This is a genomic window from Acinetobacter sp. 22512, from assembly GCF_052044755.1.
Classification (GTDB): Bacteria; Pseudomonadota; Gammaproteobacteria; order Pseudomonadales; family Moraxellaceae; genus Acinetobacter; species Acinetobacter pittii.
Genome location: NZ_JBQENP010000004.1, coordinates 1 through 115,343, shown reverse-complemented (window position 1 = coordinate 115,343; position 115,343 = coordinate 1). Strand labels below are relative to the sequence as shown.

The 115,343-nt window shown below is 38.2% G+C and carries 89 protein-coding genes, 4 tRNA genes and 2 pseudogenes (1 of these 95 running past the window's edge); 38 read left to right on the top strand and 57 right to left on the bottom strand.

Translation table 11 applies throughout. The features are described 5' to 3' along the window. From rbtA to cxpE, 3 genes are all read right to left on the bottom strand, one after another. On the bottom strand, window positions 1–376 hold the 5' end (the start) of the coding sequence (rbtA, locus tag ACTJJG_RS06200; RefSeq protein ID WP_032055181.1) for a rhombotarget A. 1,475 nt of this gene lie to the left of the window's left edge; the window shows 376 of its 1,851 coding nt (coding positions 1–376); its start codon is at window positions 374–376; the stop codon falls past the left edge of the window. Window positions 377–713: 337 nt separating this feature from the next. Next, the gene (gene hda / locus ACTJJG_RS06195; protein WP_002118656.1) at window positions 714–1,412 is read right to left on the bottom strand and encodes a DnaA regulatory inactivator Hda; all 699 of its coding nucleotides are present in this window, start codon (window positions 1,410–1,412) and stop codon (window positions 714–716) included. Between the two features lie 20 nt (window positions 1,413–1,432). Next, window positions 1,433–2,626 carry a chloramphenicol efflux transporter CxpE gene (gene cxpE / locus ACTJJG_RS06190; RefSeq protein WP_002118385.1) on the bottom strand — a complete coding sequence of 398 codons (1,194 nt, stop codon included), beginning with the start codon at window positions 2,624–2,626 and terminating at the stop codon, window positions 1,433–1,435. Between the two features lie 135 nt (window positions 2,627–2,761). On the opposite strand from cxpE, the gene purM reads away from it, so the two are divergent. Further along, the gene (gene purM, locus ACTJJG_RS06185; protein ID WP_032055177.1) at window positions 2,762–3,832 is read left to right on the top strand and encodes a phosphoribosylformylglycinamidine cyclo-ligase; all 1,071 of its coding nucleotides are present in this window, start codon (window positions 2,762–2,764) and stop codon (window positions 3,830–3,832) included. After that, on the top strand, window positions 3,829–4,458 hold the full coding sequence (gene purN / locus ACTJJG_RS06180) for a phosphoribosylglycinamide formyltransferase (RefSeq protein ID WP_032055175.1): 630 nt from the start codon (window positions 3,829–3,831) through the stop codon (window positions 4,456–4,458). The genes purM and purN overlap by 4 nt, the downstream gene beginning before the upstream one ends. A 75-nt stretch (window positions 4,459–4,533) precedes the next feature. On the opposite strand, the gene ACTJJG_RS06175 is transcribed toward purN, so the two are convergent. After that, window positions 4,534–5,334: an alpha/beta fold hydrolase gene (locus tag ACTJJG_RS06175; protein ID WP_017385815.1), complete on the bottom strand. Its 801-nt coding sequence runs from the start codon at window positions 5,332–5,334 to the stop codon at window positions 4,534–4,536. 23 nt (window positions 5,335–5,357) lie between these two features. After that, window positions 5,358–6,374 (bottom strand): signal peptide peptidase SppA, encoded by a 1,017-nt coding sequence (gene sppA / locus ACTJJG_RS06170; RefSeq protein WP_032055172.1) that lies wholly within the window; start codon window positions 6,372–6,374, stop codon window positions 5,358–5,360. A gap of 133 nt (window positions 6,375–6,507) precedes the next feature. Here sppA and ACTJJG_RS06165 point away from each other — a divergent pair, with 133 nt between their 5' ends. Beyond that, the gene (locus tag ACTJJG_RS06165) at window positions 6,508–7,491 is read left to right on the top strand and encodes a lysophospholipid acyltransferase family protein (RefSeq protein WP_080612814.1); all 984 of its coding nucleotides are present in this window, start codon (window positions 6,508–6,510) and stop codon (window positions 7,489–7,491) included. Here ACTJJG_RS06165 and ACTJJG_RS06160 read toward each other — a convergent pair. The 3 genes from ACTJJG_RS06160 to ACTJJG_RS06150 form a co-directional block, all read right to left on the bottom strand. Beyond that, window positions 7,444–9,876, bottom strand: coding sequence for a DNA internalization-related competence protein ComEC/Rec2 (locus tag ACTJJG_RS06160; RefSeq protein ID WP_372552555.1), 2,433 nt, complete (start codon window positions 9,874–9,876; stop codon window positions 7,444–7,446). The genes ACTJJG_RS06165 and ACTJJG_RS06160 overlap by 48 nt on opposite strands. 83 nt (window positions 9,877–9,959) lie before the next feature. Further along, a complete protein-coding gene (gene lolD, locus ACTJJG_RS06155) occupies window positions 9,960–10,646 on the bottom strand; it encodes a lipoprotein-releasing ABC transporter ATP-binding protein LolD (RefSeq protein ID WP_032004412.1) in 687 nt (228 codons plus the stop codon). After that, window positions 10,639–11,874, bottom strand: coding sequence for a lipoprotein-releasing ABC transporter permease subunit (locus ACTJJG_RS06150; RefSeq protein ID WP_004790618.1), 1,236 nt, complete (start codon window positions 11,872–11,874; stop codon window positions 10,639–10,641). Before ACTJJG_RS06150 ends, lolD begins: the two co-directional genes overlap by 8 nt. Window positions 11,875–12,002: 128 nt before the next feature. Here ACTJJG_RS06150 and ACTJJG_RS06145 point away from each other — a divergent pair. Beyond that, a pseudogene (locus tag ACTJJG_RS06145) lies at window positions 12,003–12,104 on the top strand (PilZ domain-containing protein); the annotation flags it as partial. A 29-nt stretch (window positions 12,105–12,133) separates the two neighbouring features. Here ACTJJG_RS06145 and ACTJJG_RS06140 read toward each other — a convergent pair. Both ACTJJG_RS06140 and ACTJJG_RS06135 read right to left on the bottom strand, forming a co-directional pair. After that, window positions 12,134–13,042, bottom strand: coding sequence for a DMT family transporter (locus ACTJJG_RS06140; protein WP_032070350.1), 909 nt, complete (start codon window positions 13,040–13,042; stop codon window positions 12,134–12,136). A gap of 7 nt (window positions 13,043–13,049) precedes the next feature. Then, window positions 13,050–13,538 (bottom strand): YaiI/YqxD family protein, encoded by a 489-nt coding sequence (locus ACTJJG_RS06135; protein WP_080777123.1) that lies wholly within the window; start codon window positions 13,536–13,538, stop codon window positions 13,050–13,052. A gap of 246 nt (window positions 13,539–13,784) precedes the next feature. On the opposite strand from ACTJJG_RS06135, the gene ACTJJG_RS06130 reads away from it, so the two are divergent. Next, a complete protein-coding gene (locus ACTJJG_RS06130; RefSeq protein ID WP_002118998.1) occupies window positions 13,785–14,726 on the top strand; it encodes a hypothetical protein in 942 nt (313 codons plus the stop codon). Window positions 14,727–14,964: 238 nt separating this feature from the next. Here ACTJJG_RS06130 and serC read toward each other — a convergent pair whose 3' ends face one another. Further along, window positions 14,965–16,044 (bottom strand): 3-phosphoserine/phosphohydroxythreonine transaminase, encoded by a 1,080-nt coding sequence (serC, locus tag ACTJJG_RS06125; protein WP_017385810.1) that lies wholly within the window; start codon window positions 16,042–16,044, stop codon window positions 14,965–14,967. 385 nt (window positions 16,045–16,429) lie between these two features. Between serC and ACTJJG_RS06120 the strand changes: the two genes are divergently transcribed. Genes ACTJJG_RS06120 through ACTJJG_RS06105 form a run of 4 tightly spaced genes read left to right on the top strand, consistent with a single transcriptional unit; the run spans window position 16,430 to window position 21,279 of the window. Beyond that, the gene (locus ACTJJG_RS06120) at window positions 16,430–17,917 is read left to right on the top strand and encodes a TolC family protein (RefSeq protein ID WP_440608917.1); all 1,488 of its coding nucleotides are present in this window, start codon (window positions 16,430–16,432) and stop codon (window positions 17,915–17,917) included. A gap of 12 nt (window positions 17,918–17,929) precedes the next feature. Next, window positions 17,930–19,051 (top strand): HlyD family secretion protein, encoded by a 1,122-nt coding sequence (locus ACTJJG_RS06115; protein ID WP_017399228.1) that lies wholly within the window; start codon window positions 17,930–17,932, stop codon window positions 19,049–19,051. Window positions 19,052–19,054: 3 nt separating this feature from the next. Next, window positions 19,055–20,185: an ABC transporter permease gene (locus ACTJJG_RS06110; RefSeq protein WP_185126870.1), complete on the top strand. Its 1,131-nt coding sequence runs from the start codon at window positions 19,055–19,057 to the stop codon at window positions 20,183–20,185. Continuing rightward, complete coding sequence (locus ACTJJG_RS06105; RefSeq protein ID WP_045126691.1) at window positions 20,182–21,279, top strand: A1S_2622 family ABC transporter permease subunit; 1,098 nt, start codon at window positions 20,182–20,184, stop codon at window positions 21,277–21,279. Before ACTJJG_RS06110 ends, ACTJJG_RS06105 begins: the two co-directional genes overlap by 4 nt. A 44-nt stretch (window positions 21,280–21,323) precedes the next feature. On the opposite strand, the gene gyrA is transcribed toward ACTJJG_RS06105, so the two are convergent. From gyrA to xerA, 4 genes are all read right to left on the bottom strand, one after another. Then, complete coding sequence (gene gyrA / locus ACTJJG_RS06100; protein ID WP_017399225.1) at window positions 21,324–24,038, bottom strand: DNA gyrase subunit A; 2,715 nt, start codon at window positions 24,036–24,038, stop codon at window positions 21,324–21,326. A 365-nt stretch (window positions 24,039–24,403) separates the two neighbouring features. Then, window positions 24,404–25,336, bottom strand: a complete 933-nt coding sequence (locus tag ACTJJG_RS06095; protein ID WP_002118921.1) for an electron transfer flavoprotein subunit alpha/FixB family protein — start codon at window positions 25,334–25,336, stop codon at window positions 24,404–24,406. Window positions 25,337–25,353: 17 nt separating this feature from the next. Next, on the bottom strand, window positions 25,354–26,103 hold the full coding sequence (locus ACTJJG_RS06090; protein WP_002118903.1) for an electron transfer flavoprotein subunit beta/FixA family protein: 750 nt from the start codon (window positions 26,101–26,103) through the stop codon (window positions 25,354–25,356). Window positions 26,104–26,564: 461 nt separating this feature from the next. Further along, window positions 26,565–27,452 carry a site-specific tyrosine recombinase/integron integrase gene (xerA, locus tag ACTJJG_RS06085; protein WP_080631163.1) on the bottom strand — a complete coding sequence of 296 codons (888 nt, stop codon included), beginning with the start codon at window positions 27,450–27,452 and terminating at the stop codon, window positions 26,565–26,567. A 165-nt stretch (window positions 27,453–27,617) separates the two neighbouring features. On the opposite strand from xerA, the gene ACTJJG_RS06080 reads away from it, so the two are divergent. After that, complete coding sequence (locus ACTJJG_RS06080) at window positions 27,618–28,241, top strand: LysE family translocator (RefSeq protein ID WP_005067713.1); 624 nt, start codon at window positions 27,618–27,620, stop codon at window positions 28,239–28,241. An 86-nt stretch (window positions 28,242–28,327) separates the two neighbouring features. On the opposite strand, the gene dapF is transcribed toward ACTJJG_RS06080, so the two are convergent. The 5 genes from dapF to ACTJJG_RS06055 all read right to left on the bottom strand — a co-directional run bounded on the left by dapF (window position 28,328) and on the right by ACTJJG_RS06055 (window position 34,032). Beyond that, a complete protein-coding gene (dapF, locus tag ACTJJG_RS06075; protein ID WP_017399221.1) occupies window positions 28,328–29,173 on the bottom strand; it encodes a diaminopimelate epimerase in 846 nt (281 codons plus the stop codon). Between the two features lie 5 nt (window positions 29,174–29,178). Further along, a complete protein-coding gene (lysA, locus tag ACTJJG_RS06070; RefSeq protein WP_069120487.1) occupies window positions 29,179–30,429 on the bottom strand; it encodes a diaminopimelate decarboxylase in 1,251 nt (416 codons plus the stop codon). A 22-nt stretch (window positions 30,430–30,451) separates the two neighbouring features. Next, entirely contained in the window at window positions 30,452–30,676 is a 225-nt protein-coding gene (gene lptM / locus ACTJJG_RS06065) for an LPS translocon maturation chaperone LptM (RefSeq protein WP_001255198.1), read from the bottom strand. Window positions 30,677–30,816: 140 nt separating this feature from the next. Then, entirely contained in the window at window positions 30,817–32,223 is a 1,407-nt protein-coding gene (locus ACTJJG_RS06060; protein ID WP_014207418.1) for an amino acid permease, read from the bottom strand. 315 nt (window positions 32,224–32,538) lie between these two features. Beyond that, complete coding sequence (locus ACTJJG_RS06055; protein WP_017399219.1) at window positions 32,539–34,032, bottom strand: alanine/glycine:cation symporter family protein; 1,494 nt, start codon at window positions 34,030–34,032, stop codon at window positions 32,539–32,541. Window positions 34,033–34,375: 343 nt separating this feature from the next. Between ACTJJG_RS06055 and radA the strand changes: the two genes are divergently transcribed. Together radA and ACTJJG_RS06045 are read left to right on the top strand one after the other, a co-directional pair. Next, window positions 34,376–35,764, top strand: coding sequence for a DNA repair protein RadA (gene radA / locus ACTJJG_RS06050; protein ID WP_005073053.1), 1,389 nt, complete (start codon window positions 34,376–34,378; stop codon window positions 35,762–35,764). Between the two features lie 82 nt (window positions 35,765–35,846). Then, entirely contained in the window at window positions 35,847–36,818 is a 972-nt protein-coding gene (locus ACTJJG_RS06045) for a Tim44 domain-containing protein (protein WP_002118912.1), read from the top strand. Between the two features lie 58 nt (window positions 36,819–36,876). Here ACTJJG_RS06045 and epmA read toward each other — a convergent pair whose 3' ends face one another. From epmA to ACTJJG_RS06020, 5 genes are all read right to left on the bottom strand, one after another. Then, window positions 36,877–37,851 (bottom strand): EF-P lysine aminoacylase EpmA, encoded by a 975-nt coding sequence (epmA, locus tag ACTJJG_RS06040; protein ID WP_057062954.1) that lies wholly within the window; start codon window positions 37,849–37,851, stop codon window positions 36,877–36,879. Further along, window positions 37,848–38,915 (bottom strand): 4-phosphoerythronate dehydrogenase, encoded by a 1,068-nt coding sequence (locus ACTJJG_RS06035; RefSeq protein ID WP_002118412.1) that lies wholly within the window; start codon window positions 38,913–38,915, stop codon window positions 37,848–37,850. Before ACTJJG_RS06035 ends, epmA begins: the two co-directional genes overlap by 4 nt. A gap of 103 nt (window positions 38,916–39,018) precedes the next feature. Beyond that, the gene (locus ACTJJG_RS06030) at window positions 39,019–39,411 is read right to left on the bottom strand and encodes a YkvA family protein (protein ID WP_002118768.1); all 393 of its coding nucleotides are present in this window, start codon (window positions 39,409–39,411) and stop codon (window positions 39,019–39,021) included. 119 nt (window positions 39,412–39,530) lie between these two features. Then, entirely contained in the window at window positions 39,531–40,322 is a 792-nt protein-coding gene (gene fdhD / locus ACTJJG_RS06025; protein WP_372552556.1) for a formate dehydrogenase accessory sulfurtransferase FdhD, read from the bottom strand. A 78-nt stretch (window positions 40,323–40,400) separates the two neighbouring features. Then, entirely contained in the window at window positions 40,401–42,809 is a 2,409-nt protein-coding gene (locus ACTJJG_RS06020; RefSeq protein ID WP_002118434.1) for an FdhF/YdeP family oxidoreductase, read from the bottom strand. A gap of 399 nt (window positions 42,810–43,208) precedes the next feature. Here ACTJJG_RS06020 and ACTJJG_RS06015 point away from each other — a divergent pair, with 399 nt between their 5' ends. Further along, window positions 43,209–44,366 (top strand): glycerate kinase, encoded by a 1,158-nt coding sequence (locus tag ACTJJG_RS06015; RefSeq protein ID WP_372552557.1) that lies wholly within the window; start codon window positions 43,209–43,211, stop codon window positions 44,364–44,366. Here the strand turns inward: ACTJJG_RS06015 and ACTJJG_RS06010 are convergent. Then, a complete protein-coding gene (locus tag ACTJJG_RS06010) occupies window positions 44,363–44,929 on the bottom strand; it encodes a TetR/AcrR family transcriptional regulator (RefSeq protein WP_101664735.1) in 567 nt (188 codons plus the stop codon). The two genes, ACTJJG_RS06015 and ACTJJG_RS06010, sit on opposite strands and share 4 nt — an antisense overlap. 123 nt (window positions 44,930–45,052) lie before the next feature. Between ACTJJG_RS06010 and ACTJJG_RS06005 the strand changes: the two genes are divergently transcribed. Next, entirely contained in the window at window positions 45,053–45,835 is a 783-nt protein-coding gene (locus ACTJJG_RS06005) for an SDR family NAD(P)-dependent oxidoreductase (protein ID WP_017385793.1), read from the top strand. Window positions 45,836–45,872: 37 nt separating this feature from the next. Then, entirely contained in the window at window positions 45,873–46,478 is a 606-nt protein-coding gene (locus ACTJJG_RS06000; RefSeq protein WP_017385792.1) for a nitroreductase family protein, read from the top strand. A 100-nt stretch (window positions 46,479–46,578) separates the two neighbouring features. On the opposite strand, the gene ACTJJG_RS05995 is transcribed toward ACTJJG_RS06000, so the two are convergent. The 4 genes from ACTJJG_RS05995 to ACTJJG_RS05980 all read right to left on the bottom strand — a co-directional run bounded on the left by ACTJJG_RS05995 (window position 46,579) and on the right by ACTJJG_RS05980 (window position 51,005). Beyond that, on the bottom strand, window positions 46,579–47,133 hold the full coding sequence (locus tag ACTJJG_RS05995) for a TetR/AcrR family transcriptional regulator (protein WP_372552558.1): 555 nt from the start codon (window positions 47,131–47,133) through the stop codon (window positions 46,579–46,581). Window positions 47,134–47,896: 763 nt separating this feature from the next. Then, window positions 47,897–49,405, bottom strand: coding sequence for an SIR2 family protein (locus ACTJJG_RS05990; RefSeq protein WP_202724754.1), 1,509 nt, complete (start codon window positions 49,403–49,405; stop codon window positions 47,897–47,899). Between the two features lie 184 nt (window positions 49,406–49,589). Next, entirely contained in the window at window positions 49,590–50,468 is an 879-nt protein-coding gene (locus tag ACTJJG_RS05985; protein WP_002118503.1) for a MetQ/NlpA family ABC transporter substrate-binding protein, read from the bottom strand. Between the two features lie 447 nt (window positions 50,469–50,915). After that, window positions 50,916–51,005 (bottom strand) — tRNA-Ser (locus tag ACTJJG_RS05980). Window positions 51,006–51,357: 352 nt separating this feature from the next. On the opposite strand from ACTJJG_RS05980, the gene greB reads away from it, so the two are divergent. From greB to ACTJJG_RS05965, 3 genes are all read left to right on the top strand, one after another. After that, window positions 51,358–51,828 carry a transcription elongation factor GreB gene (gene greB / locus ACTJJG_RS05975; protein ID WP_017480520.1) on the top strand — a complete coding sequence of 157 codons (471 nt, stop codon included), beginning with the start codon at window positions 51,358–51,360 and terminating at the stop codon, window positions 51,826–51,828. A 220-nt stretch (window positions 51,829–52,048) separates the two neighbouring features. Continuing rightward, a complete protein-coding gene (locus tag ACTJJG_RS05970; protein ID WP_032004380.1) occupies window positions 52,049–53,023 on the top strand; it encodes a 3-oxoacyl-[acyl-carrier-protein] synthase III C-terminal domain-containing protein in 975 nt (324 codons plus the stop codon). A gap of 533 nt (window positions 53,024–53,556) precedes the next feature. Further along, window positions 53,557–54,669 (top strand): transglycosylase SLT domain-containing protein, encoded by a 1,113-nt coding sequence (locus ACTJJG_RS05965; RefSeq protein WP_440608916.1) that lies wholly within the window; start codon window positions 53,557–53,559, stop codon window positions 54,667–54,669. Window positions 54,670–54,759: 90 nt separating this feature from the next. Here the strand turns inward: ACTJJG_RS05965 and ACTJJG_RS05960 are convergent, their stop codons facing one another. Together ACTJJG_RS05960 and ttcA are read right to left on the bottom strand one after the other, a co-directional pair. Further along, window positions 54,760–55,143 (bottom strand): SCP2 sterol-binding domain-containing protein, encoded by a 384-nt coding sequence (locus tag ACTJJG_RS05960; RefSeq protein WP_002118641.1) that lies wholly within the window; start codon window positions 55,141–55,143, stop codon window positions 54,760–54,762. A gap of 204 nt (window positions 55,144–55,347) precedes the next feature. Further along, entirely contained in the window at window positions 55,348–56,253 is a 906-nt protein-coding gene (gene ttcA, locus ACTJJG_RS05955) for a tRNA 2-thiocytidine(32) synthetase TtcA (protein WP_002118895.1), read from the bottom strand. 573 nt (window positions 56,254–56,826) lie between these two features. On the opposite strand from ttcA, the pseudogene ACTJJG_RS05950 reads away from it, so the two are divergent. Together ACTJJG_RS05950 and htpX are read left to right on the top strand one after the other, a co-directional pair. Continuing rightward, window positions 56,827–57,618 (top strand): annotated as a pseudogene (locus tag ACTJJG_RS05950) (lytic transglycosylase domain-containing protein); the annotation flags it as partial. Window positions 57,619–57,876: 258 nt separating this feature from the next. Next, window positions 57,877–58,782 carry a protease HtpX gene (htpX, locus tag ACTJJG_RS05945; protein WP_002118851.1) on the top strand — a complete coding sequence of 302 codons (906 nt, stop codon included), beginning with the start codon at window positions 57,877–57,879 and terminating at the stop codon, window positions 58,780–58,782. Window positions 58,783–58,830: 48 nt separating this feature from the next. Here the strand turns inward: htpX and ACTJJG_RS05940 are convergent, their stop codons facing one another. Together ACTJJG_RS05940 and ACTJJG_RS05935 are read right to left on the bottom strand one after the other, a co-directional pair. Continuing rightward, window positions 58,831–59,406 carry a DUF4112 domain-containing protein gene (locus ACTJJG_RS05940; RefSeq protein ID WP_017480518.1) on the bottom strand — a complete coding sequence of 192 codons (576 nt, stop codon included), beginning with the start codon at window positions 59,404–59,406 and terminating at the stop codon, window positions 58,831–58,833. 73 nt (window positions 59,407–59,479) lie between these two features. Continuing rightward, window positions 59,480–62,575, bottom strand: coding sequence for a multidrug efflux RND transporter permease subunit (locus ACTJJG_RS05935; protein WP_032057443.1), 3,096 nt, complete (start codon window positions 62,573–62,575; stop codon window positions 59,480–59,482). Window positions 62,576–62,838: 263 nt separating this feature from the next. On the opposite strand from ACTJJG_RS05935, the gene ACTJJG_RS05930 reads away from it, so the two are divergent. Next, complete coding sequence (locus tag ACTJJG_RS05930; RefSeq protein WP_017480516.1) at window positions 62,839–63,981, top strand: glycerophosphodiester phosphodiesterase; 1,143 nt, start codon at window positions 62,839–62,841, stop codon at window positions 63,979–63,981. Between the two features lie 45 nt (window positions 63,982–64,026). Here ACTJJG_RS05930 and ACTJJG_RS05925 read toward each other — a convergent pair whose 3' ends face one another. Further along, window positions 64,027–64,989: an MBL fold metallo-hydrolase gene (locus ACTJJG_RS05925; protein ID WP_032057440.1), complete on the bottom strand. Its 963-nt coding sequence runs from the start codon at window positions 64,987–64,989 to the stop codon at window positions 64,027–64,029. Between the two features lie 106 nt (window positions 64,990–65,095). On the opposite strand from ACTJJG_RS05925, the gene ACTJJG_RS05920 reads away from it, so the two are divergent. Beyond that, window positions 65,096–65,470 (top strand): diacylglycerol kinase, encoded by a 375-nt coding sequence (locus ACTJJG_RS05920; protein WP_032057438.1) that lies wholly within the window; start codon window positions 65,096–65,098, stop codon window positions 65,468–65,470. A gap of 173 nt (window positions 65,471–65,643) precedes the next feature. Here the strand turns inward: ACTJJG_RS05920 and groL are convergent, their stop codons facing one another. The 5 genes from groL to ACTJJG_RS05895 all read right to left on the bottom strand — a co-directional run bounded on the left by groL (window position 65,644) and on the right by ACTJJG_RS05895 (window position 79,666). Beyond that, window positions 65,644–67,278 carry a chaperonin GroEL gene (groL, locus tag ACTJJG_RS05915; protein WP_002120607.1) on the bottom strand — a complete coding sequence of 545 codons (1,635 nt, stop codon included), beginning with the start codon at window positions 67,276–67,278 and terminating at the stop codon, window positions 65,644–65,646. 58 nt (window positions 67,279–67,336) lie between these two features. Further along, complete coding sequence (locus ACTJJG_RS05910; RefSeq protein ID WP_002120604.1) at window positions 67,337–67,627, bottom strand: co-chaperone GroES; 291 nt, start codon at window positions 67,625–67,627, stop codon at window positions 67,337–67,339. Between the two features lie 240 nt (window positions 67,628–67,867). Continuing rightward, window positions 67,868–77,686: a biofilm-associated Ig-like repeat protein Blp1 gene (gene blp1, locus ACTJJG_RS05905; RefSeq protein ID WP_440608915.1), complete on the bottom strand. Its 9,819-nt coding sequence runs from the start codon at window positions 77,684–77,686 to the stop codon at window positions 67,868–67,870. Window positions 77,687–77,988: 302 nt separating this feature from the next. After that, window positions 77,989–78,747 carry a metallophosphoesterase family protein gene (locus ACTJJG_RS05900; RefSeq protein WP_032057436.1) on the bottom strand — a complete coding sequence of 253 codons (759 nt, stop codon included), beginning with the start codon at window positions 78,745–78,747 and terminating at the stop codon, window positions 77,989–77,991. Further along, window positions 78,728–79,666 (bottom strand): diacylglycerol/lipid kinase family protein, encoded by a 939-nt coding sequence (locus ACTJJG_RS05895; RefSeq protein ID WP_032057435.1) that lies wholly within the window; start codon window positions 79,664–79,666, stop codon window positions 78,728–78,730. Before ACTJJG_RS05895 ends, ACTJJG_RS05900 begins: the two co-directional genes overlap by 20 nt. A gap of 391 nt (window positions 79,667–80,057) precedes the next feature. Between ACTJJG_RS05895 and ACTJJG_RS05890 the strand changes: the two genes are divergently transcribed. Then, on the top strand, window positions 80,058–81,890 hold the full coding sequence (locus tag ACTJJG_RS05890; RefSeq protein ID WP_002115528.1) for a phosphoenolpyruvate carboxykinase (GTP): 1,833 nt from the start codon (window positions 80,058–80,060) through the stop codon (window positions 81,888–81,890). 41 nt (window positions 81,891–81,931) lie between these two features. Here ACTJJG_RS05890 and glpD read toward each other — a convergent pair whose 3' ends face one another. Together glpD and glpK are read right to left on the bottom strand one after the other, a co-directional pair. Next, window positions 81,932–83,449, bottom strand: coding sequence for a glycerol-3-phosphate dehydrogenase (gene glpD, locus ACTJJG_RS05885; RefSeq protein WP_032057433.1), 1,518 nt, complete (start codon window positions 83,447–83,449; stop codon window positions 81,932–81,934). A 154-nt stretch (window positions 83,450–83,603) separates the two neighbouring features. Next, window positions 83,604–85,112 (bottom strand): glycerol kinase GlpK, encoded by a 1,509-nt coding sequence (gene glpK, locus ACTJJG_RS05880; protein WP_372552787.1) that lies wholly within the window; start codon window positions 85,110–85,112, stop codon window positions 83,604–83,606. 373 nt (window positions 85,113–85,485) lie between these two features. Between glpK and ACTJJG_RS05875 the strand changes: the two genes are divergently transcribed. Then, window positions 85,486–86,817: an MFS transporter gene (locus tag ACTJJG_RS05875; protein ID WP_005803945.1), complete on the top strand. Its 1,332-nt coding sequence runs from the start codon at window positions 85,486–85,488 to the stop codon at window positions 86,815–86,817. Between the two features lie 117 nt (window positions 86,818–86,934). Then, window positions 86,935–87,357: a hypothetical protein gene (locus ACTJJG_RS05870; protein ID WP_032057430.1), complete on the top strand. Its 423-nt coding sequence runs from the start codon at window positions 86,935–86,937 to the stop codon at window positions 87,355–87,357. Window positions 87,358–87,380: 23 nt separating this feature from the next. Here ACTJJG_RS05870 and ACTJJG_RS05865 read toward each other — a convergent pair whose 3' ends face one another. Together ACTJJG_RS05865 and folD are read right to left on the bottom strand one after the other, a co-directional pair. Further along, window positions 87,381–88,049: a class I SAM-dependent methyltransferase gene (locus tag ACTJJG_RS05865; protein ID WP_372552786.1), complete on the bottom strand. Its 669-nt coding sequence runs from the start codon at window positions 88,047–88,049 to the stop codon at window positions 87,381–87,383. Between the two features lie 256 nt (window positions 88,050–88,305). Further along, complete coding sequence (gene folD, locus ACTJJG_RS05860) at window positions 88,306–89,154, bottom strand: bifunctional methylenetetrahydrofolate dehydrogenase/methenyltetrahydrofolate cyclohydrolase FolD (protein WP_002115552.1); 849 nt, start codon at window positions 89,152–89,154, stop codon at window positions 88,306–88,308. Window positions 89,155–89,306: 152 nt separating this feature from the next. On the opposite strand from folD, the gene ACTJJG_RS05855 reads away from it, so the two are divergent. Together ACTJJG_RS05855 and ACTJJG_RS05850 are read left to right on the top strand one after the other, a co-directional pair. Next, window positions 89,307–89,380, top strand: a tRNA-Cys gene (locus ACTJJG_RS05855). Between the two features lie 11 nt (window positions 89,381–89,391). After that, window positions 89,392–89,477: transfer RNA gene (locus tag ACTJJG_RS05850), tRNA-Leu, on the top strand. A gap of 103 nt (window positions 89,478–89,580) precedes the next feature. Here ACTJJG_RS05850 and ACTJJG_RS05845 read toward each other — a convergent pair. Continuing rightward, window positions 89,581–91,344, bottom strand: coding sequence for an alkaline phosphatase D family protein (locus ACTJJG_RS05845; RefSeq protein ID WP_372552785.1), 1,764 nt, complete (start codon window positions 91,342–91,344; stop codon window positions 89,581–89,583). Between the two features lie 196 nt (window positions 91,345–91,540). Here ACTJJG_RS05845 and ACTJJG_RS05840 point away from each other — a divergent pair. Then, window positions 91,541–91,626, top strand: a tRNA-Leu gene (locus tag ACTJJG_RS05840). 40 nt (window positions 91,627–91,666) lie between these two features. Next, entirely contained in the window at window positions 91,667–92,044 is a 378-nt protein-coding gene (locus ACTJJG_RS05835) for a hypothetical protein (RefSeq protein WP_017385773.1), read from the top strand. On the opposite strand, the gene ACTJJG_RS05830 is transcribed toward ACTJJG_RS05835, so the two are convergent. The 4 genes from ACTJJG_RS05830 to rlmE all read right to left on the bottom strand — a co-directional run bounded on the left by ACTJJG_RS05830 (window position 92,045) and on the right by rlmE (window position 96,162). Next, window positions 92,045–92,359 carry a DUF5713 family protein gene (locus ACTJJG_RS05830; RefSeq protein ID WP_005067609.1) on the bottom strand — a complete coding sequence of 105 codons (315 nt, stop codon included), beginning with the start codon at window positions 92,357–92,359 and terminating at the stop codon, window positions 92,045–92,047. Between the two features lie 135 nt (window positions 92,360–92,494). Then, window positions 92,495–93,346 carry a dihydropteroate synthase gene (gene folP, locus ACTJJG_RS05825; protein ID WP_372552784.1) on the bottom strand — a complete coding sequence of 284 codons (852 nt, stop codon included), beginning with the start codon at window positions 93,344–93,346 and terminating at the stop codon, window positions 92,495–92,497. A gap of 136 nt (window positions 93,347–93,482) precedes the next feature. Beyond that, entirely contained in the window at window positions 93,483–95,378 is a 1,896-nt protein-coding gene (gene ftsH, locus ACTJJG_RS05820) for an ATP-dependent zinc metalloprotease FtsH (RefSeq protein ID WP_005803954.1), read from the bottom strand. A gap of 133 nt (window positions 95,379–95,511) precedes the next feature. Further along, entirely contained in the window at window positions 95,512–96,162 is a 651-nt protein-coding gene (rlmE, locus tag ACTJJG_RS05815) for a 23S rRNA (uridine(2552)-2'-O)-methyltransferase RlmE (protein WP_000235573.1), read from the bottom strand. 199 nt (window positions 96,163–96,361) lie between these two features. On the opposite strand from rlmE, the gene yhbY reads away from it, so the two are divergent. Together yhbY and ACTJJG_RS05805 are read left to right on the top strand one after the other, a co-directional pair. Beyond that, window positions 96,362–96,685: a ribosome assembly RNA-binding protein YhbY gene (yhbY, locus tag ACTJJG_RS05810; protein WP_002115576.1), complete on the top strand. Its 324-nt coding sequence runs from the start codon at window positions 96,362–96,364 to the stop codon at window positions 96,683–96,685. A gap of 16 nt (window positions 96,686–96,701) precedes the next feature. Next, window positions 96,702–97,238: a DOMON-like domain-containing protein gene (locus tag ACTJJG_RS05805; protein WP_032057424.1), complete on the top strand. Its 537-nt coding sequence runs from the start codon at window positions 96,702–96,704 to the stop codon at window positions 97,236–97,238. A 60-nt stretch (window positions 97,239–97,298) separates the two neighbouring features. On the opposite strand, the gene ACTJJG_RS05800 is transcribed toward ACTJJG_RS05805, so the two are convergent. Both ACTJJG_RS05800 and ACTJJG_RS05795 read right to left on the bottom strand, forming a co-directional pair. Next, window positions 97,299–97,886 carry a hypothetical protein gene (locus ACTJJG_RS05800; RefSeq protein ID WP_005072962.1) on the bottom strand — a complete coding sequence of 196 codons (588 nt, stop codon included), beginning with the start codon at window positions 97,884–97,886 and terminating at the stop codon, window positions 97,299–97,301. A gap of 29 nt (window positions 97,887–97,915) precedes the next feature. Further along, window positions 97,916–98,074 carry a hypothetical protein gene (locus ACTJJG_RS05795; protein WP_002115567.1) on the bottom strand — a complete coding sequence of 53 codons (159 nt, stop codon included), beginning with the start codon at window positions 98,072–98,074 and terminating at the stop codon, window positions 97,916–97,918. A gap of 124 nt (window positions 98,075–98,198) precedes the next feature. Between ACTJJG_RS05795 and carA the strand changes: the two genes are divergently transcribed. The 3 genes from carA to greA all read left to right on the top strand — a co-directional run bounded on the left by carA (window position 98,199) and on the right by greA (window position 103,148). After that, window positions 98,199–99,338, top strand: a complete 1,140-nt coding sequence (carA, locus tag ACTJJG_RS05790; RefSeq protein ID WP_005067597.1) for a glutamine-hydrolyzing carbamoyl-phosphate synthase small subunit — start codon at window positions 98,199–98,201, stop codon at window positions 99,336–99,338. A gap of 14 nt (window positions 99,339–99,352) precedes the next feature. After that, window positions 99,353–102,583 carry a carbamoyl-phosphate synthase large subunit gene (gene carB / locus ACTJJG_RS05785; RefSeq protein WP_032057423.1) on the top strand — a complete coding sequence of 1,077 codons (3,231 nt, stop codon included), beginning with the start codon at window positions 99,353–99,355 and terminating at the stop codon, window positions 102,581–102,583. An 88-nt stretch (window positions 102,584–102,671) separates the two neighbouring features. Next, the gene (gene greA, locus ACTJJG_RS05780) at window positions 102,672–103,148 is read left to right on the top strand and encodes a transcription elongation factor GreA (protein ID WP_002115570.1); all 477 of its coding nucleotides are present in this window, start codon (window positions 102,672–102,674) and stop codon (window positions 103,146–103,148) included. 80 nt (window positions 103,149–103,228) lie between these two features. Here greA and ACTJJG_RS05775 read toward each other — a convergent pair whose 3' ends face one another. Continuing rightward, window positions 103,229–103,816, bottom strand: a complete 588-nt coding sequence (locus tag ACTJJG_RS05775; protein ID WP_002115531.1) for a TetR/AcrR family transcriptional regulator — start codon at window positions 103,814–103,816, stop codon at window positions 103,229–103,231. Window positions 103,817–103,955: 139 nt separating this feature from the next. Here ACTJJG_RS05775 and ACTJJG_RS05770 point away from each other — a divergent pair, with 139 nt between their 5' ends. The 3 genes from ACTJJG_RS05770 to ACTJJG_RS05760 all read left to right on the top strand — a co-directional run bounded on the left by ACTJJG_RS05770 (window position 103,956) and on the right by ACTJJG_RS05760 (window position 105,651). Then, on the top strand, window positions 103,956–104,348 hold the full coding sequence (locus ACTJJG_RS05770) for a RidA family protein (protein ID WP_081318631.1): 393 nt from the start codon (window positions 103,956–103,958) through the stop codon (window positions 104,346–104,348). A 111-nt stretch (window positions 104,349–104,459) separates the two neighbouring features. Then, on the top strand, window positions 104,460–105,092 hold the full coding sequence (locus tag ACTJJG_RS05765) for a CatB-related O-acetyltransferase (protein WP_032057419.1): 633 nt from the start codon (window positions 104,460–104,462) through the stop codon (window positions 105,090–105,092). A gap of 121 nt (window positions 105,093–105,213) precedes the next feature. Further along, entirely contained in the window at window positions 105,214–105,651 is a 438-nt protein-coding gene (locus tag ACTJJG_RS05760) for a universal stress protein (RefSeq protein ID WP_004790445.1), read from the top strand. Between the two features lie 41 nt (window positions 105,652–105,692). On the opposite strand, the gene ACTJJG_RS05755 is transcribed toward ACTJJG_RS05760, so the two are convergent. Together ACTJJG_RS05755 and ACTJJG_RS05750 are read right to left on the bottom strand one after the other, a co-directional pair. Continuing rightward, a complete protein-coding gene (locus tag ACTJJG_RS05755) occupies window positions 105,693–106,442 on the bottom strand; it encodes a hypothetical protein (RefSeq protein ID WP_032057418.1) in 750 nt (249 codons plus the stop codon). A 25-nt stretch (window positions 106,443–106,467) separates the two neighbouring features. Then, complete coding sequence (locus ACTJJG_RS05750; RefSeq protein WP_002115572.1) at window positions 106,468–106,797, bottom strand: MGMT family protein; 330 nt, start codon at window positions 106,795–106,797, stop codon at window positions 106,468–106,470. Between the two features lie 81 nt (window positions 106,798–106,878). Between ACTJJG_RS05750 and ACTJJG_RS05745 the strand changes: the two genes are divergently transcribed. Beyond that, a complete protein-coding gene (locus ACTJJG_RS05745; protein ID WP_372552783.1) occupies window positions 106,879–107,595 on the top strand; it encodes a metalloprotease in 717 nt (238 codons plus the stop codon). Here ACTJJG_RS05745 and ACTJJG_RS05740 read toward each other — a convergent pair. From ACTJJG_RS05740 to ACTJJG_RS05730, 3 genes are all read right to left on the bottom strand, one after another. Beyond that, the gene (locus ACTJJG_RS05740; protein WP_032057417.1) at window positions 107,592–109,322 is read right to left on the bottom strand and encodes a CapA family protein; all 1,731 of its coding nucleotides are present in this window, start codon (window positions 109,320–109,322) and stop codon (window positions 107,592–107,594) included. The genes ACTJJG_RS05745 and ACTJJG_RS05740 overlap by 4 nt on opposite strands. Then, window positions 109,319–110,974 (bottom strand): poly alpha-glucosyltransferase, encoded by a 1,656-nt coding sequence (locus tag ACTJJG_RS05735; RefSeq protein ID WP_032057416.1) that lies wholly within the window; start codon window positions 110,972–110,974, stop codon window positions 109,319–109,321. Before ACTJJG_RS05735 ends, ACTJJG_RS05740 begins: the two co-directional genes overlap by 4 nt. Before the next feature lie 146 nt (window positions 110,975–111,120). Beyond that, window positions 111,121–115,343 (bottom strand): BapA/Bap/LapF family large adhesin (locus tag ACTJJG_RS05730; protein WP_440608914.1); only part of this gene is annotated, 4,223 nt, incomplete at its 5' end.

The window sequence follows — 115,343 nt, the reverse complement described above, 5'->3', positions numbered from 1 at the left end:
GATCAGTACCAATCATTTTTATTGTAGCGTTATGCGAACCTGGTTGATCGGTATCAACTAGCGTAGAATCATTTTTAGCAGTACTAATTGTCAGAGGAGCTGTTATCTTTATTTTTTCATTAAGTGTGTACTCTTTATCTCTTTGCAAAATAATATTATTTGAGTCACCACTAGCACAGCCACGATAACCATCTTTTACAGACGCAACAACCTTAGAATCGCTTGAATTAAGTTTATTTAAAAGTTCGACAGCCTCGCGTAATGAACAGACCGTGTTATCGACGTCTTCATCAGTTGTAGTTGTGACTTGAATATCGGCAGAATAAGCGTGTCCAGCAGCAGCCAATAAAGCAAAAGCAATGCTCCGTTTGAGCATACCCATCTCCTTACATCTTTTTTCATTTTTCTTTGTCAATATTGCAAAATTTCCGCTTTTGCAATCGCATCCTTTGTGCGTACTTTGTCACAGGAAGTAGAATTTCTCAAGACATTTTGGTCGGTCTGTAGAGTCATTTTTGAGCTAGATTACAAAAAGCTTCGTAGACCTAAAAAAGTTTTTTAAATACAAAAAATTGTCGTATTAAAAAATTAAAAAAGAATTTATAAGTTATAAATATAGCTTTTCTGAAATGAAAAAAACTTATGTAGGGAAAGCCATTTTTTAAATTGTATGAGTTTAATTTAAGCAAAACAGCAAATTTAAGCTAGAAACTCTACTGTTGATACTCATCAATCAAAGCATAAATTTGTCTTAAAGTCGCATTAGAAAGTTTTGTTTTTTCACCTTTGAGTAGTTTTTCTAACTGAGCAACAGTTTGCAGTAAAAGAGATGCTTGGTGAGGACCATGTAATAATAAGTAATCAACAATTTGTTGGTCAAAGTGAATACCCCGTCTAGCCATTACAGATGTCACCAAGGCATAGCGGTCTGCATATAGACTTCCACTTGGCACTTTTACACTAACGGCTTGTGTAAGTCGTGATTGTAGGTCTGGTAATTCCAGCTTTAATTCAATCGGTGCTACACGCGACGAAAACACCAGTTGTCCTTCGTGATTATTCATTAAATGAAAAACAGCTTTCTGCCAGTGAGGCACACCACTAATCGATTCAATATCATCCAAAGCAACAAGATCATAATGTTCTAAAGAGGTAATTGCCTCAATAGGTGCATCAAGCAGTTCGAGCAAAGATACTTTAATAGCAGATTTGCCTATTTCTAAATAAGAATCACAAATTGCAGAAAGTAAATGACTCTTCCCCGTCCCCGCTCCACCGTAAATATAGAACCTACTCACCAGACCAGCATGTAGTTGACGCACGGCATCGACTACATGCCCCCAACCCGGTCCCGAAAAATCACTGATTCGGGCATCAAGTTGAGGTTCTATATCCAGTTGGAGTTGACGCATATATTGAATTAACCTTGAAATTATTTCTGGTTAGGAGATTTTAGTTCATCTGTATCTTGCTGTGTTTTAACTTCAAGATCAAGCTTAGTGCTTTCGGTTTGTACATGAATTTGCTCAATATCGCCATGTTGGATCACTAATGTAGATGGTGGAGCATAAAGTGAGCTTCTTTCGTAATTCTCTCTTAAATGCTTCAACAACACTACAATAACCGCAGCAACAGGCAATGCAATTAACATTCCCAAGAAGCCTGCAAGTTGTGCACCTGCCAATACTGCAAAAACAACTGCTACAGGAGATAAGCCAATTTTATCACCCAGTAGGAATGGCTGTAAGATATAGCCTTCTACCGCTTGACCAATCATAAAGACGATACCAACCAGTAATAGATGCATCCAATCCAAGCCAAACTGGAACAGGCTAGCAATAACAGCGGCAATAATACCTACGGCAAAACCTAAATAAGGAATAATACTAGCAAGTCCTGCCACCATACCAATAATAAGACCAACTTCCAAACCGATGAGTTGTAAACCAACTGCATATACTACGCCAAGCAATAGCATGACCAGAAACTGACCTTTAACAAATGCCCCTAAAACGCTATGGCATTCACCAACGATCTGTAAAGTAGTTGCTTCATATGGACGTGGAATGAGACGACGTAAGTTTTGTAACATACGTTCCCAATCAAGCAAGAAATAGAAAGCAATAATTGGAATTAAAACAACTGTTCCACCAATCTGAATAAAATTCAAACCAGATTGAGCCAGTTTTAATAACACTGCCTGAATGCTGTCTGCGCTATAGTTTGTTTGGACATATTCCATGACAGCTTTAGACAACTGCTCTGTGTCAATTTCCATTTGCTGGACATTAAATGTTGAAGACACCCAAGGTAAAAAGGTAGCGTTAATCCAGTGAATACCTGCTGGAATACTATCTCGGGCATAAACTAATTGTTTCCAAATCAGTGGAACTAAATACCAGAGTGCAATAGTTAAGGTTACACCTATTCCGACGAATACCACGCTAATTGCTAACCAGCGAGGCAATTTCATTTTTACCAGCACATCAACAAGTGGACTGAATAAATAAGCCAGGAAAAAAGCACCGATAAAAGGAATGACTACAGGCTTGAGTAAGTACAACACCCATACCAGCAATACAATACCTGCGAGTAAAAAAATACGGCGCAGTATACGATCTTGCATAAAATCTAGCCTTTTTTGATTTAATCGTTATAAATGAAAAAATATTTTTATTAAAGATAGCATTTTCGAGCATAAATAACATAAGAGTTTCGTATATTCAGGTTATAATCTGCCGCCAATGCGGAGACTTCATTTATGAGCAACTCAACTTCTACCCCAAATACCGGTTTAAGCTACAAAGATGCGGGTGTCGACATTGAAGCGGGCGACGCACTGGTCGATCGTATCAAGTCAGTCGCTAAACGTACAAGTCGTCCTGAAGTAATGGGCGGGCTTGGTGGCTTTGGTGCACTATGCAAAATTCCTAAAGGTTATGAAGAGCCTGTTTTAGTTTCTGGAACCGATGGTGTAGGAACTAAATTACGTTTGGCCCTTAATCTCAATCGTCATGACACAATCGGCCAAGACCTTGTGGCTATGTGCGTAAACGACCTTTTAGTTTGTGGCGCAGAACCATTATTCTTCCTTGATTATTACGCGACTGGTCACTTAAATGTTGACGTTGCTGCAAATGTTGTTACTGGTATTGGTAAAGGTTGTGAGCTTGCAGGTTGCGCACTTGTAGGTGGTGAAACCGCGGAAATGCCAGGCATGTACGAAGGTGAAGATTACGATCTTGCTGGTTTTGCAGTTGGTGTTGTTGAGCAAAGCAAAATTATTGATGGCTCTAAAGTAAAGTCTGGTGACGTACTTATCGGTGTTGCATCAAGTGGTGCTCACTCGAATGGTTACTCATTACTACGTAAAATTTTAGACGTTAAAAACGTTGATTTAACTCAAACGATTGATGGTCGTCCTCTTGCTGATGTAACAATGGAACCAACTCGTATTTATGTAAAACCGGTTCTTGAACTCTGCAAACAAGTTGATGTTCATGCTATGGCACACATTACTGGTGGTGGTTTACCAGGTAACTTACCTCGTGTATTACCAAATGGTGCACAAGCAGTTATTGATGAATCTTCTTGGGAATGGCCTGAATTGTTCCAACTTCTACAACGCGAAGGCAATGTAGAACGCTTTGAAATGTACCGTACGTTTAACTGTGGCGTAGGTATGGTTATTGCTGTTGATGCAAATGATGCTGAAAAAACAATTGAAGTACTTAATGCTCAAGGTGAAAAAGCTTGGAAAATTGGATATATCCAAGAAAATGCTGAGTCAGTGGAAGGTGCAGACGAAAAAATTCGTGTGATCTTTGCATGATAAAAATTGCTGTTCTAGTCTCTGGGAATGGCAGTAATTTACAGGCCTTGATAGATGCAAATCTATCAGGGCAAATTGTAGGTGTACTGTCTAATAAAGCAGATGCTTATGCCCTAGAGCGTGCTCAAAAAGCCAATATTGCTACCGCTGTTATCTCCCATAAAGACTTTCCAACGCGCGAAGTTTTTGATGAGGCAATGCATCAGCAACTCTTAGCTTGGGAAGTAGATGTAGTTATTTTAGCTGGCTTCATGCGTATCTTAACATCCACCTTTGTCAACAAATGGCAAGGGAAAATGCTGAATATACATCCCTCGCTTCTTCCAGCTTACAAAGGTGTGAATACTCATCAACGTGTTTTAAACACAGGTGATCGTTTGCATGGTTGTACCGTACACTTTGTAACTGCTGAACTGGATTCTGGTCAATCTATTGCCCAATCAGCTATATCAGTTCAAGAACATGATACTGCCGCTTCATTAGCAGATCGAGTGCACACACTTGAGCACTTTATCTACCCACAAGTTGCAGAGTGGCTGTGTAACGGTCAACTTACATGGAAAGATGGGCAAGCCTATTTCCGTAATCAAGTTCTAAAAGACCCTATTCGTTTTGCAAGTTGGTAAAGTATTTTACTAGCAAACAAAAATAAAAAAGGACATGCTGGCATGTCCTTTTTTATAAGCTTTAAATTAATTTAATTAATGATGAATCAATTTCTTTATAGAATTTACTGTATCAATAGGATGCTCTAGAGGGAACATATGGCCCCCTTCAACCACAGTAAATGGGATTCCCATTTTTCGCTTTGCCATTTGAGGAAAGCCTCTTTTTAAGAAGTCACTTCCTTTACCCACAACTAAATGCACAGGCATCTTAGGTTTTGGCATAGGCAGCCACCACCAAGAAGGATTTTTACGGAAAATTGCAACTTCATCTTCACGAGAAATCGTTAAAGTTACTCCACCGCGAATCGAATCTTCTTTCAAAGCATAATCAATGTAAGCCTGAAAACAATCTTCATCAAAATCTTTATAAAATCCTTTAGGACGAAGTAACTCAGCAGCCTGCTCTCTCGACTCCCAGTGTTCACGACGACGTGCAGATAAGCCCGCCGGTGTCATCGCATCAACCAATTTAGGACGAAATAATTTTGCCATATGAAAAGCAAATGAATATCGCCCTAAAATAAGAGGCGGATCTAACATAATGACTTGAGAAAACAGTTCAGGACGTCGAAAAGATGCCATTAATGTTAAAACCGAACCAAGAGAATGGCCTAATCCGATGACTTTACGTCCTTTCGCCTGACGCACAATACTATCAATAACTTGATCAACCAAAGCAGGCCAATGGTTAGTCACAGGATAACGTTTGTCAGGACCAATGAGTGGAACATAAATTACGTCATACTCATCTTTTAATTGATCAAACAATTTTTGATACACCATAGATGGCACACCATTAGCATGCGCAAAGTGTATAACCGGTTTTACTGACATACCGTTATCCTAAAAATACAGATTTATTGTAATTTTGCGCTTTGACTAGTCTGCACCTCTTGAGCAATAGATTCACTTACTCCTTGCCCGATTTGTGCCCCCATACGGCCCAAAATGGATTGTAGTGGGTTACGCTCAATTGTGTAGTCAACTTTATTATCAAGGTTTAGTTCACGCATCAAGCTCGTAATATTACCTGAACGGTCAGCAACACCTAATTGAATTGCTTGTTCACCTGTCCAGAATAAGCCAGAAAAAATAGCTGGATCATTCGATTTTAAACGCTTACCACGGCCTTCTTTCACTGCGGTAATAAAGTGAGTATGAACATTATCAAGAACAGATTGAATATGTTGCTTTTGAGCAGGATCAATCGGTTTTGTCATACTTAAAATGTCTTTATTCGTTCCGGCAGTTAAAGTGCGGTCTTCAATACCGAGCTTCTGAGCTAAACCAGTAATGCCATAGTTAGGCATGATCACACCAATTGAGCCCACTAAACTTGATGGGTTGACAATAATCTCATCCGCAGCAGAAGCGATATAGTACGCACCCGATGCCCCCATATCACCAATAACGGCATAAACTTTCTTATCAGGGTGCTGTTTTTTCAAATAACGAATTTCCTGCCAGATTTCATCAGACTGAACTGGAGAACCGCCAGGTGAGTTAATGTTAAGTGCAACAGCCTTACTATTTGAGGCTTCAAAAGCACGTTTAAGCGCTTTATTCGTATCTTCACTATTTACCGCTTGATTACTCGAAGCATCAATCGTTCCAATAATATCCACCACTGCCAAATGAGTACTACTGCTACTTACAGCAGAGCCTTCTTTGCTGGTTGAACAGCCTTTGCCCATGAGTACAATAATGAATAGTAAATAAATAAAAGTTAATGTTTTAAAGAAGATACCCCAACGACGACTACGGCGTTGCTCTTCTACTGAAGCGAGTACAGCCTTCTCAAGAATTTGCCATTCTGGTCCATTTTGTTTAGGGATTATAGGTTCATTTTGTGGTTTTGGTGGCCAATCGGACATAAAATTCCAATCCAAATCAATCTAAAATGATGTCATTATATACGTTGATTTGATAAAAACTGTCTAAATTATATGATTTCATTTATAATATTTTTATCTTTTTTTACTTGTTGCCTCCTTTTTACCGCGATAGATGACCAAACTAGATGTAAAAAGCATGAACTATTACTTACTCAAAACTTTTAGCCGTCAACCCATTCAATTTGGACGTTTTATTGCCCGTATGTTGGCAGGGTTAGTCAATACTTTAAAAATTACTAGAACATCAAAAAGTATAGAACTTAACTTACAAATTGCACTTCCCCACTTAACACCACAGCAACGAATAGATATTACACAACAAGCTATTCGTAACGAGTTAACCTCATACTTCGAGTTTTTAAGTATTTGGGGCTCATCAAATAGTAAGAATATTTCACGTATTCACCATATTGAGGGTGAACATTACTTTCATGAAGCACTAGCAGCAAAAAAAGGTGTGGTATTGATTGTTCCACATTTTGGTACATGGGAAATCATGAATGCTTGGTGTGCCCAGTTCACTTCTATGACTATTTTATACAAGCCTGTAAAAAATGAAGATGCAGACCGTTTTGTTCGAGAAGCACGTAGCCGTGAACAAGCCAACTTGGTACCTACCGATGAGACTGGTGTTCGACAAATTTTTAAAGCACTCAAACAAGGCGAAACCACTGTAATTTTACCCGACCATACACCTAATGTTGGTGGGGATATGATCAATTATTTTGGTGTACCACTTGCCTCAAGTAATTTAAGCGCCAAGCTCATCCAAAAAACAAAAGCCAAAGCATTATTTCTTTATGCGATTCGTAATGAACACAACGGTTTTACGATGCATATTGAACCTATGGATGAGAAGATTTACGAAGGTAGTGCCGATGATGGAACTTTTGTTATTCATCAAGCCATTGAACAACTGATCCAGCACTATCCAGAACACTATCACTGGAGTTATAAACGTTTTAAAGCAAATCCCGCTTTAGATAATATTTACAATATTGATCCGAATGAAGCACTTCAAATTGTAGATAGACTTAAAGCAGAAGCTTCACAAATTCCTGTGAAGCCAAGTACGCTCGAGACGTCGAGTGTATAAAACCATCTCTTGATTGCGAGATACAAAGCTCAATGTTCCTTGCTCAACTGTGCTTTTAAATGGAATATTAAGCTCTTGTATTCTCGCTAAAACCTCTTTGCTTGGATGACCATAACGATTATTAAAGCCAGCAGAAGCAACAACAAGCTTGGGGTTTAACGTCGCTAAGAAGTCGTAAGCTGAACTATGTTTACTTCCATGATGACCTAATACCAGAACATCTACCTTGAAATCAGGATATTCTTTCATGAGTTGATATTCTGCTTCCCACCCTGCATCACCCATAATTAAATAATTTTGATAGCCATTTATCTGTTTTAAATGAATATAAACCACACAAGAATATTGATTTTGATTTGAAGAAACTAAGTTTAAATCTTTTTCTTTAGGCCAAAGGATTTCAATATCTAATTGTGGATATTGCCATTTTTGACCTTGATGACAATAGGTAAATGATTCTTTAATTTGCTCTGTCCATCGTTCATTTGATATGACTTGTTTAATAGGAAAAGCCTGAGCGATTGAAGGAAATGCTCCGCTATGATCTTGATCAAGATGAGACAGTACGACGTGATCCAGTTGTTTAATTCCCTTTTGACGTAAATATGGAATCACCACATTTTGACCAATACTAAAAGCTTTCTCATCATAAGACCCACCCGTATCGATGAGCCATGTCTGCTGCGGGTGCTGCAAGAAAATAGCTTGCCCCTGTCCTACGTCTATAATATTTAATTGAACTTGCTGGGACGACTTATCTGGAATGATCAAGGGTAAACAGCATATTAGCCCCCAAGATTTTGGTAAAACCCCACGCGGTAAAAATAAGATAATAATAACGAAGCTAAGGCAAACTAAAGCAAGTGGTGTCAGGCTAAAACCTTGTAATGGTAGAGATAACTTTTCTAAAAGATTAAAACATGACAGTACTATACTAATCAGGACGTCATTAATTTGAAAAAGTAAATTTCCGAATGATTTAAAAATAAGCCATACACAAGCTGCAAAAATATTTAAAGGAACAATCACTCCTCCGAGTAAAGGAACTGCAATAATATTTGTAAAAGGAGCAACCCATGAAATCTGTTGAAAGAAAATCAGCATTAAGGGACATAAGGCAATAAATATTTTGCCTTGAGATTCAATTAAAATTTTACTGAAAAGAATGATTCTAGATAACAGACTAGTTGAAACAACATTTGGAGCTTGCTCTATAGTTTGATAAATCCGTAATAAAATAAAGCAAGAACCATAAGACAGCCAAAAACCTGCGGATAAAACACTGAAGGGATCGAAAAGTAAAAGTAGACTTGCACTATAAACCAAGAGTGAAAATGGTTTAACAGGCACTTTAATCAATACCAAAGAAGCAAATAAAAATACTGAGAGTAAAGTTCTTAAGGCAGGAATTTCAAAACCAACAAATGCCGTATAAATCAAAACACCAAAACATAATGGAATCATGGTCCAAATTTGTTTAGGTTGACGCAAATAAAGCTGCGGATAATAACGTCTTATTAATTGATGTAATACCCAAGACAACATGATAGCAAAAATGAGTACATGAGGCCCTGAAATGGCTAACAAATGAGAGATTCCTAATTCCTTAAATTGATTTTTAATCTCATCATTTAAGAGACTTTCGTCCCCTGTTAACAAAGCTAATAACAGACCCTTATTTTGCAAAGGAGATTGTTTTAACATTAATCTAAATGTTAGGCGCAACTTTTCTACATTTAACTTTTGTCTGTTAAAGAATTTTTGTTGCTCTTTTAAATGATGTTGATAACCCAACTGATAAATTTCATCAGAGCTTAAAGGCTCAATATGCTGAACACTAAAACCGGACATTATATTTCGTTGAATGAACCACTGTTCTTGGTCAAAAACACCAGCCACTGCGTAACTATGAGCAGGTTTGGTTTTGCCAGAAATTCGATAATAATGACCTAATTTTAATTTTGGCTCATCTATGGCCGAGTTTACTTTTTGATTTTTTAAATATAATAGCCAATTGACGGGATGTAAGGACTGCCCTAATACCTGAACGGGTTGCTGTGTCTTATCTTCTTTTTCTTCACTTATACGGTCGACATACACAATAATATCTAAAGATTTAGGCTGCATTTGTCGCAGTTCTAATCTTTCATTTAAGGCATACTGAGCATATTGATGTCCTATAGTAAAAAAACTAATAGCGCAGACTAAACAGTAAATGGTTTTTAATATGGGGCGATTTAAGAAAATATTTCTCTTAAAAATATAAAAAATAAAGCCCATAACAAGCAAAACTTTACCTAACCACCCATATTGCATTATTAAAGGGATATCTATCCCCATAAATGCAATACCCCCAATCCACCCCATTAAAATAAGTTTTAACATTCAAGGTCATATCATTATCTTTTTAGGGGCAAAATTAAAGCCCAACTAAGTGGGCTTTAACAATGTGATTTAATGACAATTTTTTAAGTGCCACTCACCCAGAGTCCATCTTGCATATGCAAAATAGAATCAGCAGCCTGAGCTAAATGCTCATCATGGGTCACAATTAACATTGCCATGTTGAGTTCTTTCTTAAGATCGGTCAGTAATTCAAAAATACCTAGAGCTGTTTTACGGTCTAAATTACCTGTAGGTTCATCAGCCAGAACAACCGCAGGTTTAGTGACTAAAGCACGCGCTAAAGCCACACGTTGGCGCTCACCACCCGAAAGCTCCCCTGGCTTATGATCCATACGATGAGATAACCCAACTCGATCAAGCAAATATTCAGCTTGCGCTTTTACAGATTTAAATTGGCTATCTGCACGAAGCATTAAAGGCATCGCCACATTTTCAAGCGCAGAAAACTCAGGTAATAAATGATGAAATTGATAAACAAAACCGAGGTATTGGTTACGCTGAAAACCACGTTCAGCTTCACCTAAATTATCAAAACGCTGACCATTTAAAAATACTTGCCCTTGAGTTGGCTGCTCTAAACCACCTAGCACATGAAGCAAAGTACTTTTACCTGAACCACTCGCACCGACAATCGAAACAAACTGCCCTGCTTCAACTTGTAAAGAAAGACCTTTAATGACTTCAACTTTAGATTTTCCGTCATCAAAATGTTTATATATTTCTTTCGCTTCTAAAACAATTTTACTCATAGCGCAGTGCCTCGGCAGGTTGAACTTTGGCAGCACGAAGTGCCGGATAAATAGTCGCCAAGAAGCTTAAAAGTAAAGAAACAATCACGATAATCGTTACATCTTGCCATCTTAAATAAGAAGGAAGGTAATGTACAAAGTAAGCATCAAATAGATTTAAGCCCAACACATTGTTAAACCATGAAATGATATCGCTAATGGTTAAAGCTAAAATTACACCTAAAACCGTACCTGCAACTGTACCAATCACCCCAATCACGGTACCTTGAACCATAAATATTTTAGTGATCATCGATGGCGAAGCGCCTAATGTACGCAAAATTGCGATATCAGATTTTTTATCAGTCACCACCATGACCAATGATGAAACAATATTAAATGCTGCAACCACAATAATAAGGACAAGCAATAAACCGACTAGAGTTTTTTCCATTTGAATGGCATTAAATAAATTACCATGCGTATAGGTCCAGTTCGTCGCGTAGAAATTGCTTGGTAAACTTTTTACTAAGTCGTCAGCAACTTGCGGCGCTGCAAAAATATCATCTAGTTTTAAACGGACACCTTGGGCACCATCTGGTAAACGTAATAAGGTTGAAGCATCGTATAGGGCGATATAACCCACCATAGAGTCGACTTCAGCGCCTACACTAAAAATACCAACCACTTTAAAACGCTTGAAACGAGGTACAACACCTGCTGGAGATGGCGTTGCTTCTGGTAAAACCAATGTCACGCTGTCATTTAGACGTAAGCCCAATGAATCAGCCATATCTTTACCAAGTACAATACCAAATTCACCTTTTTTAAGTGAATCTAAACTCCCTGCAACAATATGATTTTGAATAATAGAGACATTCTTTTCATATTTTGGGTCAATACCCGTCACCATAATACCAGCGACCTGTCCTTGCGCAGTTAACATACCTTGCAATTGCGTAAAAGGTGCAACCCCTGTTACATGTGGATGATGTTCAACTCGCTTCACGAGTTCAGGCCAATCCGTGAGGATTTGTGTAGATGAAACTGTTGCTTGTGGCACCATTCCTAACACACGGTTTTTCAATTCGCGATCGAAACCGTTCATGACAGAAAGTACTGTAATCAGCACAGCGACACCTAGTGTCAAACCGACCATCGAAACCAATGCAATAAAAGAAATAAAATGATTACTGCGTCTTGCGCGAGTATATCTCAACCCTATATACAGTGAGATTGGTTTAAACATACCTTCTAAATCCAAGGTCATTGATGGAAAATATAAGATGTTGATGGCAAATTGCACCCACATCTACTATTTGACCATACCGTTAGATGCTGTATTAAGGTTTAAAAATCAGTAAGTTCTGACTTATCCTTAACAATCCTAATATTATATTGCTGCGCTATTTTCTACTAGTTGAGTTGGGAGATCAATTTGATCGTGCATTTCGCTACGAATTAGAACAATTTAATGAATAAGCTCAACAAATTACCCAAATCTTCTCCTATTTAGACTTCATATGTTGAGCAAAGTTCCGGTTTGCCTGAATGTCTTTGTAGAAATATAAAAAAAGTCCAGACAAGATAATGAAAGCACCTACAAAAACCATAATTGAAAGTTGTTCATGGTTTAAAGCAGCTCCAATCATCATCGCTAACATAGGTGTAATAACTGTCGTTAAAGATAAAGTCGTTGCCTGAATATTTTGTATAAGTTTGAAATAACAGAACATGGCAACGAGTGATGCCATAAGTACCGTATAAATTAAGGCAAATAAAGATTTAGCTTCTGGCAAATGTGTTGGTGCATATTGCCAAATAAATGGAATAAAACAACTAGCAAAAATTGAAGACACTAAAATAGAACCAGTTGCCTGAGCCATCGGCTGGATCTGCGCATTAACTTTCTTAACCCAAAAAATTGAAAAAGAATAAACAAACACACTGATCAGCATAAGAACAATACCAAACGGGTGTACATGCTGATTCGCACCGCTCAGACAAATAATAGTTAACCCACAGACCGCAATTGCCATACCCAACCATTGCAGCTTATAAAGTTGTTGGCCAAAAGCAAACCGCCCAATAAGCCCCGCCATAATCGGTGCTAAGCCAAACATAAGCGCAATCATGCCTGAACTTAAATATTGGGTTGCGGCATAAGTGAAAATTTGAGAACCAATTAAGCTAAAAGATCCAGCAATGTAGCTATGAACTGCTTGTCGATGCGTTGGAAAAGGTGTTCTCAAAATTAGCAATATGATGACAGCCAAAGGCAGTGCAATAAAAAAGCGTAATAACAATGCCCACATAAGATGTAGATCAGACACACTCCAGACAATTGCCAACGGAGTTGTTGCCCAGATAAACACTAACAAGGCATAGGTTAGAGCCAAATTGGTTTGCGATGGCATGCGATGCTCACTTAGCTATTTTACGTTTTTGCTTTAAAATCGTTTGATCTAATGAACTTGAAAATTCACGTTTATCTCGTTCGGAAATAGGAGGCGGTCCACCAGTTTGCACACCTGCACCACGGAGCGTATCCATGAAATCACGTAGATGTAAACGCGCTTTAACATTCGCCGTTGTATAGACTTCACCACGGGGATGAATAGCAACTCCACCTTTCTCAATCACCTGAGCTGCCAGTGGAATATCCTGCGTAATGACAATGTCATTTTCAGTCATACGATCAACTATTTCTTTATCTGCTTGGTCGGCACCACTTAAAACTTGTATTGATTTAATTCGTACTGAAGGCGTAATCCCAACATTTTGATTGGCTACAAAAATAACTTCTAATTGATAACGATCTGACGCACGTAAAATCACTTCACGTAAAATTTTCGGTAAGGCGTCTGCGTCTACCCATAGCTTAAATGGCAGCACGTTATTCTCTATTTCCACTAAAAATATTAGTCTAACAGATGCTTTTCTAAGGTGAGTAAAAATAACGATTAAACTGATTTTTAATTTCAACATTTAATTTTTTTATAAATTAAACGTACTTTTAACTTATAAATAGAAACGGCGCTTCTTTTTAAATGACTAAATACGCGCTTTTACAAGAGAATTTACATATGGTGACTTGAAAAATAGTAAACACCCTCGATTTAATATAACAAGTAATGTGAACCCAACAGCATCGTGCTTATGAAAAATCAAAACAGTCCAGAAGTTATTAAAGTAAATGACCAAAATTTTGGTAGTCATGGAGAACATTGGAATCTATTGACGTCCCATCCCGAAACAGATGTACCAAAATGGTTAGGACTGGCACTTGATGCACCTGTAATGCCAATGGGTTTGTGTGAACATGAAGAAGACATGGATCAATCTTTTTGGCTCATTCAAGGTCCACAAGACCAAAAAGTTACCATCAATCAAATTATTGCTGTTGAAAATCAAAAACCTCGTGCGCTTAAAACAGCCTTCCCAAGTTTTGAAAGTCCATATCAATATAATGCGAAAATTGAACGCATCATTACTTGTGACTCTGCTACACAAGCCGTGTTGAGTTTAAGACTAAATAAAAATACAACCGTTTATGCATTTGATAATTTATTTAGTGTTAACTACTGTCAATATGACAAAAATCAAAACTATCAAGTCCAATTTAATGCATGGGCTTATGAATTAGAACCTGTTCCAGCAGGTGAAAAAATCATTGTTGATGACCCCGCTTCTATTAAACATCACCGTGCATTAAATGCAATTTTAACTGAACATAATGGTGTTGCTCCTGAAAACTTACAGGAACTCATTAATGAATGGCAACCAAAAACTCCAGAAGATCAAGAACCTGTAACCGTTGATTTTTCTAAAATGGTCGCTTATTTATATGGCGAAAATCTTGGTCAAGAAGATGAAGCATGGTTCCAAGGTAATATTGTTGGTAAAACCTCTATGACATTTATGGGGGCAGAATATACCCTTTATGATGTCACTTTGGTTTTAGAAGATGATCTTCCTGCCATATTAGTGCGCATTGCGACCAAAAACGATTTGTATAAAAACTTTAATATTGGCGAATATATTCGCGGTAATATCTGGATTCAGGCGACTATTTGTGCTAAAAAGGGTGAAACTAATTGAATTTCACTAATATTTTAATAATTAGGTTATTGAATGAAGATTATACCCGAACAAACTACCAGCCTCATTCAATCCAGTAGCCTGCGCGTAAAGGTCGATACTGGTGCGTTTTGCTTTTTTGTCTTGGGTATGTTCTTAGCTGCCATATTCATGCACCAGTTTGGTTTAGTGCCTTTTTAATTTATAACTTATTCAATAAATAAAGCCCTCATTTGAGGGCTTTATTTATTTGATTTGCTTAACCATTACGCTTAGCAAAATCATCCATAAAGTTGATTAAAGCCTGTACGCCTTCTAATGGTACAGCATTATAAATACTTGCACGCATACCGCCGACAGAACGGTGGCCAGCTAAATTCAACAAGTGATTAGCTTCCGCTTCTTTTAAGAATTGCTTTTCTAAAGCTTCGTCTGCCAAGGTAAACGGTACATTCATAATTGAACGGTTTGGAATTGCGATAGGATTATTGTAGAAATCGCTTGAGTCGATATAACCATATAACAACTGAGCCTTTTCAAGGTTCACTTTATGAATAGCCTCTACCCCACCCTGCTCTAGCAACCATTCAAATACCAAACCAGACAAGTACCAAGCGTAAGTCGATGGTGTGTTTACCATAGAACCATTTTTGGCTTGGTCACCATATTTTAAAATGCTTGGAATTTCTGGTTTAGCCTGATCAAGTAAGTCATCACGAATAATGACAATTGTTAAACCAGCAGGACCAATATTTTTTTGCGCGCCAGCATAGATTAAACCAAACTTGGTGACATCTAATGGAGCAGATAAAATACTTGATGAATAGTCACAAACAAGTGGCGCTTTTACATCAGGAATTCCTGCGAACTGTAAGCCACCAATCGTTTCATTATCCGCATAATGTACGTATGCTGCATTGTCCGATAAATTCCATTCGCTTTGTTCAGAAATTGCGAACTTGCCATCTACTTTAATGCCAGCTTCTACAACATTAATATCGCCATAACGTTTTGCTTCTTTTAACGCTTTTTCAGACCAGATGCCGGTGTGAATATAATCGGCTTTACTGTTCTTACCTAAAAGGTTTAAAGGAATAGCAGAAAATTGTAATGACGCACCGCCTTGTAAAAACAGTACTTTATAGTTTTCTGGAATGTTCATTAACTTGCGTAAATCTGCTTCAGCTTTTTCAGCTACAGCAACATAGTCAGCACTACGGTGACTCATTTCCATGATGGATAGACCTTTACCCTGCCAATCCAACAATTCTTGTTGAGCTTTTTCTAAAACGGCAGTAGGTAATGCAGCAGGACCAGCACAGAAATTGTACGCGCGCATGATTTTTCCCTTGTATAAAGTCAAACACAATAAAAATGGCATTTAACCACAGATTGCTTAAGCTTGCAGCAGCTTCTCAAGTAAATATTTCAATGCTGGACTGTATTTAGCTTTATTTTTTCAATTATTGTTGTCGTTATTTCTTTAATTTTAATAATCAGCTTCCCCATTTAAAAAAATTTTTAAGCAAAAAGATCAACTTGACTTGTGATTATCATTTCACATACCTTGATAGCTATTACAAAAATATTGGCTTAGTAAATTCAATAATTAAAGGAGCTAAAAACCACCATGTTTTTATACAAATGTATAATAAACAAGATGATAATTGAATTTAATAACAAGAAATTTAAACTATAAGGGATGCCAAAAATTGTTATTTAAAATGCCAACACATCGATATAGACAGTCTATTTTTCCCTTTTCATTTAAACCAAAACATCTTGCTTTGGCTTTAGGCTTTTTTTTCACTAATCATTTATATGCCGGAAGCTTAAGTTATGCCGAAGCAGAACAACAAGCTTTAAAAAGTTCATACAGTACTCAAGCCAACCAAGCATTACAGCAAGCATCTCAATTAGAAGCTGAAGCAGTAAAGGGCCTCGGATTACCTAGAGTTGATTTGAATGTCAGAGCCTACGCTTTTCATAGTGAAACAGATGTACCTCTTGGGGCTTTTAAACAAAAACTTGAAAATGATTTAAGCCAAGGACTAAATGACAAACTTTCACAGTGGAGCAATGTCATTCCATCAGATGTGCTGGGACAAGTTCAAGAAGGCGCAAACCAAACCATACATGATGGTATAAATCGCTTTCCTGATTATGCGAATCTGACTATCGAAGATCAGGTGGTACGCCCTTCGATTTCAGTCGTAATGCCACTCTATACAGGCGGCTTAACCAGCAGCGCAAAAAAAATAGCTAATATACAAGCACAGCGCTCTGAGCTTTCAAGCCAACAACAGCAGGATATACAGCGATTTGAAGTAGTACAAAGTTACTTTAATGTGCAATTACAGCAGCAGCTGGTCGCAAGTAGCTTATTTAACTTTAATGCGATGCAAAAACATTACAGCAATGCCCTAAAGCTGGAACAACAAGGATTTATTAGTAAAGGGCAACGCATGCAGTTTGAAGTCGCTCGTAATAATGCAGAACGTACTTTACAAAATACTCAAGCTAACTTAAACGCCAGCCGCTTTAGCCTTAATAACCTTTTACATCAACAAAATAATGTAGATTTAAGTACACCTTTATTTGTAAATAACACTCCAAGCCAGTCTCTAGAATCAATTTTAACCAGTTATTCACAAAAATCTAGCCTTGTACAAAAAATGCAGATGGATACTCAACTGGCTAATGTCAATATTCAAGCTCAACAAGCAGCAAAAAAACCAAGTTTATTTGCATTTGGTGAATATGCGCTTGATGAAAATGAAAATTGGATTGTCGGTGTAATGGCAAAATACAATCTATTTTCTGGGGTAGATAAAAATAAGAATATTCATGCCGCTGAATTAAAGCGTTACGCTTCTGAACTCATGACTGAACGAACCAAACAAGAGATTGAAGCTCTTTTGAATAAATCATATAACGAGCTTGACTCTGCTCAGCAAAGTCATCAGCTTTTACAAAGAAACGTAAATGCTGCTCAAGAAAACCTACGTATTCAAGAACTTTCTTTCCGCGAAGGAATGGGTACAGCAACCCAAGTGATTGATGCGCAAAATGCATTAAGTGCGTTAAAAACTGAAATGGCTTTAAATGCTTATAAATATGTCATATCACTTGCAACTTTACTGCAAAGTCACGGCTCAATTGACCAATTTAAAGCTTACGTTAATCAACCACATACCGACTATATTCGTTAAGGGGAGTATAAAATGAATCAAGACTCAGCTCATTCAGAACAAGATTCTCCTGCTGCGGATACGGCAGAAACCAACCAAGCTCCAAAAGATGATCAAGCTAGCAATGATCAAGAATCAAACGCAAATAAAAATGACGCCAATCCTCCTAAAAATTCCAAAATTAAACTGATTATTGGCCTGATCATCATTGCCTTATTAGGTTTAATTATTTTTGGTTTGTGGAAAAGTTATCAACCGAAACCTATTGAACTACAAGGCCGTGTTGAAGCTGAAACTATTCACGTAAGTACAAAAGTCCCAAGTCGTATTGAAGAAATTTATGTACAAGAAGGCCAGAAAATTTCCAAAGGTCAGCCACTTGTTCGTTTGGTTAGCCCTGAAATAGAAGCTAAAAAGCAACAAGCTTTGGCTACCTTACAATCAGCTTTAGCCTTTCAATCTACGGTAGACCGCGGTTCGCAACAAGAAAATATCGATACTCTTTATGCCAACTGGCAAAGCACCAAAGCGCAAGCGAATCTTGCAAAAACAACTTACCAACGTGGTGAAAATTTATATAGACAAGGGGTAATTTCGCGTCAAAGACGAGATGAAATGCTCGCAGCACAGACCTCTGCTCAAGAATTAAGTGAAGCCTCTTATCAACAATATGCTCGTGCAAAACGTGGAAGTACTAGCCAGCAAAAATCTACAGCAGATGCACAAGTTGAAATTGCAAAAGCAGCGGTAAGCGAAGCAAAAGCTTTAGAGGAAGAGACACGCTTACTCTCTCCGATTTCGGGTACAGTTTCAAAAACTTACGGTAAGCCTTCTGAATTAGTCGCTATGGGTGTACCTGTTGTCAGCATTTTAGAAGATGATGATTTATGGGTAAGTTTGAATGTTGGTGAAAACCAATACGCTTCTGTTTATAAAAGTAAAACCCTTGAAGGATTCATACCTGCTCTTAATCAGAATGTGAATTTTAAAATCAAGAATATTGATGCGGAAGGTGAATTTGCCACTATAAAAACGACTCGCCAAACTGGGGGCTATGATATTCGTAGCTTTAAATTGCATCTGGTGCCTGAACGTCCTGTCAAAGATTTAAAGGTTGGCATGAGCGTTCTATTTAAAATTAAAGAAGAAAAATAAAGCATGTTTGCCAGTATATTACGGGAACTAAACTATCTAAAAAGCAATAAATGGGATTTGTGTATGGTGACACTTATCCCTGCTTTTATCATTTTTTTGTTTAGCAGCATGTTTTATGCAGGTAAAGCTGAACATTTACCAATTGCGATTATTGATCAGGACCAAAGCGAACTCAGCCGTAATATTGAAAAGTATCTTTCGTTGAATCATACAGTAGACATTAAAACAATTACGGTAAGCTCTGCGGAGGCTGAACAACTACTCAATGAAACCAAAATATGGGGTTATGTTTTCATTCCAGACGGTGCTGAAAAACGCTTCGTGAAAGCACAAGATGCTCAAATCAGCATTGCATTTAACCAGTCTTTTTTTAGTGTTGGAAATACGATTTCTTCAGCAATGCTGGTCAGTACCCTCAATGCTTTAGCAGACTATGCTGGTCAAAGTTATCTTGCAAATAGTATTCCCTATTTAGATGTTCCTACCGCTCATGTAAAAATCTCAACGCTTTATAATCCAAGTATGAGCTATGAGTTTTATTTAGAACCTTTCATGGTTCCTGCTGTATTGCACTTATTGCTGTGTTGCTGTGTTGCCTTTGCTATTGGACAAGAGCTTAAACGTGGCACATTAACAGCATGGGTAAACCGAGAAAGTTTTATTCAAGGCTTACTGGCTAAAAATCTGCTTTATAGCCTTATATTTTGTGCATGGACATGGGTATGGATGTTTTGGCTAGTCGAAATCCGTGGCTGGTTCGTAGCAGGTTCTCTTAGTTTATTGTTATGCGCACAGTTTTTACTTTATTTTGCCTACGCTTTGATTAGTAGCACCGTCATTCTTGCAACCAAAAATTTAAGTAAAACTTTTGGCTTTATCGCGGTATATGGCGGCTCTTCTTTAAGTTTCGCAGGCGTTACGCTACCTTTAAATAATGCGCCTATTTTCACCAAATTTTGGTCACTCATTATTCCTTATACCCCTTATGCTAAGCTTCAAACCGAACAATGGGTGATCGGCAGTCCAATTTTCATTTCAATGATTCCTTTTTTAATACTCATCGGTTATTGCCTGATTTACTTCTTTTTAAGTTGTCTATTGCTTAAAAAATTAGTTCGAGGGGCAACACAATGAAAGAATTCTTTAAGGCTTATGGGCAAACATTTAAAGACATTGTAAGTAATAGCTCAGTTTTCACAACTCTGATTTTATCGGTCATTCTTTATAGCTTTTTTTATCCTACCGCCTATAAAGCTGAGCGTGCAGAATCTATTCCTATTGTCATTGTTGATGAAGAACAAAGCCTCTTAACTTCTCAATTGATTGGCCAAAGTGCAAATAGCCCCCATGTTCATATCGTTACCGTTACCAGCAATTTTTTACAAGCTGAACAAATGGTACGTGAGCAAAAAGCCGATGGTATTTTACTTTTACCAAATAACTTAACCCAAAGCTTACGCAGAGGAGAAACAGGTGGAATCGGCTTATACTTAAGCACAACCAACTTTTTAAAAACTAAAGAAATTGGTTTAGGTCTAGCAACCTCGATAGAAGCTACATTAAAAGAATATATTGAAAAATTTGGACAGCGCACTCATTTCCAGCCAGCGCTTTCTATTCATCAAGTGCCGTTATTTAATCCACTTTCAGGATATGGAAGTTATATTTTTCCGGCTGTTGCATCTTTGATTATTCATCAAACGATTGTGCTAGGTTTGGCAATGTTAATAGCTAGCTATCGTGAGCAACGTGAAAAGATTACTGCTGTTCGCCTCGCTGGAGTTTTCGCAAGTATATTTACGATTGGTTGTTTAGGGTGTTTTTATCTTTTTGGTTTTACCTTGTGGTTCAATGACTATCCACACGGTGGAAATTTTATAGGTCTACTCATTGCCGTTCCAATTTTTATTAGTTGTGTGATTGGATTAGGCATGCTGATCGGTTCACTTTTAGATATGCCGGAACGTGCCGGACATATTATTGTGTTTAGCTCAGTACCTTTATTCTTATTAACCGGAGCTGCTTGGCCTCATCAAGCCATGCCTGAATGGTTACAATGGCTTGCGTGGTGTTTACCTTCCACACATGGGGTACAAATGTTTGTGCAACTTAACCAGATGGGTGTTCCATTAGCCACGGTTGTACCAAAGCTGATTTTTCTTGGGACCCTTGGATTAATATTGGTGAGTTTATCTTATTATCGGCTTGTTAAAAAATCTTCTTCATAAAATAAAAAAGGAAGCTTATGCTTCCTTTTTTATTTAAGTTTTACTTACTCTTCAGAAGCATCTTCATTATTTGATACAACTTCTTCGCTATCAGTTTCAGTAGTATCTACTTCGCCTTCGAGAAACTCTTCTTCATCTTCGACAGCTTCAATAGACACAACACCTACTAGAGTTTCTTCTTCGCTTAAGCGAATTAGGCGTACACCTTGTGCATTACGACCAGTCATCGCAACTTCTGCTGCACGGGTACGAACTAATGTACCGCCATCAGAAATAAGTAACAATTCTTTGGTTTCATCAATAGACACTGCACCAACAAGCTCACCGTTACGTTCGCTTGTCTTAATCGCAATTACACCCTTACCGCCACGTTTCTTGGTCGGGAAGTCATTTACTGGAGTACGCTTACCATAACCGTTGGCACTTGCACACAGTACTTCACCTGTTTCAGGTACAACTACAAGGGATACGATACGGCTTACTAAATTTGAATCTGCTGAATCGTCATTGTCATCTGATTCATCATTTTCAACATCTACATCTTCTTCACTTAAAGTACTGCTTGCAAAGCTCACACGCATACCACGAACACCTTTCGCAGTACGACCCATTGCACGTACGTCAGTCTCAGCAAAACGGATTGCCTTACCTTCGTTCGAGAACAACATGATTTGCTGATTACCATCAGTAATCGCAACACCAATTAAGGTATCTTCTTCATTGAGTTCAATTGCACGTAAACCATTTGAACGGATATTAGCGAATTGCTCTAAATCAACACGTTTAACCGTACCTGACGCTGTCGCCATAAATACGTAATGGTTTTCTGGGAACTCAGTTAACGGCAAGATAGCTGTTACTGTTTCATTCGCATCTAAAGGTAACAAGTTCACAATCGGACGGCCTTTGGCACCACGTGATGCTTGAGGCACTTCAAACACACGAAGACGATATACTTTACCTACGTTGGTAAAGCAAAGCACAGTCGCATGGTTTGAAGCTACAATCAGATGTTGAATAAAGTCATCATCTTTCATTGAAGTTGCAGACTTACCACGTCCACCACGGCGCTGAGCCTGATAATCTGAAAGTGGTTGAGTTTTTGCGTAACCTGTTTGTGAAACCGTTAATACAACTTGTTCTTCAGGAATTAAATCTTCACGGCTAAAATCAATACGTGATTCAATAATTTCAGTGCGACGTCCATCACCATACTGTTGTAGTACCAGTGCTAACTCTTCGCGAATTACAGCCATCAATAAATTGAAATCATTCAAAATCGCAGTAAGTTCAGCGATTTGACCTAAGATCTCAGTATATTCTGCATGTAATTTGTCTTGCTCAAGACCAGTTAAACGATGTAAACGTAATTCTAAAATTGCGCCTACTTGTGTTGGTGATAAACGGTAAATTGAATCGGTTAGACCAAATGGACGATTTGGATCTTCACCTTCGATTTCATCTGGACGAACAGAAATTGCGCCAGCTTTTTCAAGTAATGAAACGACACCACCACCTGCCCACTCACCTGCAAGTAAACGCTCACGCGCTTCAGCAGGGTTAGCAGAAGTTTTAATCGTCTCGATAATTTCATCGATATTGGCTAAAGCAACTGTTAAGCCTTCTAAGATATGACCACGTTCACGTGCTTTACGCAGTTCGAACATGGTACGGCGTGTCACAACTTCTTGGCGGTGACGGATAAATGCCGCAATAATATCTTTCAGATTCATCAATTTTGGTTGTCCGTTATCAAGACAAACCATATTGATGCTGAATGAGTTTTCGAGCTGGGTATTTAAGAATAAGTTATTTACAACGACTTCAGCGTTTTCACCACGCTTTAAATCAATTGCAATACGCATACCTTCTTTGTCAGACTCATCACGAAGTTCTGAAATACCTTCAAGTTTTTTCTCTTTAACCAACTCGGCAATACGTTCAATAACTCTTGCTTTGTTTACTTGATATGGAATTTCAGTAAAGACGATGGTTGTACGGCCTGTCTTTTCATCTTCTTCGAAATGGTACTTACCACGAATGTGTAAGCGGCCTTTACCTGTACGGTAGGCATCAACAATACCTGATTTACCGTAAATAATACCGCCTGTAGGGAAATCAGGACCCGTAATGTATTCCATCAATCCTTCAATCGAGATGTTCGGATTGTCAGCATAGGCTAAGCACGCATTCACAACTTCTGTCATGTTATGCGGTGCCATGTTGGTTGCCATACCTACGGCAATACCAGCAGCACCATTAATTAACAAGTTAGGAACACGTGTCGGAAGTACTTCAGGAATACGCTCAGAACCGTCGTAGTTATCTTCCCAATCAACCGTGTCTTTTTCTAGATCTGCAAGAAGCTCGTGTGCAAGCTTAGTCATACGGACTTCGGTATAACGCATTGCAGCTGCGCTATCACCATCAATCGAACCGAAGTTACCCTGACCATCTACCAATAAATAACGTAAGCTAAAATCCTGAGCCATACGTACAATGGTTTCATAAACAGCTGAGTCACCATGAGGGTGATATTTACCGATTACGTCCCCAACAACACGCGCAGATTTCTTGTAGGCTTTGTTATAGTCATTGCCCAATTCGTGCATGGCATAAAGCACACGACGGTGAACAGGTTTCAGACCGTCTCTCACATCCGGCAATGCACGAGATACGATTACACTCATCGCGTAATCTAAATATGAATGCTTGAGTTCGTCCTCAATGGCAATCGGTCGGATTTCCGATACGCTCATGCATACTCCTTCTTACAGATAGAAATTTCCATCTGCTTATATGTCTTGATCTTGCAAAAAATTTAGTTCCGGAAACTGAACTAAAATCGAAAAAAATATAGCTGTATACTATAGCATAAAAGCACTGTGTAATGTGCGGAATCTACACCGCGAATCTGGTGATATTTGTATAATTTAATTGCATATTATTCTTATCACATCGCCATAACGAGCATGTTCTATTCTTAATAAAACTATGTGATTTTTATTCTATAAAAATCAAACCTCAAATGAGATAAAAGTCTCAGTTATACATTTCAGATCACTATTCATAATAAAAAACCCCTAGTAAAAACTAGGGGTTTTTTAGCTTTAATCGGTAAGGATTAAAGTTTAGATACCAATTCTGGTACTACAGTGTTCAAATCACCAACTAACCAGTAGTCAGCAACACTGTTGATTGGCGCTTCTTCGTCTTTGTTGATTGCAACAATAACTTTAGAATCTTTCATACCAGCTAAATGCTGGATCGCACCAGAAATACCTACAGCAACATAAAGCTCAGGCGCAACGATTTTACCAGTTTGACCAACTTGGAAATCGTTAGGTACAAAGCCCGCATCAACTGCTGCACGTGAAGCACCTTGTGCTGCACCAAGCTTGTCAGCTAATGGATCAAGTACTTTATGATAGTTCTCACCAGAACCTACACCACGACCACCAGAAACTACGATGCGAGCCGCAGTTAATTCTGGACGATCAAGCTTAACGATTTCTTCAGATACGAAGTGAGAAATACCCGCATCTTTTACTTCGCCAACTGTTTCAACAGCAGCTGAACCGCCTTCCGCAGCAACTGGATCAAATGCTGTACCACGAACAGTACCAACAATGATTGCTTCGTCAGATTGAACAGTTGCAATCGCGTTACCTGCATAGATAGGACGCTTGAATGTGTTCGCAGATTCAACAGAAATGATATCTGTGATCATGCTTACATCAAGAAGAGCAGCAACACGTGGAAGAATGTTCTTACCAGTGGTTGTAGAAGCAGCTAAAACGTATTTGTAACCTTTAGCCAAGTCAGCAACTAAGCCAGCTACGTTTTCAGCTAATTGGTTTGCATAAGCAGCATTGTCAGCAAGTAAAACTTTACTTACACCAGCAACTTTAGCAGCAGCATCAGCAACTGCTTGAGCACCAGAACCAGCAACTAATACAGTAATATCACCACCGATTTTTTGTGCTGCAGCAACAACGTTTAAAGTAGCACCGTTAAGTACTTGGTTGTTGTGGTCAGCGATAACTAAAATACTCATGATTTTATCCTTCCGTATTAGATCACTTTCGCTTCATTTTTCAATTTTTCAACAAGCTCATCTACAGATTTCACTTGTACGCCAGCTTTACGTTCTGCTGGAGCTTCAACTTTAACAGTTTTAAGCTTAGTACCAGCTGTAACGCCATAATCCGCAGGAGATTTAGTATCAAGTGGCTTCTTACGAGCTTTCATGATGTTAGGCAATGCTGCATAACGTGGCTCGTTCAAACGCAAGTCAGTCGTGATGATTGCAGGAAGTGTAAGTTCAACAGTTTGTAAACCACCGTCAACTTCACGAGTCACTTGTACTTTACCGCCATCAACTTTCACTTCAGAAGCGAATGTACCTTGACCAGCACCTAATAATGCACCAAGCATTTGACCTACTTGGTTAGAGTCATCATCAATTGCTTGTTTACCAAGAAGGATAAGTTCTGGTTTTTCAGCTTCAACAACACCTTTTAAAATTTTAGCAACTTCTAAAGCGCCAATTTCATCAGTAGTTTCAACCAAAATACCACGGTCTGCGCCTAGAGCCATTGCAGAACGGATTTGTTCTTGAGCTTCTTTAGGACCTACAGAAACAACAACGATTTCTGATACTGTTCCTTTTTCTTTTAAGCGAACCGCTTCTTCCACTGCGATTTCACAAAATGGGTTAATTGACATTTTTACGTTGGTAAGGTCAACCCCACTATTGTCCGGCTTAACACGAACTTTAACGTTGGCATCAACCACGCGTTTTACAGCAACAAGAGCCTTCATGTAATCCTCGGCTGTTCTAGCAAAAGTAAATGTTGAGAAAAGTATATTAACTCTTCAATTAAAATTTTTTAGGTACCCTATCTTGCAATGTGTTTGGCATTTCGGTCAAGTCACAATTTTCTGGAACAGCATAAAAAAAATGAAATCATCAGTTCATAAAAAAAATTTAGACTGCTATGAGGACCTATTTTATTCTTTTTAAACTCTATTTTATACATTGATTTTTAGTATCTTTTTATCTTATTTAGCATATTAGCTAGAAACATAACATTACTTTTAAACACCATAAATCCGACGTTTTTTAGACCCAGTCGTCCACAAAATACTCAAAGATCAAAATTGTCAATTGGGTAGTTTCCCTTATTTCTCTTAAACAAATTTGTAAAAAAATCCAAATGATCTCTACATTCACCTAAAACATCTCAATTTAATTATCTTTGATTGAGTCTATTTTTTAACTTTTAGCTTTTATGTGCCCTTGGATGGGCTTGATCATACACTTGAGCCAAATGATCGAAATCAATATGGGTATAAATTTGTGTTGTAGATAAATTACTATGGCCTAGCATTTCTTGTACTGAACGCAAGTCACCGCTACTCGATAGCATATGGCTAGCAAAACAATGTCTGAGTAAATGTGGATGTAAATCGACATTTACACCTGCTCTTTGTGCCTGAAGCTTCACTCGTTTTTCAATTTGCCTTGGAGTGAGCGCCCCTCCTCGTAAGGAAATAAAGACAGAATCGTTTTGATCAAAATGTCCTTTCCAAATTTTATAAACTTTCAACCAGTTCAATAGGCTTTCTTTTGCTTTTTTCCCAAATGGTACTATACGTGTTTTATTTCCTTTACCTGTAATACGAACAAGTTGGCGATTAAAATCTACATCCTTAACTGTTAAACCCTGTAATTCAGCCAAACGTAAACCACTTGAGTAAAGTAACTCAAGCATGGCTTTATCTCTTAACCACAATTGCTGATCAACCGGTTTTTCTGGCATAGGTTGATCCAAAATTTGATTAACCGTTTCTATGTCGATCATGCCGGGCAAAGGTCTAGGTTGGCGTTTTAACTTAAAATCGTCGGTAGGATTAATTTCTAGATATTTACCTTGTTCAGCCCACTTCATAAATTGACGAATTGAGGTGAGATGACGTTGCATGCTACTTGAACTTAACTGGTCCTGTTCGACACGCTGCGCTAAGTACTCTCTTAAATCTGAAGCTTCAATATTTCTCAAATCTAGTTGTTTGTGCTCGCAGAACTCAAGAAAGCTTTTAACATCCCGTTCATAAGCAGTAATCGTGTGCTCAGATTGATTCTGTATTTTTCTTTCTTTTAACCACATTGAGAGCAGTTGTAATGCAAAATCCAAATTGCTCTCCATTTATTTGCTCATTTTTTTGAGTGTATCAAAAACTATGTGATCATGAAAATTTGATACCGCACAACCTAATGCTGATCTAATTTATATATTACAATTTAAACCAAGTATTCATTGGACCTTGCTGCCATGACCACCATACTCATTCCTTATTTAATTGCGATTACCTTACTTACACTGACCCCTGGTTTAGATACGACTTTAATTATTCGTACAGCAACACTTGAAGGTAAATCGAAAGCGTTTCAAGCAGCTGTCGGCATTAGCCTTGGCTGTATTGTATGGGGAATTGTGGTTGCCTGTGGTCTAGGTGCTTTGCTCATGGCATCTGATCTCGCTTTTAATATTCTAAAATGGATGGGAGCAGCTTATCTAGCATGGTTAGGTTTAAATATGATTTTAAAACCACGTAGCCAACTTGCAGATATTCAAGAGAATAGTTCAAATACCTCTCCTTCACAAAATTGGTTTATTAAAGGCTTTTTGGGTAATTTACTTAATCCCAAAGTTGGTATTTTTTATATTTCATTTCTTCCACAGTTTATTCCACCACAAGCATCAGCAGTTACTTGGGTGATGGGACTGGTAATGATTCATGTGGTGATTGGAATGTTATGGTCAACTTTATTAATTTTGACTATGCAACCACTGTCACGTTATCTTAAGCAACCTAAATTTGTGAAATATATGGACCGAATTACTGGCAGTATTTTTGTGTTGTTTGCTTTGAAATTAGCTTTGAGTAAAAGATAATTAAATCAAATATTATTATACATATAAAAGAAAGCCTCTTTTATCACTTTAGCTGATGAAAAGAGGCTTCTATTTAGGTAATGCTATTAACCTTGGAAATAACGTAAATCCAAACGCCCATCATAAACATGAGTTGTTGGACCAGTCATCCAGACCACATCGCCTTCTTGCCATTCGATTTGTAACTTACCACCAGCAAGCTCAACTTCAACTGAGTTCGCAAGTAAGCCACGGCGCATACCACTTACAGCAGCAGCACAAGCCCCTGTACCGCATGCAAGTGTTTCACCTACGCCACGCTCAAATACACGTAAGCGAATATGTTTTTCATCAATTACTTGCATAAAGCCAGCATTAACACGTTCAGGGAAACGTTTATGTGACTCAACTTGTGGACCAATGCCAGCAACATCAGCAGTTAATACATCTGGAACAATAGTGACAGCGTGAGGATTGCCCATATTGACCACATCAATATTAATGTTCTGGTCGTTAGCTAACTCAAGTGTATATAAAGCTTCTGGTTGTTCTGCAATGAATGGAATTTCATTCGGCAAGAACTTTGGGTAGCCCATATTGACGCGAACCCAACCATTTTGTCCCAACTCAGGTTTTACAATACCTGCTTTGGTTTGGACAGTAATACTTGTTTTAGTTGTTAAATGGCGCTCATGTACAAAACGAGCAAAACAGCGTACTCCGTTACCACATTGTTCAACTTCAGAACCATCTGCATTAAAAATACGATATTTAAAATCTGCTTCCGGTAAATCTGGTGGTTCAACAATTAAAAGTTGATCAAAACCGATGCCAAAATGACGATCGGCTAAGCGTTGAATTGTTTCTGTATCCAAATAGGCACGTTGGCTGATTAGATCAACCACCATAAAGTCGTTGCCTAGGCCATGCATTTTAGTAAATTCTAACAACATTTCATTTACTCCTCAGGCAACAAGCGTTCATTTTCCCACAGGGATTCAACCGTTTCACGCTCACGAATCAAATAGGCTTTATCGCCTGACACCATCACTTCTGCGGCACGGCCACGTGTGTTGTAATTTGAACTCATTACAAAACCATAAGCACCAGCGCCAAGAACAGCCAACAAGTCATTTTCTTTTAAAGCCAATGAACGATCTTTACCAATGAAGTCACCTGTTTCACAGATTGCTCCAACAAGATCCCAAGTTTTTTCTTCAGTATCTGAACTTGTCACCACAGGTTGGATATCCATCCAAGCTTCATATAAAGCAGGGCGAATTAAATCATTCATTGCAGCATCAATAATGGCAAAGTTACGGTGGCTCGTTGGCTTGAGCAAATCAACTTTTGTTAGAAGCACACCTGCATTTGCACTAATGCTACGACCTGGTTCCATATAAACCTTGAGACCTAACTTTTCTAAAGCAGGTTTCATTGAGTTGGCATATTCTTCAACACTTGGCGGTGTTTCATATTTATAACAAACACCTAACCCGCCACCGATATCAATGTGTTTAAGAGTAATACCAAGTTTTTTTAGTTCTTCGATCATCAACATGACACGATCTAAAGCATCAACGAATGGTTTAGTCTCGGTTAATTGCGAACCGATGTGGCAGTCAATTCCAATAATTTCAAGGTTTGGTAAAGATGCAGCATATTGATAAGTTTCATAAACGGTATCACTTGGAATACCAAATTTATTTTCTTTTAAGCCTGTTGAAATATAAGGATGAGTTTTTGCATCTACGTCTGGATTTACACGTAAAGAAATCGGCGCTTTTTTGCCTAGACGAGCTGCAACTTTTTGAAGACGGTCTAGTTCTGCATAAGACTCTACGTTAAAGCAAGCAATGCCTACATTTAACGATGTTTCGATATCGGCTTCAGTTTTACCTAAACCAGAAAAAACAACTTTAGATGCGTCTCCACCCGCTTTTAAAACGCGTGCAAGTTCACCACCTGATACGATATCAAAACCAGCACCAAGTTTTGCCAACACATTAAGAACAGCTATATTTGAGTTAGATTTCACCGCAAAACAGATTTGATGATCAATAAAATCAAAAGCACGGTCCATATCTAAGTAATGTTTTTCAAAAGCTGCTTTTGAATAAACATACAAAGGTGTGCCAAATTGCTGCGCAAGCTGCTCCATAGAACATTGCTCTGCATGCAATACTCCATTAATGCGGGTGAAACTCATGAAGGTGTCCTTATTTCAAAGCTTAAGGTGATGTAGTTTGTGGTTGAGCTGCTGATGATTCGACTGACTGTTCAGCCTGTTCATCTTGTTGCACAACTTGTTTCTGTTCTTTATTACGATAGAGCAAGTATTTTGCACGTTTGTCATAATTTGGATCAGAAGGTAGCTGCAATGCTCCTGACTGACCGCAAGCGCTAAGCAAAATACTGCTGCTCAATAAACTGATGAGGCAAATGACACGACGCATCTGAGCACCTGATTTAAACAATTCGATGCAGTATACCGTGATCAGGCAAGCGGCTAAAGAGTAAACTTGAATAGAAAAACAATATGCATAAAAAACGCCAGCTTTTCAGCCAGCGTTTCATCATAACCAAATAAATTTAATTATTTTTTATGACGTGGTTTATAGAAGAAGAAATAACCAATGATCAAAATAACAAACCAAATTGGGCTGACTTTAAGCGCTTTAAAAGTGTCTGGCTCTAAAGACAATACGTAAATCATACCAATAAAGAAAATAATCGTGATCCAACATGTAAATAAGCCACCCGGCAATTTAAATGTTGATTTGGCATGCAGTTCAGGACGCGTGGTGTAATAACGGATGTAACTCCAAATAATAAGCAACCACACGCAGATGAAGAGAATCGTTGAAAGTGTTGTTGCAAGCGTAAATGCTTCAACTGTATTTGGTACAAAATACTGTAATGCTGCACCTAACAATAAACACGCAGCAGAGAAATACAGTGCATTTGCAGGTACTGCACGTCTGTTAAGCTTACCAAAAGCTTTTGGCCCCTGATCTTCACGAGATAAACCAAATAACATACGGCTTGTTGAGAAGACACCACTGTTCATTGATGACATCACTGATGACAATACCACCAAGTTCATCAGGATGGCTGCTGCTGCCACACCTGCTTGACTAAACAAGTTTACAAATGGACTGATCGCTGGATCAATTTTATTCCAAGGTGTTACAGACATCACAATCAACAATGCCAATACGTAGAAAATAATGATACGGATTGGAATTGAGTTAATTGCTTTTGGTAAGTTACGTGCTGGATCTTTCGTTTCCGCAGCCGTTGTTCCCACAAGTTCCACACCAACAAAAGCAAAGATTGCAATCTGGAAGCCTGCCAAGAAACCATGTACACCTGTTGGGAAGAAGCCACCGTTAGCCCAAAGATGAGTAAATGATGCAACTTCACCTGTACTTGAGGTAAAGCCTGTAAAGATCATCCATAGACCCACAGCGATTAAAATAATAATCGCAAGAATCTTAATGAGCGCAAACCAGAACTCTAACTCACCAAATAGACGTACGGTTAATAGGTTTAAACCCATAATAAATACAATCGCGGCAACACTGATCATCGCCCCTTCGACAGGCGAGAAAGGTAAACCATTATTGAAGAACTGTAAGTAGTAGATAATTGCAGAGAGGTCAGCGATACCAATCGTGATCCAACATAACCAGTACGTCCACCCTACAAAATAACCTGCCCATGGACCGATTAAATCTGTTGTGAAGTCAATAAATGATTTATAGGCAAGGTTTGAAAGAAGTAATTCGCCAAGCGCACGCATGACAAAAAACACCATCACACCAATAATCAAATAAATGAATAAGATCGACGGACCAGCAAGGCTAATTGTTTTGCCTGATCCCATAAATAATCCGGTCCCAATTGCACCACCAATCGCGATCAGCTGTAAATGCCGATTGGAGAGGCTTCGATGGAGCTCACCTTGTTCATGAGGCTCGCTCAGATTTTGATTCGACATTTGATAAATACACTCCAGTAATTTTTTTAGTCCGTTAGCTAAATTCAAATCAAAAAGACGATATCGCACCATTTGCAGGTATCTTTTAAATGTATATTTTTTGACAACTTTTCAGCTAACCAATTTTGTCTGTATTGCTGATGATTCCAAGCTACATACAATTAGGGCCGATAATACGCACAAGCCCACTGCAATACAACGGACTCTCAAGTCAACTTTTGTCGTACTTGCTTAACTTTCGCATATATAAAAAGGCTACCAGTGAGATAGCCTTTTCGATTAAGGATCAGGAAATAAATTTATCTTTTGAAAAATTTACTTTTGTTTATTCTTCAATCTTTCTTCCCAGAATGTCGCATTTTTAATTCCTAATTTAACAGGGTCAAATGTGTACTCTGTTACTCCAGCTTTTTGCTGCGCTTCATAATCTTTAAGAGCTTTAATTGTTGGCTTCCATACAAAATAAGTCACAATAATTCCGACAATATTAATCCATGCCATTAAACCGACACCAATATCACCAATACCCCATATATAACCGGTTGCACTTAAAACCCCATAAGATACAGAGAGAATAATAAAGCACTTAGTCACAAATAATAACGATGGAGATTTAGTAATATAGCTTAGATAAGTAATGTTAGTTTCAGCAATATAGTAATACGCAACGATTGTTGTAAAAGCGAAGAAGAACACAGCCAACGCCACGAAGATTTGGCCAAAATTACCAAACATTGTACTCACTGCCATTTGGGTAAAAGCAGGGGAACCTAGTTCCACAGTAGCGCCAACATTTTGTACAATAAAATGACCAGCTTCTAATGTACCTTGTACGTTATACATACCTGTAATTAAAATCATAAATGCTGTTGCAGAGCAGACGAATAATGTATCGACATAAATCGAGAATGCCTGTACAAAACCTTGTTGAGCTGGGTGTTGAACTTCTGCTGCAGCTGCTGCGTGTGGCCCTGTTCCTTGCCCTGCCTCATTTGAATAAACACCACGTTTTACCCCCCAACCGATTGCAGCACCAAGACCCGCCATAGGAGAAAAAGCATCTTCAAAAATTAATTTGATTACACCAGGTAGCTCGTGAATATTCGCAATCACAATAACAACAGCCATTAGAATATAACCAGCTGCCATAAAAGGAACAACGAATTCAGCAAAACGTGCAATCCGTTTAATACCACCAAAAATAATGATAGCGAGTAAACCAACAATCACCACAAGTGCTACAATTTTAAACAGGCCAATATCACCAAAAATAATTGCCCCTTCACCTGTAATTTGTGTAAATGCCTTACCTACTGCATTTGCTTGAATTCCCGGTAAGAACAAACCACAAGAAATAATTGCTGCTATAGCAAATACGATGCCTAACCAACGCTGTCCTAGCCCTCTGTCAAAATAAAAAGCAGGACCACCACGATATTGCCCTTGATATTCGACTTTATAGATTTGACCTAAAGTTGATTCTACATATGCCGTGCTTGCTCCTAAAAATGCAACCAACCACATCCAAAAGACAGCACCGGGCCCACCAAAGCCAATTGCTGCCGCTACACCCGCAATATTACCTACACCTACTCGTCCCGATAATGAAACAGCTAAGGCTTGAAATGATGAAATCCCCTGTTCTGAAGAAGTACCTTTTATTAATAGTCTGGCCATTTCCTTCATTTGACGCACTTGAACAAATCTTGTCAAAATAGAAAAAAATAAACCCGCGCCTAAGCACAGGTAAATAAGTGCCTTACTCCAAATAATGCCATTAATCCAATCAACAATTTCTGCTGCACTCATAGATATCAACCTTTTGTATTTTTAAAATACAATACTCATATTATTTTGTTCGTTTTCACTTCAGCAATATCCATGCCATATCTATAATAAACAGCTAGATACATACTCCAGTAAAAACACCGTCCTTGGGGAATAGATTAGATTTTTTATATCCACTGAAAACAAACTTTATCTGACTTGTAAAAATCCAATATCGTGTTATTTTTGGTGTCTTTCCCTTATTAGTTCCTTAAAAGATCCCTTCAAATTTCCTCATTATCTTTTATGATAATTTCTGGAAACAAGAACGAAGAACTTCCTAAGAACTATATTTATATAATATTGAGCAAAATTTCAATTTTTTATGAGCAAAGTCAAAACTGTTTACCGTTGCGAGCAATGTGGTGCCGATCATCTTAAATGGGCTGGTCAATGCTCAGAGTGTGGTGAATGGAATTCTCTGACTGAAGTTAAACTTGAGCCAACCACTGCTCACCGTGCACGTCCTAAAATTGGGGGCTATGCTGGACAAGTTGCTAATATTACAACACTAAATAAAGTTTCCGTTTCTCATGAAACCCGCTTACCTACAGGCATTAGCGAATTTGACCGAGTGCTTGGCGGCGGTTTGGTGACAGGTTCTGTGGTGCTGATTGGTGGTGACCCCGGTATTGGTAAATCAACCATTCTTTTGCAAACCGCAACGCACATGGCAAGCGCAAAAAGCTCTGCACTTTATATTACGGGTGAGGAATCTTTATCTCAGGTGGCGCTTCGTGCGCAACGTCTTGATCTGCCAACTGACCAATTAAAAGTCATGGCTGAAACCTGTGTAGAACGCATTTGTGAGGTTTTAGAACAAGAAAAACCTGTAGTCGCTATTCTAGATTCGATTCAAACACTTTATACAGAAACTCTCCAATCTGCTCCGGGTGGTGTTTCACAAATTCGTGAATCTGCTGCTTTATTAACCCGTTATGCAAAAAATAGTGGCACAGCGCTATTCATTGTTGGCCATGTGACCAAAGAAGGTGCACTGGCAGGTCCGCGTGTTTTAGAGCATATGGTGGACTGCGTACTTTACTTTGAAGGTCAATCGGATTCTCGCTATCGCATGATTCGTGCTGTTAAAAACCGTTTTGGTGCAGTGAATGAACTTGGCGTATTTGGCATGACTGATAAAGGCTTACGTGAAGTGGCCAATCCTTCCGCTATTTTCTTAAGTCGATATGATGAAGCGATTCCCGGTTCAATTGTCATGATTAGCCGTGAAGGAACTCGCCCTCTTTTGGTCGAAGTACAAGCTTTAGTTGATGATGCTCAAGGACAACCACGACGTGTTGCACTTGGTCTTGAACAAAACCGTTTGAACATGTTGCTTGCTGTAATGCATCGTCATGGTGGGGTGCAAACCACTGGACAAGATGTATACGTCAACATTGTAGGTGGCTTAAAAATTACCGAAACAGGTTCTGATTTGGCTGTTTTACTTGCATGTGCTTCAAGTTTACGTACTAAAGCGTTGCCCCAACAGCTTGCAGTTTTTGGTGAAGTTGGTCTTTCTGGTGAAATTCGCCCTGTTCCTAACGGTCAGGAGCGCTTAAAAGAAGCAGCAAAACATGGCTTTAAATATGTCATTTTACCAAGAGGAAACGCCCCTCAAAAGGCAATTCCAGGCGTACAAGTTATTGCTGTTGCGCGCTTGCATGAAGCATTGACAGAAGCTATGCAACTCAGTGATGAATTGACATAAAAAAACATACTTTTATAGTTGAAATTTAGAGTAAAAGCCTGCATAAATACTATTACAAATTAACTTTAAACAGGAATTTCCTATGGAAGTACACCAGCGTGGCTTGATTACCGGTATTTTAATGGCTGCTTTAGCAATTTCTCCTCTTGCTGAAGCTAAACGTGCAGGTGGTGGTAAAAGCCACGGTATGGCACGTTCGACTACTTCAAGCCAGTCTTATCAACAACCTCGTCAAGTGACTCCAGTTCAACAAACCACTACAGCGCCTCAGAAATCTGGTCCAGGCGTTGGTTCAATGGTTGCAGCTGGTGTGGCTGGTGCTGCCGTAGGTGCTGTTGCAGCAAATGCTTTAGCTGATGACAAACCGACATCAACTGAGCAGCAAGCCACTCAGGCGCAAGCTCAAGAAGAGAAAAAAGGTGGAATCCCAGGTTGGATTTGGGTATTGCTTGCCGCAGCTCTTGCTTTCTTTGTATTCCGTAAATTGGGATCAAAAAAAAAATTAGCAGGTAACAACCCTTACGCACCAAATAGTAACGGTCAAAACCCATTTGGCCGTTCTGCTGCGCCACAAGCAGCTCCACGTAATGCTGGCGATAATACAAATATCTTTGGTCAATCTGTGGGTGGCGGTGCAGCAACGCAAGCACCTTTTGGTGGTGTAACCACGAGCAATGGCAATCAACTTCCAGATGGTAGTGAACCAGCTGCGTTCTTACGTATTGCACGTCAACGTTTTAATCACATCCAATCGATGAATACTGCAAGTAACATTGAAGAAATTCGCCGTTACTTAACACCAGAACTTTATAGTTCTATGTATAACGACATCATGGAAAACCAAGATCAAGACGTTGCTGAATTTAGTAACTTGAATGCGATGGTTGTAGACAGTGCGACTGAAAATGGTCAATACGTAGTAAGTGTACGTTTCACTGGTACAGTAAGTGAAGACCTAAACAGCTTGCCACAACCGTTTACCGAAATCTGGCACTTTGTTAAGCCTGCTGGCTCTCAACAAGACTGGGTTGTTGCAGGTATTCAACAAGCTTAAGCTGAATAAACCCTAAATAAAAAAGCCACAATATTGTGGCTTTTTTATTTGTCAGCTTTTAAGCAATTTCTGCAGGAAAGGTCACTACTTTTTCAATTTTGACCTGATCCATTGCAACCATGAGTAAACGGTCTACACCTAAAGCAATACCTGAGCATTCCGGCATATGAGGCAATGCTGCTAACAGATGCTCATCTAAAGGCATAACATGAAGCCCTTGCTTAGCTCGCTCTGCATTATCTGCTTCAAAGCGTGAACGTAACACATCTGCATCGAGTAATTCATCGTAGGCATTGGCTAGCTCTAAGCCTTCAATATAAACCTCGAAACGCGCCGCGACCTCTTCCCCATCTTCATCTACTTTCACTTTTGCCAAAGAGGCCATTTCTGGTGGAAAGTCAGTTAAAAAAACTGGAGCATCAAAACCCAAACTTGGTTCAACAAAATGAGAAAATAACAAATCCATATAAGCTAGGCGATCATCGCCCAAGTCGAGATTTAATCCCACACGATTTGCGGTATCTTTGAGTTGTTTCAAGGTTGCCTGCAAAGGGTTGATATCAAGACGATCTTGAAAGGCATGTTTATAACTTAGAATAAACGGACGAACTTCACCAAAACGATGCTGCAAACAGGTTTGCAATAAATCGGCTGTTTCATGCATTAACGCTTTTAAGTCTAGACCGGGGCGATACCATTCAAGCATGGTAAATTCACTGTTGTGTTTACGCCCGTGTTCATCATCTCGGAACACCTTACAGATTTGATAAATCGGCCCACTACCGCTCGCCAATAAACGCTTCATGGCAAACTCTGGTGAAGTCTGTAAATATTGAGTTTGCAATTTGCCATTAATATGACGCAAAGCCTGAACCGAAGCTAAATGTACATCGGTGACACCTGCTTGTGAAACGATTGGTGTTTCGACTTCCATGACATCACGTTCAGCAAAAAACTGACGAATTTGGCTATAGAGCTTGGCACGTGCTTTTAAGGCATCAATTGAACAAGTAGGTTGATAACTTAAACTCATGCCTGTGGTCCCCCATGTGCTGCCCATTCACGGCGCAGCGGATAATTTTTACGTAATAAATCAAATGCTTTTTGCTCTACTTTGCCATCTTTAATACAGGCACGGATGTTGGCATCATCTTGAGCAATATCATAAATCTGAGCTAACTTTTGCTTTAACACTGCTTTTAAATCATGTCCTGAAAAATAGTCTTCGCATGCAGGTAGCTGAGTTTCAAAACGCTTATTAATGTCGTATCCAAACTTTTGACAAAAAGCTTCATAAATCATTTGTGTACCGCGGGCTTTTCCTTCAAGGCTATAACCAGCAATATGCGGTGTTGCTAAAGCCAACATGTCTATAAGTTCTTCTGATATGACTGGTTCATGCTCAAATACATCAAGCACCACTTTACGCTGGGTACGATGAATATCCTCCATTAAAGCAGCTTCTTTCACGACTGGACCACGTGCACTATTAATTAAAATCGTGTCAGGTTGAAGTGCTGCAAAAGCTTTTTCATCAAACAAATGATATGTCGGATGTTCACCGTTTTTGGTCAGCGGCACATGAATTGAAATTGCGTTGGCTTGTTGCAACAGAGTTTCTAAGCTTACGTTTTCAATTGCGTCTAGTTTCACATATGGGTCAAATCCAATTACATTCCAACCAAGTAACTGAGCCATATAGACCAAACGCTTACCGACGTTGCCAAGGCCAACAATGCCTAGGGTAAATTTTTCTTGTTGTTCTAAAAGGTTCGCATCTAAATGAAGTAAAGCTGTAATGACATATTCAGCAACCGCTTGGGCATTACAACCAGCCGCATTTGCCCAAGTAATTCCTTGTTTTTCTAACGCTGTAATATCTAAATGATCGGTCCCGATTGTGGCACTGCCCACATATTTTAATGCAGTGTTTTCAATTAAACTTGAGTTAACTGCAGTAACCGAGCGGACCAGTAAAGCTTGAGCATTTTTTACATCTGCATGGGTTAAAGTGCGCCCTGCTTTGTGTTGAATATCGCCAAACTCAGAAAAAAAGTAATCGGTAAATGCCAAATTTTCATCTGCGACGATTTTCATTGTCTGCAACCCATAGCTTATAAAAACGTTATTATCCTTTGAGTTGTAGCAAAGCACAATGTTAAGGGTATAAATTAGTACAGGGTCTCAAGACTCAGTTTAGTCACAACCCACCACCAAAATAAAAGTAAGCCATGACAGCGAGTGTGAGCCAAATTAAAATAATGAGTACGGCAACCAAATAGTTTTTTGGTCGTTTTTCATGTTCATCCAGCCATTCTTCAGCTTGTTGTTCAGCATCGAAAATGACTTGTTGAGGTGTAAAACGAACTGCTAACCAAATCAGCATTGGTAAAATGATGGCATCATCAATAAAGCCCAAAATAGGAATAAAATCGGGAATTAAGTCGATGGGGCTAAACGCGTAAGCCACAGCCACCACAGCAATAATTTTGGGTAACCACGGCATTTGAGGATGCCTTGAGGCAAACCAAAGCATAATAATTTGCTTCTTTAGACCTTTTGCCCATTCTTTTATTGATTGTAACCAAGACATTTGGACAGACTCTGAACCTTTAGAGTTTTATAATAATCCATAAAACCTATCCTTAGCTTAAAAGCCAAAGAAATGTCAGATGAGCTTTATTTTAGGTCCATCACCTTGAACAATATATTTTAAATTTCTGTATATAAAACAAATCTATCTCCCCTACAAAAACTCGCCAAAGTCAGGCCAGATTGTTTGGCTAATTGAATAGCCATGCTGGTAGGCGCTGAAATTGACGCCAGTAGACTTATATTCAGCTGGGCACATTTTCGTATCAGTTCATAACTTGCCCGACTGGTCATCACCACAAAACCTAAACTGGTGTCGTAGTTTTCTTGCGCTAAATAACCGAGTAATTTGTCTAGGGCATTATGGCGGCCAACATCTTCAAATAAAGCGACGATGTGACCATCAACCACCCATGCTGCGGCATGTGCGCCACCCGTTAAAGCGGTAATTTCTTGCTGGGCTTTTAAGTGGGAAATGGCACTCGGAATTTGCTCAAGCCATATTTTTGATGCATGCGTTGTAATTTTAGGAACGTCTAACTGAAACTGCTCTAAACTCTCAATTCCACACAAACCACACCCTGTACGGCCTACCATCATGCGGCGGTGTTCTTTTAAGGCAGCAAATGCTCTCGATGAAATAGTCATTTCAACCGTAATGCCCAATTCATTTTGATGTACATCAAGCGCATATAGCTCTTTTAAGCTGGTTAAAATTCCTTCCGAGAGATTAAAACCTTTGGCAAATAATTCTACATCGGTCGGTGTCGCCATCATCACCGCATGCGAGATGCCGTTATACACCAAGGCAATTGGGTACTCTTGCACAATATGATCTAAAACATTTTCAGAGTCGGTTTTGTTAAACCGCTGTACTGGTAATGTTTCAACCCCATAGGAATGTGGTGTCAAAATTATTTCCTTTATTTCAAAATGGCGCTTGTTTAGAGCGCCATTTGTTTGGATGACATTTTTTAATATTGCCTTTGATTAAAGGTTGCTTACTTTCTTATCAGCGTCTTCAGGCGCAACTGCCGTTGCCAAGTTAAAATGCTCTGGCGCATTTCCGGGATGCAAAATCACAGGAACACTTTTTGAAGCAGGAATCTTGGCATATTTATCATGACTGCTTAACGCCACCAAAGGATTGGTTTCCGGATAGTAAGCGGCCAAGCTGCCTCGCGGAATGTTGTACGGCACAATACGGAAACTATGCACGATACGTTTTACACCGTCCGAGAAAACACTTTCAATATCAACCCATTGGTTTGCTTCAAAACCAGCTTCATCAATATCAGCTTGGTTCATAAATAACACACGGCGTTGCCCAAACACTCCGCGGTAGCGGTCATCTAGACCATATAAAGTGGTGTTGTATTGGTCATGAGAACGAGTAGTCATTAAGGTATAAACCTTACTGTCGGTATATGCCGCAGCGTACTGATTTTCTTTATCGGCATAGACCTCACTCAGCGGTGTAATCATAAACTGCGCTTTACCACTTTTTGTATTCCAGATGTGCTGATTGGCTGGATGCTCTAGATGGAATCCACCCGGTTTATAGACACGTAAATTAAAGTCATGGAACTCATCAAACACATCGGCAATTGAATCACGAATACGGTCGTAGCTTTCGATATACCATTTCCATTTAATTTGGCTGTCTGGAAGTACTGCTTCAGCCATTCGGGCGACAATATCTGGTTCAGACAAAATATTGTCAGAAATTGGAGCGTTACGTCCTGCTGACAAATGAATATTACTCATTGAATCTTCAACTGAAATTGCCTGTGGGCCATGAAGCTGCTCATCAATTTCGGTACGACCTAAACATGGCAAAATTAGTGCATCTTTACCACACACCAAATGGCTACGGTTTAACTTGGTTGCGACATGAACGGTTAAATTACACTTTCTAAGTGCTTCTTGGGTATACGGCGTATCTGGCGTTGCAACTGCAAAGTTCCCACCCAAACCAATAAAGACTTTGACCTCACCTTCTGCCATGGCTTTAATAGTTTCAACGACACCATGCCCATTTTTTCTCGGTGATTTAATTCCAAATACGCGATCAATGTTGTCGAGTAATTTAGGGCTAGGTAGTTCATTAATGCCCATGGTTCGGTCGCCTTGCACGTTACTGTGCCCACGAACCGGACAAAGCCCTGCACCCGGTCTGCCAATTTGTCCACGCGCCAACAATAAATTTGCCAGCATATGTACGTTAGCTGTGCCGTGGCGGTGTTGCGTGATACCCATTCCCCAACAGAAAATTGAACGCTCTGATTCTAAAAAGAGTTTGGCGAGTTTTTCTAAATGTTCAGGCGATAACCCTGAGTGTTTATAAATATCTGCCCATTCAGTTCTTTCAACCTCAGCAATCATTTCATCAAAACCAACGGTATTCACCGCGATAAAGTTTCGGTCAAAAACGCTTGGTTTACCTGAGGCAAGTGCTTTTTTATCCCACTCATTTAAGTGCTTTAACATCCCTAACATGAGTGCATAGTCGCCCCCAATTTTAGGTTGGAAATAATAACGACTAATTGGCGTACTGCCGTTGGTCATCATTTCAAGCGGTGCTTGCGGGTCTTGGAAACGCTCTAAGCCGCGCTCTTTAATTGGGTTAATCGCAATAATGTTGCCGCCACGTTTAGATACTTCACGCAAAGTACCTAACATACGTGGATGGTTGGTTCCGGGGTTATGACCAAAACTAAAAATAGCATCGGCTACGTCAAAGTCTTCTAGGGTGACTGTGCCTTTTCCTAAACCAATCGAGTCAAGTAAGCCAACACTTGTGGTTTCATGACACATGTTCGAGCAGTCTGGAAAGTTATTTGTACCAAAGCTTCTCACAAACAATTGATATAAAAATGCTGCTTCGTTACTGGCCCGGCCAGAGGTATAAAATGCCGCTTGGTCTGGGTTGTCTAGCGCATGTAAATGTTGAGCAATGAGTTTAAATGCATCGTCCCATGAAATAGGCACATATTTATCGGTTGCAGCATCGTAGCGAACTGGGTCTGTTAAGCGGCCTAAGTCTTCGAGGAAAAAGTCACTTTGTTCTGATAACCAACTGACGGTATGCCCTGCGAAATATTCAGGAGTCACTGTTTTACTGGTTGCTTCAAAGGCAACTGCTTTTGCACCATTTTCACAGAAGTTAAATGCGTGAGCATCTTTCTTTTCTGGCCATGCACAGCCGGGACAGTCAAAACCTGTAGGTTGGTTAATGTTGAGTAAGGTAATTGAACCTTTACCTAAAATATCTTGTCGCTTTAAGTTTCGAGCAACACTTAGCAGTGCGCCCCACCCGCCAGCAGGATGAGTATATGGCTCAATTCGCGCAAAACCGTTATTTTCCTGTATATGCTTTTGTTCTTCTGAATTATCCACTTTTTCATCCTCTTATTTCTTCTTAGGCATTCAACAGATCCAATAAAACCACAATTTAATTATGCTTATATCAAGAATCGCTGCTGTCTAGCTTGTGGGTAGAGTCCGCTTGGTATGTTATTCACCATATTTTAAAAAGCTGGCTCAACTGTTCTTATAATATGTGCCATATTTTTTACAATTACAATCATTTAGGCCAACCGCGCTATTTATAGAAAAACATATAAAACAATGAGTTAAAAAGATAGAAACTCCGCCTTTTACAGATCAAAACATTATTGGCTTTTATTTTTAACAGATTGAAAGCCTTTTAAAATTGATGTTTACATGTCTTTATCTATGTTTTTTTCGCATTAAACAGTATAAAACAATTAAAAATCTATCCACATTAGAGCATTTATGAAGGTTGTGATCGCCCCTGATTCATTTAAAGACAGCTTATCTGCTTTAAACGTAGCTCAGGCCATTGCCAAAGGATGGCAAGAAGTTTTTCCTCATGCAGAAACGATTCTATGTCCGATGGCAGATGGTGGTGAAGGAACTATTGAAGCAGTGTTAGAGGTCTGTAAAGGTGAATGGCGTGAAAAAACTGTAGTCGGGCCATTAGGTCAGCCCGTTCAAGCCAAATGGGGATGGTTAGAAAAACAAAAAATCGCCATGATTGAAATGGCTCAAGCGAGCGGCATACAGCTAGTTCCACCGGCTGAGCGTGATGCTTGCCACAGCACAACGTTTGGAACAGGTCAGCTCATTCTGGATGCTTTAGATGCAGGCGCAAAAGATATTATTTTAACTGTGGGTGGTAGTGCTACTAATGATGGCGGCACAGGATTACTGAGTGCTTTAGGTGCTGTTTTGCACGATGCCAACCAAAAGGTTTTACCCGCAGGTGGCCTCGCTCTAAGCAACTTATCAAAAATTGATTTAACACATTTCGACCCACGTATTCAGCACACGCAGTTTTTACTAGCTGCCGATGTGAGCAATCCACTTTGCGGTCCAAACGGCGCATCTCATATTTTTGGTCCACAAAAAGGTGCTTCACCTGCTCAAGTAGAGTTACTCGATACAGCTCTTGCCCATTTTGCCGATGTCTCTGCGGAGCTTTTAGGTTTCGACAAACGAGATGAAGCGGGTTCTGGTGCTGCAGGAGGTTTAGGCTTTGCAGCCAAAAGTTACTTAAATGCTGAGTTTAAGGCTGGAGTTAAGGTTGTGGCCCAACTCAACCAGCTTACCCATAAGGTATCTAACGCGGATTGGGTCATTACAGGCGAAGGTAAATTTGACCAACAAACCTTAAGTGGTAAAACAGTTTTTGGGGTGAGTCAAATTGCAAAAGCTCATGGCATCCCTGTCATTGTGATTGCAGGAACTTTAGGCCAAGGCTACCAAGCGCTTTATGAGCACGGTGTTACAGCTGCTTTTTCGCTAACAAATGGCCCCATCACATTAGAACAAGCCTGCGAACATGCAGCAGAACTCATTTATGAGCGCACAGTGGATATTGCGAGGTTAATTCAGCTTAGCCAAACCAGTTTGAGAGATAAAAAAGTTTAATCGGCTAACTTTAAAAGACTCTCTTTACAACTTTCCAATATTTCATCGCTAAGGATAGATTGGTCTGGGCATGCGCGAGACAAGGCAATTGCCCCTACAGACTGAGCAAGAATATTAATAGCTTGCTTTCTCAACTCTGGCGCTTCCAAAGAAACTTGTTTTGCACGTTCGTTCATAATGAACTGAATAAGTTGCTCAATGCCCTCTTCAAATTCGACTTTTACTTCGTCTGGTTGTCTTGCAGCATCACAAGATAACGCTGTTAAGGTACAGCCCAAATCTCGATTGTCTCGATGAGTACGAGACACATAAAGCTGAATAAATTGAGTTAAGTTTAAGCCTTCTATTCTTTTTAAAACCTGCTCAAGCCCATGTTTAACAGTAATTGAGACAAGGTCTGTTTTAGAGCTGAAATGTTTATAGAACCCACCGTGAGTAAAGCCTGCGCTAGACATTAATTCAGCAATGCCGACACCGTCGTAGCCTTTGTTACGAAACAGTTGAGTCGCCTTTTCGACAATTTTTTCTCGGTTTTCTTTTACCTGAGTTTTACTGACTTTCATTTTGGTCTACCCACTTTTACTCACCCTACTCGTCACAATTATACATTGATTATGATTGACATCAAAAATTATATATTTTAGATTATGATCATCATCTAAAAAATTAAAGCGTGGAGACATCACATGTCAGCTCAATCAAAAGTACTTATTACAGGAGCTTCGTCAGGAATTGGTTCTGTCTATGCAGACCGATTTGCTCAACGTGGCCATAACTTAATCTTGGTTGCACGAGACACAAACCGCCTAGATAAAATCTCAAAAGATCTTCAAGAAAAATACGGCGTACAAGTCGAGTTCATTCAAGCCGATCTATCAAATGATCAAGACATTAGTAAGATTGAAGATGTACTCAAAAACGATGCTGATATTGAAATTTTGGTAAATAACGCTGGCATTGCACTAAACGGAACCTTTTTAACTCAAGATATTAAAGATATTGAAAAACTCATTACTTTAAATATGACTGCAGTTGTTCGTTTGTCTCATGCAATTTCGCAATCACTTATACATAAAGGTAAAGGTGCCATTATTAATTTAGGCTCTGTGCTTGGATTAGCCCCTGAATTAGGTTCTACCATTTATGGTGCAAGTAAATCTTTCATCCAATTTTTTAGCCAAGGCTTATATTTAGAATTAAAAGATCATGGCGTGCATGTTCAAGCCGTATTGCCTTCTGCTACTAAAACCGAAATTTGGGAACGTTCTGGCATCGACTTAAGCCAAGTCCCACCATTAATGGATGTCAATGATTTGGTCGATGCGGCTCTGGTTGGTTTTGATCGTAAAGAAACAATCACAATTCCTGTGCTGAAAGACGAAAATCAATGGAATAATTTTGAAAAATCACGTATCACATTACTACCAAACTTTTCTTCGGCTGATGTAGCCCAACGTTATAAAAACTAACGAGTACCGCTACCCAACTCTTAAGTAGGAAAATCTTATGAATGTTATTGATGCCATCCGTAACCGCCGCGCAGTTAAACGCTTCGACCCTGCTTTTCAACTTTCTGAAGATAACAAAAAGCAGTTATTACAAGAAGTTTTAGCCAATGCACCAAGCGCTTTTAACTTACAACATTGGCGTCCAGTCATCATTGAAGATACTGAGTTAAGACAAAAAATTCGCACCATTGCTTGGGATCAACCACAAGTTACAGAGTCATCATTACTGATTGTGTTGTGTGCAAAAGTAAATACATGGGAAGTTGATGCTAAGCGTGTGTGGGATGGTGCAACTCCAGAAGTTCAAAATATTATGGCTGGCGCAATTGACCAATATTACCGTGATCGTCCACAAACCCAACGTGACGAAGTGATGCGTAGTGCGGGCATTTTTGCTCAAACTTTAATGTTACTTGCTCAAGAGCATGGTTTAGACAGTTGCCCTATGGACGGTTTTGACTTTGATGCAATGGCAAAGCTCATTAACTTACCTGAAGATCACGTGGTGTGTTTAATGATTGCAGTTGGTAAGTCAGCATCTCAGCCTTACCCACGTGTAGGCAAACTTCCTTACGACGATGTAATTATTCAAAATACATTCTAAATTGTAATTCAGATTTTAGGCTTTCATCCTATTTGTTCTTTTTTTATAAATAGATGGAAGCCTTTAATTTGGCATGCATTTAAAATGCGGACTTTGAATCCTATTTAAACTGCTTCAAAAAACAGTCTAATATCATCTCTCTATTCCCTACTTGACCCAAGCTTAAAAGCTGAATAATAGTCCCCTCAATCATATATAAAAATAATTTGGCGTCCTGAAAGGAAGCATCTTTTTTTAGTTTTATTAACTGACTATAGATTTCATTAAGCAACCATGTTCTATATCTCATTGCGGTGATATAAGCTTTTGGATAGGTCAGTTTGATTTCAAAAATTGCTTTAAATAATAGATAGTAAAGCCCCTCCAAATCGGTGTGTAAGACATAAAGTTTCTTAAGTTTATCCACCACACTTGTTTGACTGGTGTACTCAACCATTGAAACTACTTTTTCTTTTAAACGTTCTTTTTGCACAATCATGCAGATTTCAATGAACCGTTCTTTAGAGTGAAAGTAATGATAAAAAGTCGCTTTTGGAATTTGAGACTCTTTCACAAGTCTGTCGACTCCAACCGTATGAAATCCGTGATGGTGAAACAGATCAATTGATTTATTTACGACTAGTATGGCACGTGGGGAGATCACTAAATGTGGCATAGTTTTACCGTTATAAAATTATTGTTGTAGATAAATGAGATACTTTTTTGGGGAGAAAAAAAGGCATAGCAAAGCCATAAAGACTGTGTTTTGCACATCTCAAGTTTTATTGTTGATTAAGTTTTTGGTCGTGACGATTTAAAGCCTGAAAAGCCCAATGGCCATCAAACTGCTTTAAAAGTTTAAGTTGTGTCGATATAGACTTTGGCAAAGGCTGCCAAGAAATTAAGAATGTGCAAAGCCAACTCCTTTTTATTGGGAGTTCTGCCAGACATTTATAGAATTATGGTGGCAGAACGAGAAAGGGTTAGCAGACTAGTATTATCTCAAACTAGCACACCCGAAGGTGTCCCTCTCCCGTCCTACCGCTACGGGAAAGGGACGAGTAGTTCACCACACAAGACTATTCCTCAGAAGGAAAAGCTCTGATGCGGGAGATAATACACGGTCTGCTAAAACCGGCTGGCAATGTGGCCAGCAGGCAAAGAATAGTGCTCTGTTCTATTGCAGTCAAGCACACAAAATGACATTTGTTTTAAATTAGATCATTAAAAAGTAAGGATAAATAATGAGTGAGCTATTGTTAAATGGGGGTTTATAAAAGGAAGGAGTAGTTTTAGTGAATCAAGTGAGTGAGGTAAAATCTACCTTTTAAAAAGTGACTCCCATCCAGTTAGTAGCCGCTTTTCCGTTTATTTTATAGTGAGTGGGAAACTATTGTTGAAATAGATCCCCCACAATTAATTGAAGATCTTAACTTTTCTTAAGCATATTTCTTAAGATCATATAGACACAATAGCTTTCTATATTCTGAACTACGATCATCTGGAAAACTATCAATATATTTTTTTAGATCATCTAAAGAAATAATATCATTCAAAACAAAATAGAATATAGCCTCTAATTTATAAGTTTTTCTAATCTCATCAGTCTGTAAAATACTATCTATAGTAGTGGCCTTGAAACTCTCATAACGTTCTTTTTTAGATTTTTCACAATAATCTTTAATTTTATCTGCTTGAGATTTTTTTAATTCTTCCGCACATTTTAATGCAGGACATATTGAACTAAAACCATATGCAGGGAACCATTGATTACTTGGGACACCCATTTCATCAATTAATATAATGACGTTATCCTTTTTATTTGCAATAAGGTCAAAATATTCACTTACTAGTTGAGCTGTATTATTATATTTATAAAGATATTCAACTTTCTCTTTAGAATCAATTGCTAATACTTTATCTGAATTTTTTAATGTATCTAACCCATCTGCAACGCTAACTTTAACAGTACCACCTGCAACAATTTCTCTAACTACCTCTAAAACTTTTCTAACTTCAAGTGCAGAAACTGGTAATGAAAGTTCCTCTATCGCTCTATAAAGACTCACATAATCATCAGTTTTTACTTTATTAATTCTAATCATAGAACCATTTATAGAAATATCATGATCTTGTATTTCTAATGAATCAGAACTTGGCTCATATTCAACAAGTAAAAAGTTCTTTCTAATTTCTTCAGCTTGGGGGGAGTTAATCTCAACATATTTATAAATTGTACTTAAAATTTCTTTAATATTATCATCACCAACACTATAGCCAAGAAAAATAATTGGATTATGAACAAATAAAGAAATGAGTTGAGCTCTAATTAGCTCATATCTTTCTGCAAAGTTTTTATAATCATTCTCTGTTAAAATAATTTTTTCAGGATAATTTACACAACCATGAATTTTATAAATAGAACCATACGGATTACTTAATAAAATCTCATTACCAATTAAAGGTTGAAACTGAATTAAATCCTCAATCATGCGATCATAATTTGTTGTTACAACAGAAGAAATATTCTTTGAAATTTTCTTAAAACTTTCGATCTCTGAAAGCATGCTTTCTTTATAATCTAAAGTTGATAGCAGATTTTTTACATAAATTTTAAAGCGACTTAATGATTTATTTTCACGACTAGCTTGATAAAAAAGATCATTAATCTCCTTAAACTTACCATCCCTATCTTTAGCTACAAGCTCATTAAACTCTACTTCAAGCAACTGAGCTAATTGCATAAGATCATATGAACCATCATGAGTTTTATGTACTTTATTTTTCATATCATAAAATCTTTCATCAGTACCATAAAGATCTATAGCTACATGCTTCAATAATCCTTCCCAATTAAAAGAGTTGTTTAAATATCTAAGACTTAAACCTGTACCAACAAATAAAACTGGATGGTTCTTATAACTACTGACAAACTCAAAAATGTCCATACTGCAGCTGCTAATGTATTTTTCTAAAGATATTCTCATCTTATATTTTTGGAACTATTCAGGCAATTTAGAAATTGACTTTATTTTAGACTTCTTATTAATTATTTTACTTATTTCAAAAACCACAAAGCTCTGAGAATTTCAGAGCTTTGTTTTCTTAAATTTGTTTAAATCAAAAAATTACTTATTTGATGTCTGCAAATTCAGAAACAGGTTTGTTCACTTCAACTTTTGTTCCACCGAATTTTTCGCTCACAAACTTTTGAACTTTAGGTAAGTGGTAAAGTTCACCCAGTTTTGTATAGATCGGGTCGTTTTTGTTCGCTTCAGCAACACCCAACAAATTCACATAAAGCTTTGTAGACTGGTCAATAGGCTCACGGAAGATAGAATCTTTCATTACATTGAGGCCACCCTCAAGTGCCAATGTATTACCCAACACAATTGCGTCTACATCGTTTTTAACACGAACTGCAGTAGTCATTTGAATTGGTTTTAATTGTAAGTTTTTAGGGTTTTCAACGACGTCATTGGTCGTCCCTTTTACAGGATCAAAGTCTGGTTTGAGTTTAATCAGTTTAGCAGACTGTAATAATGTTAAAGCGCGCGCTTCATTGGCAGTATCATTTGGAATCGCGATAGTTGCGCCTTGTGGGAACTCTTCAACAGATTTAACTTTATTTGCATAAATACCCATTGGCTCTAAGTAAGTTGTCGCAACAGCAGCAACTTTAGCTGTATTTGAAGAGTTATAAGCTGCCAAATAGTTAAATGACTGGAACGCATTTACATCTTGTTCGCCACTTGCTACAGATGTATTCAATACAACATAATCAGTTAGGTTAGTAACTTCAAGTTTAATGCCCGCTTGAGCAGTTTCAGGAAGCGTTGCAACGTATTTCCATACGTCAGTGTCTGAACCTGTTGAAACCAGTTTAATAGTTCGAACTGACTCAGTTTTGTCTTTAGCTGATGCTGTATTTTCAGTTTTTGCAGGTTCTTTATTACATGCAGTCAGTGTTAGAACAGATGCGCTGAACAGAACACTAAATAATTTTTTCATAGATACATCCTAAAATAGGAAACGCCTATCTTACAAAAGAGTCAGGCATTGCCAACCAATGGGTCAAAATACAATTTTGGGGCGGAAATAATTTCCAGATATCGGGTTTAGAAAACTGAATTCAGCATCATTCCTTCCTTGAACTTGCTCGCTGAACAATAGAATTATGTTTTGAAACAGTTTCTAAATATTGGCTCATCATATATCAATAAATGAATATTCTACAAATAACTTGTTCGATTTTGATATATAGAAACTTAATTGGTAAGATATTGAAAATAAAAAATATATTATATAAATATAGTAATTTTGATTAAAATATATACTTATTTGATTTATATGAAATTTTCAGGATTTATTAGCAGTATTTAAGCTAAATCTTAATGTAATGTAGACACTAGGTATAAAAAAAAAGCCCTTGTCATTAACAAGGGCTTTTTAAGAATCTGGCGGAAGCGGTGAGATTCGAACTCACGGAGGACTCACACCCTCGTCGGTTTTCAAGACCGGTGCATTAAACCGCTCTGCCACGCTTCCAACGAGCGCTATAATATAAATAAAAATTGAAGTTGGCAAATCTTTTTACTTAAGTTTTCATCTAAATGCTCAAAATAAAAACAAAAAACCTTAAATTTTTAGTTTTTATCTACTTATTGCTACTTTTCATCTTAAACAAAACTCTCTTTTGAGATTCTTAGCTATCTTTGACAGCAGAACACTCTTGGCATAACTAAATGATATTCGTTTATCTTTTTGATAACATATTCACACAGATAAGAAGCTTTACGCTTTACTCAGGGTATTCTGCCCTTTGCACTTACTGATAAGTTTTAATTCCTGATGTAGTTTCTAACGAAACTATCTATATGAAAGAAGTTTTGGCCATATGATGAATCGCAAACTATTAACGGCTGAAGGTTATCAACGATTACAAGATGAGTTAAATGATCTTGTAAGAAAAGAACGTCCAGAGATTACTAAAATTGTGTCATGGGCAGCCAGTCTTGGTGATCGCTCAGAAAATGCAGACTATCACTACAACAAAAGAAAACTACGTGAAATTGATCGTAGAATTAGATACCTAACCAAACTATTTGAAGTCGCACATAAAGTTGAATATAGCCCTGAACAAGACGGAAAAGCATACTTTGGAGCATGGGTTGAGTTAGAAAATGACGAAGGCGAAGCTATTAAATTTCGCATAGTCGGCGATGAAGAAATTTACGGTCGTAAGGATTATATTTCTTTGCAATCGCCTATGGCAAAAGCTTGTTTAGGTAAAAGTATAGATGATGAAATACAAGTTCAAACTCCTAAGGGTAAAATGATTTGGTATATAACAAACATCTCTTATCAATAATTTAATTTTTATTACAATATAATTAAGTGAAATATAATATTGAATTATATTGTCATTGAAAATCAATATAGCTCATTGATTTTTAATATACACCTATATAAGCTCATGTATAAAAATAAAAAACATAAAAATTAAAATTAAAAAAATAAATAAAATGCCATCGATAATAGATTAAAAACCAAACAAAATTTTATTTTTATAATAAAGAGATTATTTAACTATGAAAGGTATAAAAATTTCTGCTATATCAACCTATCATCCAGAAACAATTAGAAATAATGATTACTATTTAAATAAATTTGAAGATAAAGACAGTTTAAATAGAATTTTTGAAAAAGTAGGTAGAAATAAAAGGCATGTAATTATTGATGAGGAAGAAAATGCTCTCTCAATGGCAATTCATGCTTCAAAAAAATTATTAAAAAATTATAATATTTCACATGATAGTATTGATATTATTATCTTTTCCTCTACAACATTACAATATCTATCTCCAACTAATGCTTTACTTATTCATTCAGAACTAAATATTAAAACTGACTGTATATGCTTTGATATAAATGCTAATTGTTTAGGAATGTTTGTTGCCCTTGAACAGGCATCAGTTTTACTAGCGTCTAAAGAGAGCTACAAACGTGCACTAGTGATTGGATCTGACCATCTAACAATGCTCGGAGATGAAAAGCAACCAATTCCTTCAACAATTGTAGGAGATGCAGCAGCAGCCATAATACTTGAAAAAAATACTGGTGATTCAGGCATTATTGACAGGATGTATCAGACAGATAGTAGTTTTTGTAAAACTATTGTTTTTCCTCCTCATGGTTTAACGAATTACCATAGTAAGGAACAAAAAATTCATTGGGCACCATTTACTGGTTTAGAAAGCGTGGAATTTGCTGCGGACGCGTTAGAAAAGTTATTAAAGAAAAATAATTTAAAAATTGAAGACATATCTTGTTTTTTATTATCTCAATTTACAAAATCTAATATTGACATTCTTCAGGATAAAATCAATATACCTACTGAAAAAATTGAATATATTGGAGATCAATATGGGTATACAGGAGTAAGTAGTTTTTTTATTGCCTATAAAAAACGTTTAGAAAAATCACTTATAAATAAAGGCGATATTATTGTTTTTTGGTCTTTAGGAGCAGGTTATCAGACCGGTGTAATGTTATGGAAGATTTAATGAAAAATAACTTATAAAAATATTACCTTAGTTAAAAGATACTTTTTTAACAAGTATCTTTTAACTTCAATTTAATTATAAACAAATTAAATTTATTAGAACAAAACTAAATTATTTTATATTTTCAATTATTTAACTTATATCAATTTACCTAGTATCTAAATCAAATTTCACGTTGTACTAACACGATGGCTACAAAATGTAGCATTTTATACCCTATTTTCTCACATCAGAAGTGTATAAATTTTCTTCCTTAAGAAATTCATGTGTTTATGATGATATATCGAAGTTTTAATTGTACAAAATTTGACATTACTTTTTTTCAATATTATGATGCGCGCAGTTTAAATGTTGAGCATTTTTTAACCCACTCGAAAACTATGTAGATTTTCTACACAGTTTGTTTTTTTCATTTCATGTCATTTTGAATGACGTCATGACTGCCCACCCCTTATTGAATTTATCAACTTTTAGAAGTTATGGCAGCTTTTTGTCTGACTTTTAGGGCATAAATTATCTGTAGCGGAGACAACATGCACAGTAATTCAAGTTCTGGGTCGAGGCTTTGCCTTAACTCTTTATTTTCTTCTCTCCCGTTAAAAGCTCTTGCACTCAGTACTATACTTCTCCCATTTCATAGTCTTAATGCAGGAAAAACCCTACAGTACAATACTGTAGTTAACACAAACACTTTAACTGTTGTTGCGGTAGAAAGCCCGACAACCGTTTTCAAAGAAGATCAGTTTTTACACGGTTTTGGTTACGACTTAGCACGTAACTATGCACAGAACCTAAATGTAAAGCTGGACTTTAAAATCGTGGCAGACAATGCCACTGCACTTAGATGGGTTCAGCAAGGTAAGTCAAACTTTGCGATGACTACAGCAGGTTTAAGCACAATCGAAAACAAAGGTTTAATGTCGTTTTCTGCAAGTTGTGGTGACACAGCAAATTTGCAAAAAAATGGCTTAAATCCTGAGTTAAGTTGGGTATTTAAACAGGCTGATGACCCACTCACACAGACCGCCAGCGGCTTTGTATGCCAGAGTAAGCAAAATGGTGTGACTCAGCAGCTTGCTTCTTTTTATAACCGCAATGTGGTTAAACCAGAAGCATGGTCAACCATTCAACGTGACTTAAGCACACGTTTACCGATTTACAAAGCAAGCTTTAAGCAAAGCGCAGCGAAGTATGATCTAGATTGGCATTTACTTGCTGCAATTGGTTATCAAGAATCATATTTAAAGCCTGAATCTGTTTCTCCCACAGGTGTTCGCGGCTTAATGATGTTAACTAATAGCACTGCTAGAGCAATGGGTGTAAGCAATCGTAGCGATCCTGCTCAGAGTATTCAGGGCGGCGCGAAGTATTACGATCTGATGCTAACCGAATTTGATAATATTCCGTTCCCTGATCGGAACTGGTATGCGCTTGTGGCCTATAACATGGGACCAGGTGCGGTAAGTCAGATTCAGAAGCGCTTGCAATCTCAAGGGAAAGATCCGAACAAATGGGTCAACCTCTATGACTATTTGCAAAGTAATAAAACGCGAAATGGTCGATATAAGCAAGCAGTTCAATATGTCACTCGTATCCGTGCTTATCTTGAACATATCAAAACGGCGCAAACACGAATCAATATCTAATTTTTATTTTTAAAAGTTGATAAATTCATTGTTTGTACAAATAAAAAGCTTACCTTTTTGGGTAAGCTTTTTATATGAATTCTTTTAGATTTAAGCTGTATGCTCTAATACTTTCTTAAACAAATCTTTTTGTTCTTGGCTTGGCTTAGCTGTTTGTAAAGCCATTAATTGAGACATGTCGCCTTGAACTTTAATTTTACCAGTCATGAATGCCTGCATAGCAGCAGCCATATCAAACTCTAAGAATACTTTACGTAAAGTCTCAGCATCCATATTTAAAGTTGTTTTGGCATTTGAAGACAAACCTTTTTGGATTTTACCCCCATCTAAAGCTAATTCGGTATTTCCAGAAGCATCTGTCACTACTAAATTAATTGCCAAGTTCGCAAGAGCGGGCGGCAAATTAAGATCACCTGCTTCAGCAGTTAATTTTTCGACAGTCGCAAACCAATCTTCAGTTAAAAATGCAGGCATGATTCTTCCTCAAATTTATTTGTTCAATTTCTCTGGTTGTCTATCCAGACAACATCATGTGAAGCAATTCTGCTTGTGGCTTGTTATAGCATGTAATTTAAATTTTGGGCTATGACTTTTTGTACGGAACATTCATTTTTTAGTATTTTGATACATTAAAGGCACTTGTTTATAAAGTGCCTTTAACATTCTTTATGCTAGCGTTTATTCAGCAGCGAAGCTTAAGTTCACGACATCTAAACGGTTCTTAAGCTCTTCGGGATCTTTAATATCCAACTCGCGCTGAGAATCTAGAGCCTCGAAATCAAACAATTCGCGGTCTGCTAACTGAGACGGAGATACGTTTTGTAATGCCCCAAAAATGCTGTGTAAGCGCTTCGGATATTGTTTATCCCATTCACGTAGCATTTCATTAAGCATGGCACGCTGTAGGTTTTCCTGCGAACCACAAAGATTACATGGAATGATTGGGAACTGACGAATCTCGGCATATTTAATAATGTCTTTTTCTTCAACATATGCCAAAGGACGAATCAAAATGTTCTTTTTATCTGACGATAAAAGCTTTGGAGGCATCGCCTTTAAGCTACCGCCATGGAACAAATTCAAGAAGAACGTTGCAATGATGTCATCACGGTGGTGACCTAAAGCAACTTTAGTCGCACCGATCTCTTGTGCAAAGCCATATAAAGAACCACGGCGTAAACGTGAACACACTGCACAGTAGGTTTTACCTTCAGGTGTTAAACGTTTAGTAATGGTATAGGTGTCTTTTTCTAAAATGTAATATGGAATGTTGTTCTCTTCCATATAACGAGGCAAAACATCTTCAGGAAAGCCTGGTTGTTTTTGGTCGAGGTTAACCGCAACCACCTCAAAATTGATTGGTGCAATACGCTTAAACTGCAATAAAATATCGAGCAAGGTATAACTGTCTTTACCACCAGACACACACACCATGACCTTATCGCCATCTTCAATCATATTGAAGTCACGAATAGCATGCCCAACTTGACGGCGAAGCTTCTTGAGCAAACGGTAATAGGCCGAGCTTGTTGGAAGTTCAGGCTTAAAATTAAATCCCTGATTGGACTCAACTGGCGCGTACATAGACGAGATATACCCATAAATAAAAATACCGCGCAATTTTATATGATTCAGAAGAGAATCGCATCAAAAGAATAGTTTCAATTCTTGAAGTCGTCACATTGCTCGTGCATGATGCAAAACACATGCTCTATTTTGACTGAAGCGTTCAAAATTTGTGCAAAATGCTTACTTTTTGGACTTTTCCACAGTTTTCCACAAAACCTGTGGATAAAATTGTGGATTTCTTCGTACTTGACAAACTGTTTTGGCCTTCTGTTAAGGGTTTTCTTTAAATTGATCATTTTTTAACCAATGTTTTTTATTTTTAATAATCAACAAGTTAACCATGTCAATAGAATCATTTTAAAAAAATTTTTTAATTTTTTTTGATGAGCATTCGAACAAATCAGCTTGATTTTTTGAAAGAGTCGAAATAAAAAAAATTACACAAATCTTCTTTAAGTAATATTTTTTGATAAACTCTTTTGCAAGTTTTGAGTACCTAAAAATTGTGAATAACATAAAATGAAAAATTCGGTTCAATTTCTTGTTTCTTGTTTGCTGGGGATGACCACTTTTACGGTCGGCATAACTTCGAGTTCAGCGGGTCAAATGTATATTTACCAAGATAAAAACGGTAGTACATTACTCACCAACCGGAAAAGCTATGACCACTCTCTTAAAAAAGTAAAAGTGACCTATTACCCTGATAGTAATATTCACAGTTATACAAACTGGGGAGCATCAGAAGCTTCTGTTTTGCCAAGCTACAATAAAAATAAGAACGCTTTCGACCACATTATTAGACAAGCTGCACAACAACATGGTGTTTCAGAAGGTCTAATTAAAGCCGTTATGCACACCGAATCAGGATTTAACGTAAGAGCTCGTTCGCCAGTAGGTGCTCAAGGCTTAATGCAGCTTATGCCTGCGACTGCCCGTCGTTTTAATGTCTCTAACGCCTATGACCCGCAACAAAATATTTTTGCAGGCGCTAAATATTTAAGCTGGTTACTCAAGCGTTTTAATGGAAACACGCAAATGGCACTTGCGGCTTACAATGCCGGTGAAGGTAATGTCGATAAATATGGCGGTATTCCCCCTTTCCGTGAAACACAAGATTATGTGCGTCGTGTAACAAGTCGATACCAAAACCTATATGCATCGGGTTCAGGTTTTTCATCTTTTACAAATACTTCAGTACAAACCGTTTCACATCCTTCTAATTTGGCAGAAAACACAACAGCTCAAATCACGACTCAATCACCTAAATATTCATCTTCTCGTCAAATCGTGACTTTATCTGACGGTACCTATACCGACGCACCAACAGGCACTTATGTCACCAATAATGCCACCGCAATTGCCCATATACGAATTGAATAAACAATAAAGAAGAACGGCGGCTCGCAGTTCTATTTAGGTAAGTTCAGATGTTTTAAATTGTAATGATCTATTACCTGATCTTTACCATTTTGACGAATTTAGCCAATTATTCTTTAAATTTAGGTACATTCTGCTAAATGAAAGAATGTATCAATTCCTTATTTTTTTCTTGAATTTTTCCCCCAAGCCCCGCATATTAGCTTCATGATTTCGAATTTGTAAATCAGATAACATTTTATTTATAAGAGGATTTTCTCAATGATGCGGATTGGTTTGTTTTTGCTTACCAACCTCGCGGTACTGGTTGTAGCTGGCATTATTTTGTCACTCTTCGGTGTCGGTAGTTACCATGGCGCGGGTGGCTTGAATCTAGGCAACCTTTTAGTGATCTGTTTTGTGTTTGGTATGGTGGGATCTTTAATCTCGTTATTCATGTCAAAATGGATGGCTAAGAAAACGACTGGTACAGAACTGATCGACCCGAATGCTCCTCGTAACCAAGCTGAAAGCTGGTTATTGCAAACAGTCGCTGAACTTTCTCAACGTGCTGGTATCAACATGCCAGAGGTTGGTATTTTTCCATCATATCAATCCAATGCCTTTGCAACAGGCTGGAACAAAAATGATGCCTTAGTTGCCGTTTCATCTGGTCTACTTGAACGTATGAACAAAGATGAGCTACGTGCTGTGCTTGCGCACGAGATTGGCCACGTTGCGAATGGTGACATGGTTACCCTAGCGCTCATCCAAGGTGTTGTGAACGCCTTTGTTATGTTCTTTGCTCGTGTAGTTGGTGACTTTATCGACCGTAATGTCTTTGGTCGTCAAGACGATGAAGCCCCTGGTATGGGTTACTTCATTATTACCATGGTATTGGATATCGTCTTTGGTATTCTTGCTTCTGCCATTGTGATGTGGTTCTCTCGTTATCGTGAATACCGTGCTGATGAAGCAGGTGCACGTTTAGCAGGTAAACAAGCAATGATTTCTGCATTATTACGTCTCCAAGCTGAGACGGAAATGCCAGATCAAATGCCAAAAGAAATGAAAGCCTTCGCAATTGCGGAAGGTAAAGAACAAGGTTTCAGCTTAGCTGCTTTGTTCCAAACCCACCCAACAATTGAACAACGTGTGGCAGCTTTACATCAATTAGATTGCCCATAAAACGTTTAATGTAAAAATAAAGCCTCCAAATGGAGGCTTTATTTTTTATTACATGGTTTGATAGAGACTCCAAAGATAGCTTGCCCCCCACCAAACAGCTAATCCAATTAAAAGCAGTACAAGCGCACCTACTAAATCGGGAATATGCAACCATAACCAACTGACAATAGGATTTCGCCAGAAAGCTGAATGCTGCTGCTTCTTTTCGAGTTTTTCATGTAAGTACGGATGAACGACATGAATATCACTCTGAATCGCATATTCTTCCCGTATATGCGTATGAACTACATCTAGTGCTTTTCGACTTGGTCTTATAAAAATATCAAAAATAGTCCCAGCCACTGGAACAAATCCGACTACAGCATCTACAACGGCAAGTTTGATGACTGGAGTCAACTTATGTTGAGGCACACCAATTTGTTTAGCTTTATAGATGGCATAACAGGTCAATGCGAAACCAGCGACATCACCTGCAATTGGAATCGTACTCAGCGCAGCATCGGCACCAATACCTTGCTTTGTAAAAGGAATGCGAACTGCACTGTCCATCATGGTTGCAAACTTGGCCAGATCTCGTTCTAGTGCGATGACCTGTTGCTCTGTTAATTTTTTTTCTTGAGGCATTTAAATCAAATATATAAAGAGAAAGTTAATCTTAATATACTTGATTTAATACCTGTTTTTAAATTGTTTACTTTTAACTAGTAGCCTTCGATCTAAACAATGAACGCAATAACACGTACATGACTGGAATAAAGAACAGAACCAGTACTGTACCGAACATTACGCCACCTAAAATACTAATACCGATTTCTTGACGGCTTACAGCCCCTGCCCCTTGCGCAAAAACAAGAGGAATCACACCTGCACCAAAAGCCAAAGAAGTCATTAAAATCGGTCTTAAACGTAAGCTCGCGCCTTCTAAAGCTGCTTCAATTGCACTCTTACCTTTTTCTTGCGCCAAGGCAGCAAACTCAACAATTAAAATTGCATTTTTACAAGACAATCCAATTGTGGTTAACAGTGCAATCTGGAAATACACATCATTTGGTAGACCAAAAATATAAGAGAAAATGACACTTCCTCCCACCCCAAGCGGAATAGAAGTCATCACCGCAGCGGGAATGCTTAAGCTTTCATAGAGTGCGGCTAAACATAGGAAAATAAAGCCTGCCGAAATTAAATATAACCAGACGGCCTGATTTGTCGACTTCTGTTCTTCAAAAGATAAACCTGTCCATGCCAAGCCAACGTCTTTTTGCTGATTTACGAGTTGTTCAACATCTTTCATTGCCTGACCTGAACTACTACCACTTGCAACATCTGCTTGAAGCTGTAAGGCACTATAACCCATATAACGTTTTACAATTTCAGGAGCGCCGCCCCAACTGAAGTTAGCAAATGAGCTAAAAGGTACCATTTCATTTTGGTTATTACGTACAGACCAATTATATAAATCTTCCGGTTTTGATCTGAACTGGGCATCACCTTGAATCATGACACGCTTGATACGACCACGGTCAATAAAGTCATTTACATACGTTCCACCCCACGCACTCGACAAAGTGTTGTTAATCGCGGGTAGCTCTAATCCATTTGCTAATGCTTGTTTCTGGTTAATTTTGATATTGAGGTTTGCTTTACTGTTAGTAGATTGCTTATCAAAGTTTTCAAAACTTGAATAGCTTTTACTCTGTGTTTGCAACTGACGGAAGGTGTTATCTAGAAAATCTTGCCCTTGACCATTTAAATCTTGAATCCATAAATCCAGACCATCTGTTTGGCCCAAACCATTAACTGAAGCAGGTAATGTCACATTAATTTGTGCATTACTAAATTGACTAAAATATTTCATCGCACGCTTTTGTATAGCGTCAGCCGAATTTTCCTTTCCAGTACGCACATCCCAAGGTTTTAAGGCAATAAATCCCTGTGCCAAGTTTTGGCCTGTACCAGAATAATTTCGGCCATAGCGGATTAAAACCAGATCCACATTCTTATCTTCTTGAGTTAAGAAATATTGACGGACTTGTTCTCCAATTTTTTGACTTTGTGAGATCGGGGCACTATCAACAAGCTTAATTTGAACACTTAAAATGCCTTGGTCTTCTTTAGGAATAAATCCACTTTTTAAACCACTATAGAACAGTGCAAAAACAGCAATCAAAGCCACAAAAATCACGATAACCGATTTACTGTATCGAATGCTTGTCTGGACGATTTTTATATATTGATTTTTAAGTTGATCAATTTTTTTGTTAAACCAAACTGCCCAGCGCATAGGCTTTGGATTCGGTTTTAAAATTAAGGCACATAAAGCGGGTGTTAAGACTAATGCTACCACGAGTGATAACGCCATAGCGGCAACTAAAGTAATGGAAAACTGACGGTAAATTACGCCAATTGAACCACCTAAAAATGACATTGGAATAAAAACGGCCGTTAAAACCAATGTAATTCCGACTAAGGCACCACTAATTTCTCCCATCGACTCAATGGCTGCTTCTTTCGGTGTTAAATGCTGTTCATGCATGAGCCGTTCAACATTCTCAACGACCACAATCGCATCATCTACTAGCAAACCAATCGCGAGCACCAATGCAAACAGCGTTAAGGTGTTAATACTAAAACCGAGCACATATAAAACAGCAAAGGTTCCTAAAATAACAACAGGAACGGTAATACTCGGAATGAGTGTCGCGCGCCAGCTTTGTAAAAACAGGAACATCACCAAAATAACTAAAATAATGGCTTCAATAAGCGTCTTTACAACTTCTTTAATAGACTCTTGAACAAACGGCGTATTATCTCGTGGATAAACAATTTTATAGCCAGCAGGTAGCTTGGTTGTAAGCTGATCTAGAGTTTGATGGATGAGTTTAGAGGTCTGAATCGCGTTTGCACCAGAAGATAAAGAAATACCTAAACCAGCGGCCGGATAGCCATTAATAGTGTTAAAAGACTGATAATTTTCTGCACCCAACTCGACTCTAGCAATATCTTTTAAGTAGACATAGCTCGCTGTTTGATTTGCTTTCACTACAATATTTTTAAAATCTTCGACTGTTTTTAGTCGAGATCCTGCGGTGACTTTCGTATTTAAATATTGTCCATCAATGACAGGTAAATCACCGATTGCACCTGCGGCAACTTGTGTATTTTGAGCAGTGATTGCATTCGCTACATCACTTGGCATTAAATTATATTGTTTTAATTTCTCTGGATTTAGCCAGATTCGCATCGCATATTGCGAACCGAAAACATCAGACTCACCCACCCCTTCAATACGATTCAGGTCATCTACCACATGCGTCGTTAGATAGTCCGATAGCTCAATATTGCCCGATTTACCTGTAGAGTCATATAAACCTACCACCATAAAAGTATCGCCGAGTGACTTACTCACGGTCACCCCTTGGCGTTGTACTTCATCGGGTAAACGTCTTATGACGCCACTAATACTATTTTGTACTTGGACCTGTGCTGTATCTGGATTTGTGCCATTATCAAAACTAATAGTAATTCGGCTACGTCCTGATGAATCACTGGTAGAGCTGAAATAAAGTAAATTATCAATACCTTGTATTTGTTGTTCTAAAATCTGAGTAACACTTTGCTCAACCGTTTGTGCATCCGCACCACTATAACTTGCCGAGACTGTAATTTTAGGAGGGGCAATATCAGGATAGCGCTCTACGGGTAAATTCAGCACCGAGAAAATACCAAATGCCATAACAATAATTGCGAGTACACTGGCAAAAATGGGACGCTGAATAAAAAATTTAGATAGCATGGCTGCTCAGAATTAGGTCGTCAATTAACAGATGGCAATACCAAATTTGCCCTCTTGATCATCAACGAGCGATATAAAAAAGACAAGTAGAATTAACACAATAAATGCAATTAGAACAAAAACAAAGCAAGAACTGGCATTTCCTACAAACCCATAAACAAGGTTTTAACAAGTGTCACTGAAAATTCATGAATTCTTCATGATCACGTCAAGTTCAAGCATCAGACTAAATACGTTTCGACTAAAACAATATGAGTAAAATTATGTTTAAAAGAGCACTTTTATGCTTAAGTTTAATTAGCTTGGTTGGTTGTAATGATGACGATAAAACTGAAAACTCACCAACCACACCAGAATATCAACTTCCTAAAATTTTAGTGGTAGGACATCGCGGCGCGAGCGCTTTGCGTCCTGAACACACATTAGCTTCATATCAAAAAGCGATTGATGATGGCGCAGATTTCATTGAACCTGATCTAGTCTCTACAAAAGATAGCGTATTGGTTACTCGCCATGAAAATGAGATTGGTGGAACAACCAATGTAAGCACTTTAAGCCAGTTTGCAGATCGTAAAACAACAAAAAATATTGATGGTAAAGACTTAACAGGCTGGTTTACAGAAGACTTCACTTTAAGTGAATTACAGCAGCTTAAAGCGCGTGAACGCATTCCAGAGTTCCGACCAGCAAACACAGCCTACAATGACCTCTATCCCGTCCCGACTCTAGAGCAAGTGATTGAACTGGCTGAAGCAAATTATAAGAAAACGGGGAAAATTATTGGTTTATATATTGAAACCAAACATCCGACTTATTTTAAAAAACAGAAACTGGCAATGGAAGATACTCTTCTTAAAACCTTAGCCAAATACGAATATACACGTGATATTGCACCTGTCTATTTACAGTCTTTTGAAGTGAGTAATCTAAAATATTTAAAAGATCAGCTCGACCTTCATAAAACGATTAAACATGCACAAATCATTCAATTATATGACGCTAAAACCTCTCAACCAGCCGACTTCGTTGAATCTGGCGAAACTAAAACTTATGCATATTTAGCCACAGCACAAGGTTTAAAAGACGTGGCTAAATATGCAAATGGTGTAGGTCCAAGTAAAGGCTATATTCTTAACTTTAATGACAATGGCTCGGTTCAAACGACTTCGTTTATTACTGATGCACATACAGCTGGCTTGAAAGTACATCCTTATACTTTCCGCCCAGAAAATAATTATTTACCAACGCATTTAAAGTGCAGTCAAGATAAACCAGCGGAGCGCTGTCCATCTGGTGCTTTAAAAGAGTTTGAAGCCTATTTTAAAGCTGGTGTTGATGGAGTCTTTACAGATGACCCAGCACTTGGCCGTGAAGCCGTTATTAATTTTGAAAAAGCTGCAAAATAAATAAAGTTTTTAATAAAAAAACAGGGCAATAAATGCCCTGTTTTTTTATTTCTCTACAACATTATCAAAATAAAGTGGGATCCACTGATATTGCTCAGCATTTACTTTATAAACATGGCCAATGCCCGGAAATGGTAAATGTGGTGCGGCAACCCATTGTTGGTTATTTGAAATTTCAGCAAACATTTTTAGACGGGTATTAATTGCCTGCTCAGAATTCACATCAAAATCTACCCCAGTTTTTGGAGCATCAAATTGCAATGAATGTGAGTGGACAATGTCTCCAACAAAAATGATTTGCTGATCATTACTTTTTAAGCGGAAGCTATGATGACCTGGTGTATGACCACGAGTATCGATTACCTCAAAACCTTGAATGACGTCGCCATCTTTAAATGTCTTGAATGCTTTTTTTACTTGGTATGGAGCAAGAGCAGTTTTTACGTTTTTAACAGTGCCCAAATAATTTTCTTTTTTGTCTGCTGGCACTGTTTTTTCAGAAGCTGGATTTAACCAGTAATCAGCTTCACGCTCATGTGCATATACAGTTGCATTTGGAAATACAGCTTTTCCATTTTGAGCAATACCACACACATGGTCTGGGTGTAGATGAGTAAGTAAAACATTTTTTACATCAGCAAGCTTATAACCTGCCAATTCAATATTTTTTGCAATCGAGCCCAGTTGCGGGCCAAAACAACTTGCTGCACCACTGTCTACAAGCGTTAAGCTTTTTCCATCATCAACTAAAAATGCATTTACCGAGGTTTGAATCCCTTTTTCATTAACAGCAGCATATTTCGTTAAGATTTTAGTTTTCTGGGCCTGATTTAAGTTTTTGAATAAATCAGGATTTAAATAAATCGTACCATCAAGCAATGAGGTTACACGATAGTTTCCAAATTGATGGTGATAATATCCTGGTACTTGCGGGGTTGCTGTTGGCTCAGCATAACTTGCATGGATACTTCCAATTGCAAGGCCCAACGCTACACATAATTTTTTCATCTTTTCTTCTCTATTGAGTTATAAAGTCGAAATCTTTAAAAAAGATTTAATAATTTTTTAAGACCCAAATTATATAATGCATGAAAAGTGTCAGAAATATAAGTATATGAATAGCTATTCTCCCTATAAGGGTAAAAGCGGTCTTAAGCGCATATTAAATGCAACGGGCTACTCTATTTCAGGATTTAAAGCAGCCTATAAAAATGAGGCAGCTTTTCGTCAAATTGTTTTGATTAATATTATTTTGATTCCGGCTAGTTTTTTTCTTGATGTGAGCCGTAGTGAACATGTATTACTGATTATTGTATGTCTTTTTGCAATGATCGTTGAGCTATTCAACTCTGCTATTGAGGCTGTGGTTGACCGAGTCTCACTTGAAAAACATCAGCTTTCTAAAAATGCAAAAGATATGGGAAGTGCTGCCCAATTTGTTGCACTCTCTATCATTGCTATTACATGGTTAATTATTTTATTAGGTTAAAAAAAACCATGCCTACAAGTAAATAAGCATGGTTGTAACAAAAGAGGAACTTCTAGCTGCTGTTCCTGTTTTTAATATAAATAATGGAACTTAATTATTTCTTAAAATTACGTGAAAAATAAAAAAATCCCTGCATAAGCAGGGATTTTTTTGGTTAAAGCGTTGATGCGTTATTACATCATGCCGCCCATACCACCCATACCGCCCATATCTGGAACAGCTGGTTTATCTTCAGGAATGTCAGTAATCATACATTCTGTAGTTAACATTAAGCCAGCAACAGAAGCTGCATGCTCAAGTGCAGAGCGAGTTACTTTAGCTGGGTCAAGGATACCCATTTCTAACATATCGCCATATTCACCAGTTGCAGCGTTGTAACCAAAGTTACCTTCACCACCTTTAACTGCATTGATCACTACAGATGGCTCATCACCAGCGTTTGCAACGATTTGACGAAGTGGAGCTTCGATCGCACGACGTAAAATGTTGATACCTGCTGTTTGGTCTTCATTAGCGCCTTTTAAGCCATCTAATGCATTAACCGCACGTACTAGAGCAACACCACCACCAGCAACAACACCTTCTTCAACTGCTGCACGAGTTGCATGAAGCGCGTCATCTACACGGTCTTTCTTCTCTTTCATTTCAACTTCAGTCGCTGCACCGATTTTAATTACAGCAACACCGCCTGCTAATTTAGCAACGCGTTCTTGTAATTTTTCACGGTCATATTCTGAAGTAGATTCTTCAATTTGAGCACGGATTTGTTGAACACGCTCAGCAATACCAGCAGCATCACCAGCACCATCAACAATAACAGTGTTTTCTTTAGACACAGTGATCTTGTGCGCAGTACCCAAATCTTGAAGAGTTGCTTGCTCTAAAGACATACCAACTTCTTCAGAAATAACAGTTGCACCAGTCAAGATTGCGATATCTTGAAGCATTGCTTTACGGCGGTCACCGAAACCAGGAGCTTTAACAGCACACACTTTAATAATACCGCGCATGTTGTTTACAACAAGTGTAGCAAGCGCTTCACCTTCAACATCTTCAGCGATGATAAGAAGTGGTTTACCAGTTTTTGCAACTGCTTCTAAAACAGAAATCAATTCACGGATGTTGCTGATTTTCTTGTCAACAAGAAGAATGAACGGATTTTCAAGTTCAGCAGTTAAAGTATCTTGTTTGTTTGCGAAGTACGGAGAGATATAACCACGGTCAAACTGCATACCTTCTACAACGTCTAAAGCGTCTTCGAAGCCAGAACCTTCTTCTACAGTAATTACGCCTTCTTTACCTACTTTTTCCATCGCTTGAGCGATAAGTTTACCAACAGTAGTATCAGAGTTAGCAGAGATAGAACCTACTTGCTCGATCGCTTTGAAATCGTCAGCTGGTTTTGCATTTGAACGGATATTTTCAACTACAGTTTTTACTGCGATATCAATACCACGTTTTAAATCCATTGGGTTCATACCTGCAGTTACAGATTTGATCCCTTCATTTAAAATTGCTTGAGCAAGTACAGTTGCAGTTGTCGTACCGTCACCAGCGATGTCGTTAGTTTTGCTAGAAACTTCACGAACAAGTTGAGCACCCATGTTTTCAAACTTGTCTTTTAATGAAATTTCTTTAGCAACAGTTACACCGTCTTTAGTAATGTGCGGAGCACCGAAAGAACGATCGATAACAACGTTACGTCCTTTAGGGCCTAAAGTCACTTTAACCGCATCTGCAAGTACGTTTACACCTGCAATCATTTTTGAACGCGCTGAATCACCAAATTTTACGTCTTTAGCTGACATATTAAACTCCGAATCTTTTTAAATACTGAATCTGATAATGAATTGAGTTATGGATTGATTAGCCTTCCAACACAGCTAAAATGTCTGACTCTTTCATGATTAAGAGTTCTTCACCACTTACTTTCACTGTTGTACCTGCATAAGTACCAAACAATACTTTGTCACCAACTTTAACATCCAAAGCACGTACGCCATTCTCAGTGATTTGACCATTACCTACTGCAATTACTTCACCTTGAGATGGTTTTTCAGCAGCAGAACCTGGAAGTAAAATACCACCAGCAGTTTTGGTTTCTTCTTCTACGCGACGAATTACAACGCGATCATGTAATGGACGAATGTTGCTCATAATTAACTCCATCAGACTAAGTCTTTTTGATTAATCGTTATTGCTTTAATCCAGAGCAATAACAAAATATTTAGATGTCACTTTTGTGGGGATGAAAAAAAAGGCTTCAAGGGGAAAATGAAAAAAAACTTATCTTTTTTGGTCATTTTTTAACAAGTTGTGAAGAGTTTTTATTAAATTTAAAGCACAAAATAAAAGAGGCTATTTTCATAGCCTCTTTTATAAAGATAAATATTAATGTTAAACAAAGAGTTGCTGGTTATTTAACAATTCATCTAATGTTGTATTTACCTGATTTAAAGTTATCAATGAAACACTACTAAACATTGTACCTTCACCATCTCGGTCAAGACTAATAGTCGTGTTTCCAGCATCTTGCTCTACAGTAATAAATTTCGCTAATGTGCTCACGTCTTTAGAATAGTCAATTAATAGTTCACTTAAATCGATTTTGTCTGCTTGAGTATCAGTTCTTACATCACCTAAAGTAAAATCTAACACCGTATCATGTCCATTCCCACCAGTCGCATCTTGGCTATTTAGCAATTGGAACAGTATGGAATCAGTACCTTCATTAGTCATATAGGTATCGTTACCTTCACGCCCATTCAAAACGTTATTACCAGAGTTACCTGTTAAAAGATTATCTAAAGCATTGCCTGTTGCATTTAGATGAGCAGAACCAACCAACTCCAAGTCTTCAACATAACGACCACTTTCTAGACCTGTCGACCAATCAGAATATCCAATCAGACTATAACTCACAGAGCTAATTATTTTATCGTGTCCACCAAAATCAACATCTCGATAGCCTGATTCAACAAGTTGGTTCTCCCAATAACCGCTTTCTACGAAAACATCTTGATAGTGGCTAGTATCTACCCAAACATCTTCATAATGACTTGTATCAACATAAACGTCTTCATAATGACTAGTATCAACCCAGCCTTCTTCTGAACGTATATAGGTCAATTCATAACCTTCTTGCCATTGTCCATTCGCAAAATCATAATATTGTTGTTCATATCGACCATAATCGCTATCTGCCATGCCATTATCAATATAAGTTATACCATTCTGATTTTGATAAACATTTTGTACAGTTGAATAACCACTTGTGACCAATTGGGAATCATAATAACCATCAACAAACCATATCTGTTCGTAATGACCTTCAGTGACCCATTCTGGATATGTATAGCTATTATCAATCCAGACATCTTTATATATTGCATACGGCTCAACAATATATTCTTGAACAAAATCAATTATATGATCAACTATATAAGTATTATCAGCAGAATCACCTTTAAACTGATCAACAGTGATTGTAGTTAAATCACTAATTGCTTTATTGATAGTTTCACTACGATTTCCAGCACGATCAATAACAGTAAGATCAAATGATGTTGCATTCTCATACATATAAACAGAGAAAGTTCCATCAACCATAACCGTCGTACTTATTACAGAAGTTACAGAAGATTCTTGATCAGCAAAATGATATATAACTTCAAGGATAGCTCTACTTTCTGCATGTCCCGTGAGCTCTCCCAATCCATTTATGGCAAGTTGTGTGGCTACATTCGGTACTGTTGTATCATTCGTAGCAACAATCGTTGAGCCCACACTTATATTTTGATTGGCATCAACTACTTTTACTGTCAATGTTTCACCATGCCAATATTGTGACCATAATTGCACCCAGAAAGTACCACTACTTCCCACAGTAGTCTGACCAACTAAATTATTATTAGCATCGAAAATATTAACAGTTGAATATGCTTCAGCCTCCCCAGAAAGTATATTTCCTTCTTCCAATACAAGTTGTGTTGCTGCATTTGGCGCAACGATGTCTATCGGTGCCTTAATTTCTGTATAAACGCTTTGATACCCATTATGTTCCACAACAACACGTAAAGTTTGTCCATTCACCTGAGGTGAGTATAACTGGATATTAAAATATCCAGTTTCATCTACAGAACCACCGCCAATATAATCACTATACACATCAAAAATATGCATCTCACTATTTGGTGTAGCAGTTCCCTCAATGAAGAAACCATTTTCAGATAAAACAACATGATCTGCTGATGGTGGTGCATTAGTATCTGCAGTAAAAGTAAAATTAAATGGCGTACTTATATTTTTAGCTAAATCCGTTGCCGTGATAAATAATTGCTCTCCACGTAATACAGGTGGATACATACCAACATTGAAATATCCAGCTTCCTCCATTTGAAATTCTGCTCGTAAATCTCCATCCGCATCTATTACTTTAATAATTACTTTTGAATCAGCATGTCCAGTTATCTCATGACCGTCGTTACTAATCGCTACCTCATTAATCACTGGAGCAATATTGTCTAATGGCGCAATAAGTTCAGTGATTGGGCTGTATTGATATGTATTCTGGTCATAAACTCGAATTAGTAACGTCTGTCCATGTAGATAATAGCTATTTAACTTAATAGCAAAACTACCATCTTCATTAACTATACTGCTCCATTCTCCATTAATGATCTGACCATCAGTAGATGTGACAACAATCGTCATTCCTGCTGTCGCCTTACCTGTAAGAATATGGCCATTTACATCCAATTTTAGCTCTGTTGCAGCAATTGGTGAGTTGGTAAATAAAGGTACTATTTCATGAACAACTTCACTGCGGTTACCAGCTTTATCTTTGACAACAATACTTAAATTTTGTGTCTGGTATTGACTCAAATTGATCCATTGATTAAAGACCCCACCATATCCAACATCAGTTGTTATGATAACTGCACCATATTGATCAATAATTTCAATCGTTGCATTTGGCTCAGCCTCACCAAAAAGCAATCCGTCTGAGGTTAATGTAATATGTGAAGCAGCTGATGGTGCAACATCATCAATTAAAGCATTGTGTTTAACCTCAATACTTCGGTTACTTGCTTGATCAATTACAACAAATGTAAGCTCTTCTCCATGTAAATACACTTGATTAAAATAACCTGACACGTTACCAGTACTATCTACATAACCATAACCTACAACCTCACCCGTAGCATTTTTGACTTCAATCCGAGTATTTACTTCTGCTTGCGCTGTAAAGTTTTGACCGTTTGAGTCGAGCACAATATTTTCAATCGGATTTGGCGAGATATCATCCATTAAGGCATTCTGCTTGACCTCTGTACTGCGGTTACCAGCTCGATCAACTACAACAAAAGTAAGCTCCTCTCCATGTAAATACACTTGATAGAAGTAACCAGAAACATTACCCATGTTATCGGTTGAACCAGATCCTACCACCTCACCAACAGCATTTTTAACTTCGATTCGACTATCTGCTTCCGCTTGCGCTGTAAAGTTCTGTCCATTGATATCAAATATAATATTTTCGATTGGATTCGGTGCAATATCATCAGTTAAAGCATTTTGCTTAAATTCAATACTTTGATTACCTGCTTTATCTATAACAATAAAAGTGAGTTCCTCACCTTTTAAATAAACTTGATTCAAGTAACCTGACACATTACCAGTGCTATCGACATAACCATAACCGACAAACTCACCAGCAGCATTTTTGACACCAATAAAACTATTAGCTTCTGCTTGTGCTGTAAAATTTTGTCCATTTTCATTAAAGATGATGTTTTCAATCGGCTTTGGTGCAATGGTATCCATCAAAGCATTTAACTTCATTTCATCACTACGGTTACCTACTCGGTCTATAACAACGAACGTTAATTCTTCTCCATGTAAATACACTTGATAGAAGTAACCCGTCACATTACCAGTGCTGTCGGTAGAGCCCCAACCTATCTGGCTACCAAATGAGTCAAAAATTTCAATCTGACTATTTGCTTCCGCTTGTGCTGTAAAGTTTTGACCGTTCGCATTAAGTACAATATTTTTAATCGGATTTGGGGCAATATCATCAAGCGGCGCCTTAACTGAAACAGCTTCACTCACATTTCCAGCAAGGTCTTTAACAATGACTGTAAATTCTTCACCATGTAAATTGTAGTTACCTAGAGAAATGTTGAATGTACCATCAGCGTTTACACTCTGATTCCAGGTATTCACTTGCTGACCATTTTGGTCAAAAATCTGGATGAAGGTATTCGGCTCAGCCACACCAGAAAGGGACGAACCATCTTCATTGAATGTAAGATTACTTGCAGCTACAGGAGCAATATCATCAAGCGGTGCTTTTACAGTAACCCCGTCACTCAAATTACCAGCCTGATCAACTACAACTACTTTAAATACTTCTCCATGCATGTAGTTACTATTTAAATAGAGGTTAAATGTTCCATCCCAATTAACATTATTATTCCAAAGATTTAATAATTGACCATTCTGATCAATTATTTGAATCGTAGAATTGGGCTCAGCCATACCAGTTAGATATGAACCATCTTCGCTAAATACTAAATTAGTCGCATTTTCTGGTGCCGTATTATCAAGAAAGGCTGTTTGTTTTACTTCAACACTACGATTACCAGCTTGATCAATCACAACAAAAGTGAGCTCCTCACCTTTTAAATAAACTTGATTCAAGTAACCCGAGACATTACCATCACCATCCACATAACCAAAACCTACAACCTCACCCACAGTATTTTTAACTTCAACTTTGCTATTTGCTTCTGCTTGCGCTGTAAAGTTTTGACCATTTTCATTAAAGATAATGTTTTCAATCACGTTCGGAGCAATGTCATCAATCAAGGCATTCTGCTTGACCTCTGTACTGCGGTTCCCCGCTTTGTCAACTACAACAAAAGTGAGTTCTTCACCATGTAAATAGACCTGATAGAAGTAACCAGAAGCATTACCCATGCTATCGGTTGAACCAGATCCTATGACTTCACCAGCAGCATTTTTGACTTCAATTTGAGTGTTTGCTTCTGCCTGAGCTGTAAAGTTCTGTCCGTTCGCATCAAGTACAATATTTTCAATTGAATTTGGTGCAATATCATCAGTTAAAGCGTTTTGCTTGATCTCTGCACTACGGTTACCAGCTCGGTCAACGACAACAAAAGTAAGTTCTTCTCCATGTAAATAGACTTGATATAAATAACCTGACACATTACCAGCGCCATCTACATAACCTGAACCTATGACCTCACCTGCAGCATTTTTGACTTCAATTTGAGTGTTTGCTTCTGCTTGCGCCGTAAAGTTTTGACCGTTTGAGTCGAATACAATATTTTCAATCGGATTTGGAGCAATATTATCAATCAAGGCATTCTGCTTAACTTCTGTACTACGGTTACCCGCTCGGTCAACGACAACAAAAGTAAGCTCTTCGCCATGTAAATAGACCTGATACAAGTAACCAGAAACATTGCCTGTGCTATCTGCTGATCCATAACCAATAATGTCACCATTGGTATTTTTAATTTCAATCTGACTATTTGCTTCAGCCTGAGCTGTAAAGCTCTGTCCATTGATATCTAATACAATATTTTCAATCGGATTTGGTGCGATATCATCAGTTAAAGCACTCTGCTTGACCTCTGCACTACGGTTACCCGCTCGGTCAACTACAACAAAAGTAAGTTCCTCACCATGTAAGTAAACTTGCGGGAAATAACCAAATACATTACCTAAGCTATCGGTATAACTAGTAGTAATCTTATTTCCAGCCTGATCTAATATTTCAATAGAGCTTCCAGCTTCTGCCTGAGCTGTAAAGCTTTGGCCATCTTCGTTGAAGATGATATTTGCAATCGGATTTGGTGCAATGGTATCAATTAAAGCATTTTGCTTAAATTCGATACTACGGTTACCAACTCGATCTATGACAACAAAAGTAAGCTCTTCACCATGTAAATAGATTTGATTGAAAAAGCCTGAGACATTACCAGCACTATCTGTAGAGCCCCAACCCGTCTGATTACCTAATGAATCAAAAACTTCAATCTGACTATTTGCTTCTGCTTGTGCTGTAAAGTTTTGACCGTTTGCATCAAGTAAAATATTTTTAATTGGATCCGGTGCAATATCATCAAGTGGAGCATTTATTGAAACAGCTTCACTCACATTTCCAGCTTGGTCTTTAACTGTGACCGTGAATGCCTCTCCATGTAAATTATTGCTACCTAAGAAAATAGTAAATGTACCATCTGAGTTTATGGTGTTATTCCATATATTCACGAGCTGACCATTATGATCAAAAACCTGAATCGTAGTATTCAGTTCTGCTACGCCTGTAAGATATGAACCATCTTCTGAGAAAACTAAATTGCTGGCTGGTGTAGGAGCAACCGTATCAGCGGTAATTACAGTATCGGTGCTTACTTGCCCACGAGCATCCTTAATTGATAAGAACAACTGCTCACCATTAACAAGAAGGCGGTCAAGCTGGAGTTTAAAATAACTTGATCCATTCCAACCGTTATCTTCACCGACTTTAATTTCAGCTACGACTTCACCTTTGGCATCTTTAACAATAAGAGTACTATTATTTTCAGCTTGTCCACTTATCACTCCGTCCGAAGTAAAGCTATCTACATGGGGGGCAAAAGCATAATTAGGCGCCTGTATCTGCGCTGCTAAACTTACATTTCCATTCACATCGGTAGCCGTGACATAAACCGTCTCAGCATTAGTTAAAAACATACCTAGTTCTATCGAAAAACTTCCACTCTCATCAGTCCAGTTATTCCAGAACCATTTATTAAGAATGTTTCCTTGCCCATCTTTAACTAAAATTTCAGAGAAAGGTTCTGCATGGCCATAAACTAAATCACCAGCATCATTGAAATTTAAATCTGTTGGAACAGGTGGAGGAGTCAGATCTACAATGATATTCTGCTCAGGACTCATCAACCCTTTATTATCAATAATTTGAACGGAAATTTGCTCTCCATCAATTAAAGGTCGGTTTACACTCAAGCTAAAATGACTAAATTCATTCCAACTATTGTCATCACCTAATATAACCTTTCCTAATTCATTACCGTCAGCATCACGCACGATTACTGTACTATTATCTTCAGCAAACCCAGAAATTAAGCCTTCTTGTGTAATACGTTCAACATATGGAATATAAGCAAAGTTTGGAACTTCGATTAGGGCTTCACTCGTATTTTGATTTTTATCTACTACTTGTACGGTAACCGACTCACCTTCTTTTAAAAATTGGAATACCTGTAAACTTGCAAAGCCTTGTTCATCGGTAAAACCTGTAGCAATTAAATTGCCCTCTCCAGAAAATGCACGAATAAAGCTGTTCGGCTCATTAACATGTACTGATAAAGTTTCACCACTAATATCAAATTGTGGAGTTTCTAAAAATACTGCTGGAATATAGTCTGCGGTAATATATTGTGGATGGCCTGAAATATTATCTTTATCTGTAGAGATAATAATTTGAGTACCTTCCTCTAAAGGTTGGTTGAGGGTCAAAGTAAATGGTCTGACCTCACCTAATGCCATTACACTAAAAGGCGTAATACCTGAACCCTCAAATGCAATGGAGTTAAACTCTTGTAGAATATTTCCATTCTGATCTTTTACTATAAAATGACTGCCTTCGGTCGCATAACCAGTGATCACACCTTCTGGACTAATTCTTGTAATACTAATAGCAGGAACTTCAGTAACTAGGTTAATTGACGAATTTTCACTGCTGTATCCATTATAAGTAGCGACCGCATAAATTTCTTGATTAGTACTAATAGAAAGGTCTTGTAAAGTAAATTTACCCTCCTCATTAGCTATTGTAGTTGCAAGCCAATCACCATTTTTATTGTAGATATCAACTTTACTTCCTTTATATGCGCTACCTGAAATGATAGCTCCATCTATATTATTGAAAGTTAGTGAATCTAGAGTTGGCGAATTTGGAGTATGATCTACATTATAATTTTGGGTCTGTTTAATAATAGCTGTATTGCCAGCTTGATCAGTAAGACTAATATCAGTTGATATATTGGTTTGCGATTCTTCTGACCACAAAAACTCTGCTGGAATTTCAGTAACCCACTCTTGGGTAACTTCATCAAAATGAAAGTTATAAACAACATTGTTTAATGTCGTATTTACTGAGGTCAGTGAGCTATTTAAGTCTGTTGGTAGATTATCTACGTCCAGTCTTATAGAAATAACTTGATCTTTTTCAACTAAACTTATTATATTGTCTTCAGTAATCGACTTTACAGTTACTGTAGTTGATTCAATATTTAAAGAATTATCTATAATTACCTTTTCCACACCAGTTTCTGATGTGTTACCTGCGAGGTCTGTCACTACAGCTTTATAGAGGTAACTTCCATCAGCTAAATCTTTTTGATCAGCTGTTGTCTCCTGCCAAGTTTTTCCTTCATCGGTAGAGACTTCATAGTGGTCTAATAAAGCAGCTTGCTCTCCGATTACAATCGGTTGAGCTAGCTTCAAAGTAAAATTATTATCTTGCGTAATTTGATCTGTTGCTGAAACACCCGTATCGCTTAAATCAGATAAAGTTAATTCACCTGCTTGCGGCGCTCTTGTATCGACAACAACTTTTTGTATAGCGGTTTCTGATGTATTGCCTGCAACGTCTGTAACTATAGCTTTATATTGGTAAACACCATCGGTTAAATCTTTTTGAGCTACTGTTGTTTCCTGCCATGTCTTTCCTTCATCTTTCGATATCCAGTAAGTAATTTGGCTATTGACTTCTTGTCCACTAATTTTTAAATCAAAAGTTTTATCTTGTGTAATTTGATCAGTTGCCGAAACACCTGTATCACTTAAATCAGATAAAGTCAGTTCACCTACTTGTGGTGCTGTTGTATCGACAACAACTTTTTGTATAGCGGTTTCTGATGTATTGCCTGCAACGTCTGTAACTATAGCTTTATATTGGTAAACACCATCGGTTAAATCTTTTTGAGCTACTGTTGTTTCCTGCCATGTCTTTCCTTCATCTTTCGATATCCAGTAAGTAATTTGGCTATTTACTTCTTGTCCGCTAATCTTTAAATCAAAAGCTTTATCTTGCGTAATTTGATCAGTTGCTGAAATGCCCGTATCAGTCAAAGCAGCTAAAGTCAGTTCACCTGCTTGCGGCGCTGTTGTATCCACAACGACTTTTTGCACACTGGTTTCAGATATGTTGCCTGCAACGTCGGTTACTACAGCTTTAAATTGATAAATACCATCAGCCAAATCTTTTTGATTTACTGTCGTTTCCTGCCATGTCTTTCCTTCATCTTTCGATATCCAGTAAGTAATTTGGCTATTTACTTCTTGTCCGCTAATCTTTAAATCAAAAGCTTTATCTTGCGTAATTTGATCAGTTGCTGAAATGCCCGTATCAGTCAAAGCAGCTAAAGTCAGTTCACCTGCTTGCGGCGCTGTTGTATCCACAACGACTTTTTGCACACTGGTTTCAGATATGTTGCCTGCAACGTCGGTTACTACAGCTTTGTAAAGATAACTTCCATCCACTAAATCTTTTTGAGCGACCGTTGTCTCTTGCCAAGTTTTTCCTTCATCGGTAGAGACCAAATATGTTACTCGGCTTCCACTTTCCTGTCCTTCAAGCTTTAAATTAAAGTTTTTATCTTGAGTAATCTGGTCGGTTGTCGCCCCCCCAGAATCTAAAAAATTATTGAAATTCAAAGTACCTGGCTCAGGAGGCGTCGTATCTTTAGAATCGTTCCGAGACAATAAAGCAATTGTTCCTGCTCCTGCTAAAGCGCTGACTACCCACGACCAGAGGGGTACAGAAGATGAACTATCAATAAGCTTTGGCGTATCTTTTAATTCTAAATAATTAACAGTGGTCTGTCCGCTAGCATCTTCTCCCAGATTAGCAGTCCAATAACTCTGCCCTTCATTTAAAAGAATTTGCGGGTTTTCGTTAATAAAATAGTTTTCTAAAACAATTTCAGTTCCATCTTTTAGATGAACAATTGCACTGTTTCCTTCTCTTGTTATTGAAGAAATTTTTTCTGGATTTATATCGATTTTTGCGACTTCTTTAGGATTTACTACAATATTTTTTGTCTGGCCTACATTAATATCAACTGTATTATTTTTTGAAGCATTATTTGCCATTAATGATACTTGTACCATTTTTCCACCATGAAATTTTAAATATTATTAAGTTATTCTAAAATATTAAGATAAATAGATACTCATTTAATCAAATATTATTAACTATCATAAAATACTAAACCCTTATTGTAGCTACTTTAAATCGCGGCTTTTTATATAGTTAAAAATTTTTATGTATCCATTAATATTATTTTTAAAATGATAAAACATTTAGAATGTTTTCCTATTCCCCATATATAGAATTTAAAGCTTAGGCATTGTAATGGATAAAATTTTATCAATCTACTCTTAAGTTAAATGTCTTATAGAATTTTTATAAATTAAATTAATTGAAAAATCTTTAAATCGTAATTAAACCAATAATGATTAATTTTTCCTTCATTTGAAATGACATTAAAACTATTTGGAACATGATAATGCAAACGGCTAGAAGTTGCTGTTCCTGCATGAATATCATAAATAGGATGATCTATCTTTAACTGATAAATTTGCGTTAAATCATATACAGCAGTTTTATGTAAATGCCCGTGTAACATTCCAAATAGTCCCGTGGTACTCCATTTTTCGAGTGCCATTTTTCCTAATACAGGACAATCTTTAATACCATGCTCATCATCAGGTGGAGTATAAAAAGGTTGATGGAAAACAACTAATTTGATTTTATCCGCTGGCGCTTGCTGTAATCGCTCATATGTAGTTTGAATTTGCTCAATCGAAATATGTCCACGAGTATGATAACGACGGCGAATACTATTCACCCCAACAATATAAAAATGTTCAGTTTCTATAGTTGGTTCAAGCTGGCCAAAAAAATATTGGTAGCGAGTAAATGGTGAGAAAAAACGGTTCCAGATATGGTACAACGGAATATCGTGATTACCAGGCACAACAAGATAAGGAATATTAAGGCTATCTAAAAACTGACGGCATTTATAAAACTGTTGATATCGGGCACGTTGAGTAATATCACCACTCACCACAATGACTTCAGGTCTATGTTGAGTGCAAAAAAGTCGGATTGCATCTAAACATACCTCAACTTCTGTTCCAAAATGCAGATCAGACAGATGTAACAACATTTGGCACCATAATATTTAAAGCATTCTTTTCCACAGAGAAATTTAAAGGCGCTTTCATCTCTAATATTTCACCATCTAAAGCCACTGTAAGTTTTGATCTTTTTGCACAATCTACCACCACATGATCTGCACAAAAACTATAAACATCTTGTGTCTCTTCTACTTTGCCTTGAATCCACTGCCACAACATGTTTAATAAACTAAGCCTATCACTTTTCGTAATCACCACTCCAGCGACCCGACCTTGTGCTGCACATTCGGCAATTCTTAATTTCATATCACACAACTGCAACTGGTTATTACCAAAGAAAATTAGAGGTGTTTTGACTGGATATTTCTTCCCATCTACTGTGATGGAAAGTTTCATGGATTTATTTTCTCTTAATAAAACATCCAAAGCTGATGTATAGGCATGCAAAGGTAAACGCCCTAAGTATTTATTATAAAGCTCACGTTTTTTTATAAATAATGGATAAAGTCCTAGACTTGCATTATTTAAATAAACATGGTCATTAATTGTCGCAATATGTACAGAACGAGTTGTACCTGTAGCGATAACTTCAGCAGCTTCTAACAAATCTAAGGGTATATCTAAAACTTTAGCGACATAATTAAAGGTTCCCAAAGGTAAAATTCCCATAGGAATATGAGTATGTCTAAGCTTTGACGCTACTGCATTTAAGGTTCCATCCCCACCCGCTGCAACAACAACACCTAAATTTGCATTTTGGCTATGCCGATGAATCACTTGACTCATTAAATTATCAAAGGAAACATCTTCTGCTAATTCAAAAACTTGTATTTCAAAACCAAATTCGGTGAACACAGTCATTAACTGTTCATACATATCTTCATGTTTTGATGCATGAAAACCCGACTTTTGGTTATAAATGATAGAGAGAGGTTTTAAAGTCCGCATTTTTATTATCTTAGAGGGATTCATCCTGAATATTGTATATAAAAACGCCTAATAAAAGTCCCTTTATGTAAATTTTGAATGAAGATCATTTGTTTAATCAATAATAATTCTCAAGAAAAAAACAAGAATCAAGACATTGATTTTTAAGGAAATAAATAATATAAATAACACACATACAACATAAAAATATTAAGAATAAGATATTGCAAAAAACTACAAGTTAATGATTTAAATGAGAAAAATATATAAAAGTAAAATATCTATTTCTTAGTCTTTAGTCTTATTTTTTTTATGATTTTGTGCTTTAATACAGCCACTTTTTTATTTGATCTTTCATTGTACCTCTCAATGAATGACTTGTACGTTGTACATATTTTGAATAGGCCTCACCATGACCACAGTGAACGCACCAGAATTCGTTCGTCATCCTAAGCTTATCGCATGGGTTGAAGAAATTGCAAACTTAACCAAACCAGCAAAAATCGAATGGTGTGACGGAAGCGAAGAAGAGTATCAACGTCTAATCGACTTGATGATCGCTAACGGCACCATGCAGAAATTAAACCAAGAAAAACATCCTGGTTCTTATCTTGCAAATTCTGACCCATCTGACGTTGCACGTGTTGAAGACCGTACTTACATCTGCTCTCAAAATAAAGAAGATGCTGGTGCGACAAACAACTGGGAAAACCCAGCTGTTATGCGTGAAAAATTAAATGGTTTATTTGAAGGCTCAATGGAAGGCCGTACCATGTACGTTGTTCCTTTCTCAATGGGTCCTTTAGGTAGCCATATTGCTCATATCGGTATTGAGTTAACTGACTCTCCTTACGTTGCTGTTAGCATGCGTAAAATGGCACGTATGGGTAAAGCCGTTTATGATGTATTAGGTACAGACGGCGAGTTTGTTCCTTGTGTACATACAGTAGGTGCTCCACTTGCTGAAGGTCAACAAGATGTTGCTTGGCCATGTAACCCTGAAAAATATATCGTTCATTACCCAGAAACTCGTGAAATCTGGTCTTTCGGTTCTGGTTACGGCGGTAACGCATTACTTGGCAAAAAATGTTTAGCTCTTCGTATCGCTTCTGTCATGGGACGCGAACAAGGTTGGTTAGCTGAACACATGCTTATTCTTGGTGTAACTAACCCTCAAGGTGAAAAACACTACATCGCTGCAGCATTCCCGTCTGCATGTGGTAAAACAAACTTTGCAATGTTAATTCCACCAGCAGGTTATGAAGGTTGGAAAATCGAAACTGTAGGTGACGATATTGCTTGGATCAAACCAGGTGAAGATGGTCGTTTATATGCGATTAACCCTGAAGCTGGTTTCTTCGGTGTAGCTCCTGGTACAAACACCAAGACTAACCCGAACTGTATGGCAACTCTTCATAAAGATGTTATCTATACAAACGTAGCGGTAACTGAAGATGGTCAAGTATGGTGGGAAGGTCTTTCTAAAGAAGTTCCAACAAACTTAACTAACTGGAAAGGTCAGCCTCACGTAAATGGTGAAAAAGCAGCACATCCAAATGCTCGCTTCACTGTTGCAGCTGGTCAATGCCCTTCTATCGATGCTGACTGGGAAAATCCAGCAGGCGTTCCAATTTCTGCATTTATTTTCGGCGGTCGCCGTGCAGATACAGTTCCTTTAGTTTCTGAAGCTTTCGACTGGGTTGACGGTGTATATAAAGCGGCAACTATGGGTTCTGAAACTACTGCTGCTGCTGTTGGTCAACAAGGTATCGTTCGTCGTGACCCATTCGCGATGCTTCCATTTGCTGGCTATAACATGGCTGACTACTTTGATCACTGGTTAAGCCTTGGTCAACAAGTAAGTACAAAAGCTGAAGCAGCTGGTAATAAATTACCAAAAATCTTTAATGTAAACTGGTTCCGTCGTGATGCTGAAGGCAACTTCGTATGGCCTGGTTTCGGTCAAAACATGCGTGTTCTTGAGTGGATCATTGATCGTTGTGAAGGTCGTGCAAACGCTGTTGAAACACCAATTGGTCTTGTTCCAACATATGACGACTTGAACTGGGAAGGTACTGAATTCTCTAAAGAAGAATTTGACCTAATCACAGCTCAAGATAAAGATCAGTGGATTACTGAAATTGAAAGCCACACTGATTTATTTAATAAACTCGGTGATCGCTTACCAAAAGCATTAAAAGAACGTCAAGCAGCTTTACTTGAAGCTGTAAAAACTGGCTTCTAATTGCTATATATAAAAAAGGTCGCCATGTGCGACCTTTTTTATTATGCGGCATCATCTTTTTGTCGACGCTCAGATAAATAAGCTTCTAATATTTTTACTTGTTTTTCATCAAATGCCAGACCTAGTTTTGTTCTACGCCACAATATATCCTCCGCAGTAGTTGCCCATTCATATTCACATAAGTATTTGACTTCGCATTCAAATAAATCATGTCCAAAATTCTGGCCTAATTGCTCTATTGCATTTCTCTCTCGAACCATATTCCAGACTCTTGTGCCGTATGCATGCGCCCAACGGTTGGTAAGTGACTCAGAAACTCCACTTACACGTGAATGAATCTGATGCGTTAAATCATCTAGTGTTGTCCAGTTTTCAGCGCCAGGTAATGGCTCATCTGCAGTCCACTCCTCTGCCATATCATTAAAAAATGCAGACAGATGATCTAAAGCAGCTTCGGCTAATTTTCGGTAAGTTGTGATCTTGCCACCAAACACAGATAACAAAGGTGCTTTTTTATGTTCAGCCTGTAATGCCAAGGTATAGTCACGTGTAATCACTGAAGGATTATCAGACTCATCATCACATAAAGCACGTACACCCGAGTATTGACTTACAATATCAGCTCGAGTTAACTGCTTTTTAAAATGTGAATTGGCCACTGTTAAGAGGTAATCAATTTCTACCTCTGTGATCTCTACCTTTTGTGGATCACCTATATATTCCTGATCTGTCGTACCAATCAGTGTATATTTTTCTAAATAAGGAATGGCAAACACGATGCGTCGATCTTCGTTTTGCATAATGAAGGCTTTATGGCAGTCATATAATTTTGGTACAACAATATGACTTCCTTGGATCAGCCGAATTCGATAGGGTGATTTTAGCTTCAGATTTTCACTAATAATTTCTTCAACCCAAGGACCTGCCGCATTCACTAAAGCTCGTGCACGTACCTGATAAAACTCTGCTCCGCTTTGTAACTCCAGATGCCACAACTCTTGTTCCCTATAAGCTTTAATACAACGCGTACGTGTTACGACTTTGGCACCTTTCTCTTTGGCCTGTAATGCATTTAACACTACAAGACGTGCATCATCTACAGTACAGTCAGAATATTCAAAGCCACGTGTGATGGCTGGTTTTAAAGGACTATCTTCTTTGAAGTAAATAAGATTTGATCCTAATAGTTTTTCTCGTTTTCCCAAATGATCATAAAAAAACAAGCCCGCCCGAATTAACCACGCAGGACGTAAATGTGGTCGATGAGGCATAATAAAGCGCATGGGTTTAATAATATGTGGAGCTTTAGCCAACAACACTTCACGCTCTGCTAAAGCCTCTCTAACCAGACGAAATTCTTTATGCTCTAAATAACGCAGACCACCATGAATTAATTTGCTGCTAGCAGATGAAGTGTGACTAGCTAAATCATCTTTTTCACATAAAAATACCGATAGTCCACGGCCTGCAGCATCATTAGCGATACCAACACCATTAATACCGCCACCGATCACGGCAATGTCATATATTTTTGAATAATCATTAGGCTGTATTTTCATTTCTCATTTTCTTTTTATTGTTGATCTTATAAAAATTAAAACACCAAATTGAAGAAACAACAATCAAAAAAGTAGAATAATCAATTTTAAATAACCAAGTATTTAACCGTTAATTAATTACCCTACTATTGAATTCAACCAGTTAAAGAACGAATTAATCCTCAGCCCAACTTTGACTACGCTTAACTGCCTTGAGCCACCCTTTATAAATAATTTCTGATTGTTCATAAGACATTTTTGGCTCAAATACCTTTTCTATGGCAGATTTATTTCTTAACTCATGTAGATCTTGCCAGAAACCCGTCGCCAGTCCAGCAAGAAAAGCTGCCCCCAAAGCTGTGGTTTCTTTCATTATTGGACGTTCTACTGGTGTCGCTAAAATATCGGCTTGAAATTGCATCAAGAAATTATTTTCTGTTACTCCGCCATCGACTCTAAGTGTACGAAGCTCTTCTTCTGCATCTTGCTGCATTGCATCTAAAACATCTCGGGTTTGAAAAGCAATAGACTCTAAAGTTGCACGAATAATATGTTCAATACTAGCCCCACGAGTAAGTCCAAAAATAGCTCCACGCGCTGTTGGGTCCCAATATGGTGCGCCTAACCCTGTAAAAGCAGGTACAACATATACACCGTTACAGTCTTTCACACGTGTTGCATAAAGCTCAGAGTCTTTAGCATTCTTAATGACTTTTAATTCATCGCGTAACCACTGAACGCAAGAACCACCATTAAATACGGCACCCTCTAATGCATAGTTCACCTCACCACTCGCACCACATGCAATAGTAGTTAGTAATCCATGTTCTGAACGAACAATCTTCTTACCTGTGTTCATTAATAGAAAACAGCCAGTGCCGTAGGTATTTTTTGCCTGACCAGACTCAACACACATTTGACCAAACAGTGCGGCTTGTTGATCACCTGCGATTCCTGCGATTGGAATACCTACTTCTTGCCCACTAATAGTATGTGTATATCCATAAACCTCAGATGAGCTATGTACTTCGGGTAACATTTCTCGAGGAATCTCTAAAACTTGTAAAAGTTTTTCATCCCATTCTAGCTTTTCGATATCAAACAGCATGGTTCGTGATGCGTTGGTAAAATCAGTCACATGAACAGCACCATTGGTTAGTTTCCAGATTAACCAAGTGTCCACCGTACCGAACAACAACTCTCCTCGCTCAGCACGCTCACGGCTTCCTTCAACATGGTCTAAAATCCATTTAATTTTTGTAGCCGAAAAATACGGATCAATCACCAAACCCGTTGTTTTACGAATGTATTCTTGCCATCCTGCTTTATGCAATTGATTGCATATCTCAGTCGTTTGTCGACTTTGCCAAACAATCGCATTGTAAATCGGCTTGCCCGTTTTTTTATCCCAAACAACTGTGGTTTCCCGCTGATTGGTAATCCCAATTGCTGCAACTTGTTCACTCTTAATACCTGCTTGAGCTAATGCTTCTACCCAAACAGCACTTTGCGTAGCCCAAATTTCCATAGGGTCATGCTCAACCCAGCCAGGCTGAGGATAAATCTGAGTAAATTCTTTTTGAGCAATACTTACAACGTTAGCATCATGGTCTAAAACAATTGCTCTTGAGCTTGTTGTTCCCTGATCAAAAGCAACAATATATTTTTTCGGGCAATTTGACATCTGAATGTCCCTTTCATTATTCACACACATCTAGTCCACAATGCCAAGACATCATGCCTAACTATATTTACTTAAAATTTTCTTTGGAATATATCATTATTTTTAAGGGGTATAGGTTTTCTTCGCCCAAACTCTACTCATTCTTTATCAATTTTTACTACTTGGAAAAAAATAATATGCCAAAGATCCCAACAATATTATAAACGTGAGCTGATCGGCTAATTTGAAATCACATAAATATTCAACTTATTCCTTTGCTTAAATAATAAACATTGTTTTACAGACATAAAAAAAATAAAGTGAAATACTCCTCTAGAAAATATGTAAAAACGGAATAAATCTTCTCTTTTTTAGCATTCAACCCAAGCGAAACATGGAGCGACTCATGGTTGATCAACCTTCTACCGCAACAACTCCACACTCTAATTTAGATACAAAAACTCGTCTAAAATCAATTTTGGGCGGTTCTGCTGGTAACCTTGTCGAATGGTACGACTGGTATGTATATGCCGCATTTACGCTCTATTTTGCTCATGCTTTTTTCCCAAAAGGTAGCCAGACGGCTCAACTCCTTCAAGCGGCCGCAATTTTTGCTGTAGGCTTTTTAATGCGCCCGATCGGTGCATGGATTATGGGAATCTATTCCGACCGTAAAGGACGCAAGGCGGGTCTTACGCTTTCAGTCACTTTAATGTGTATCGGTTCGCTGCTTATTGCCGTGACGCCAAGTTATGAAAGTATTGGTGTATTTGCCCCTCTTCTTTTAGTTGTCGCCCGTTTAATTCAAGGCTTAAGTGTAGGCGGTGAATATGGTGCTAGTGCTACCTATTTAAGTGAAATGGCTGAAAGAAATCGACGTGGTTTTTTCTCTAGCTTCCAATATGTAACATTGATTGCTGGTCAGCTCACAGCCCTATGTGTTCTATTAATATTACAAATGGTATTAACTGAAGAACAATTACATGATTGGGGATGGCGTATTCCATTCTTTATTGGAGCTTTACTTGCTATTGTAGTTTTCCGCATTCGACGTGGCCTATTAGAAACTCAATCTTTTAAAAATGCTCAGGCAGAAACAGACCAGCCTAAATCAGGCATGTTTGCTTTATTTAAACATTATCCGAAAGAAGCGTTCACAGTATTATTTTTAACAGCTGGCGGGACTTTAGCTTTCTATACTTACACGACTTATCTGCAAAAATATTTGGTCAATACTTCTGGATTTACCAAACCTGAAGCCACTCAAATTACAACTTTAGCGCTATTTATTTTTATGTGTCTACAGCCTGTAGCGGGTGCTTTGTCGGATCGCATTGGTCGAAAACCCCTTATGATTTTCTTCGGAATAACAGGTGTTTTATTCACATACGTTTTATTTGATGCACTTGCAAATACACATAATTACTGGACAGCTTTCTGGTTATGTTTTGGGGGGCTCGTAATGGTGACTGGTTATACTTCAATTAATGCCGTAGTTAAAGCTGAGCTTTTCCCTGCACACATTCGCGCTTTAGGTGTTGCATTACCTTACGCAATTGCTAATACGTTATTTGGCGGAACAGCAGAGTTCTTTGCTTTAAGTTTTAAAGAAGCTGGGCATGAATCTTGGTACTTTATTTATGTAAGTATTATGATCTTCATTTCTCTCATTATTTATATTTTTATGAAAGATACCAAGCATCATTCAAAAATCAAAGAACATTAATACTTTACTAATAAGAGCTAATATCGTTCGCCGATGTTAGCTCAAATCATGAGATTAAGCCCCAACAACCTTTGTATTTTATGAGATACTAGCTATAAGAAAATAAGGACGATACTGATGAATAGAAGTATTTTATGCTTGACATTAAGTAGTATGTTTGTTTTAACTGCTTGTCAGACTACCCCTCGACAATATAATGGTTCAACTGGATACCAGATTGAAAACCAAACAAAAACTTCGGCGACTTTAGCTTACACTTTAGCGGGTCGTAATAACCAGCAACTCGATGAACGTAAATTACAACGCGCTTGTCAGAATGTGCTAGGTGCTCAGAAAGTTTATAAATTATCAATTTTGAGTATCAATGAAATTCCTAATCCAGCGAAAGATGAGCATTATGGAATTCAACTCGGCGAAACTCGTGCTTCTTTTGGCTTATCAAATACACCTAGCTTAAATAATGGTGAAGACTATGCGACTCGCCAAGCGCTTGAAGCACGTCCAAGCACGCTAAAAGTTGTTCGTTATACTTGTTCATAAAATAAAAAAAAGACGCTGTTCTTTTACAGCGTCTTATAAAAACTTACATTTCTAAACTCTTTAGCTTCATCCAGATCAGGCCATGTAGAAGCACTTCTTTCTTCAATTTTTTCATATTTGGGATGACTAAAGTTTTTAACACGACTATCAGCCACCCAGACTTCTGGTGCAAACTTTAAAAATTCATCTAAGAAAAAGCGGTTACATTGATCATATAAAACATCAGCTGCTAGCAAAACATCAACTTGCTCAGCCTTATATAAATCATCTAAATATTCTAGCTCAACATTATTAAGTAAAGCGTTTTCGCGGCAAGCATTCAAACTAACTTGATCAATATCACAGCAGATGACTCGTTTCGCTCCTGCCATTTTTGCAGCAATTGCAACTACACCCGAACCCGCTCCAAAATCCAAAACAACTTTATCCTTAACATGGTGCGGCTCTGCAAGTAACCACTGCGCCATCGCCAAACCAGATGCCCAACAAAAAATCCAATACGGCGTATCATTCCAAATACGACGAATAACTTCATCATCTAAGCGATCAGTTGGAAAAACTGGTGGAATCAACCATAAAGAAACAGGCGTTTCTGGTAATTGTTGTACCATCAACTCACAATTGGGAATAACTTCATGTAAGGCTTGAAGTAAATGTTCAGGGGCTTTAGACAGTTGAAAGGTGCAGCTCATCAGATTTCTTTTAATTCATTTTTATAACAAGCATAACAGAGTCATTCCATTATGATTTGAATTTTTAGAATAACCTTCGGTTGGACCTACTTTTCTTTCGGGAAAAGTAGGCAAAACCATTGTCATCCGCAAAACTCGGCAGATACTCTCTAGAATCGAAAGTATCGCAGAAACATTAAATTTTTAACGTATTTCTGCCTCAAACAATTGCGGATGACGGTTACGCGTATCAAATAACAGCCTAGCGTTAATTAAATTAACCTAAAGCTTTTTCAGCAGCTTCTACAGTTTGACGAATCAAAGTTGTAATAGTCATTGGACCAACACCACCCGGTACTGGTGTGTAAGCAGAAGCAATTTCTTCAATACCTTGTAATTGAATATCACCTACACCGCCGCCATCACGAGGATGGAAACCAGCATCTACAACCACTGCACCTTGTTTAATCCAATCTTTTTGGATAAGTTCAGCTTTACCAACTGCACCGACAATAATATCGGCTTGTTTCACAAGCTCAGGTAAGTTTTGTGTGCGTGAATGGCAAATCGTTACTGTTGCATTGGCTTGCAAAAGCATCATTGCCATTGGTTTACCTAAAATTGCAGAACGGCCAACCACAACCGCATGTTTACCAGCAATTTCGATATTGTTTTCTTTTAAAATGGTCATGATGCCAGCAGGAGTCGCTGAACCATATGCCGCTTCACCCATAGCCATACGGCCAAAACCAAGACAGGTTACACCATCAACATCTTTAGCTAATGAGATTGCATCGAAACATGCACGCTCATCAATTTGCTCTGGAACTGGATGTTGTAAAAGAATGCCATGTACATCTGGGTTAGCATTAAGTTTTTCAATTTCAGCTAATAATTGTTCTGTTGTCGTTTCTTGTGGCAATTCAATTTTTAAAGAATCCATGCCTACTCGACGGCAAGCATTTCCTTTCATGCGTACATAAGTTGCAGATGCACCATCATCCCCAACTAAAATAGTCGCCAAAATTGGGGTACGACCTGTTTTAGCTTTTAAAGCTTCAACACGTACTGACAAATTTTCTTCAATTTGCTTTGCTAATGCGCGACCGTCTAAAACCAATGCCACAGCACATCTCCAAGGTAGACATGAATTTAATGTGCCAATAATACATGATTATTTGGACAAATTTATTCTAGATGTTGCTTTTATGTTCATCTTATCTCAAAAGAGTATTGTTTTTTTTGTAAAGGTTGCTAATATGTGCATCACCAAATGTAGGCGGGGTGGCAGAGTGGTCATGCAGCGGACTGCAACTCCGTGGACGCCGGTTCGATTCCGACCTCCGCCTCCAAATTTGGTAAAGCCCGGGTGGTGAAATAGGTAGACACAGGGGATTTAAAATCCCCCGCCCACAAAGCGTGCCGGTTCGAGTCCGGCCCCGGGCACCATTTTCTAGTATAGAAATTGGTGTCATAAAGAATCCAGCGAAAGCTGGTTTTTTTATGTCTAAAAAAAGGATACTTATTAGCATCCCTTTCTCGCCCCATATATTTAAGCAGTTTTTTGCTTATCTTTTTCAGGTGTTAAATTCGCATCCAACACCAATTGATAGCTTCGACTAGAATCTACTTTATATTCTGCATTTTTAATTGAATCTACAAAAATCCAATCCGACAGCACCTGCTTATCATCTAGTGTAACCATCAAATAACCCCGCTGATTTAAATTACAAAATGCCAATTCATCGATAAGCGTTGTAAAGGCAAATTCAAATTGCTGCAACTGAGTTAGCGGAATACTTAAATATTTTTCAAGACCCGGTGAAGAAACCGAACTTGTCGCCAGTTCAACCCCGATATATTCACCCTTTTGGCTATATAAGTAAGATGTCCACGCATTATGGGTATCGCCCGCCAAAACAATAATTTTCTTATTAAACTCTGCCAATTTGTCATACAAAAACTCTCGTTCAGCGTAATAACCATCCCAAGCATCGAGGTTATAGGGAACTAAAGTTGTGACTCGCGCTTTTTCTTGAACAGTTAAAGTTGGATCACCTTGCTCTAATCGTAATTTTAATGTGACTAATTCTGTAATCTGAGCAGTCATTTTAGCTAATGTATCAGACGAAGTTCCGCCTGAAGTAATTTGCCCCAACGATGCCAACAACTCAGCTGGAATCCACATTTTACTCATTAAGACTTGCTGTCCCACAACATTCCATGTTGCTGTAGATTGCTGTAATTTATCGACCAGCCAATCCCTTTGCGTATATCCCATTAAAGTACGCTTTGGATCTGTTAAATCAGCCTGAAACTTTTGAGCATCTAAACCAGAAGCTATCATATAGTCTTTATATTCGAGCTGTTTATCTCGCGCAATAATACGTGTATCTAACATGGTTAATTGAACCAGCGAACCAAAGTTAAACTGACGATAGATATTTAAATGATCGGTACTAGAAACTGGGCGAATCGGCATCCATTCAAAATAAGCTTGTAGAGCAGCTAATTTACGCTCCAAGAAAGGACCCTCATTACTTTGATGATTCTCTGCACCTTCACGCCAAGTATCATTTGCTAACTCATGGTCATCCCAAATTACAATAAAAGGATGACGCTGATGAACCGCCTGCAAGTCCTTATCCTGGCGATAGAGCGCATAACGTTTGCGATAATCATCTAATTTAATAATTTCTTTATTATTATCGGACGGTAAAGTACGGCCCAGCTTTGCAGCATCTTCTGTCGCATAGCCATCAGCCCCATATTCATAAATATAATCACCCAAATGAATGACTACATCCACATTCTGTTTTGCCATTTCACGATAAACGTAAAAATAACCCGCAGGATAATTAGAACAAGAACATACTGCGAAGCTGACCTTATTGGTAGTTACAGGTAATGTTTTTGTTTGCCCTACTGGCGAGACTTTGGTACCAAATCGAAAGCGATAATAATAAGTCGTACCCGCTTGTAGACCTGTTGCATCCACCTTCACGGTAAAATCGTCAGTTTTAGTCGTTTGAACCGTACCAGTCTTTAAATTTTGCTTGAACTGATCATCGGTAGCAATTTCCCAAGTCACCTTAAGAGGTGCACTAAAGTCTACTGGTGTTAACCGCGTCCATAAAATTACTTTATCTTGCAAAGGGTCGCCGCTCGCAACTCCATGTAAAAAATCTGCTTGTGTTTCTGAACCCTCCTCATCGGAACCATCATTACACCCCGTAAAAGCTACAGGCAAAGATAGCGCCCCAAAACCGAACAGACTTTTTTGAATTAATTCTCGGCGTGAAATTTTCTCTGACATAAAATTACCTAAGTTTTAAGCAATGAGTGTCTTAAATTTAGGTAGATAAGATGAACAACTGATCTCAGTTTAATGAACAAATCATGACACAAATTGGTTAATTTATATAAATACCAACAAGAACTGATTGAAAATAAAGCAAACTCTCTGATTTTCTCTTGCCAATCGCGCACTTGTCCTCTATTATTGCGCACATGCCCGGGTGGTGAAATAGGTAGACACAGGGGATTTAAAATCCCCCGCCCACAAAGCGTGCCGGTTCGAGTCCGGCCCCGGGCACCATTTTCAAATATTGAATTTGGTGCTACAAAGAATCCAGCGTATGCTGGTTTTTTTATGCCTAAACAAAATGAATTTTATGATAAGAATATTATTACTCGTTTACACTACCCTTTTTATAACAAAGGTTTACGCCACAGATCTTTTCTCAGGTACCCTTTCTTTCAAAGACAACCATTGGTATTTTTCACGTTGCTCTATTACTAAAGATGATTATTTAGTTAAAGCACCCGAACAGATAATAGATAAATTTAAAACGCTGGAACAAAAACGAGAAACTTATTGGGTCAGTTTGTTAGCGGACGCAGATTATCAAGAGAATGGTGTTTTAGTTTTAAAAGTTAAAGAAATAGACGAAATACATTTAAAGGCATCTTGCCACTTGTTAGATGTATTTGAAGATATTGAAAATCGAGAGTAATCACCACTCTCGATTCATAACCAGCTCTTCCATTTCTAGATCTAAATATCCAGCTTCCTGTGCTACCATCATCATTGCTTCAGCAATATAGTCAGCAGCACTATCATCTAACGAAGAATCTAGATCTTCGAACTGAGGTTTCATCTCATTAATTTCAATCACAGTTTGATGAGCATATCGATAGATATCCTGCTCAGCTAAGGCAGGCTTCTGAACTTTTTTAGCAAATTGTTCAATGAGCTGCTTGAGTTCAGCGACCAAAATATCTGGATAATATTCATCATCAAACATCGGGAGAAGTAAGTCTTCGAACATACAAAAGTTTACACAACAGCAAAAACTTGCCGCTTATAACATATTTTCAAAAGAATAACGATATTTTTCCCTGACTCAATCATCTAGCTCATTAAATTAATGAGTTACTATCTGATTTTTATAAAGCCTACTTTGTTAAGCTTGTATCATCGCCTTCCAAACTAGAATTGCATCAGTCATTGCTTTGACATCATGCGCTCTGACAATGCATGCTCCTTGCTGAATACTAAGCAAATGCCCCGTAACGCTTCCTACCGCACGCTGATCTGCAGTTGCACCTTTTAATGCTTCACCAATAAAACGTTTACGAGAAAGGCCAGATAAAATCGGATAACCCATTTCACCAAGCTTCCAAAATTCTTTTAATAGTCTTAAGTTTTGCTGCGCATTTTTTGCAAAACCAAACCCAGGATCAATAATAATATTATGTTTTTTCACACCCGCATTTAAAGCTTCATTCACGCGCTGCTGGAGCTCCGCTATAACATCTAAGGTTACGTCCGTATATTGGTCTAACTGATTCATTGTAGTCGGCTCACCACGCATATGCATGATCACTACGGGTATATCCAGATCTGCCGCCGTTTTTAAAGCATTGGGACGAGTAAGCGCACGTACATCATTCCAAATATGTGCTCCTGCTTCTTTCGCTGCACGAATAACATCAGGCTGACTTGTATCAATTGATAGAACAATATTATATTTAGCTAAAGCTTCAACTACGGGCACAACTCTTCGTATTTCTTCTTCTACGCTTACTTCAGATGCTCCTGGACGGGTAGACTCACCACCAATATCAATAATGGTAGCGCCTTGCTCTACCATGGCTAGCGCATAAGCAATCGCTTGATCTACTTGATTATGCTTTCCACCATCACTAAAAGAATCTGGTGTGACATTTAATATGCCCATAACGTGAGGCTGTGATAGATCTAACTGAAGCTGTCCACACTGTAAAATTTGTTGAGGCAAAGGCATTAGTTGCATAAAAAGCTCCAGTTTAAAATCAGGCTGTATTTTAGCAATTATCATCTATATATGGTGTTGATTTGTTTTTAGCTTTTAACAAACTCAAGCCCATAAAAAAAGCCACATGACTGTGGCTTTTTTAATTAACTAATTATTAGTTCATTGCTGGCAATGGTGGTGGTGTAGATGGACCATCTTTTGGTGGTTCAAATGCAGCCACTGGATTTTCAGCAACATATACTTTAGGCGGTTGTGGCTCACGACCTTCCATAATGTCACGGATTTGATCACGATCAATAGTTTCCCATTCCATCAAAGCTTTTACCATCGCATGTGCAATATCTTTATTACCTTCTAAGATATTACGTGCAACTTTGTATTGCTCATCAAGAATACGACGTACTTCTTCATCAACTAACTGTTGAGTTGCTTCAGAAATCGTACGGCTTCCTACATTACCAAAGAAACCATTTTGGTTTTCATCTTCGTAAACCATTACACCCATTTTGTCAGACATACCGTACTTCGTAACCATTGCACGCGCCATTTTAGTAGCTCGCTCAAAGTCATTTGAAGCACCAGTAGATTGCTGTTGGATAAATACTTCTTCAGCAATACGACCACCAAACAAAATTGCAATTTCGTTTAGCATCTTGTCTTTATAGTGGCTAATTTGGTCTTGTTCAGGTAACTGCCAAGTTACACCTAAAGCCCAACCACGCGGCATAATCGTTACTTTATGAACAGGATCTGTACCCGGTAAAATCTCGGCAACAATCGCATGACCAGCTTCATGATAAGCAGTTGCACGACGTTCTTCTTCACGTAAAACCATCGATTTACGCTCTGGTCCCATGTAGATTTTGTCTTTTGCATCTTCAAAGTCATGCATGTCAACAGTGTTCTTATTACGGCGTGCAGCAAATAATGCAGCTTCGTTAACAAGATTTGCCAACTGTGCACCAGAGAAACCTGGAGTACCACGAGATAGAACTTTAACATCCACACCCGTAACTGAAGGTAATTTTTTCAAATGTACATTCAGAATCTGCTCACGACCACGAATGTCAGGCAAACCTACCATTACTTGACGATCAAAACGACCTGGACGTAATAATGCTTTATCCAAGACATCAACACGGTTCGTCGCAGCAATTACGATTACACCTTCGTTACCTTCAAAACCATCCATCTCTACAAGCATTTGGTTCAAGGTTTGCTCACGTTCATCATGACCACCACCTGTACCTGAACCACGATGACGTCCTACTGCATCAATCTCGTCAATAAAGATAATACAAGGCGCATGACGCTTCGCTTGCTCGAACATATCACGGACACGGGACGCACCCACACCCACGAACATTTCGACAAAGTCAGAACCTGAAATGCTGAAGAAAGGAACTTTAGCTTCACCAGCAATTGCTTTGGCTAATAACGTTTTACCAGTACCCGGAGGACCAACCATAAGTACGCCACGAGGAATGGTAGCGCCCAAACGTTTGAATTTTGCAGGGTCTTTTAAGAAATCTACAATTTCAACAACTTCTTGTTTTGCTTCATCACAGCCGGCAACGTCAGAAAAATTAACTTTGATTTGGTCTTCAGAAAGCATTTTTGCTTTCGACTTACCAAAACTCATCGGTCCATTTTTTCCGCCTGCACCACCACCCATGTTACGCATAAAGAACATGAATAACAGAATGATTAACAGTACAGGGAAACTAGCAATGAGAAGTTGCATCAAAATGCCTTGACGTTGAGGAGCTGTTCCCTCTACAACAACATTTTGCTTATTTAAGCTCGGCATAAGTTCAGTGTCTTCAACTTGCGGACGAACAGTTTCAAACTGTGATCCGTTAGTTTTTTCACCATTAATATTTAAACCGTCAATTGTGACTTGCTTAATTTGGCCAGCATTCACCGCTGCAACGAAATCTGAGTATTTCATCGCAGTAGGCTTATTGCGGTCACTGATATTACTGAAAATTAAAATCAGAACACCAAGTATTATTAGCCACAATACGGCATTCTTGAAGTAATCGCTCAAAGCTTTATTCCCATATCGATCTAATTTGATCATGCCCAATCTTGGCTGATCGTCATAAAAACAGCAACTGTATTGCTTGCGGATAACCTAAAAGTACAAAATGCACAATTTTTAGGAGCTTGGCAAGTAAACTTTATTGCAATGCTTTCTTACGCCCTTGTCCAACCAAAAAAACTTCTTTAGAGCGCGCCCGAGAAGCTGCTGGTTTTGCTGTCTTTAACACATCAAAACTATCAACCACTTGTTTACGAAACTCATCGAATCCTGCGCCTTGGAACACTTTAACCACAAACTGTCCATTAGGTCCAAGAACCTTTTGAGCAAAATCTAAAGCCAGTTCACATAAGTAAATCTGTCTAGGTTGATCAACAGCCCTATTACCAGATGTATTGGGGGCCATATCAGAAATTACAATGTCTACTTGTCGCCCATTTAAAATATTTAACAATTTTTCAAATACAGCTTCTTCTCTAAAGTCGCCTTGTAAGAAAGTGACATCAGGCAAAGCATCCATGGGCAAAATATCGGAAGCAATCACTAAACCTTTGCTACCCACAAGTTTTCCAGCAATTTGAGACCAGCTACCAGGAGCTGCACCCAAATCGACTACCGTCATGCCTGGCTTGATCAACTTATATTTTTCTTGGATTTCAAGAAGTTTATATGCTGCTCGCGCACGATACCCTTCCTTTTGTGCTTTTTTTACAAAAGGATCGTCTAGATGTTCCCTCATCCACGCACGACTACTTTTCGACAATTTCTGGTTTGTAATGCGTGTTGCCATAACTCACTAAATATCAAAAAAACTTCTGATCGTTCATTGTACGTGAAAATTACTCTCATTACAGTACGGATGTAGCGTAATCTCACCAAGTTTTACAGTTTTTTTCCAATAATGTTGATCGATTATTTATACAGTTTTTCGTACATCTGAATTTAAGTTTTTTGCTATACTAAGTCGTTTTTAAAATCAGGTATTTTTAATGGCCGCTTTATCTATCCATGAACGTAAACGTTTACGTCAAATTGGTCATGTGCTTAATCCGGTTGTCATGATTGGTGGACAAGGCTTAACAGATGCTGTTATCGAAGAAACTCTTCGTGCTTTAAACGACCACGAACTTATCAAAGTTAAAGTTGCTGGTGAAGACCGTGAAGCACGTACTGCTGTAATTGATGCAATTGTAGAAGCGACTGGCGCAGAAGCTGTGCAAAAGATTGGTAAAATTGTTTTACTTTACAAAAAAGCAGCTAAGCAAAACCAGCATTTGTCTAATCTTGTTCGCCACGCTCATTTAGCAAACTAAGTTGATTTGACAAACTATGGCAAGTTACGAACTTTCAGCTTTTGATCGTTTTCATGCTGTTTCTGTTGTTGGTGCAATTGAACAGCAAGCACCGCACACCTTAAATGTCGGTTTTTGGATTCGTGATCCAAATCAACTCATTGTCTGGCCCCAAGAAGTCGCGGCTCATCCTCGTCAGGATTTTTTGTGGGAAGAAACTTGTTTCGAAATTTTTGTTGGCGTGCATGATGAAGATTATTATCGGGAAATTAACCTTTCCCCTTCTCAATCATGGCAGTCTTATCAGTTTGAAGAATATCGCTATCCAGAAAGTATGCCTCCCCTTGCTGCTTACGATATCGAACTGAACCATCTCAAGCGTACTCATTATGGCTTAAATGTTAGTCTTGATTTGGGACAATTTATGCAACAGCATCACTTGAAATGGGCAAACCTTTATTTAGGTTTAACTGCAGTTTTAAAAACCAAAGAAGGTATGCAGTACTATGCAATGCAGCACAGTGGAAAAAGTGCGGATTTCCATAATAAGCGTGACTGGTTACATCAGTTTTAAAAGTAAAAAAGCGAGAAATTAATTCTCGCTTTTTTTATAGCTGGCTAAAAGCTAAGATCATTAGTTATCTCGTGCTTTATTCCAAGCTTCAACTGCATTATTTTTAGTACGCTTAATACTTTCACTTAAAGAATCTTTGTGCTTCAAAGAAATCTGGCTAATATCACCTTTAAGTTCTTTACTGACTTTAGTCAAATCTTCGATAAGTGCGTTAATTTCTGCTTTCAAAGCATTTTTAAGTTCAGATAGTCCTTCTTGTGAGGTGCTAAACTGAGCTTTAATCACATCAAGACGTTGTAGAATATCTTGTTTAATTTGAACAAATTGATTTTGAATATTCTTGTTTAACTCATGAGTTTCAGCTTCAATTTTTTCTTGAGTTTCACTTAAAACTTCTTTGACCTGCTCTTGAGTTTCAGTGATAGCTTCTTTCACCTGAGTTTTCGCTTCTGTAGCAACTTCTTTAATCTGCTCAGTTTTCTCGGCAACACTTTCTTTTACTTGCGCAGTTTTAGCAGTTACTGTTCTTTTCGCTTTAGTTGTAGTAGCAGCTACGGTTTCTTTCACTTCATTCACCTCAGCTTTTACCGAATCAACTACTGCTTGAGCTTTCTCGCTCACATCTTTTGAAACTTGATCATTACTCATGCTATTTCCTCATATTGTTTATTTTTTAACTAGCAATACAATAAATCCAGTTCTAAAAATTCAGCCAGCAAATTGTTAGACAATTTATCAAAAGTAACTGATTCGGATGAGCGGATAATTTTTTTGTAAAAATCAAGCAATGAATTATGTTTTTTAGCAGAAAATAAATAGACTTTTTGAGGTTCCATGCGTATAATGCGCTGTTAAGTTACAAGCGAGCAGACCGATAGGGAGGGGCATGTTTTATCACAACATCGCCTATCTTTTTTGGGTCTACTCGCTTTTTTACAGCCGAAATTCAGGAGCTTTGGTTTGAGCACCCCCGCCATTTTAGCCCTCGCAGATGGAACGATCTTTAAAGGAACGTCAATCGGCGCAACGGGAAGTACGACTGGAGAAGTCGTTTTTAACACAGCCATGACAGGCTATCAAGAAATTTTGACTGACCCAAGTTATGCACAACAAATTGTGACATTAACTTACCCTCATATCGGAAACACTGGCTGCAACGCAGAAGACGTTGAATCTGGTCGTATCCATAAAGTATGGGCGAATGGTTTAATTATTCGTGACCTTCCTCTACTACACAGTAACTTCCGTGCTGAGCAATCTTTGAGTGAATATTTGCAAGAACACAATGTTGTTGCAATCGCGGATATTGATACACGTAAATTAACACGTATTTTGCGTGACAAAGGTGCACAAAATGGTTGCATCCTTGCTGGCGAAAATATTACTGAAGAAGAAGCAATTGCCAAAGCTCGTGCTTTTGGTGGCTTAAACGGTTTAGACCTTGCAAAAGAATGTTGCGATCCAACTGGTTTTGAATGGTCTGAAGGTTCATGGACTCTAGGCCAAGGCTTCTCTCAACCTGAATTAAAATATCATGTAGTTGCATACGATTACGGTGTCAAAACCAACATCTTGCGTATGCTTGCAGACCGCGGTTGCAAATTAACCGTTGTACCTGCAGAAACTCCGGCTGAAAAAGTATTGGCACTTAATCCGGATGGCGTATTCCTTTCAAATGGCCCTGGCGATCCAGCTGCTTGTGATTATGCAATCGAAGCTGTAAAAACTATTGTTGAAACCACAACATTACCTGTATTTGGTATTTGCTTAGGCCACCAAATCTTGGCACTCGCTTCTGGTGCAAAAACTGTAAAAATGAATCATGGTCACCACGGTGCTAACCACCCTGTACAAAATCTTGAAGATGGTACAGTGATGATTACTTCACAAAACCATGGTTTCGCTGTAGATGCTGAAACTTTACCGGCTAACTTAAAAGCAACGCATAAATCATTGTTCGATGGCACCTTACAAGGGATTCACCGTACAGACAAACCAGCTTTCAGCTTCCAAGGTCACCCTGAAGCAAGCCCAGGTCCACATGATTGTGCCCCATTGTTCGATCATTTCATCGAACTTATCGAAGCATCTAAACAGTAATTAAGGAGCGAATAATGCCTAAACGTACGGATATTAAAAGCATCTTAATTATTGGTGCTGGCCCGATTGTGATTGGTCAGGCATGTGAGTTTGACTACTCAGGTGCTCAAGCGTGTAAAGCACTTCGTGAAGAAGGCTACCGTGTTATTTTGGTTAACTCTAACCCAGCAACCATTATGACAGACCCTTCAATGGCTGATGCAACTTATATTGAGCCAATTACTTGGCAAACAGTTGCACAGATTATTGAAAAAGAACGTCCAGATGCAGTATTGCCAACTATGGGTGGCCAAACTGCGTTGAACTGTGCTCTTGCACTTGATGAGCACGGCGTTCTTGAGAAATATAATGTTGAATTAATTGGTGCAACTAAAGACGCAATTGAGAAAGCCGAAGATCGTAAACTCTTCGATATCGCTATGCGTAAAATTGGCTTGGAATGTCCAAAAGCTGCCATTGCTGAAACAATGGAAGAAGCTTTAGAAATCCAGTCACGCTTTGGTTTCCCAGTAATTATCCGTCCATCATTCACAATGGGTGGTTCGGGTGGCGGTATTGCATATAACCGTGAAGAATTCCTTGAGATTTGTGAACGTGGTTTTGACCTGTCTCCTACTCACCAGTTATTGATCGATGAATCTTTAATTGGTTGGAAAGAATACGAAATGGAAGTTGTTCGTGACAAAAACGACAACTGTATTATCGTATGTGCCATCGAAAACTTCGACCCAATGGGCGTACACACTGGTGACTCAATTACTGTAGCACCAGCTCAAACATTAACTGACAAAGAATACCAATTGATGCGTAATGCTTCAGTTGCAGTTCTTCGTGAAATTGGTGTTGAAACAGGTGGTTCTAACGTCCAGTTCGGTATTAACCCGAAAGACGGACGTATGGTTGTGATCGAGATGAACCCTCGTGTATCTCGTTCATCTGCACTTGCTTCTAAAGCAACAGGTTTCCCGATTGCTAAAATCGCAGCAAAACTTGCTGTTGGTTATACCCTTGATGAATTGAAAAATGACATCACTGGTGGCGTGACTCCTGCAAGCTTCGAACCATCAATTGACTATGTTGTAACGAAGATTCCTCGTTTTAACTTCGAGAAATTCCCGCAAGCTGAACCAGTTCTTACCACTCAGATGAAATCTGTTGGTGAAGTGATGGCAATTGGCCGTAACTTCCAAGAATCTGTACAAAAAGCATTACGTGGTCTTGAAGTTGGTGTAAGCGGTTTTGATGAAAAAATCGAAGCCGGTGCAACAAATGCAAAAGAAATTATTCTAAAAGAACTTAAAGTTCCGGGTCCTGAGCGTATCTGGTATGTAGCGGACGCTTTCCGTCATGGTTTCTCTTTAGATGAAGTTTTTGAAGCGACTAAGATTGACCGCTGGTTCCTTATCCAAATTCAAGACATCATTAAAACTGAAGCTCAAGTGAAAACTTTAGGTTTTGGTGACTTAAACGCTGATAACATTCGTTCGTTCAAGCGTAAAGGTTTATCTGACCTTCGTATTGCTCATCTCATGGGCATTTCACAAAAGCAATTCCGTAAACAACGTTGGAATTTGGGTGTTTATCCAGTTTACAAACGCGTTGATACATGTGCAGCAGAGTTTGAATCTGGTACTGCATACATGTATTCAACTTACGATGAAGAATGTGAAGCAAATCCATCAAACCGCGACAAAATCATGGTCATTGGTGGTGGTCCAAACCGTATTGGTCAAGGTATCGAATTTGACTACTGCTGTGTACACGCTGCATTAGCTATGCGTGAAGACGGTTACGAAACAATCATGGTGAACTGTAACCCTGAAACTGTTTCTACCGACTATGACACATCTGACCGTCTATACTTCGAGCCTGTAACACTTGAAGATGTACTTGAAATCGTACGTACAGAGAAACCTAAAGGCGTAATCGTACAGTACGGCGGTCAAACTCCGCTTAAATTGGCACGTGCTTTAGAAGAAGCAGGCACTCCAATTATCGGTACATCACCAGATGCGATTGACCGTGCTGAAGACCGTGAACGTTTCCAACAAATGATTCAACGTTTACAGCTTCGTCAACCAAACAACAGCATTGTAAAATCTGCTGAAGAAGGTATCTCTGAAGCTGCAAAAGTAGGTTATCCGCTTGTTGTTCGCCCATCTTATGTATTAGGTGGTCGTGCAATGGAAATCGTATATAACGAAGAAGAACTTAAACGTTACCTTCGTGAAGCAGTTCAAGCATCTAATGAAGCCCCTGTTCTTCTTGACCGTTTCCTAGATGACGCAACTGAAGTTGATGTTGACTGTGTATCTGACGGTAAAGACGTTGTGATCGGCGGTATCATGCAGCATATTGAACAAGCTGGTATTCACTCAGGTGACTCTGCATGTTCAATTCCTCCTTATTCTTTATCTAAAGAAATTCAGGATGAAATGCGCCGTCAAACAATTGCGATGGCAAAAGAACTTGGCGTTGTTGGCTTGATGAACGTTCAGTTCGCTGTAAAAGGTGACGATATTTACGTTCTAGAAGTTAACCCACGTGCTTCACGTACAGTTCCATTCGTATCTAAGTGTATTGGTGATTCTTTAGCGAAAGTTGCTGCGCGTTGTATGGCAGGTCAATCTCTTGAGTCTCAAGGATTTACTAAAGAAATCATTCCAACTCACTTTGCTGTGAAAGAAGCCGTTTTCCCATTCGCTAAATTCCAAGGCGTAGACCCTATGCTTGGACCTGAGATGAAATCTACAGGTGAAGTGATGGGCGTAGGTAAAACATTTGGTGAAGCATTCTATAAAGCTGTTCTAGGCTCGAATGAACGCTTACCTGGTTTACCAACTGAAGGCGAAGTAAAACATGCTTTCTTATCAGTACGTGAATCTGACAAGAAATATATCGCTGATATCGCTAAGAAATTAGTTGAATATGGCTTCAAGCTTGTTGCAACAGGTGGTACTTACCAAGTGCTTAAAGAAGCAGGTTTAGAATGCGAATCTGTAAATAAAGTTACTGAAGGTCGTCCACATATTGTTGACCGCTTGAAAAATGGTGAAATACACCTTATTGTCAATACCACTGAAGGTAAACAGGCTCAATATGACTCTGCAATGATTCGTCGTGCTGCCCTACAAGGCAAAGTGTATTACACAACGACTATCAATGGCGCAGAAGCTGTTTGCCAAGCCTTTGCTGTGAAATTGCCAATGGATGTATACCGCTTGCAAGATTTAACTGTAGGTTAATTTTTTTACCGATAAGTCCCGTCACCTTATCGGTGGCGGGATTTTTTCATTTTTTTAACTGTGTTTTCTCAACTTAAGAGGGACCGAAATGCAACGTTATCCAATGACCCCTGAAGGTAAAATCGCCTTAGAGAAAGAATTACAACATCTGAAATCTGTTGAACGTCCACGTATTACTCAAGCAATTGCTGAAGCACGTGAACATGGGGACTTAAAAGAAAATGCAGAATACCATGCTGCTCGTGAACAGCAAGGTTTCTGTGAAGGACGTATCCAAGATATCGAAGGAAAATTGGGTGCTTCACAAGTCATCGATGTTAAGGACTTAGAACAAAACGGTCGTGTTGTATTCGGTGTTACGGTAACGATTGAAAACCTTGATACTGAAGAACGCAAGACTTATAAAATTGTTGGTGATGATGAAGCTGATTTTAAAATCAATAAAATCTCAGTGAACTCACCAATCGCACGTGGCCTTTTGAGCAAGAGTGAAGGTGATGAAGTAAAAATCGTTACTCCTCAAGGCGAAGTGGAATATGAAATCGTAAGTGTAGAATATCTTTAATTTATAAATAGATATACTGAAACTATAAAACCCCTCAATTGAGGGGTTTTTTATATTTCAGACAAATATTAAAAAATTCACTAGGCATCTTTTAAAAAGCCTGATGCAAAGATTTTAAAAGCATTTAATGCTTCAGGAAGTACCTGTTCAGGATATTCACTAGAAGCCACCCATAATGCAGCGTTCATGGCAGCCCCATTTAAAAGCACTGCTGCCGCTTCTGGGTCTACAATTTTAATTTGTTCTGCTGTCAATAGCTGTTCAACACACTCACGGGTAGACTGCAAACATCTATTTTGACTTGGCCAATGCGCTGGATCGCCCAGCACTGCAGGTCCATCACGTAACACAATACGCTGAAACTCAGGATTTAAAGCATTTTGAATATAGGTCTGCCCTTCAAGTAACAATCCTTCCCAAAGATCATCAGGCTGCTCTAAATGCTGCTGGGCATATTCTGCCATTTGTGAATCAATTTGATCGACGACTGCAGCAAATAAACCACGCTTATCGCCAAAATGATGGTACAGCGCCCCCCGGGTCAACCCTGCTTCTGCCGTGAGTTTATCCATTGAAGTATCTGCATAGCCATATTCAGCAAATGCACGACGTGCTACTTCAATCAGTTTCTTGCGGGTTTCCGCCATCTTTTGTTCACGAACAGACATGTATTTCACCAGCTAATCATCACAAAAAATTTTAATTGACATACGCCTCGTATGTCAATTATGTTTACATACGAGGCGTATGTGAAACCTGAGCGACATTTACTGATTGGTATTTAAATACTGAAGGAGAGCAAACCTGATGAGAACTGCAATATTTCCTAAAGACCGCCATGCCTTATATGAACAGCATGGTTATTCAGCCGCAATTCAATCGAAAGATTTACTCTTTGTTTCAGGACAGGTTGGTAGCCTTGAAGATGGCTCACCTATACCTGATTTTGAAAAACAGGTGATCCAAGCTTTTAAGAACTTAGCAGAGACACTGAAAGCAGCTCGTTGTACTTTCGATGATATTATTGATGTCACCACCTTTCATACTGATCCAGAACGGCAGTTTGAAAGTATTATGAAAGTTAAAAATCAGATCTTTACACAAAAACCTTATCCCAACTGGACCGCTGTGGGCGTAACCTGGCTAGCGGGTTTTGATTTTGAGATTAAAGTTATTGCACGTATTCCTCATAATAATTAGTTCAAATTAGCACTTACTTTAATATTCGATTCATTGGCTGAGCTGAGATTATTGGTTCAGCTTGAATCGCAATTCGGTATAATGGTGTATTGCCTTTTTTATATCTCCATTATGGCTGAAAAGTTAATTAGCTCCCCTGTTCGTCATTGGTGCGAATTTGAGTTTATTTCCAAAACTGTGAAAAATCCCAATATCCATATTAAAGGAAATTATTCTTATTATTCAGCTTATTGGGATCAAGGCTTTGAACGTTGTGTAGTACGTTATTTACATGACAAAGCTTCAACCCCAGAAAAACCGATTGACCAACTTTATATTGGCAATTTTGTTTGTTTTGGTGCTGAGTGCGTGATCATGATGGGTGGCAATCAGCTTCATAGACCCGACTGGATTTCAACTTTTCCTTTTGATACTCGTAGTTTTTTGGCGGCTGGTGATACTATTATTGCTGATGGCTGCTGGATTGGTAGCCGTGCAATGATTATGCAAGGTGTCAAACTAGGTGAAGGCGCAGTGGTCGCCACTGGAGCCGTAGTAACTAAAGATGTTCCTCCTTATGCAATTGTAGGTGGAGTGCCTGCGAAAATTATTAAATATCGCTTTCCTCAAGAACAAATCGACAAACTACTTGCTTTAAAACTTTATGATTTAGATGAGAAGCAAATTTTGAAAATACGTGAATATCTTCAAACTGACGATATTGATGCTTTATCTACACATATAGAAAATTTGCGCAATTTATAAAAATTTATCTACAAAATTTGTCGTTATAAAATCACAAATGATTACGTGCTTGAATTTAAATCGTCAAAAAATAGGTATAAAGTATTAATAAATAAGCATCATTACAATAAGGAAAATACTCATGTTATATCAACATATTCTAGTACCAATTGACGGTTCTGAAACTTCTATGGTCGCCATGAAAGAGGCCATTAAGCTGGGAAAAGCATTAAATAGCAAAATTACAGTTGTACAAGTGATGGCACTTGATCCATTTATTGCTGATGTCTACGTAAAAACTGGCCAAACTAATGAGTTGATTGAACGTACAAGAACTTATTTGCTCGACATTTTAGAAAAAGCAAAACAAGAATTTGCCAACGAAGGCATTACTGTTGAAACCAAACTGTTGGAAGGCTTTGTTGTACATGAGGAAATCATTCAAGCTGCTCAAGACTTAAATGCAGATCTGATTGTCATGGGTTCTCATGGCCGCACGGGAGTCCGAAAACTCGTGTTGGGAAGTGTTGCACAAAAAGTTTTAGGGGAAAGCCATATTCCTGTGTTAATTGTTCGCTAAAGTGAGAATGCCTGTCTGGCTAAAGTGAGCAAGATAGGCTTCTATTTCTTAAAAGGCATAACCTCTTCACGCGATTGCTCAACCGTTATTGTTTTTTTACTTTTGAAAGCTTCCCAAGAATAATTTTTATAATTTAATTGCCATAAATAATATGGTTGTCCCACATCTTTAAATTGAATGTTTAGTATCATCCATGCCTCATCATGACAATGGGGCGATTTTTTATAATCTTGTTCTGAAAAACATGCTCGAATCATTTCTCGTGAAGAAAAAGCAATATCTTTTAGTACAACTTGATACTCCCCATGAGGTTTGAGCTTAATGAAGTCAGCATTTTCTTCAAAACGCCCTCCTCCTGAGTAACCCGTAAACCATCTATTAACTACTGCGATTGCAAACTCATTTTTATTTAATGGATATAAAGCTGGAAAGATTTGTAATCCATCTGGTGCCAAATCATCGGTGTGAGGCTCTTTATTATGATGTTGATAATTTTTAAAGTCCCATTGATCAACTACTTTATATTGATTATTTTGCTTCTTAACCTGAACAATTTGTGGACTTTCATCTATTAGGTAATAAATTGAATCTTGCGTATTTTTAACCTTCCACAGGATAGCTTCACCACTGCATTTCTGCCTCAGTTGCTTACATATCAAATCTATGTCTTGCTGAGAAGCCTTTATATTTGTAAAAGGTTGAGTTGAAATATCCTTTTCAGCATAACTCACCTGTGCCATCAAGCTTAAAAGTAATACTGCTCCACTACACCATTTATTATTCTTTTGCATGTGTATTTACTCTCTAACATAAATATTAAGGCTGCCAAGCAAACTGCTTTAAGTCAACTTTACCATTTAACAAATAAACACCTTCAGCTTCCAATTTTAATTGCTGAATGTTTTCACCTTTTTCATTAAACTTACTTAGGCTAATTTTGCCTTGAGAATTAATCACACGATACCAAGGAACTTGATGATCAGCTTCAAGATGTTTCAAAACATAGCCGACTAATCTTGCATGTTTTGGTAATCCTGCCATACGAGCCACTTGTCCATAGGTTGCAACTTTTCCGTAAGGAATCAAAGCAATGACTTCTAAAATTTGCCGATGTAGTTCATACTGAGTTGTCAAAATGGACTCCATAAAAATTGACATCATTCATATCATATAAAAAATTTTGAACAAAACTAAATGCAATCCAAGGTGGGCTTGAGGGAAATCTGCATGAAAAAAACATTACTGGTGATTACTGGCACTTTACTATGCGTTTCTTGTACTACACTCCCTCCTCTTCCTTTAGGAGAAACACCTAAAGTCTCTACAGATGGCCGTCCTATTATTCCAGTCACTTTTGTTTTTACAACCAACTCTCCAGAAGCTACAAAGTTTGATAATTATCAACAGATGCGTAAGGAAATTAAAATATTAAATAAATACTATGTAGATGATAAAAATAATAAAATTTTTAAATTTAAATTACATCGTTATATTCCTTATGAGGAGTTTTCAAAATTACATTGTGATTTAAAACAACAGATTAATCAGCCCTACCCAATTACTATTGAAACCATTCCTGCCAGTGTAAATACGTGTTTTCCGAAACGAACTGCAAGTAAAGAAGTGATTGTTTTTATTTATGATGCCTACTCAACGAAATGGAAATTTGAAGATGTAACAAGTAGAGCTTTTCGTAATAATGGCAAACCCTTTATTTTATTAGACTGGAACCGCCTCAATTATAATATTCAGGCTGGTAGCGTGCATGAAATGGGACATGTGTTTGGACTAAAACATGTTTGTGCACCAAAAGCTACAAAACGTACTCCAACAAACATCATGGCAAGCGCCGAATGTAAATTAGGCAGTGGTGGCTTAAGAAATTTAGGATTTACGCCAGTACAACTTCAAACTATTTTATCGACATACAAACAATATCCCTAAAATTTAATTTCAATATATGCCCCTAAGTTATCTTGGGTAGCGATGTAATTTTCAGGGGCCAATGAAGATGTCATGTAAGTACTCGCCTTTAAGAAATCTTCAGCATTGACTGGATACGGCTGCCAAAATGTTTTCAAATTATTGGTGTAAATTGGATAAAGACGAAGTAAATCTTTTGACAAATCTAACCTTGCTATACAACCATAAGGTAAAGCATTATATTTGTCATATTCGCCATTGCTATTAAACACAGCATTGCCAATACCAAACACGACTGGCTTTTGGTTGATGATCTGGACAGGTTGAATAGTATGAGCACCATGACCAATGATCAGGTCAGCGCCAGCTTGGGTTAGAATCGTAGCAAGCTTATTCTGCTCTTTTGTAATAGGCTTAAAGTCGACACCCCAATGGCAAATAACAATAATTTTATGTTCAGGATGAGTCAGCCTATAGCGACCTATTTGTTCAAGCAAAACACCATTTAAACACGCAACCCCACTCTTATAACCTAAAGCATAAAAATCATAATCGAGATAGGCAGTGTCTCTGTGCCAGTATCCGTTAAAAATAGCATAATGCTTATTTTCAAAAGAGAGCTCAAAGTAATTATGAGCATCTTTTTGGTTTACACCTGCCCCGATATAAGAAATGTTAGCCTGATCCAACTGTTGTAATGTATAGGTCAGCCCACGATTCCCATAGTCTTTTAGATGGTTATTTGCCAACACCACATGATTAAGGTGAATATTTTTGAATTCTGCTAATGTTTGTTCAGCATCAGCTTTAAGAATAAAAGGCTTTTTATGATCTAAAGGAGATTGGTTTTCTAAAGAAAATACCGCTTCAAAGTTAGCAATATTTAAGTCATGTTCACCTAAAAAAGCTTTTATTTTTTTAAAAGAATAGTCATATCCATATTGCTGCAGAGCATCCGTTTGTCCTCTCGCCTTACGCTTTTTAGTGTAGATTTCCCCAAAGTAGGTATCCCCCAAAATGTTAATAATGCCACTTGGAGCAGAGCAAACTTTAGGTTGTACGTTCTGTGCTTGAAAACAAGCATAGTAAGGAACCAGGTGCTCAGCACGATGAATATCATCTAAGAATAAAAAGAAACCGATCGTTTGGTTTTCTTCCAAGAACGTCAGATAAATTTTTCTAAATGAGTTTGTAAGATATAAGACCTCTACTACATTCTGTCCCATTAATGGTGTCTGAGGGAGATAAGACTTTCCTTGAAAATTCAGCTCTTTTATAAAGAATACTTTTTTTATTTCATTGGGATAGCTATAAATTTTTCTGAGCAATAAAAACAAATGCTTTAGCTGATTTTGGGTAGCTTCATTTTTTAATTTTAAGTTATAGGCAGCGGCTCTTTTAGAGAAAATTAAAGATGCTTGCTCATTTGTACCGCAAAGCATATTGCTTAAAGCTTCCTTTACATCTACGGCTTGAGTAAAAATTATGAACTGCAATAACTCTGTAAATGTGTAAATTTCAGATGTTTTTAAACCTAAGTTTTGCTGTCCAATTTGCTCACTTATTTTTTGTGGCACAATATAGACATCTTGAGCCTGCACTTTTTTTTGTTGAAATTGTTCTAGTGCATAGTCGATTAGCAGTAATGTTGAAATATCATCGTCGAATTCGAATTGCCATAAAGCTTCATCGAAACTTGTAGTGTCGATATGTGCTAATAATTTGATTTCAACGGGTTGATACTTCATGACTCATCACCTTTGTAACCTTTTACATAAGCGATGTAGCCTGATAAATTATGCTCTTGGTCATCAATCCGTACTCGGAAACGATCATGGCGAATATAAAAAGCATGTAAAATTTTATCTGGCCGTGCCATATACATCGCCATTTCCGGATAAAAAAAGCCTGTCGTTTGAAAATCAGCTCTGAATTCAATTAATTTTTGAAGCTCAGGCATATAAGCTTGCTCAAAAAGTGCTGTGTGCCCCTGCTCTTTTAAACGGTTCACCATTTTATAAGCAGCCATTAACATTTCTAGTAAAGTCGCATAAGTCGTTTTTCGATTGCGAATAAAAATAAAATGTTTTAAATAATTATTTAAACCAAAAATAAAATATTTATCTTCAGGGCATATTTTAGTGAGTTCATTTGTACAATAACTTAACCAATGATCATGGTATTTTTCATATCTCTTTTCAATAAAACATTCAAACATTAATTTAACAGTTTCTAATAATCTAGAATCTTGGTTGATTTGATATAACCTTAATAAAGCTAAAGCAGCTTCACCATCATAATAAATAATTCTGAATTTTTCTTTTAAATCATAATCTGGATAATTTAATACGTGAGTTGTTGAGCCATTTGAATCGACTAATTTTAAAATACCATTTGCAAGTTTCTCTGCATATTTTTGATAATCAGTTTTTTGAATAATTTCTTGATATTTAGTGAACATCAAAATAGCAGCAGCATTGGCACCTAATTTAATTTCAAATTCCCCTTCTTTACCATCAATCATAAAAGCAGTTTCTGAGTCTTTTTCTTTATAAAAGTTGGTCAGTGCATATTGGATAGCAGCATGTATCTTGGGCCAATATTCTGGTTTGCTCTGCACTTCAAATGTTTCCAGCAACGCATACACCGAGGTACAGTGGCGTACCGTATTATAGTTACGAATATCTCGATCATAAGCAGAAAAATAGCCATAGATAAATTTGCCATTTTCTTGAATTTGATCATGCAAAAATGCCGAATTTTTTTCAATTAACGACTGAAAATGCTGTTTCTTATTGCTCGAAATCGCCCTGATACCATTCGCATCATAACCGCTCGCTAAATTAATGAATTGCCCATTTTCATAAAATGCTGCGTAGGTATCAAAAGTCCAAATGTCTTGTAGCTCTTGTAGTTTAATCTGTGGTTTAGTCGCGTTATATTTTTGCTTAATTGAATAATTCAGATTTGTTTCATCAAAAAAGTTGGGTTTGTCATAGCTCAAACCTCGTATAATTGCCTTTCCATAAATCTCTTGCTCAAGAAAAGCTACTGAACAGTGTTCATCAAACCCAATACCTTTACGGTAGTGGTTGTTGTGAAATTGATGATGGACTTGCTGCTCTACTACTTTCCAAGCTTGTTTCGTTAAATTATATGCAACATCAATTTTTATATAATCAGTAAGTAGTTCCTGTGCAAACTGATCATTAATGAAAGCTAATAATTGTATTTTTGCTTGTGAAAAGCTTGTTTTTTTACTATGCCATACGTTACATCTTTGGTCTTTAGGCCCATAAGATATAAATAAAATCGTCTTCTTTTGAAGATCTGAAACATGGGGAGCGATATGTTCTAACCAAAGGTTCAGTTGTCTTTGGAAGTTTAAAAATGCTTTCACTCGAAATCAGTCCCTATCCGTTGTTTGTTGTTCTATAAAGTTTTCAATCCATCATAGCATGAACATGTAAAAAGCTAAGTTAACGTATTGTTTAGACATAAAAAAAGAGCCCGAAGGCTCTTTTTTTCTATAAGTCGATTGTCAGATTAGAAAATGATTTGACCATTGTTGATCAAGTCATTCAATGTGACTGGACCAGTGAGGTTAGTCAATTGAAGCAATGGTGTTTCAGTGTAAGTACCTTCTACAAGTAATCCACCATCACGGTCTACGCTGATTGTCGCAGTTTGAGTACCAGCATCGTAGCTTACTGACACATATTGACCGATTGTTAAGTTAGTTTGAGAACCAATTAACAAGTTACTTAAGTCAATCTTATCAGCCTGATCATCCGTTGCAGTATTACCTACGTGGAAGTCAGTCCATACATCTACACCACCTGCTGTTGTATTACCACCAGTTGCGTTAGTTACGCTTGCAGCCGTTAATGTGTTGTAGATCAAGGTATCAGAGCCATTACCAAGAGCAAATGTATCATTTGCCGCAGTACTCACTGCAAGACTATTCAACTCTTGACTCAAGTTAATCGTCAATGTAGAGGTATATTCACTACCATCGATCACTGAAACTAACTTGTAATCAATCACATCAACTGTCGCATTTGCAGCGCTGTCTAATGGTTTGTAGAAGTAAGAGCCATCATTGTATAGATACAATGTACCTTCACCTGTATTCACTCCTTGACCAGCAGCTAGTTCATAAGTGCCAGTTGTTGAGTTCATTACATAGAGCTGAGTACCTTCTACCACATCATTAGTAAGGACGTTACCAGTAATCCAGTCGGTTTGACCATCTGGTGTGTATTGGTCTAGATGAGTCGCTGTGGTTGTAATTACTGTATCTAAAGTAACTTGGCCAATAGCAACTAGAGCACTAATGTTGAATACGATTTGGTACGTACCTGCAGACAGATGTGGGACATCTGTCGAGTAGGCTGGAGCACCCAACACGCCCGCTAAAGCCGTCGCTGAACCTGAATAAACCGTATCTACCCATACACCGCCTACAAACTGCTGAATCTTATAAGCTACAGTTGGTAATGCCGATAAGCTTAATGATGCAGTGTAGTTCAACTGTATATGAACATCACTAACAGTGTTCGCACCAATTACAAATTGGCTAGAAGTGACTGTACCTGTAGTACCATAGATCGGAGTACCAACAATTGGAACAGTACCAATCTGAGCAAATTGTAAGTCACCACTCGCCACTGAAGCGGCAGGATCTACCACTGGTTCCATACTGATTGTTGCATCATCTGTATCAGCTGTTACAGATGGTGTTGGAAGAGTAGCATCTGCCGAAGGATCTACTGTATTCCAAGTGACATCAACATCTGGCGAACCAACTTGAACATGTAATGTAGCGGTATCAGTTCTACCAGTCACTGGATCTGTCACTGTGTAAGTAAAGCTATCAACTTTACCTACATTCGCCATATCCGCAGTTGCCTGATAACTATAAGTACCATCTGCATTAATAGTCAGAGTTCCGTATACCCCAATAACCGTTGCTGGAGTACCCGCTACAACTGTAGTTGTATTACCATTTTCAGCTGTAACAGCAGTTACTACTGAAGTTGTCGTAATGTAGTCCGGCACATAGTTTGTACCGTAAACCGCAGAGTTATCATCAGCAAGTACATTACCAGTTACAGGGTCAACAACCAGTACAGGCGGTTGAGTGATATCACCATGATTTAGCGTGATATCCGCAGTAACACTACCTAGAGCTGTAAGTAATGTGTTGCTTTCCATGAACAACTCGTAAGTACCAGCACTTAAGTTATCAATCTTGAATTGAACTTCAGAACCAAAGATACCTAACAAGTCAATTACGCCAGTATCAGAACTATCTGCAACTACAGTACGAGTGCCATCTGGATTTACTCGTGTTAATACCACATGTAAACCGTCGACAACCGTAGCAACCGAACCAAAGTTCACTGCAATAATCGCGTCAGTCAGATTACCTGGATCAACTGTAAATGTCGCTGTACCTTCTTTAGAACCGATAACGATACCACCTACGCCGAGTAACCAGTTATAGCTGATCGCATTATCAAGTACCTCAGTTGTTACTGGATACACCATGTCTATTTCAGCTGAAGCAACGTTATCCATCGCATCTACTGGAAGCGGACTAGTAATTACAGCTGGTTGAGATGGATCTGCATCGTTCCAAGTCATATCTACACTGTCACTATCGAGACGAACATAAAGTGTTGCCTCAGAAGTGTTACCTGTTACAGGATCAAGCAAGGTGTAGGTAAATTGATCTACCTGACCTAGGTTTGCTCCGTCTACAGTTGGGGTATAAGTGTAGTTACCATCTTGGTCGATTACCAATGTACCGTATGCACCAACTATTGTTGCACCAGCAACTGGATCAACTGCAACACCATTCACTTGAGAGATCACAGCACTGCTGCTTGCTGCATCAACTTCACCAGTGAGGCTCGCATCTTTGATGACATTACCAGAGATCGGTTCAACAGAGTAACCAGCCACGATGTATGGATTGTAGACATCCATCGTACCAGTTAATGTTCCGCCTAAACCTACACCGACTAAACCTTCATATCCAATGAATGCACGGTACTGACCAGCATCCAATCCTTCAAGTACAGCTGTTGGTGTTCCACCGATAAGCGTTAGATCGATGAGTGAAGCTTCTGGGTTAGTACCACCAATCGATACCCATTGGCCTGTTGCTTCATCAAATTTCTGAACAACAATCGCATAATTACTGAGTAAATCTGCTGTGATTATGGCATCGAAAGTAAACGTTGCTGTGCCTTCACGGTTTGGATCAACAGTAAACTCAATTGCATCGTTACCAAGCAATTGTAAATCCAGACCAGCTAACGATACAGCTACAAGATAACTCGCACTACCTAACGCAACATCATCTGCAACAAGCAATGGTTCTGGGTTGATCTCTGCAGTTACAACATTATCCACCGCTTTCACAGAGCTCAATTGAATATTGAGGTTTGCTTGAGCCGTATCGCCTGTTACAGGATCAGTTAATGTGTAGACAAATACATCTGTTTGACCTACACCTGCTGCACTTGCAGTAGGAGTATAAGTATATGTACCGTCTGGATCGATTACCAAAGTACCATACAACCCATTGATCACAGTATCTAGCGCTGTAACAGGCTGACCATTTACTGCTGTAACTACAGTCGTAGCGGTTACAACGTCTGTTTCGCCACTGGTATTGATATCAGTAATCACATTCCCATCAGCAACTTCGGTGTAGTATCCACCTACTTGTGTTGTGTCATAAACATCCATTGTGCCTGTTAAGGTACCCAGTAAACCGATACCTAGAAGACCGTTATAAGTCATGAATGCACGGTATTGGCCTTCTTCTAATCCATCAATAACTACACTCGGAGTTCCACCTAGCAGAGTTAAATCTAAAATATCAGCTTCACCACCACCGTAAACAGAAGTCCAATCACCCGTTATTGGGTCTAGTTTTTGTAGTACCAATGAGTAATCAGATAAAACATCTGCGCCAAGCAATGCACTATAGGTAAATGTCGCGTTGCCTTCTTGACCAGCACCTACTGTAAAATCAATTGCTTCAGAACCAAGTTGTAAATCAAGTCCAGCCAGTGAAACCAAGGCTAGGTAAGTTTCACTACCTAAAGAGGCATCATCTTGTACAAGCAATGGTTGAGGTGCAAGTACAGCTGTATCAGTGTTATCGAAAGCAATGATAGAGCTTGCAAGAGTATAAGTTTGCGTATCTTGAAGTGTACTAGCGTTTCCTGCGAGGTCTGTGAATGTCGCAGTAGCATCAACAGTTAAGTCTGAATCTGCTGCAAGACCACTACCAGCTACATCAACTGTCCAAGTACCTGCTACGGCATCAACTGTGGCTGTATAGTCAACACCATTTACAGTAACCACAACACCTGTTGTTACTGCATCTGTAGGGATGTTGGTCAATGTACCTGTTAAGGTCACTGATCCACCAGCTTCTGTCGCATCCAAGATGTTATCAGCAGTAACTGGGTCAATTGCTAACACAGTTGTAGTGATATCAGGTGGAGTAACATCTAGAGTTACCGTTACATCTGCATCTGCAACATCAAGGTTACCTTGTGCATCCACTGCTTCTGCATGGATGGTCACAGGGCCTTCGCCTGTTACAGGAATCGCTGCGGTGATGAAGCCGTTTGCAAGGTCAGCTGCTGTCACGGTGTAGTTAGTACCGTTGATATTCACTACTGTGCCATCGATTGCATCTGGTCCCAACGCCACTTGTGCATTGAAGGTACCGTCTGTGCCTA

Excerpts from the sequence above, each read along its gene's own strand:
- hda (WP_002118656.1), bottom strand. The coding sequence starts at position 1,412 with ATGCGTCAACTCCAACTGGATATAGAACCTCAACTTGATGCCCGAATC.
- cxpE (WP_002118385.1), bottom strand. The coding sequence starts at position 2,626 with ATGCAAGATCGTATACTGCGCCGTATTTTTTTACTCGCAGGTATTGTA.
- purM (WP_032055177.1), top strand. The coding sequence starts at position 2,762 with ATGAGCAACTCAACTTCTACCCCAAATACCGGTTTAAGCTACAAAGAT.
- purN (WP_032055175.1), top strand. The coding sequence starts at position 3,829 with ATGATAAAAATTGCTGTTCTAGTCTCTGGGAATGGCAGTAATTTACAG.
- ACTJJG_RS06175 (WP_017385815.1), bottom strand. The coding sequence starts at position 5,334 with ATGTCAGTAAAACCGGTTATACACTTTGCGCATGCTAATGGTGTGCCA.
- sppA (WP_032055172.1), bottom strand. The coding sequence starts at position 6,374 with ATGTCCGATTGGCCACCAAAACCACAAAATGAACCTATAATCCCTAAA.
- ACTJJG_RS06165 (WP_080612814.1), top strand. The coding sequence starts at position 6,508 with ATGACCAAACTAGATGTAAAAAGCATGAACTATTACTTACTCAAAACT.
- ACTJJG_RS06160 (WP_372552555.1), bottom strand. The coding sequence starts at position 9,876 with ATGTTAAAACTTATTTTAATGGGGTGGATTGGGGGTATTGCATTTATG.
- lolD (WP_032004412.1), bottom strand. The coding sequence starts at position 10,646 with ATGAGTAAAATTGTTTTAGAAGCGAAAGAAATATATAAACATTTTGAT.
- ACTJJG_RS06150 (WP_004790618.1), bottom strand. The coding sequence starts at position 11,874 with ATGTTTAAACCAATCTCACTGTATATAGGGTTGAGATATACTCGCGCA.
- ACTJJG_RS06140 (WP_032070350.1), bottom strand. The coding sequence starts at position 13,042 with ATGCCATCGCAAACCAATTTGGCTCTAACCTATGCCTTGTTAGTGTTT.
- ACTJJG_RS06130 (WP_002118998.1), top strand. The coding sequence starts at position 13,785 with ATGAAAAATCAAAACAGTCCAGAAGTTATTAAAGTAAATGACCAAAAT.
- serC (WP_017385810.1), bottom strand. The coding sequence starts at position 16,044 with ATGCGCGCGTACAATTTCTGTGCTGGTCCTGCTGCATTACCTACTGCC.
- ACTJJG_RS06120 (WP_440608917.1), top strand. The coding sequence starts at position 16,430 with ATGCCAACACATCGATATAGACAGTCTATTTTTCCCTTTTCATTTAAA.
- ACTJJG_RS06115 (WP_017399228.1), top strand. The coding sequence starts at position 17,930 with ATGAATCAAGACTCAGCTCATTCAGAACAAGATTCTCCTGCTGCGGAT.
- ACTJJG_RS06110 (WP_185126870.1), top strand. The coding sequence starts at position 19,055 with ATGTTTGCCAGTATATTACGGGAACTAAACTATCTAAAAAGCAATAAA.
- ACTJJG_RS06105 (WP_045126691.1), top strand. The coding sequence starts at position 20,182 with ATGAAAGAATTCTTTAAGGCTTATGGGCAAACATTTAAAGACATTGTA.
- gyrA (WP_017399225.1), bottom strand. The coding sequence starts at position 24,038 with ATGAGCGTATCGGAAATCCGACCGATTGCCATTGAGGACGAACTCAAG.
- ACTJJG_RS06095 (WP_002118921.1), bottom strand. The coding sequence starts at position 25,336 with ATGAGTATTTTAGTTATCGCTGACCACAACAACCAAGTACTTAACGGT.
- ACTJJG_RS06090 (WP_002118903.1), bottom strand. The coding sequence starts at position 26,103 with ATGAAGGCTCTTGTTGCTGTAAAACGCGTGGTTGATGCCAACGTTAAA.
- xerA (WP_080631163.1), bottom strand. The coding sequence starts at position 27,452 with ATGTGGTTAAAAGAAAGAAAAATACAGAATCAATCTGAGCACACGATT.
- ACTJJG_RS06080 (WP_005067713.1), top strand. The coding sequence starts at position 27,618 with ATGACCACCATACTCATTCCTTATTTAATTGCGATTACCTTACTTACA.
- dapF (WP_017399221.1), bottom strand. The coding sequence starts at position 29,173 with ATGTTGTTAGAATTTACTAAAATGCATGGCCTAGGCAACGACTTTATG.
- lysA (WP_069120487.1), bottom strand. The coding sequence starts at position 30,429 with ATGAGTTTCACCCGCATTAATGGAGTATTGCATGCAGAGCAATGTTCT.
- lptM (WP_001255198.1), bottom strand. The coding sequence starts at position 30,676 with ATGCGTCGTGTCATTTGCCTCATCAGTTTATTGAGCAGCAGTATTTTG.
- ACTJJG_RS06060 (WP_014207418.1), bottom strand. The coding sequence starts at position 32,223 with ATGTCGAATCAAAATCTGAGCGAGCCTCATGAACAAGGTGAGCTCCAT.
- ACTJJG_RS06055 (WP_017399219.1), bottom strand. The coding sequence starts at position 34,032 with ATGAGTGCAGCAGAAATTGTTGATTGGATTAATGGCATTATTTGGAGT.
- radA (WP_005073053.1), top strand. The coding sequence starts at position 34,376 with ATGAGCAAAGTCAAAACTGTTTACCGTTGCGAGCAATGTGGTGCCGAT.
- ACTJJG_RS06045 (WP_002118912.1), top strand. The coding sequence starts at position 35,847 with ATGGAAGTACACCAGCGTGGCTTGATTACCGGTATTTTAATGGCTGCT.
- epmA (WP_057062954.1), bottom strand. The coding sequence starts at position 37,851 with ATGAGTTTAAGTTATCAACCTACTTGTTCAATTGATGCCTTAAAAGCA.
- ACTJJG_RS06035 (WP_002118412.1), bottom strand. The coding sequence starts at position 38,915 with ATGAAAATCGTCGCAGATGAAAATTTGGCATTTACCGATTACTTTTTT.
- ACTJJG_RS06030 (WP_002118768.1), bottom strand. The coding sequence starts at position 39,411 with ATGTCTTGGTTACAATCAATAAAAGAATGGGCAAAAGGTCTAAAGAAG.
- ACTJJG_RS06015 (WP_372552557.1), top strand. The coding sequence starts at position 43,209 with ATGAAGGTTGTGATCGCCCCTGATTCATTTAAAGACAGCTTATCTGCT.
- ACTJJG_RS06010 (WP_101664735.1), bottom strand. The coding sequence starts at position 44,929 with ATGAAAGTCAGTAAAACTCAGGTAAAAGAAAACCGAGAAAAAATTGTC.
- ACTJJG_RS06005 (WP_017385793.1), top strand. The coding sequence starts at position 45,053 with ATGTCAGCTCAATCAAAAGTACTTATTACAGGAGCTTCGTCAGGAATT.
- ACTJJG_RS06000 (WP_017385792.1), top strand. The coding sequence starts at position 45,873 with ATGAATGTTATTGATGCCATCCGTAACCGCCGCGCAGTTAAACGCTTC.
- ACTJJG_RS05995 (WP_372552558.1), bottom strand. The coding sequence starts at position 47,133 with ATGCCACATTTAGTGATCTCCCCACGTGCCATACTAGTCGTAAATAAA.
- ACTJJG_RS05990 (WP_202724754.1), bottom strand. The coding sequence starts at position 49,405 with ATGGACATTTTTGAGTTTGTCAGTAGTTATAAGAACCATCCAGTTTTA.
- ACTJJG_RS05985 (WP_002118503.1), bottom strand. The coding sequence starts at position 50,468 with ATGAAAAAATTATTTAGTGTTCTGTTCAGCGCATCTGTTCTAACACTG.
- greB (WP_017480520.1), top strand. The coding sequence starts at position 51,358 with ATGAATCGCAAACTATTAACGGCTGAAGGTTATCAACGATTACAAGAT.
- ACTJJG_RS05970 (WP_032004380.1), top strand. The coding sequence starts at position 52,049 with ATGAAAGGTATAAAAATTTCTGCTATATCAACCTATCATCCAGAAACA.
- ACTJJG_RS05965 (WP_440608916.1), top strand. The coding sequence starts at position 53,557 with ATGCACAGTAATTCAAGTTCTGGGTCGAGGCTTTGCCTTAACTCTTTA.
- ACTJJG_RS05960 (WP_002118641.1), bottom strand. The coding sequence starts at position 55,143 with ATGCCTGCATTTTTAACTGAAGATTGGTTTGCGACTGTCGAAAAATTA.
- ttcA (WP_002118895.1), bottom strand. The coding sequence starts at position 56,253 with ATGTACGCGCCAGTTGAGTCCAATCAGGGATTTAATTTTAAGCCTGAA.
- htpX (WP_002118851.1), top strand. The coding sequence starts at position 57,877 with ATGATGCGGATTGGTTTGTTTTTGCTTACCAACCTCGCGGTACTGGTT.
- ACTJJG_RS05940 (WP_017480518.1), bottom strand. The coding sequence starts at position 59,406 with ATGCCTCAAGAAAAAAAATTAACAGAGCAACAGGTCATCGCACTAGAA.
- ACTJJG_RS05935 (WP_032057443.1), bottom strand. The coding sequence starts at position 62,575 with ATGCTATCTAAATTTTTTATTCAGCGTCCCATTTTTGCCAGTGTACTC.
- ACTJJG_RS05930 (WP_017480516.1), top strand. The coding sequence starts at position 62,839 with ATGTTTAAAAGAGCACTTTTATGCTTAAGTTTAATTAGCTTGGTTGGT.
- ACTJJG_RS05925 (WP_032057440.1), bottom strand. The coding sequence starts at position 64,989 with ATGAAAAAATTATGTGTAGCGTTGGGCCTTGCAATTGGAAGTATCCAT.
- ACTJJG_RS05920 (WP_032057438.1), top strand. The coding sequence starts at position 65,096 with ATGAATAGCTATTCTCCCTATAAGGGTAAAAGCGGTCTTAAGCGCATA.
- groL (WP_002120607.1), bottom strand. The coding sequence starts at position 67,278 with ATGTCAGCTAAAGACGTAAAATTTGGTGATTCAGCGCGTTCAAAAATG.
- ACTJJG_RS05910 (WP_002120604.1), bottom strand. The coding sequence starts at position 67,627 with ATGAGCAACATTCGTCCATTACATGATCGCGTTGTAATTCGTCGCGTA.
- blp1 (WP_440608915.1), bottom strand. The coding sequence starts at position 77,686 with ATGGTACAAGTATCATTAATGGCAAATAATGCTTCAAAAAATAATACA.
- ACTJJG_RS05900 (WP_032057436.1), bottom strand. The coding sequence starts at position 78,747 with ATGTTGTTACATCTGTCTGATCTGCATTTTGGAACAGAAGTTGAGGTA.
- ACTJJG_RS05895 (WP_032057435.1), bottom strand. The coding sequence starts at position 79,666 with ATGCGGACTTTAAAACCTCTCTCTATCATTTATAACCAAAAGTCGGGT.
- ACTJJG_RS05890 (WP_002115528.1), top strand. The coding sequence starts at position 80,058 with ATGACCACAGTGAACGCACCAGAATTCGTTCGTCATCCTAAGCTTATC.
- glpD (WP_032057433.1), bottom strand. The coding sequence starts at position 83,449 with ATGAAAATACAGCCTAATGATTATTCAAAAATATATGACATTGCCGTG.
- glpK (WP_372552787.1), bottom strand. The coding sequence starts at position 85,112 with ATGTCAAATTGCCCGAAAAAATATATTGTTGCTTTTGATCAGGGAACA.
- ACTJJG_RS05875 (WP_005803945.1), top strand. The coding sequence starts at position 85,486 with ATGGAGCGACTCATGGTTGATCAACCTTCTACCGCAACAACTCCACAC.
- ACTJJG_RS05870 (WP_032057430.1), top strand. The coding sequence starts at position 86,935 with ATGAATAGAAGTATTTTATGCTTGACATTAAGTAGTATGTTTGTTTTA.
- ACTJJG_RS05865 (WP_372552786.1), bottom strand. The coding sequence starts at position 88,049 with ATGAGCTGCACCTTTCAACTGTCTAAAGCCCCTGAACATTTACTTCAA.
- ACTJJG_RS05845 (WP_372552785.1), bottom strand. The coding sequence starts at position 91,344 with ATGTCAGAGAAAATTTCACGCCGAGAATTAATTCAAAAAAGTCTGTTC.
- ACTJJG_RS05835 (WP_017385773.1), top strand. The coding sequence starts at position 91,667 with ATGCTGGTTTTTTTATGCCTAAACAAAATGAATTTTATGATAAGAATA.
- ACTJJG_RS05830 (WP_005067609.1), bottom strand. The coding sequence starts at position 92,359 with ATGTTCGAAGACTTACTTCTCCCGATGTTTGATGATGAATATTATCCA.
- folP (WP_372552784.1), bottom strand. The coding sequence starts at position 93,346 with ATGCAACTAATGCCTTTGCCTCAACAAATTTTACAGTGTGGACAGCTT.
- rlmE (WP_000235573.1), bottom strand. The coding sequence starts at position 96,162 with ATGGCAACACGCATTACAAACCAGAAATTGTCGAAAAGTAGTCGTGCG.
- yhbY (WP_002115576.1), top strand. The coding sequence starts at position 96,362 with ATGGCCGCTTTATCTATCCATGAACGTAAACGTTTACGTCAAATTGGT.
- ACTJJG_RS05805 (WP_032057424.1), top strand. The coding sequence starts at position 96,702 with ATGGCAAGTTACGAACTTTCAGCTTTTGATCGTTTTCATGCTGTTTCT.
- ACTJJG_RS05800 (WP_005072962.1), bottom strand. The coding sequence starts at position 97,886 with ATGAGTAATGATCAAGTTTCAAAAGATGTGAGCGAGAAAGCTCAAGCA.
- ACTJJG_RS05795 (WP_002115567.1), bottom strand. The coding sequence starts at position 98,074 with ATGGAACCTCAAAAAGTCTATTTATTTTCTGCTAAAAAACATAATTCA.
- carB (WP_032057423.1), top strand. The coding sequence starts at position 99,353 with ATGCCTAAACGTACGGATATTAAAAGCATCTTAATTATTGGTGCTGGC.
- greA (WP_002115570.1), top strand. The coding sequence starts at position 102,672 with ATGCAACGTTATCCAATGACCCCTGAAGGTAAAATCGCCTTAGAGAAA.
- ACTJJG_RS05775 (WP_002115531.1), bottom strand. The coding sequence starts at position 103,816 with ATGTCTGTTCGTGAACAAAAGATGGCGGAAACCCGCAAGAAACTGATT.
- ACTJJG_RS05770 (WP_081318631.1), top strand. The coding sequence starts at position 103,956 with ATGAGAACTGCAATATTTCCTAAAGACCGCCATGCCTTATATGAACAG.
- ACTJJG_RS05765 (WP_032057419.1), top strand. The coding sequence starts at position 104,460 with ATGGCTGAAAAGTTAATTAGCTCCCCTGTTCGTCATTGGTGCGAATTT.
- ACTJJG_RS05760 (WP_004790445.1), top strand. The coding sequence starts at position 105,214 with ATGTTATATCAACATATTCTAGTACCAATTGACGGTTCTGAAACTTCT.
- ACTJJG_RS05755 (WP_032057418.1), bottom strand. The coding sequence starts at position 106,442 with ATGCAAAAGAATAATAAATGGTGTAGTGGAGCAGTATTACTTTTAAGC.
- ACTJJG_RS05750 (WP_002115572.1), bottom strand. The coding sequence starts at position 106,797 with ATGGAGTCCATTTTGACAACTCAGTATGAACTACATCGGCAAATTTTA.
- ACTJJG_RS05745 (WP_372552783.1), top strand. The coding sequence starts at position 106,879 with ATGAAAAAAACATTACTGGTGATTACTGGCACTTTACTATGCGTTTCT.
- ACTJJG_RS05740 (WP_032057417.1), bottom strand. The coding sequence starts at position 109,322 with ATGAAGTATCAACCCGTTGAAATCAAATTATTAGCACATATCGACACT.